Annotated in this window: 99 protein-coding genes and 3 tRNA genes; 40 read left to right on the top strand and 62 right to left on the bottom strand. The window is 69.2% G+C overall.

The features are described 5' to 3' along the window. Positions 1 to 115 precede the first annotated feature (115 nt). The 6 genes from QWY80_RS08100 to QWY80_RS08075 all read left to right on the top strand — a co-directional run bounded on the left by QWY80_RS08100 (position 116) and on the right by QWY80_RS08075 (position 6,498). A complete protein-coding gene (locus tag QWY80_RS08100) occupies positions 116 to 1,105 on the top strand; it encodes a Bug family tripartite tricarboxylate transporter substrate binding protein (protein WP_290230252.1) in 990 nt (329 codons plus the stop codon). Next, a complete protein-coding gene (locus QWY80_RS08095) occupies positions 1,102 to 1,563 on the top strand; it encodes a tripartite tricarboxylate transporter TctB family protein (protein ID WP_290230251.1) in 462 nt (153 codons plus the stop codon). The genes QWY80_RS08100 and QWY80_RS08095 overlap by 4 nt, the downstream gene beginning before the upstream one ends. A 12-nt stretch (positions 1,564 to 1,575) precedes the next feature. Then, complete coding sequence (locus tag QWY80_RS08090; protein ID WP_290230250.1) at positions 1,576 to 3,093, top strand: tripartite tricarboxylate transporter permease; 1,518 nt, start codon at positions 1,576 to 1,578, stop codon at positions 3,091 to 3,093. Between the two features lie 75 nt (positions 3,094 to 3,168). Next, positions 3,169 to 4,236 (top strand): AbrB family transcriptional regulator, encoded by a 1,068-nt coding sequence (locus QWY80_RS08085; protein WP_290230249.1) that lies wholly within the window; start codon positions 3,169 to 3,171, stop codon positions 4,234 to 4,236. Positions 4,237 to 4,316: 80 nt separating this feature from the next. Next, the gene (gene xseA / locus QWY80_RS08080; protein WP_290230248.1) at positions 4,317 to 5,681 is read left to right on the top strand and encodes an exodeoxyribonuclease VII large subunit; all 1,365 of its coding nucleotides are present in this window, start codon (positions 4,317 to 4,319) and stop codon (positions 5,679 to 5,681) included. 163 nt (positions 5,682 to 5,844) lie between these two features. Next, positions 5,845 to 6,498: a peroxiredoxin gene (locus QWY80_RS08075; RefSeq protein ID WP_290230247.1), complete on the top strand. Its 654-nt coding sequence runs from the start codon at positions 5,845 to 5,847 to the stop codon at positions 6,496 to 6,498. Between the two features lie 242 nt (positions 6,499 to 6,740). Here QWY80_RS08075 and glrR read toward each other — a convergent pair whose 3' ends face one another. The 6 genes from glrR to QWY80_RS08045 form a co-directional block, all read right to left on the bottom strand. Further along, positions 6,741 to 8,111, bottom strand: coding sequence for a two-component system response regulator GlrR (glrR, locus tag QWY80_RS08070; RefSeq protein ID WP_290230283.1), 1,371 nt, complete (start codon positions 8,109 to 8,111; stop codon positions 6,741 to 6,743). Between the two features lie 58 nt (positions 8,112 to 8,169). Further along, positions 8,170 to 8,742, bottom strand: coding sequence for a hypothetical protein (locus tag QWY80_RS08065; RefSeq protein WP_290230246.1), 573 nt, complete (start codon positions 8,740 to 8,742; stop codon positions 8,170 to 8,172). A 4-nt stretch (positions 8,743 to 8,746) separates the two neighbouring features. Continuing rightward, a complete protein-coding gene (locus QWY80_RS08060; RefSeq protein ID WP_290230245.1) occupies positions 8,747 to 10,240 on the bottom strand; it encodes a sensor histidine kinase in 1,494 nt (497 codons plus the stop codon). 841 nt (positions 10,241 to 11,081) lie between these two features. Next, positions 11,082 to 12,395: an amino-acid N-acetyltransferase gene (gene argA / locus QWY80_RS08055; RefSeq protein WP_290230244.1), complete on the bottom strand. Its 1,314-nt coding sequence runs from the start codon at positions 12,393 to 12,395 to the stop codon at positions 11,082 to 11,084. A gap of 146 nt (positions 12,396 to 12,541) precedes the next feature. Then, positions 12,542 to 13,807, bottom strand: coding sequence for an inorganic phosphate transporter (locus QWY80_RS08050; RefSeq protein ID WP_290230243.1), 1,266 nt, complete (start codon positions 13,805 to 13,807; stop codon positions 12,542 to 12,544). A gap of 74 nt (positions 13,808 to 13,881) precedes the next feature. Beyond that, a complete protein-coding gene (locus tag QWY80_RS08045; RefSeq protein ID WP_290230242.1) occupies positions 13,882 to 14,562 on the bottom strand; it encodes a TIGR00153 family protein in 681 nt (226 codons plus the stop codon). A gap of 105 nt (positions 14,563 to 14,667) precedes the next feature. Here QWY80_RS08045 and QWY80_RS08040 point away from each other — a divergent pair, with 105 nt between their 5' ends. Together QWY80_RS08040 and QWY80_RS08035 are read left to right on the top strand one after the other, a co-directional pair. Then, entirely contained in the window at positions 14,668 to 15,534 is an 867-nt protein-coding gene (locus tag QWY80_RS08040) for a CYTH domain-containing protein (protein ID WP_290230241.1), read from the top strand. Between the two features lie 25 nt (positions 15,535 to 15,559). Further along, positions 15,560 to 16,471 (top strand): ion transporter, encoded by a 912-nt coding sequence (locus QWY80_RS08035; RefSeq protein WP_290230240.1) that lies wholly within the window; start codon positions 15,560 to 15,562, stop codon positions 16,469 to 16,471. A gap of 18 nt (positions 16,472 to 16,489) precedes the next feature. On the opposite strand, the gene QWY80_RS08030 is transcribed toward QWY80_RS08035, so the two are convergent. Together QWY80_RS08030 and QWY80_RS08025 are read right to left on the bottom strand one after the other, a co-directional pair. Next, positions 16,490 to 17,113 (bottom strand): L-threonylcarbamoyladenylate synthase, encoded by a 624-nt coding sequence (locus tag QWY80_RS08030; RefSeq protein WP_290230239.1) that lies wholly within the window; start codon positions 17,111 to 17,113, stop codon positions 16,490 to 16,492. A 45-nt stretch (positions 17,114 to 17,158) separates the two neighbouring features. After that, positions 17,159 to 18,088, bottom strand: a complete 930-nt coding sequence (locus QWY80_RS08025) for a PHP domain-containing protein (RefSeq protein WP_290230238.1) — start codon at positions 18,086 to 18,088, stop codon at positions 17,159 to 17,161. A gap of 116 nt (positions 18,089 to 18,204) precedes the next feature. Between QWY80_RS08025 and QWY80_RS08020 the strand changes: the two genes are divergently transcribed. Together QWY80_RS08020 and mnmC are read left to right on the top strand one after the other, a co-directional pair. Beyond that, the gene (locus QWY80_RS08020) at positions 18,205 to 18,504 is read left to right on the top strand and encodes a YciI family protein (protein WP_290230237.1); all 300 of its coding nucleotides are present in this window, start codon (positions 18,205 to 18,207) and stop codon (positions 18,502 to 18,504) included. A gap of 141 nt (positions 18,505 to 18,645) precedes the next feature. Continuing rightward, entirely contained in the window at positions 18,646 to 20,700 is a 2,055-nt protein-coding gene (gene mnmC, locus QWY80_RS08015; RefSeq protein WP_290230236.1) for a bifunctional tRNA (5-methylaminomethyl-2-thiouridine)(34)-methyltransferase MnmC2/FAD-dependent 5-carboxymethylaminomethyl-2-thiouridine(34) oxidoreductase MnmC1, read from the top strand. 41 nt (positions 20,701 to 20,741) lie between these two features. On the opposite strand, the gene QWY80_RS08010 is transcribed toward mnmC, so the two are convergent. From QWY80_RS08010 to QWY80_RS08000, 3 genes are all read right to left on the bottom strand, one after another. Next, positions 20,742 to 21,179 carry a PaaI family thioesterase gene (locus tag QWY80_RS08010; protein WP_290230235.1) on the bottom strand — a complete coding sequence of 146 codons (438 nt, stop codon included), beginning with the start codon at positions 21,177 to 21,179 and terminating at the stop codon, positions 20,742 to 20,744. Beyond that, positions 21,163 to 23,205 carry a TRAP transporter permease gene (locus tag QWY80_RS08005; RefSeq protein WP_290230234.1) on the bottom strand — a complete coding sequence of 681 codons (2,043 nt, stop codon included), beginning with the start codon at positions 23,203 to 23,205 and terminating at the stop codon, positions 21,163 to 21,165. The genes QWY80_RS08010 and QWY80_RS08005 overlap by 17 nt, the downstream gene beginning before the upstream one ends. Positions 23,206 to 23,323: 118 nt before the next feature. Next, positions 23,324 to 24,343, bottom strand: a complete 1,020-nt coding sequence (locus tag QWY80_RS08000) for a TAXI family TRAP transporter solute-binding subunit (RefSeq protein WP_290230232.1) — start codon at positions 24,341 to 24,343, stop codon at positions 23,324 to 23,326. A 308-nt stretch (positions 24,344 to 24,651) separates the two neighbouring features. Here QWY80_RS08000 and QWY80_RS07995 point away from each other — a divergent pair, with 308 nt between their 5' ends. The 8 genes from QWY80_RS07995 (at position 24,652) to QWY80_RS19400 (ending at position 31,498) form a co-directional block, all read left to right on the top strand. After that, positions 24,652 to 25,434: an IclR family transcriptional regulator gene (locus QWY80_RS07995; RefSeq protein ID WP_290230231.1), complete on the top strand. Its 783-nt coding sequence runs from the start codon at positions 24,652 to 24,654 to the stop codon at positions 25,432 to 25,434. Between the two features lie 194 nt (positions 25,435 to 25,628). Next, positions 25,629 to 26,405, top strand: a complete 777-nt coding sequence (locus tag QWY80_RS07990) for an enoyl-CoA hydratase/isomerase family protein (RefSeq protein WP_290230230.1) — start codon at positions 25,629 to 25,631, stop codon at positions 26,403 to 26,405. After that, positions 26,402 to 28,018 carry an acyl-CoA mutase large subunit family protein gene (locus QWY80_RS07985; RefSeq protein ID WP_290230229.1) on the top strand — a complete coding sequence of 539 codons (1,617 nt, stop codon included), beginning with the start codon at positions 26,402 to 26,404 and terminating at the stop codon, positions 28,016 to 28,018. The genes QWY80_RS07990 and QWY80_RS07985 overlap by 4 nt, the downstream gene beginning before the upstream one ends. A 51-nt stretch (positions 28,019 to 28,069) precedes the next feature. Then, entirely contained in the window at positions 28,070 to 28,465 is a 396-nt protein-coding gene (locus tag QWY80_RS07980) for a cobalamin-dependent protein (RefSeq protein ID WP_290230228.1), read from the top strand. Then, complete coding sequence (locus QWY80_RS07975) at positions 28,462 to 29,640, top strand: CaiB/BaiF CoA transferase family protein (RefSeq protein ID WP_290230226.1); 1,179 nt, start codon at positions 28,462 to 28,464, stop codon at positions 29,638 to 29,640. Before QWY80_RS07980 ends, QWY80_RS07975 begins: the two co-directional genes overlap by 4 nt. Before the next feature lie 3 nt (positions 29,641 to 29,643). Beyond that, positions 29,644 to 30,591, top strand: a complete 948-nt coding sequence (locus QWY80_RS07970) for an ArgK/MeaB family GTPase (protein WP_290230224.1) — start codon at positions 29,644 to 29,646, stop codon at positions 30,589 to 30,591. Further along, positions 30,585 to 31,148 carry a cob(I)yrinic acid a,c-diamide adenosyltransferase gene (locus QWY80_RS07965; RefSeq protein WP_290230223.1) on the top strand — a complete coding sequence of 188 codons (564 nt, stop codon included), beginning with the start codon at positions 30,585 to 30,587 and terminating at the stop codon, positions 31,146 to 31,148. Before QWY80_RS07970 ends, QWY80_RS07965 begins: the two co-directional genes overlap by 7 nt. Continuing rightward, positions 31,145 to 31,498, top strand: a complete 354-nt coding sequence (locus QWY80_RS19400) for a DUF1289 domain-containing protein (protein ID WP_353960444.1) — start codon at positions 31,145 to 31,147, stop codon at positions 31,496 to 31,498. Before QWY80_RS07965 ends, QWY80_RS19400 begins: the two co-directional genes overlap by 4 nt. Here the strand turns inward: QWY80_RS19400 and QWY80_RS07960 are convergent. The 13 genes from QWY80_RS07960 to ccmA form a co-directional block, all read right to left on the bottom strand. Further along, complete coding sequence (locus QWY80_RS07960; RefSeq protein WP_290230222.1) at positions 31,401 to 31,667, bottom strand: YheU family protein; 267 nt, start codon at positions 31,665 to 31,667, stop codon at positions 31,401 to 31,403. The two genes, QWY80_RS19400 and QWY80_RS07960, sit on opposite strands and share 98 nt — an antisense overlap. After that, entirely contained in the window at positions 31,664 to 33,721 is a 2,058-nt protein-coding gene (gene ligA / locus QWY80_RS07955) for an NAD-dependent DNA ligase LigA (RefSeq protein WP_290230221.1), read from the bottom strand. Before ligA ends, QWY80_RS07960 begins: the two co-directional genes overlap by 4 nt. Positions 33,722 to 33,929: 208 nt before the next feature. After that, positions 33,930 to 35,489, bottom strand: coding sequence for a cell division protein ZipA (gene zipA, locus QWY80_RS07950; RefSeq protein ID WP_290230220.1), 1,560 nt, complete (start codon positions 35,487 to 35,489; stop codon positions 33,930 to 33,932). Positions 35,490 to 35,715: 226 nt separating this feature from the next. Continuing rightward, entirely contained in the window at positions 35,716 to 39,207 is a 3,492-nt protein-coding gene (smc, locus tag QWY80_RS07945) for a chromosome segregation protein SMC (RefSeq protein ID WP_290230219.1), read from the bottom strand. Positions 39,208 to 39,238: 31 nt separating this feature from the next. Continuing rightward, a complete protein-coding gene (ccmI, locus tag QWY80_RS07940; RefSeq protein WP_290230218.1) occupies positions 39,239 to 40,489 on the bottom strand; it encodes a c-type cytochrome biogenesis protein CcmI in 1,251 nt (416 codons plus the stop codon). Beyond that, complete coding sequence (locus tag QWY80_RS07935) at positions 40,486 to 40,950, bottom strand: cytochrome c-type biogenesis protein (RefSeq protein WP_290230217.1); 465 nt, start codon at positions 40,948 to 40,950, stop codon at positions 40,486 to 40,488. Before QWY80_RS07935 ends, ccmI begins: the two co-directional genes overlap by 4 nt. Then, positions 40,941 to 41,468 carry a DsbE family thiol:disulfide interchange protein gene (locus tag QWY80_RS07930; RefSeq protein ID WP_290230216.1) on the bottom strand — a complete coding sequence of 176 codons (528 nt, stop codon included), beginning with the start codon at positions 41,466 to 41,468 and terminating at the stop codon, positions 40,941 to 40,943. Before QWY80_RS07930 ends, QWY80_RS07935 begins: the two co-directional genes overlap by 10 nt. Next, positions 41,465 to 43,462, bottom strand: a complete 1,998-nt coding sequence (locus QWY80_RS07925; RefSeq protein ID WP_290230215.1) for a heme lyase CcmF/NrfE family subunit — start codon at positions 43,460 to 43,462, stop codon at positions 41,465 to 41,467. Before QWY80_RS07925 ends, QWY80_RS07930 begins: the two co-directional genes overlap by 4 nt. 11 nt (positions 43,463 to 43,473) lie before the next feature. Beyond that, complete coding sequence (gene ccmE / locus QWY80_RS07920) at positions 43,474 to 43,980, bottom strand: cytochrome c maturation protein CcmE (protein ID WP_290230214.1); 507 nt, start codon at positions 43,978 to 43,980, stop codon at positions 43,474 to 43,476. Next, a complete protein-coding gene (ccmD, locus tag QWY80_RS07915; RefSeq protein WP_290230213.1) occupies positions 43,970 to 44,200 on the bottom strand; it encodes a heme exporter protein CcmD in 231 nt (76 codons plus the stop codon). The genes ccmE and ccmD overlap by 11 nt, the downstream gene beginning before the upstream one ends. Further along, the gene (locus tag QWY80_RS07910; protein WP_290230212.1) at positions 44,200 to 44,940 is read right to left on the bottom strand and encodes a heme ABC transporter permease; all 741 of its coding nucleotides are present in this window, start codon (positions 44,938 to 44,940) and stop codon (positions 44,200 to 44,202) included. The genes ccmD and QWY80_RS07910 overlap by 1 nt, the downstream gene beginning before the upstream one ends. A 29-nt stretch (positions 44,941 to 44,969) precedes the next feature. Then, positions 44,970 to 45,710, bottom strand: coding sequence for a heme exporter protein CcmB (gene ccmB, locus QWY80_RS07905; RefSeq protein WP_290230210.1), 741 nt, complete (start codon positions 45,708 to 45,710; stop codon positions 44,970 to 44,972). After that, positions 45,700 to 46,335: a cytochrome c biogenesis heme-transporting ATPase CcmA gene (gene ccmA, locus QWY80_RS07900; protein ID WP_290230209.1), complete on the bottom strand. Its 636-nt coding sequence runs from the start codon at positions 46,333 to 46,335 to the stop codon at positions 45,700 to 45,702. The genes ccmB and ccmA overlap by 11 nt, the downstream gene beginning before the upstream one ends. Before the next feature lie 215 nt (positions 46,336 to 46,550). On the opposite strand from ccmA, the gene lexA reads away from it, so the two are divergent. Next, positions 46,551 to 47,036 carry a transcriptional repressor LexA gene (lexA, locus tag QWY80_RS07895; RefSeq protein ID WP_290230208.1) on the top strand — a complete coding sequence of 162 codons (486 nt, stop codon included), beginning with the start codon at positions 46,551 to 46,553 and terminating at the stop codon, positions 47,034 to 47,036. Then, a complete protein-coding gene (locus tag QWY80_RS07890) occupies positions 47,036 to 47,656 on the top strand; it encodes an IMPACT family protein (RefSeq protein WP_290230207.1) in 621 nt (206 codons plus the stop codon). The genes lexA and QWY80_RS07890 overlap by 1 nt, the downstream gene beginning before the upstream one ends. Here QWY80_RS07890 and QWY80_RS07885 read toward each other — a convergent pair. The 3 genes from QWY80_RS07885 to QWY80_RS07875 are packed head-to-tail and all read right to left on the bottom strand — an operon-like array spanning position 47,640 to position 51,105. Further along, positions 47,640 to 48,962 (bottom strand): sodium ion-translocating decarboxylase subunit beta, encoded by a 1,323-nt coding sequence (locus QWY80_RS07885; protein ID WP_290230206.1) that lies wholly within the window; start codon positions 48,960 to 48,962, stop codon positions 47,640 to 47,642. The genes QWY80_RS07890 and QWY80_RS07885 overlap by 17 nt on opposite strands. Positions 48,963 to 48,972: 10 nt before the next feature. After that, positions 48,973 to 50,805 (bottom strand): sodium-extruding oxaloacetate decarboxylase subunit alpha, encoded by a 1,833-nt coding sequence (gene oadA, locus QWY80_RS07880; protein ID WP_290230205.1) that lies wholly within the window; start codon positions 50,803 to 50,805, stop codon positions 48,973 to 48,975. Between the two features lie 54 nt (positions 50,806 to 50,859). Then, entirely contained in the window at positions 50,860 to 51,105 is a 246-nt protein-coding gene (locus QWY80_RS07875) for an OadG family protein (protein ID WP_290230204.1), read from the bottom strand. 179 nt (positions 51,106 to 51,284) lie between these two features. On the opposite strand from QWY80_RS07875, the gene QWY80_RS07870 reads away from it, so the two are divergent. After that, positions 51,285 to 52,259 (top strand): tRNA dihydrouridine synthase, encoded by a 975-nt coding sequence (locus tag QWY80_RS07870; protein ID WP_290230282.1) that lies wholly within the window; start codon positions 51,285 to 51,287, stop codon positions 52,257 to 52,259. A gap of 141 nt (positions 52,260 to 52,400) precedes the next feature. Here QWY80_RS07870 and QWY80_RS07865 read toward each other — a convergent pair. The 10 genes from QWY80_RS07865 to QWY80_RS07820 all read right to left on the bottom strand — a co-directional run bounded on the left by QWY80_RS07865 (position 52,401) and on the right by QWY80_RS07820 (position 60,331). Continuing rightward, positions 52,401 to 52,477: transfer RNA gene (locus tag QWY80_RS07865), tRNA-Arg, on the bottom strand. An 80-nt stretch (positions 52,478 to 52,557) separates the two neighbouring features. Continuing rightward, positions 52,558 to 52,634 (bottom strand) — tRNA-Arg (locus tag QWY80_RS07860). Positions 52,635 to 52,656: 22 nt separating this feature from the next. Next, a tRNA-Ser gene (locus QWY80_RS07855) sits at positions 52,657 to 52,749 on the bottom strand. Between the two features lie 99 nt (positions 52,750 to 52,848). Next, the gene (gene csrA, locus QWY80_RS07850) at positions 52,849 to 53,049 is read right to left on the bottom strand and encodes a carbon storage regulator CsrA (protein WP_290230203.1); all 201 of its coding nucleotides are present in this window, start codon (positions 53,047 to 53,049) and stop codon (positions 52,849 to 52,851) included. A 213-nt stretch (positions 53,050 to 53,262) separates the two neighbouring features. Beyond that, a complete protein-coding gene (locus tag QWY80_RS07845) occupies positions 53,263 to 54,513 on the bottom strand; it encodes an aspartate kinase (RefSeq protein ID WP_290230202.1) in 1,251 nt (416 codons plus the stop codon). A 106-nt stretch (positions 54,514 to 54,619) separates the two neighbouring features. Continuing rightward, entirely contained in the window at positions 54,620 to 57,232 is a 2,613-nt protein-coding gene (gene alaS / locus QWY80_RS07840; RefSeq protein ID WP_290230201.1) for an alanine--tRNA ligase, read from the bottom strand. Positions 57,233 to 57,376: 144 nt separating this feature from the next. Next, on the bottom strand, positions 57,377 to 57,868 hold the full coding sequence (locus QWY80_RS07835) for a regulatory protein RecX (protein WP_290230200.1): 492 nt from the start codon (positions 57,866 to 57,868) through the stop codon (positions 57,377 to 57,379). Positions 57,869 to 57,871: 3 nt separating this feature from the next. Further along, positions 57,872 to 58,939, bottom strand: a complete 1,068-nt coding sequence (gene recA, locus QWY80_RS07830; protein WP_290230199.1) for a recombinase RecA — start codon at positions 58,937 to 58,939, stop codon at positions 57,872 to 57,874. 143 nt (positions 58,940 to 59,082) lie between these two features. Continuing rightward, a complete protein-coding gene (locus tag QWY80_RS07825; protein ID WP_290230198.1) occupies positions 59,083 to 59,595 on the bottom strand; it encodes a CinA family protein in 513 nt (170 codons plus the stop codon). A 91-nt stretch (positions 59,596 to 59,686) separates the two neighbouring features. Continuing rightward, positions 59,687 to 60,331 carry a metallophosphoesterase gene (locus QWY80_RS07820; RefSeq protein ID WP_290230197.1) on the bottom strand — a complete coding sequence of 215 codons (645 nt, stop codon included), beginning with the start codon at positions 60,329 to 60,331 and terminating at the stop codon, positions 59,687 to 59,689. Positions 60,332 to 60,529: 198 nt separating this feature from the next. Between QWY80_RS07820 and mutS the strand changes: the two genes are divergently transcribed. Together mutS and fdxA are read left to right on the top strand one after the other, a co-directional pair. Beyond that, positions 60,530 to 63,112 (top strand): DNA mismatch repair protein MutS, encoded by a 2,583-nt coding sequence (gene mutS / locus QWY80_RS07815; RefSeq protein ID WP_290230196.1) that lies wholly within the window; start codon positions 60,530 to 60,532, stop codon positions 63,110 to 63,112. 340 nt (positions 63,113 to 63,452) lie between these two features. Then, on the top strand, positions 63,453 to 63,776 hold the full coding sequence (fdxA, locus tag QWY80_RS07810; RefSeq protein ID WP_290230195.1) for a ferredoxin FdxA: 324 nt from the start codon (positions 63,453 to 63,455) through the stop codon (positions 63,774 to 63,776). Positions 63,777 to 64,293: 517 nt separating this feature from the next. Here the strand turns inward: fdxA and eno are convergent. The 12 genes from eno to pilM form a co-directional block, all read right to left on the bottom strand. Then, positions 64,294 to 65,586, bottom strand: coding sequence for a phosphopyruvate hydratase (eno, locus tag QWY80_RS07805; RefSeq protein ID WP_290230194.1), 1,293 nt, complete (start codon positions 65,584 to 65,586; stop codon positions 64,294 to 64,296). Between the two features lie 33 nt (positions 65,587 to 65,619). Next, on the bottom strand, positions 65,620 to 66,471 hold the full coding sequence (gene kdsA, locus QWY80_RS07800) for a 3-deoxy-8-phosphooctulonate synthase (protein WP_290230193.1): 852 nt from the start codon (positions 66,469 to 66,471) through the stop codon (positions 65,620 to 65,622). A 4-nt stretch (positions 66,472 to 66,475) separates the two neighbouring features. Then, positions 66,476 to 68,131, bottom strand: a complete 1,656-nt coding sequence (pyrG, locus tag QWY80_RS07795) for a CTP synthase (protein ID WP_290230192.1) — start codon at positions 68,129 to 68,131, stop codon at positions 66,476 to 66,478. A gap of 300 nt (positions 68,132 to 68,431) precedes the next feature. Further along, the gene (locus QWY80_RS07790; protein WP_290230191.1) at positions 68,432 to 69,850 is read right to left on the bottom strand and encodes an FAD-dependent oxidoreductase; all 1,419 of its coding nucleotides are present in this window, start codon (positions 69,848 to 69,850) and stop codon (positions 68,432 to 68,434) included. Between the two features lie 79 nt (positions 69,851 to 69,929). Next, positions 69,930 to 74,381 carry a glutamate synthase large subunit gene (gltB, locus tag QWY80_RS07785; protein ID WP_290230190.1) on the bottom strand — a complete coding sequence of 1,484 codons (4,452 nt, stop codon included), beginning with the start codon at positions 74,379 to 74,381 and terminating at the stop codon, positions 69,930 to 69,932. Between the two features lie 425 nt (positions 74,382 to 74,806). Then, on the bottom strand, positions 74,807 to 75,916 hold the full coding sequence (gene aroB, locus QWY80_RS07780) for a 3-dehydroquinate synthase (protein ID WP_290230189.1): 1,110 nt from the start codon (positions 75,914 to 75,916) through the stop codon (positions 74,807 to 74,809). A gap of 4 nt (positions 75,917 to 75,920) precedes the next feature. Continuing rightward, a complete protein-coding gene (aroK, locus tag QWY80_RS07775) occupies positions 75,921 to 76,463 on the bottom strand; it encodes a shikimate kinase AroK (RefSeq protein WP_290230188.1) in 543 nt (180 codons plus the stop codon). Further along, positions 76,463 to 78,553, bottom strand: a complete 2,091-nt coding sequence (locus QWY80_RS07770) for a type IV pilus secretin PilQ (RefSeq protein WP_290230187.1) — start codon at positions 78,551 to 78,553, stop codon at positions 76,463 to 76,465. The genes aroK and QWY80_RS07770 overlap by 1 nt, the downstream gene beginning before the upstream one ends. 53 nt (positions 78,554 to 78,606) lie before the next feature. Beyond that, positions 78,607 to 79,134, bottom strand: a complete 528-nt coding sequence (locus QWY80_RS07765) for a pilus assembly protein PilP (RefSeq protein WP_290230186.1) — start codon at positions 79,132 to 79,134, stop codon at positions 78,607 to 78,609. Then, positions 79,131 to 79,754, bottom strand: a complete 624-nt coding sequence (locus QWY80_RS07760; RefSeq protein WP_290230184.1) for a type IV pilus inner membrane component PilO — start codon at positions 79,752 to 79,754, stop codon at positions 79,131 to 79,133. Before QWY80_RS07760 ends, QWY80_RS07765 begins: the two co-directional genes overlap by 4 nt. Further along, a complete protein-coding gene (locus QWY80_RS07755; protein WP_290230183.1) occupies positions 79,751 to 80,344 on the bottom strand; it encodes a PilN domain-containing protein in 594 nt (197 codons plus the stop codon). Before QWY80_RS07755 ends, QWY80_RS07760 begins: the two co-directional genes overlap by 4 nt. Then, on the bottom strand, positions 80,341 to 81,402 hold the full coding sequence (gene pilM, locus QWY80_RS07750) for a type IV pilus assembly protein PilM (RefSeq protein WP_290230182.1): 1,062 nt from the start codon (positions 81,400 to 81,402) through the stop codon (positions 80,341 to 80,343). The genes QWY80_RS07755 and pilM overlap by 4 nt, the downstream gene beginning before the upstream one ends. 271 nt (positions 81,403 to 81,673) lie before the next feature. Here pilM and QWY80_RS07745 point away from each other — a divergent pair, with 271 nt between their 5' ends. Both QWY80_RS07745 and QWY80_RS07740 read left to right on the top strand, forming a co-directional pair. Further along, complete coding sequence (locus QWY80_RS07745; RefSeq protein ID WP_290230181.1) at positions 81,674 to 84,202, top strand: penicillin-binding protein 1A; 2,529 nt, start codon at positions 81,674 to 81,676, stop codon at positions 84,200 to 84,202. A gap of 98 nt (positions 84,203 to 84,300) precedes the next feature. After that, a complete protein-coding gene (locus QWY80_RS07740; RefSeq protein WP_290230180.1) occupies positions 84,301 to 85,062 on the top strand; it encodes a DUF481 domain-containing protein in 762 nt (253 codons plus the stop codon). A gap of 65 nt (positions 85,063 to 85,127) precedes the next feature. On the opposite strand, the gene QWY80_RS07735 is transcribed toward QWY80_RS07740, so the two are convergent. Both QWY80_RS07735 and rpmE read right to left on the bottom strand, forming a co-directional pair. Next, positions 85,128 to 86,396, bottom strand: coding sequence for a malic enzyme-like NAD(P)-binding protein (locus QWY80_RS07735; protein WP_290230179.1), 1,269 nt, complete (start codon positions 86,394 to 86,396; stop codon positions 85,128 to 85,130). Between the two features lie 216 nt (positions 86,397 to 86,612). After that, a complete protein-coding gene (rpmE, locus tag QWY80_RS07730; RefSeq protein ID WP_290230178.1) occupies positions 86,613 to 86,825 on the bottom strand; it encodes a 50S ribosomal protein L31 in 213 nt (70 codons plus the stop codon). Between the two features lie 169 nt (positions 86,826 to 86,994). Here rpmE and QWY80_RS07725 point away from each other — a divergent pair, with 169 nt between their 5' ends. The 13 genes from QWY80_RS07725 to tatC all read left to right on the top strand — a co-directional run bounded on the left by QWY80_RS07725 (position 86,995) and on the right by tatC (position 99,414). Continuing rightward, a complete protein-coding gene (locus QWY80_RS07725; protein ID WP_290230177.1) occupies positions 86,995 to 89,232 on the top strand; it encodes a primosomal protein N' in 2,238 nt (745 codons plus the stop codon). A 158-nt stretch (positions 89,233 to 89,390) separates the two neighbouring features. Then, the gene (argS, locus tag QWY80_RS07720; RefSeq protein ID WP_290230176.1) at positions 89,391 to 91,076 is read left to right on the top strand and encodes an arginine--tRNA ligase; all 1,686 of its coding nucleotides are present in this window, start codon (positions 89,391 to 89,393) and stop codon (positions 91,074 to 91,076) included. A gap of 3 nt (positions 91,077 to 91,079) precedes the next feature. Next, positions 91,080 to 91,817: an SPOR domain-containing protein gene (locus tag QWY80_RS07715; protein ID WP_290230175.1), complete on the top strand. Its 738-nt coding sequence runs from the start codon at positions 91,080 to 91,082 to the stop codon at positions 91,815 to 91,817. 194 nt (positions 91,818 to 92,011) lie between these two features. Beyond that, a complete protein-coding gene (hslV, locus tag QWY80_RS07710; protein ID WP_290230174.1) occupies positions 92,012 to 92,545 on the top strand; it encodes an ATP-dependent protease subunit HslV in 534 nt (177 codons plus the stop codon). Positions 92,546 to 92,555: 10 nt separating this feature from the next. Further along, complete coding sequence (gene hslU, locus QWY80_RS07705; RefSeq protein ID WP_290230173.1) at positions 92,556 to 93,878, top strand: ATP-dependent protease ATPase subunit HslU; 1,323 nt, start codon at positions 92,556 to 92,558, stop codon at positions 93,876 to 93,878. A 190-nt stretch (positions 93,879 to 94,068) separates the two neighbouring features. Next, positions 94,069 to 94,452: a gamma-butyrobetaine hydroxylase family protein gene (locus QWY80_RS07700; protein WP_290230172.1), complete on the top strand. Its 384-nt coding sequence runs from the start codon at positions 94,069 to 94,071 to the stop codon at positions 94,450 to 94,452. A 96-nt stretch (positions 94,453 to 94,548) separates the two neighbouring features. Further along, the gene (ubiE, locus tag QWY80_RS07695; protein ID WP_290230171.1) at positions 94,549 to 95,304 is read left to right on the top strand and encodes a bifunctional demethylmenaquinone methyltransferase/2-methoxy-6-polyprenyl-1,4-benzoquinol methylase UbiE; all 756 of its coding nucleotides are present in this window, start codon (positions 94,549 to 94,551) and stop codon (positions 95,302 to 95,304) included. After that, entirely contained in the window at positions 95,304 to 95,927 is a 624-nt protein-coding gene (locus QWY80_RS07690) for a ubiquinone biosynthesis accessory factor UbiJ (protein WP_290230170.1), read from the top strand. Before ubiE ends, QWY80_RS07690 begins: the two co-directional genes overlap by 1 nt. After that, positions 95,927 to 97,549, top strand: coding sequence for a ubiquinone biosynthesis regulatory protein kinase UbiB (gene ubiB, locus QWY80_RS07685; protein WP_290230281.1), 1,623 nt, complete (start codon positions 95,927 to 95,929; stop codon positions 97,547 to 97,549). The genes QWY80_RS07690 and ubiB overlap by 1 nt, the downstream gene beginning before the upstream one ends. 32 nt (positions 97,550 to 97,581) lie before the next feature. After that, positions 97,582 to 97,917, top strand: coding sequence for a phosphoribosyl-ATP diphosphatase (locus tag QWY80_RS07680; protein ID WP_290230168.1), 336 nt, complete (start codon positions 97,582 to 97,584; stop codon positions 97,915 to 97,917). 49 nt (positions 97,918 to 97,966) lie between these two features. Then, positions 97,967 to 98,236 (top strand): Sec-independent protein translocase subunit TatA, encoded by a 270-nt coding sequence (gene tatA / locus QWY80_RS07675; RefSeq protein ID WP_290230167.1) that lies wholly within the window; start codon positions 97,967 to 97,969, stop codon positions 98,234 to 98,236. A gap of 6 nt (positions 98,237 to 98,242) precedes the next feature. Further along, positions 98,243 to 98,659 (top strand): Sec-independent protein translocase protein TatB, encoded by a 417-nt coding sequence (gene tatB / locus QWY80_RS07670; protein WP_290230166.1) that lies wholly within the window; start codon positions 98,243 to 98,245, stop codon positions 98,657 to 98,659. Then, entirely contained in the window at positions 98,656 to 99,414 is a 759-nt protein-coding gene (gene tatC / locus QWY80_RS07665) for a twin-arginine translocase subunit TatC (RefSeq protein ID WP_290230164.1), read from the top strand. Before tatB ends, tatC begins: the two co-directional genes overlap by 4 nt. A gap of 45 nt (positions 99,415 to 99,459) precedes the next feature. Here tatC and elbB read toward each other — a convergent pair whose 3' ends face one another. Continuing rightward, complete coding sequence (gene elbB, locus QWY80_RS07660; RefSeq protein WP_290230162.1) at positions 99,460 to 100,122, bottom strand: isoprenoid biosynthesis glyoxalase ElbB; 663 nt, start codon at positions 100,120 to 100,122, stop codon at positions 99,460 to 99,462. Between the two features lie 219 nt (positions 100,123 to 100,341). On the opposite strand from elbB, the gene hemB reads away from it, so the two are divergent. Continuing rightward, positions 100,342 to 101,340, top strand: a complete 999-nt coding sequence (gene hemB, locus QWY80_RS07655) for a porphobilinogen synthase (protein ID WP_290230280.1) — start codon at positions 100,342 to 100,344, stop codon at positions 101,338 to 101,340. Between the two features lie 44 nt (positions 101,341 to 101,384). Continuing rightward, positions 101,385 to 103,604, top strand: coding sequence for a polyphosphate kinase 1 (gene ppk1 / locus QWY80_RS07650; protein ID WP_290230161.1), 2,220 nt, complete (start codon positions 101,385 to 101,387; stop codon positions 103,602 to 103,604). 184 nt (positions 103,605 to 103,788) lie between these two features. On the opposite strand, the gene QWY80_RS07645 is transcribed toward ppk1, so the two are convergent. From QWY80_RS07645 to rho, 10 genes are all read right to left on the bottom strand, one after another. Then, positions 103,789 to 105,924, bottom strand: coding sequence for a PhoX family protein (locus QWY80_RS07645; RefSeq protein WP_290230160.1), 2,136 nt, complete (start codon positions 105,922 to 105,924; stop codon positions 103,789 to 103,791). 109 nt (positions 105,925 to 106,033) lie between these two features. Beyond that, positions 106,034 to 106,543 carry a DUF3087 family protein gene (locus QWY80_RS07640; protein WP_290230159.1) on the bottom strand — a complete coding sequence of 170 codons (510 nt, stop codon included), beginning with the start codon at positions 106,541 to 106,543 and terminating at the stop codon, positions 106,034 to 106,036. Between the two features lie 221 nt (positions 106,544 to 106,764). Beyond that, positions 106,765 to 107,826: a 3-deoxy-7-phosphoheptulonate synthase gene (locus QWY80_RS07635; RefSeq protein WP_290230157.1), complete on the bottom strand. Its 1,062-nt coding sequence runs from the start codon at positions 107,824 to 107,826 to the stop codon at positions 106,765 to 106,767. A 1-nt stretch (position 107,827) separates the two neighbouring features. Beyond that, entirely contained in the window at positions 107,828 to 107,995 is a 168-nt protein-coding gene (locus tag QWY80_RS07630) for a hypothetical protein (protein ID WP_290230156.1), read from the bottom strand. Positions 107,996 to 108,124: 129 nt separating this feature from the next. Then, on the bottom strand, positions 108,125 to 108,253 hold the full coding sequence (locus QWY80_RS07625; RefSeq protein WP_290230155.1) for a hypothetical protein: 129 nt from the start codon (positions 108,251 to 108,253) through the stop codon (positions 108,125 to 108,127). A 56-nt stretch (positions 108,254 to 108,309) separates the two neighbouring features. After that, entirely contained in the window at positions 108,310 to 108,438 is a 129-nt protein-coding gene (locus QWY80_RS07620) for a hypothetical protein (protein ID WP_290230154.1), read from the bottom strand. A 115-nt stretch (positions 108,439 to 108,553) separates the two neighbouring features. Then, positions 108,554 to 109,267, bottom strand: coding sequence for a dihydromonapterin reductase (folM, locus tag QWY80_RS07615; RefSeq protein WP_290230153.1), 714 nt, complete (start codon positions 109,265 to 109,267; stop codon positions 108,554 to 108,556). Continuing rightward, on the bottom strand, positions 109,264 to 110,043 hold the full coding sequence (locus QWY80_RS07610) for an NAD(P)H-flavin reductase (protein ID WP_290230152.1): 780 nt from the start codon (positions 110,041 to 110,043) through the stop codon (positions 109,264 to 109,266). The genes folM and QWY80_RS07610 overlap by 4 nt, the downstream gene beginning before the upstream one ends. Beyond that, a complete protein-coding gene (ubiD, locus tag QWY80_RS07605; protein WP_290230150.1) occupies positions 110,040 to 111,536 on the bottom strand; it encodes a 4-hydroxy-3-polyprenylbenzoate decarboxylase in 1,497 nt (498 codons plus the stop codon). The genes QWY80_RS07610 and ubiD overlap by 4 nt, the downstream gene beginning before the upstream one ends. Positions 111,537 to 111,612: 76 nt before the next feature. Then, positions 111,613 to 112,872: a transcription termination factor Rho gene (gene rho, locus QWY80_RS07600; RefSeq protein ID WP_290230149.1), complete on the bottom strand. Its 1,260-nt coding sequence runs from the start codon at positions 112,870 to 112,872 to the stop codon at positions 111,613 to 111,615. Between the last annotated feature and the right edge of the window lie 196 nt (positions 112,873 to 113,068).

Here is a 113,068-nt window from a genome sequence, read left to right as displayed (position 1 = left end):
GGGGCATGACAGGTTGATGAAAGGTCGTCTGCCTAGCATCGCTCCTGTCATCTCGGCATGACCGGGGGTCGGGCTCCTCCCGCCCTCGCGTACAACAAGAGAACAGGAGTTCGTCATGAAGATCAACCAAGCGATTCGTTGTGCCTCCGGCCTCGCCCTGATGGGCGGCGCCCTGTTCGCCGGCCAGGCCTTCGGCCAGGCCCTCCCCGAGTCCTCCGAGTGCATCGCCCCGGCCAAGCCGGGCGGTGGCTACGACCTGACCTGCCGACTGGCCGCCAACGGCCTGCAGGAGACCGGCCTGATCGATGAGCCGATGATGGTCAGCTACATGCCCGGCGGCATCGGCGCGGTGGCCTACAACCATGTCAACGGCGTGCGCGACGACGATCCCGGCCTGGTCGTCGCCGCCAGCACCGGTGCGGCGGTCAACCTGGCACTGGGCAAGTTCGGCCAGTACGACGCCGACGAGGTGCGCTGGCTGGGTGCCCTGGGGGTCGACTACGGCGCCATCGTGGTCAACGCCGATGCGCCCTGGGACTCCCTCGACGAGCTGATGGCCGACCTCCAGGACAAGCCCGGCGAGATCGCCTTCGGCGCGGGCGGCACCGTCGGCAGCCAGGACTGGATGAAGGCGGCGCTGACCGCCAAGTCTGCCGACGTGTCGCCGCAGGAGCTGCGCTACGTGGCCTTCGAGGGCGGCGGCGAGGCGCTGGCGGCGCTGCTCGGCGACCACATCCAGGTGTTCACCGGCGACCTGTCCGAGCTCAAGTCGCAGCTCGAGAGCGGCAAGATCCGCGTGTTGGCGGCACTCTCCGAGGAGCGCATGGGTGGGCCCTACGCCGAGATCCCCACCGCCGCCGAGCAGGGCTATGACGTCCAGTGGCCGATCTGGCGCGGTTACTACATGGGCCCCGAGGTCAGCGACGAAGCCTACCAGGCCTGGGTCGAGCGCATGCAGGCACTGGCGGAAGATCCAAAGTTCGCCGAGCTGCGCGAGGCCCGCGGCCTGTTCCCGATGTCGCGTTTCGGTGATGACTTCGACGACTACGTCAAGGACCAAGTCGCCAACTTCCAGTCTCTGGCCGAAGAAGTAGGGTTGAAATGAGCACTTCTACCAAGCCGGTCGCCGACCGGCTGTTGGGGATCTGCCTGATCGGCCTGGCGGCGTTCGTTGCCGTCCAGGCCATCAATCTGGAAGTCCCCTTCAGCTACGAACCCGTGGGCCCCAAGGCCTTCCCGCTGGGGCTGTCGGTACTGCTCGCCGGGCTGTCGCTTACGCTGGTGTTCAAGCCCGGCACCGACGGCCACTGGCCCCACCGCGCGCTGGCCCTGAAGCTGCTGCTGGTGCTGGGGCTCCTGCTGGTCTACGCCATGCTGTTCACCCGCCTGGGCTTCATGCCCACGTCGCTGCTGGTCGTGGCGGCCTTGGCACGGCTGTTCGGTGCCGCCTGGAGCAAGGCGCTGATCACCGGAGCCCTGATGGCCGTGGGTAGCTACTTCCTGTTCACCGCCGGGCTGGGCATTGTCCTGCCCACCGGGTACTGGCTCGACGCCATCATCTAGAGGAATACCGAGATGTTCGATTTCCTGATCGAGGGCTTCGGCGTCGCGCTGAGCCCGTTGAATCTGGGACTGGCCTTCCTCGGCGCCCTGCTCGGCACCCTGTTCGGGGCGCTGCCGGGCATCGGTCCGATCAACGGCATCGCCATCCTGATGCCACTGGCCTACACCCTGGGCCTGCCCGCCGAGTCGGCGTTGATCCTGCTGGCCGGCATCTACACCGGCGCCGAATACGGCGGGCGCATGTCGAGCATCCTGCTCAACGTGCCCGGCGACGCCGGTGCGGTGATGACCACCCTGGACGGCCATCCGCTGGCCAAGAAGGGGCTGGCCGGACCGGCGCTGGGCCTGTCGGCGGTAAGCTCCTTCGTGGGTGCCACCATCGCCATCATCGGCCTGACCCTGTTCGCCCCGCTGCTCGCCGAAGTGGCGGTGATGTTCGGTCCCGCCGAGTTCTTCGCGCTGATGGTATTCGCCTTCGCCTCGATGTCGGTGATGATGGGCAAGGACCCGGTGAAGACCGCCATCGGCGCGGTGCTCGGGGTGCTGATCGCCACCGTGGGCGTCGACTCCGGCACCGGCGTCATGCGCTACACCTTCGGTATGGCCGAGCTCTACGACGGTGTCGACTTCGTGGTGATGATCATCGGGCTGTTCGCCATCAGCGAGATCCTGCTGATGCTCGAGCACGCCAACCGCCGCGACGCAGACACCGAGATACCGCCACTGGGTCGGGTCTTCGTCAGCCTCAAGGAGGTGCTCTACTGCAAGGGCGCCATCGGCCGCTCGGGGCTGCTCGGCTTCATCATCGGCGTGCTGCCCGGCACCGGCGCCTCCGTGGCCGGCGCGGTCTCCTATACCACCGAGAAGCGCCTCTCCGACAAGGAAGGTACCTTCGGCAACGGCGACATGCGCGGCCTGGCGGCCCCGGAGGCGGCCAACAACGCCTCGGCGGCGGGCTCCTTCGTGCCCATGCTGACGCTCGGGATTCCCGGCTCCGGCACCACCGCGGTGCTGCTGGGGGCACTGATGCTCTATAACATCACCCCGGGCCCGATGATGTTCACCGAACGCCCCGAGGTGGCCGGCGGCCTGATCGCCTCGCTCTACATCGGCAACATCGTGTTGCTGGCGCTCAACCTGCCGCTGGCCGGGGTCTTCGCCCGGGTGCTGACCATCCCGCGCTGGGTGCTGGTGCCAGCCATTGCCATCCTCGCCTTCGTCGGCGTCTACCAGCTGCACTCCGACCTCACCGCCATCTACCTAATGCTGATCATCGGTGTGTTCGGCTACCTGCTGCGCAAGCTGGGCTTCTCGCTGGCCCCGGTGATCCTCGGCTACGTGCTCGGCGGGCTGATGGAGCAGAACCTGCGACGCGCCCTGTCGATCAGCGACGGCGACGTCGGTATCCTCTGGCAGTCCGGCATCTCGCTGGGGCTGTGGCTCGCCGCTGCGGCCCTGCTGATCCTGCCCTGGCTGCTGCCGAAACTACTGGCTGGCAATGCCCCCCGCGAGGACGTGGAGGACGGCTGAGCTCATCCCCCTTCCCTTCCAGACACCGGGCCCGTCATGACGGGCCCGGGGCGTTCGATCAAAGGTCACAGGATAGTGCACGACACCCTCACCGCACGAGTGGCCGCCCTGGGCCGCTTCCTGCCGACGCTGGCCCTGGGGCTGGCCGGCGGCGGCCTCGCCTACTGGCTCGACGTACCCCTGCCCTGGCTGCTCGGCGCCATGTTCGCCACCACCCTGGCGAGCCTCGCCGGCGCCCGGCTGCGCTCGCCGGGGCGCGGTCGCAAGGGCGTGCTGGTGGTGATCGGCGTGATGCTGGGGGCGGCCTTCACCCCGGAGATGTCCGGCGATCTGCCGCTGTGGGGCGCCAGCCTGAGCGTGATGCTGCTGGCCACGGCGCTGATGATGACCTTCTCGGTGTGGTTCTCGCGCCGCGTGGCCGGCCACTCGCTGGATACCGCCCTCTATGCCGGGGTGCCCGGGGGCGTCTCGGCGGTCACCGGCATGGCGCTGGACTCGGGCGCCGACCTGCGGGTGGTGGGCATGACCCATGCGGTGCGCATCCTGGTGCTGCTGGTCGCCATTCCCCCGGTGCTGCAGTGGGTCGGCCATGTCAGCCTGCAGCCCACCGGCATGGACCTGGCCCAGTGGCTGTGGCTGCCCGGCCCGGCGGACACCGCCTGGCTGGCCGGGGCCGGCGTGCTGGGCGCCTGGCTGGGCCACCGCCTGCGCCTGCCCAATGCCTTGCTGTTCGGCCCGGCGCTGGTCTCGGCGGCCCTGCACCTGACGGGGCTGACCCATGCCGCCATCCCGCCGACGCTGATCGCCCTGGCCCAGGTGATCATCGGCGTCTCGGTGGGGGTGCGCTTCACCGGCACCTCGCTGGCCAAGGTCGGCCATACCCTGGTGATGGCCATGCTGCAGGCGGTGTGCCTGCTCGGGATCGCCATCCTCGCCGCCTGGGGCATCCACGCCGCGACGGGGGTGTCGCTGCCGGCGGCGCTACTCGCCTACATGCCGGGCGGAGCGCCCGAACTGAGTCTGGTGGCATTGACGCTGGGTATCGACCCGGCCTTCGTGACCACCCACCACCTGCTGCGTATCACGGTGCTGATCCTGGCCATGCCGCTGCTGCTCAGGGTGTGCAAGCGTCTGGGGATTTGAGCATCATTGGCCCGTCCTCCCCGGATACGCCCGACCCCGGCCGCATGGTAGCCTGTGGCGTCACCGCCAGGAGCCACGCCATGACCGACCCCACGCCCCCTACGCTAACCGTCAGCGAGCTCAACCGCAGCGCCCGCCAGGTGCTGGAGGGCCGCTTCGGCGAGGTGTGGGTGGAGGGCGAGCTGTCGGGCGTGACGCGGCCGAGCTCCGGCCACGTCTACTTCACCCTCAAGGACGACCGGGCCCAGCTGCGCTGTGCGCTGTTCCGCAACCGGGCGCGCTTCGTTTCCGCGCCCATGCGCGACGGCGACCGGGTGAAGGTGCGCGGGCGGCTGTCGATCTTCGAGCCCCGCGGCGACTACCAGCTGATCGCCGAGGCGGTACAGGCCGCCGGGGTCGGCGAGCTGCTGGCCGCCTTCGAGCGCCTCAAGACCCGGCTCGCCGAGGAGGGCGTCTTCGCCAACGCCCGCGCCCTGCCCTACCCGCCCCGCCACCTGCTGGTGCTCACTTCGCCCAGCGGCGCGGCGATCCGCGACGTCCTGGCGGTGCTCGGCGCACGCTGGCCGCTGGCCAGCGTGACCCTGATCCCGGTGCCGGTGCAGGGGCGCGAGGCGGCGCCGGCGATCATCTCGGCACTGGGCCTGCTCAATCGCCAGTCGGCCCTGTCGCCGGACCGCGACGCCGTGCTGATCACCCGCGGCGGCGGCAGCCTGGAGGACCTCTGGGCCTTCAACGACGAGCACCTGGCGCGGGCCATCTTCCACTCGCGGCTGCCGGTGATGTCGGCGGTGGGCCATGAGGTGGACGTCACCCTGGCCGACTTCGCCGCCGACGTGCGTGCGCCTACGCCCTCCGCGGCCGCCGAGCAGCTGGTGCCGGATCGCCGCGAGCTGGCCCAGCGCCTGGCGCTGCTGGAAACACGCCTGGGGCGTGGCATCCAGGGCCGCCTGGAGCGCGAGGGCCAGCGCCTGGACCATCTGCGCGCCCGGCTGCGCCACCCCGGCGAGGCGCTGGCCCGCCAGCGCCGCACCCTCGACCAGCTCGCTGGCCGGCTGCGGCGCGCCATGCAGGCCCGCCTGGACGCCGAGCGACGCCGCGAGCGCCAGCTCGCCGGGCGCCTGGCCGCCCATCCCCCGGCCCGCCAGCTGGTCCAGGCCGAGCAGCGGCTGCAGGGCGCGCGCCAACGCCTGGCGGCGGCCATGCCGCGGGAGCTGGGCCGCCATCGCGAGCGGCTCTCGGGGCTGGTGCGCGAACTGCAGGCGGTGAGCCCGCTGGCGGTGCTGGGACGCGGCTACGCGATCCTCACCGACGAGCGGGACCGGGTGGTCCGCCGCGCCGCCGACACCCGTCCCGGCCAGCGGCTCGAGGCGCGGCTCGGCGAGGGCCGGCTGGCGCTGGAGGTCACCGGCGTGAGCCCCGGCGCGGACGACCGGGAGGCACCGTGAGAACGCTGCATGCGTTGCCGCGAACCGCAGTGAATGTGCTAGTGTCTGACCTGCGGAGACTTCTCCCGACGCCCCCAGCAAGCCTCCCGACAACAGCGGCCTGGCCTCCCCCGACGGGAGGCCGGGGTTGATTCATCCCAGGCAAGAAAGAGGGAACTGCACCATGTCACTACGCATCAATGACGTCGTCCCGGACTTCGAGGCCGAGACCAACCAGGGCCCGGTCCGCTTCCACGACTGGATCGGCGACAACTGGGCCATCCTGTTCTCGCACCCCAAGGACTTCACCCCGGTGTGCACCACCGAGTTCGGTGCCGTCGCCCAGCTCAGCGAGGAATGGAAGAAGCGCGGCACCAAGGTGATCGGCATCTCGGTCGACGGCGTGGATGACCACAAGGGCTGGATCGGCGATATCGAGAGCTACTCCAACAGCCAGGTCGACTTCCCGATCATCGCCGACGATGGCCTGAAGGTCGCCAAGCTGTTCGACATGCTGCCGGCCGATGCCTACCTGCCGGATGGCCGCACCCCGGCGGACAGCGCCACCGTGCGCTCGGTGTTCATCATCGGCCCGGACAAGCAGCTCAAGCTGACCATGACCTACCCGATGACCGTGGGCCGCAACTTCGGCGAGGTGCTGCGCGCCCTGGATGCGCTGCAGGCCACCACCAGCAAGGGCATCGCCACCCCGGTCGACTGGACCGTGGGCGAGGACGTGATCATCCCAACGGCAGTCTCCGACGAGGACGCCAAGGCCAAGTTCGGCGAGTTCGAGACGATCTTCCCCTACCTGCGCAAGACCAAGATGCCCCAGTAAGGCACCTTGAGGTCGCTCTTCAACCCCCGCCCTCGGCGGGGGTTGTTTTTTTGGTTCATCGCCGATCAGCGTGAAGCGTCTTGGTAGGAGGGCAATTCATTGCGCGACTGGCGCCGTCAGGCGCCTGGCGGTGTTACCTAGCGTATGGGATGGCCGCCGGGAGGCCTACGGCCTCCAATCGCGCAGGGAACCTGCCCTCCTACAGTACGGCTTCACTCGACCTTTCCGGGCCATTGCACGGCTCAGTGCCCGGGCTTGAAGGTGCCGGGCTCGAGGTCGTGGCGCGCCAGCAGCTTGTAGAAGTCGGTGCGGTTGCGGCCGGCGATGCGCGCGGCCTGGGTGACGTTGCCCTCGGTGAGCTTGAGCACCTTGATCAGGTAGCGGCGCTCGAAGGCGGCGCGGGCGTCGCTGAAGGTGGGCAGGGCGCTGTCCTCGGCGGCCAGCGCCTGGGATACCAGCGCCTCGGGGATGATCGCCGTGCTGGTCAGCGCCACGCACTGCTCCACCACGTTGACCAGCTGGCGCACGTTGCCCGGCCAGGCGCTGGCCGCCAGCAGCTTGAGGGCCTCCGGCGAGAAGCCCTTGACGAAGGGCTTGTGGCGCTCGGCGGCCTGGCCCACCAGGTGCTTGGCCAGCAGCGGCACGTCCTCGGCGCGCTCCTTGAGGGCCGGCAGCTTGAGGTTGACCACGTTGAGGCGGTAGTAGAGGTCCTCGCGGAACTCGCCCTCGTGCATGGCACGGTCCAGGTCGCGGTGGGTGGCGGAGATGATGCGCACGTCCACCGACACCGAGCCGGTGGAGCCCAGCGGACGGATCTGGCGCTCCTGCAGGGCGCGCAGCAGCTTGATCTGCAGGGTCAGCGGCATGTCGCCGATCTCGTCGAGGAACAGGGTGCCGCCGTCGGCGGCCTGGAAGAGGCCGCGATGCTCGCTCACCGCCCCGGTGAAGGCGCCCTTGGCGTGGCCGAACAGCTCGCTCTCCAGCAACTGCTCGGGCAGCGCCCCGCAGTTGATCGCCACGAAGGGCTTGTCGGCACGGCGGCTGGCCTTGTGGATGGCGTTGGCCATCAGCTCCTTGCCGGAGCCGGATGGCCCGGTGACCAGCACACTGACATCCGAGCCAGCGACCATGCGCGCCTGCTCGAGGAGGCGCTCCATCTCGGGACTGCGGGTGATGATCTCGGCGCGCCACGCCTCGTCGCCATCGGGTACGGCACCGGGCGTCTGGGCCAGGGCCTCCTCGATGGCGGCGAACAGCTCGTCGCGGTCCACCGGTTTGGTCAGGAAGCTGAACACCCCCTGGCGGGTGGCGCTCACCGCGTCGGGGATGGAGCCATGGGCGGTGAGCAGGATCACCGGCAGGCCGGGCACCTGGCGCTGGACCTCCTGGAACAGCGCCAGGCCGTCCATCTCGTCCATGCGCAGGTCGGTGAGCACCAGATCGGGACGATCGACCTCCAGCGCCTTGAGTGCATCGCGGCCGCTCTCGGCGGTGGTCACCCGGTAGCCGCGGCTCTCCAGGCGCATGCCCAACAGCTTGAGCAGGCTGACGTCATCGTCCACCAACAGGATATGCGGTGCGTTGCGGCGTCCGGCGGTCCCGGCCGCCGCCATCCGAGTCGCCTCGGCTCTTGCATGCAGGGGGGGCAGGGTCTTCACGTCGTCGTCTCCATCACTCGGTCTGCTGTCGCAGGTTGATGCTGCGCTCGATGGCGGTCAGTGCCTCGAGCTTCTTCTCGAGGGTGGCGTTCTCCTCCTCGAGGGCGGCCCGCTGGGTCTCGTGCTCGGCCAGCTCGTCGCGGGCGCTCGTCAGGTCGTCGCCCATGGCCCGCCGCCCCTCCAGCTCGTTGAGCCAGTAGCGCAACAATGGCTGCAGGGTCACCGGCGCGGCACTGAGGTCCGCCTCGTAGAGCTCCGCGGCGCGGTCCCACTCGCGTTCGGTGCCCCAGCCCAGGACCACGGCCCGGGCCAGGCGGCGCTCCGCCCCGGGGCCCTCCAGGCGGGTGAGCATGGTGTCGCGCCACTGGCGATCGCCACGCTGGGAGGCCAGGCCGTAGGCCAGCCAGTCCTGCAGCAGGCAGGCCTCGTTGTCGAAGTCGGGCACCACGGCGTGGCAGCCGCTGGCCGCGGCCGCCGCCTTGGAGGTGGTGCTGCTCGAGGGCGGCCCGGAGGCACCCTGGGGCAGCATCTCGCAGCCGGCCAGCCAGGCGGCCGCCAGGCAGGCCAGCAGGGGGCGAAACGTCATGGCATCAGTTCCTTGCATGGGGGCTCGCCTCCAGGGCGGGCGTCGTGTCGTCACGGGGGGCGGCCAGTGCCTGGGCCGGCCGCGGCAGGCTCAGGCGAAAGCACACCGCCAGGCGCCGGTCCTCCACCAGCGCCAGTTCCCCTTCCTGCAGGTGGGCGCAGTCCGCCGCCACCGACAGCCCGATCCCGGAGCCCTTCAATGGGCCCTTGCGCCGGGCGTGCCCCTGGTAGAAGGCCTCGAACAGCCGCGAGCGATCGGTCTCGGCGATCGGCTCGCCGCTGTTCGCCACCTCCAGCTCCAGGTGCTGCTGGTGCTGGCGGGCGCGGATCTCCAGCTCGCCGCCGTCCGCGCCGTAGGCGATGGCGTTGGAGACCAGGTTGTCGAGGATCCGCACGGTGGCGGTGCGATCCAGCTCCCACTCCACGGGGCCGTCGAAGCAGGTGACCCGCATGCCCTTGTTGGAGAGCGCCAGGCGATGCTTGGCCAGCACCTCCCGGGCCAGGGTGGTCACGTCCAGCCGTTCGATCGACACCTGACGGTTGTGCTGCAGCAGGTTGTAGTCGAGCAGCTGCTCGATCAGCCGCTGCAGCTCGCGGCCACTGGTATCGATCAGCTCGAGGATCTCCAGCTGGCGCGGCGTGAGCTCCCCGGCCACGCCATCGGCGAGCAGGGCCGAACCCTCGCGCACGCTGGCCAGCGGGGTCTTGAGCTCGTGCGACATGTGGCGCAGGAACTGCTGCTTCTGGGCCTCGAGCTCGTCGAGCCGCGAGGAGAGCCAGTCGAGGCGCTGGTCGAGCTGGACCAGTTCGGCGGGCCCTTGCACCGGCCGCGGCGCCTCGGCGCGCGTGCCGCTGCCGATGCCCAGGATGCGCCGCTCCAGCTGGCGCACCGGGCGGATGATCAACCAGGAGAACAGCAGCATCAGCACCAGGCTCGCCGAGACCAGGGCGGCGGTCTGCAGCCAGAGCCGCGTCTGCACGGCCCGCGCCCGCTCGCGGATCGACTCGATACGGGCGTCGATGTGCTCGTTGGTGGAGCGGCGCATCGCCTCGGTGCGCTGGGCGAAGGAGGGGAAGTCGGCGAGCCGCGCCTGGAACTCCTCCATGGGCAGCTCGGGTAACTCGGCCAGCTCGTCGAGCTGGCGTTCCAGGGCGGCGACATCGGGGTCGTCGGGCAGCAGCAGGCGCTGCAGCGCCAGCAGCTGGCGATACTCCTCGAGCCGCTCGGAATAGATTTCCAGCAGGCTCTCCTGCTCGACCACGGCGTACTGGCGGGCGCTGCGTTCCATCTCCAGGGCCAGGGCCCCCAGGGTACGGGCACGGCGGGTCTCCTCCACCGCCTGGCGGGCACTGACGTCGGCCAGGCGAGTCAGCTCGGTCAGCGCCTGGCCGGCCTGGAACATCAATACGCCCAGCGGCAGCATCACCACCAGGAAGGCGAGCAGGACGAGCTGCAACAAGGAACGGGGGCGCCAGCGACGCGACACTCTAGTGGTCATGTCCAGCATTCTTTGCAGGAGTGTGATGGGCGGGGCGGTGGCCGGTGTTGCCATCATGTTCGACCTTCAGGATACCAGAGTTTCAGCAAGCGCCGTTCCCCCACCACCATCACTGGCCCCCGTGGGCAGTCGGTGAAAAAAAAGGCCGGCAGAGCCGGCCCAAGTACGCAGGGAACTGAAGGGTTCGGAAGCTCGATCGATCGACGGCCTGGTCCGTCCATCATCCGATCTTCCCAATGGGCCGGGGAGGCCCTCGAAGCCATGAGGCCACCATTTGCCACCAGGGGCTGGTCATCCTCATGCGGGTGGCGGACCACCCGGCTTCGCTTCTGGCAGCACCGCCTCGGCCAGGCCGGCGGCGATGCTGCGCGATTCGATCCCCCGGAGGGGAGAGGCATCCTTGCCAGGGCGTCCTTGCCCTTCAGGGTACGCGTCCGTGACCGTGTCGGTACCCGTCTCATCGCAACCTAAGTCACACATCGCTAGGAGCAGACGCTGATCGCCGCGGGGACCGGGGGCACAGGGCAGTGTCGTCCCGGCCTTCCTTGGCGATCGAAAACGGTTCGAGCCGTAATGAACCGCTTCCGTTGCTCACCCTGACTATTGCGAGCGGCATGCCATAAGGCTCGACACCCCTTTAATTTCAACAGCTTAAAATAGAAAAACGCCGGCCAATCGGCCGGCGGGCGGGTGCAGGAGGGTCATGGGCGGCAAATTTTGTTGCCTTAAGACGACAACATCACGCCATAATGATATTAGCCCTTTATTTTCAACAACTTGAAGCGTTGCCTATCGGAGACACCCGCGGCGGCGATGACGTCATGCGGCGACAGCCTGCCGTTCACTTGAGCGTCTTGACCAGCACCTTGGACTTGCGGGCGTGGTTGTAGGTGTCGCGCTTGAGCGGCGGCAGCGCCTCGAGGTCGGCCAGACGGAAGCCGTGCTCGAAGAACCAGTGGGTGGAATGGGTGGTCAGCGCGAACAGCGCCGTGAGCCCACGGCGCCGGGCGTGGCGCTCGATCTCGGCGAGCAGCAGCTCGCCGCGGCTGCCGCCACGGTAGTCGCCATGCACCGCCACGCAGGCCAGCTCGCCCATCTCGGCATCGTCGAAGGCGTGCAGGGCGGCGCAGCCGATGATCATGCCGTCGCGCTCGATCACCAGGTAGTCGTCGATCTCGTGTTCCAGGCGCTCGCGGGAGCGCGGCACCAGCATGCCGTGTCGCTCCAGGGGCTCGAGGAGCTCCAGCAGGCCGCCGATGTCGGCCAGCTCCGCCAGGCGCAGCTGCTCGTAGCGGTGCTGGGTGATCATGGTGCCCACGCCGTCGCGGGTGAAGAGCTCGCCGAGCAGGGCGTCGTGGTCGTGCCAGGAGAGCAGGTGGGTGCGTGCCACCCCATGGCGGGCCGCCTGGCAGGCGGCCTCCAGGTGGCGGGCCAGCTCGCTGCCGGCCGGTGCCCGGCTCAGCAGCGGCTCGGCCTCGGCGGGAGTCAGCTGGCGCTGCAGTTGGCCGCTGCGGTCGAACAGGCCGCTGGCCTCGCCCAGCAGGATCAGCTTGTCGGCGGACAGCGCCATGGCCGCGTGCTGGGCCACGTCGGAGGCGTTGAGGTCGAACACCTCGCCGGTGCTGGAGAAGCCCAGCGGCGGCAGCACCACCAAAGCCCCCTTCTCCAGCAACCCCTCGATGGCCGAGGCGCGCACCCGTCGCACCTCGCCGCTGCGGTCGAAGTCCACCCCGTCGCGCACCCCGAGGGGCTTGGCCATCACCAGGTTGCCGGACACCGCGGTGAGCTCGACGCCGTGCATCGGGGTGTTGGGCAGCCCCAGCGAGAAGCGGGCCTCCAGCCACAGCCGCTGCTCGGCGGCCACCCGCTCGATGCAGGTCATCACCGGCGCATCGGCGACCCAGCGCCCCTGGTGCAGGCGCGGCGTGATGGCCGCCGCGTCCAGGGCCTGCTGCACCTGGGGACGGATGCCGAACACCACCACCAGGCGCACCCCCAGGGTGTGCAGCAACGCCAGGTCCTGGATCAACTGCTCGCCTCGCCCCCGCGCCATGGCCTCGCCCTCGATGAGGATGACGAAGGTTCGCCCGCGGTGGGCATTGATGTAGGGCGAGGAATTGCGGAACCAGTCGACGAAGGGGAAGCGTGTATCCAAGGCCGCACTCCGGCAGCAGGTGAACGAAAGACGATGACGGAAGCCTCGACTATAGCAGAGCGACGAAAACGGCGGCACCACTGCCGTGGTACCGCCGAATACAGAAATATCCACTGAAGGAATTCGGATTTACGTCGCCCCTTCCTTCAGCCGAACATGCCCTTGAACATGAAGAAGAACAGGATCGCCAGGCCGGCACCGGCCGGCAGGGTGATCAGCCAGGACATGGCGATGGTGCCGATGACGCGCAGGTTCAGCGCCGACATGCCGCGGGCCAGGCCCACGCCCAGCACCGCGCCCACCAGGGTGTGGGTGGTGGAGATCGGCAGGCCGGTGCCCGAGGCCAGCACCACGGTGACGGCGGCGGCCAGGGTGGCGGCGAAGCCGCGGCTGGGGGTCAGCTCGGTGATGCCGGTCCCCACGGTGGCGATCACCTTGTGGCCATAGGTGACCAGGCCGACGACGATGCCGCCGCCGCCCAGCACCAGCACCCACCAGGGCACCAGGGCGTCGGCCCCGATCTCGCCGCCGGCCTGGACCACGCTGATCACCGCCGCCAACGGTCCCACGGCGTTGGCCACGTCGTTGGAGCCGTGGGCGAAGGCCATGGCGCAGGCGGTGAAGATCATCAGCACGCCGAACACCCGTTCCACCCCGGAGAAGCCGAAATGGTCGGCCTGGCGGCTGGCGGCCTTGACGCGACGCTCCATGACCACGCCGATGCCCGCGATCACCAGGCCGGCGAGGATGGAGAGCAGCAGACTGGCGCCGAAGCCGAAGTCGAGGCCGACGTGCTTGAGCCCCTTGATGAGGGTCACCATGGCCACGGCGAAGCCCACCAGGAAGATGTACACGGGCACGTAGCGCTTGGCCGCGGCGAAGGGATCCTGGGCCTCGAAGATCAGGTGCTGTACCGACCTGAACAGGGTGAAGGCAATGGTGCCGGAGAGCAGCGGCGAGACCACCCAGCTGGCGGCGATCTTGCCCACGCCGCCCCAGTCTACCGCGGCGGCGCCCAGGCCGGCCGCGCCGAAGCCGACGATGGCGCCGACGATGGAGTGGGTGGTGGAGACCGGCCAGCCCCTGGCGGAGGCGATCAGCAGCCAGGTGGCGGCGGCCAGCAGCGCCGCCAGCATGCCGTAGACCAGCAGCTGGGGGTCCTCCTGGAGCAGCTCGGGGTCGATGATCCCCTTGCGGATGGTGTTGGTCACCTCGCCGCCGGCCAGCCAGGCGCCGAGGAACTCGAAGATCACGGCGATGATGATCGCCTGCTTGATGGTGATGGCCCGGGAGCCCACCGAGGTACCCATGGCGTTGGCCACGTCATTGGCGCCCACGCCCCAGGCCATGAAGAAGCCGAAGAGGCAGGCGAGGATGATGAAGACGTCGCCGTGCTGCGCGATGATCGACATGAGGTTGCTTCCCTCGTTGCGGTCGTGAGATGGCGTACGGACAGCGGCCCCGGGGTCGCCGGGGCCGCAGGGATTCAGTTGGCCGTCATGATCTGCAGGCGGCTGCCCACGCGCTCGGCGCGGTCGGAGAGCTCGCCCACCCAGTCGATGATCTTGTAGAGGAACATCACGTCCACCGGCGGCAGGCGATCCTCCAGCGCGAACAGTTGGCGGCGGATGGCGATCTGCTGGTCGTCGGTCTGCTGCTCGAGGGTGTGCAGCTCACGGATCAGCTTCTGCATGACGTCGCTGACGTTGCGCCCGAAGCCAGACTCGAGCAGGTCCTTGAGCTCCTCGAGGGCATTGCGGGCCTGGGCCACGCAGGCCACCGAGGTGCGCATGTAGTCGCGCATCGGCTGGGCCAGCTCCTCGGGCACCTGCATCCGGCGGCCGAGCATGATGCCGGTGATGTCGCGGGTCTTGTTGGCGATCTTGTCCTGCACGCTGATCAGGTCCAGCAGGTCGGAGCGGGACACCGGCAGGAAGAGGGTATTGGGCAGGTTGAGGCGCAGCTCGGTCTTGAGCTCGTCGGCCTCGTGCTCGAGACGAGTGATCGTCTCGCGATGCACCGCGGCGGCCTCCCAGTCGCCTTCGAGCGTGGCCTCGAAGAAGGGCAGCAGCTCGTTGGCGCATTCACTGGCCTTGACGATATGGGCCAGCAGTGGCTGGAATGGCGAGCGGCCGAACATCGCGGAGAAGGGATTGGATGTCACCATGGGGCATCTTGGAACCTTGAAAATGGCGGCGACAGTATAGTGACCCTGGACGCCATCGTCATGAAAAATTCACCGTAACGCCACATCAGCGCAAGGGGAACACCCATGAGTCACGAGATCGAGCTCAAGCTCGCCCTGGGCGCCACGGGCCCCGAGGCGCTGCGCCGCCACCCCCTGCTGGCCGGGGTCTCGCCGCGGGTCGCGAGCCTGGGCAACACCTACTACGACACGCCGCGGGGCGAACTGGAGACGGCGCGCATGGCCCTGCGCCTGCGCCGCCTGGACGGACGACTCCTGCAGACGGTGAAGACCCGCGGCGCCGGCGGTGGCGGCCTGTCGCGGCGCGGCGAGTGGGAGTGGGAGGTGCCCGGGCCGGGCCTGGACCTGGCCGGCCTGGCGGGGCTGCCGCCGGCCGAGCTGGGCCCCGGTGTGCTCGAGCGCCTGGAGGCGCGCTTCACCACCGACTTCCGCCGCGAGACCTGGGCGCTCCGGCACGACGGGGCGCGCATCGAGCTGGCCCTGGACGAGGGGGAGATCCTCGCCGGCGGGCGGCGGGTGCCCATCCGCGAACTGGAACTCGAGCTCGAGGCGGGCGAGCCGGCGGCGCTGTGGTCGCTGGCCGAGGCCCTGGCCGAGTCGGTCGCCCTGCGCCCCTCGGACAGCAGCAAGGCGGCCCGCGGCGGCGCCCTGCTCGACGGCGCCTGGCGGCTGCCCGAGGGTGGCAACGCCGGTGCCTGGCTGCATCGTGCGGTGGTGGCCCTGGACGCCCTGGCCGACACCGGCGACGACGCCTGGCGCGAGGCGGCCCGCGAGGCCTTCCATCGCCTGGCCGGGCTGGGCGATGATGCCCCGAGCGATACCGCGGCGCGCCTCGCCGAGACGCTGGCGGAACCGGAGTGGTTGACGCCGTCCTTCGGCCGGCTGGCACTGGCCCTGGCGCGCCGCCTGCCCGGCGAGGCCGCACTGGCCTGAGGCGCCATCCACAAGGACGATGCCCGTGAACCACCTTCCCAAACCCGGCGGCGGGACCCTGCGCACCCGGGTCTTCCAGATCATCTTCGAGTCCGACACCCTGCCGGCCAAGGGCTTCGACATCGCCCTGATCCTGGCCATCCTGGGCAGCGTGCTGGTGGTGATGCTGGACAGCGTGCCGGCCTACCACGCCGCCCACGCCCCCCTCTTCCACTGGGTCGAGTGGGGCTTCACCATCGCCTTCACCGTGGAACTGGCGGTGCGCCTCTACTGCCTGGAACGCCCCCTGCAGTACCTGAGGAGCTTCTACGGCGTCATCGACCTGGTGGCCATCCTGCCCACCTGGCTGACGCTGCTCCTGCCCGGGGCCCAGACCCTGGTGATGGTGCGCGTGCTGCGCGTGCTGCGCATCTTCCGGGTGTTGCGGCTGATGGAGTTCGTCGGCGAGGGGCGGCTGCTGGTGGACGCCCTCAAGCGCAGCGGCCACCAGATCTTCCTGTTCCTGTTCACCGTCTTCATGCTGGTGACCATCTTCGCCGCGGTGGTCTACCTGATCGAGCCGGCCGAGGCCGGCTTCACCAGCATCCCCACGGCGATCTACTGGGCCATCGTCACCCTCACCACCGTGGGCTACGGCGACATCGTGCCGGTCACCCCGCTGGGCCAGGCGATCTCGGTGATGGTGATGCTGACCGGCTACTCGATCATCGCGGTACCCACCGGGATCTTCTCCGCCGAGGTGATCCGCTCGATCCGCGCCGACCGCTACTCCGACGAGGCCTGCCCGGGCTGCGGCCACGACCACCATGAGCGGCGCGCCAGGTACTGCCTCAAGTGCGGCACCTGGCTGGACGAGGATACGCCCGACCCCCGGCTGGCCAAGGAGCGGGAAGACGAGGAGGAGGAACCGGACGGGGACGCGCCGCCGCCGGCGTGAGCCGGCGACGCGGTCGGCTCACTCGCGGAAGGTCGAGACGTCGCCGCGGCCCTCGCGCACGATGGTCGGCGGCATCTCGCGCAGGTCCACCACGCTGGTCGGCTCCAGGTGACAGGCGCCGCCGTCGATCACCAGGTCGAGATGGGCGCCGCAGCGCTCGCGGATCTCATCGGCATCGGTCATCGGCAGCTCCTCGCCCACCGGGATCAGGGTCACGCTCATCAGCGGCTCGCCCAGGGCGCTCAGCAGCGCCCGGGTGATGGCATGATCCGGCACCCGCACGCCGATGGAGCGGCGCTTGGGGTGCAGCAGCAGGCGCGGCACCTCGGTGGTGGCGTTGAGGATGAAGGTGTAGGCCCCCGGGGTGTGGGCCTTGAGCAGCCGGAAGACGTCGTTGTCCACCTTGGCGTAGGTGCCGATCTCGGAGAGGTCGGAGCACACCAGGGTGAAGTTGTGCTTGTCGTCCAGCGAACGCAGCCACTTGATCTTCTCGATCGCCTTCTTGTCGCCCAGATGACAGCCCAGGGCATAGCCGGAATCGGTGGGATAGGCCACCACCCCGCCGTCGCGGATGATCCGGATCGCCTGGTCGATCAGCCGTTTCTGGGGATTCTCGGGATGGATCTGGAAGAACTGGCTCATGTTGGCGCTCCTGGGTTCCATGTCGATGATAGGACTCGCCCCTGACTATAGCGCGTCGGCGCCGGCCTTCGCCGCCGGGCCACCGACGCAGGCCGCCAGGCGCGGATGGGTCCAGACCGGCAGCGTGGCGGTGCGCGGCACCGGGCTCATGCTGCCCGGCGCCAGGTGGCCGCCGGGGAAGTGGAAGTCGCTGCCCTGCGAAGCGTAGAGCCCACGCTCCTGCAGCTGGCGGGCCAGGTCGCGGGTGGCGTCGGGATTCTGGAAGCCGCTGACCAGTTCGGCGGCCTGGCCGCCGGCCGCGGCGAAGTCGTCGAGCAGCAGGCCGCGCTTGCGTCGCGTCAGGCCGTGGCGCAGGGGGTGCGCCAGCACCGCCACCCCGCCGGCGTCGAGGATCCAGCCCAGCGCCTCGGCGAGCCCCGGCCACAGCGCCTTGACGTCTCCCGGCTTGCCGTCGCCCAGGTGCTTCTTGAAGGCGGTGGCCACGTCGGGCACCAGGCCCGCCGCCACCAGGGCACGGGCGAAGTCCGGCCGCCCCAGCGGGCGCTCGCTGCCGGCCTGCTCGCGGGCCCGGGCCAGGGCGTCGTCGAGGCCGAGCTTCTCCAGGCGCTCGGCGATCCTGCCGGCACGCCGCTCGCGGGCCTCGGCCTGGCTCGCCAGCCCCGCGACCAGCCGGCCCCGGGCGCCCTCGGGCAGCAGTCCCACCACATGGATGTTGATGCCGCGCCACTGGGTGGAGAGCTCGGTGCCCGGCAGCAGTACCAACCCGGCCTCGGCGGCCGCCGCCGCGGCCTCCGCCACGCCGGCCAGGGTGTCGTGGTCGGTGAGCGCCAGGTGGGTCAGGCCCCGCTCACGGCACAACGCCACCAGGTCCGTGGGCGACAGGGCGCCGTCGGAGGCGGTGGAGTGCATGTGCAGGTCGATGGGCAATGGTTCGGGGTCGCCCTCGAAGCGGGCGGGAAGTGCGGTCATTGGCATGACGCCGACTGGCGACTTTGTCAGAATGACGCTCCATGGTGCGCGCCGGGCCGACCCCGGTCAATCACCCGCGCGTTTTCGCGGCACGAGCCGCCCCACTCGAGGATCCCATCGCCATGCTCTATGCCATCATCAGCGAGGATGTGAACAGCAGCCTGGAACGCCGCCTGGCCGCCCGGCCCGACCACCTGGCACGCCTGGAGGCGCTGCGCGACGAGGGCCGCCTGGTGCTGGCCGGACCGCATCCGGCCATCGACAGCGAGGACCCGGGCGAGGCCGGCTTCAGTGGCAGCCTGGTGGTCGCCGAGTTCGACAGCCTCAAGGAGGCCCAGGCCTGGGCCGACGCCGACCCCTACGTGATCGCCGGGGTCTACGCCAAGGTGACGGTGAAGCCCTTCAAGAAGGTGTTGCCGTAACTTATCAACAACGGGGTTTTGCACAGCTACTGTGGATAACACTGTTGAAACGCCGCGGACGCCTTGCGACAGCCCTGTCACCCTGGCGCTGCGGCGGCGACGATCAAATTCTGACCAGCACCTGCCCACCGGAGCCCCGCCTTGACCGCCGCCCCCGATGGCCTGCCCCCGCTGGCGGGCCTGGAGATCGCTCGCCTCGACTGGCGCCAGGACGAGACGGGCGAGTCCGCGCCGCACTCGACCGCCTTCGACGACGTCTACTTCTCGCGCCATGACGGCCGGGCCGAGACCGAGCATGTCTTCATCGCCGCCAACCGCCTGCCGGAACGCTTCCGGGAGTGGCGGGAGTCACGCCCCTTCGTGGTCGGCGAGACCGGCTTCGGCACCGGGCTGAACATGCTCTGCACCTGGGCCTGCTTCGAGGCGCACGCCCCCGCGACGGCCCGCCTGCACCTGGTCTCCACCGAGAAGTATCCCCTGGGTCGCGACGACCTGGCGCGGGCCCTGGCCGCCTGGCCCGACCTGGCCGAGCGGGCCGCGCGGCTGGTGGCCCAGTGGCCGGCGCCGGTGACCGGGGTGCACCGCCTGCGGCTCGACGACCGGGTGACCCTGGACCTGCACCTCGGCGACACCACCGAGCGCCTGGCGCTGCTCGACGGTCGGGTCGATGCCTGGTTCCTGGACGGCTTCGCCCCGGCCAAGAATCCCGGGATGTGGCGCCCCGAGCTGTTCGCCGCCATGGCGGCGCGCTCGCGGCCCGGTGCCACCTTCGCCACCTTCACCTGCGCCGGGGTGGTCAAGCGCGGCCTGGCGGCGGCCGGCTTCGCCTGGCGCAAGGTGCCGGGCTTCGGGCGCAAACGCGAGATGCTGGCCGGCGAGATCGCCACGCCGCCCGCCGACGAGCGCCGTCAGCGCACGCCCTGGTTCACCCCGCCCGCGCCGCGGCCGGTGCGACGCGTGGCCGTGGTGGGTGCCGGCATCGCCGGGGCGAGCCTGGCCGCGGCCCTGGCCGGGCGTGGGGTGGCAGTGACCCTGCTCGACCGCGAGGGGCCCGGCGCCGGCGGCTCGGGCAACGCCCAGGGGGCGCTCTACGTCAAGCTCGCCGCGGACACCAATCCCCAGAGCCGGGTCTATCTCGCCGGGTTGCTGCACAGCTGTCGCTGGCTCGAGGCCCTGGACCCCGCCCGGGAACTCTGGGCCCCGAGTGGCGTGCTGCAGCTGGCCGGCGGCGAGCGCGAGGCGAGCCGCCAGGCACGCTTCCTCGAGCGCCATCCGCTGCCGGCCGGCGCCGTCGAGGGCGTCGATGCCGTGGAGGCGAGTCGTCGCGCCGGCGTGGCGGTGGCGACGACGGGGCTCGACTATCCGCTGGCCGGCTGGGTGCGTCCCGACGCCCTCTGCGCGCGGCTCGCCGACTCCCCGGGGGTCGACTTCCGCCGCGCCGGGGTCGAGGGCCTGGAGCCGGCCGGCGACGGCTGGCGGCTGCGCCTCGCCGACGGAGAGACCCTGGCGGCGGACCAGGTGGTGATCGCCACCGCCACGCTGGCCAACCGCTTCGCCCAGACCGCGCGGCTGCCGCTGCAGCCGGTGCGCGGCCAGGTCTCGCGGCTCACCCTGCCCGAGGGGGCGCCGCCCCTGCGGCGGGTGGTGTGCGCCGGGGGCTATGTGTCGCCGCCGCTGGACGGCGTGCTCACCTTCGGCGCCACCTTCGTCCCGGGCGATACCGACACCGGGGTGCGCGAGGCGGACCATGCCGCCAACCTGGCGGAGCTCGAGCGCACCCTGCCCGCCTATGTGGCGGCACTGCGCGCGGCGGGTACCGACCTCGACCCGGCGGGCCTGGCGGGCCGGGCCGCCCTGCGCGCGGCCAGCCCCGACAAGTCGCCCTATGCCGGCCCGGTGCCCGACGCCGCGGCCTGGGCCGACGACTATGCCGTGCTGGCCAAGGACGCCACCCGCGTGCCCGACACGCCCGGCCGCCACCATCCGGGGCTGTGGATCAGCGCCGCCCACGGCTCCCGGGGCCTGGCCAGCGCTCCGCTGTGCGCCGAGCTGCTCGCCTCACGGATCTGCGACGAGCCGCTGCCCCTGGAGCAGCCGCTGGCGGACCACCTGCACCCGGGACGGCGGCTGATCAGGGACTTGGTAAGGGGGAAACAGGCCTGGCCAAGGGGTCGGACAGGAGTCGAGAAGGCATAGCAAGAATCGGCTGGATGATTTTCGTCAGTTTGCCCAGATCTTCATGGAAAGCTTGTGTCCCGGCTTTGATGCCTCGCCGAGCGCCCCGGATCGCTGCGGCGCTTACTGCGAAAGCTTCCCGATGCCTTGGCGATCGTACCGCCCGCTTCGTCAAGCAGTTCCGCTTCGGCGAAGAAGATGGCCTTGCCGCCGCCGATCCGCCGGCCCCGGGCCACCACGCGCCCACCATCGACCCGGGCCAGGTAATGGATGGTCAGCGAGATGGTGGCGGTGCGTGCCGGGGGCTCATCGGCCGCGTGAAAGAAGACGCTATAGCCGCAGGCGACATCCAGTAGCGTGGCGATGACGCCGCCCTGTAGCGAGCCCTGCGAGTTCAGGTGGTACGGGGCGATATCCAGTTGCCACTCGCACTGCCCGTGGTCCCAATGCACCAGGCGAGCACCAAGGAGTCCGAGAAACGGATTATCCGGCATGCTCATCGCGCCCTTTTCCCAGTCGCTGGCGGGATCTCACGGCGTGGAACCGATGCAGGGCCAGCCCCGCCACGATGCACAGTACCCCGGCCATGTCCACCCATATGCCCGGGGTGACCATGACGATGGCACCTCCCCCCACCAGTAGCCGGGACACGGGCCCCATGCCGCCCCATAGATGTCCGATGGCCGCCACCGACAGGAAGCCGATGCCCACCAGCGCACTCAGCAACGCGACCAGGATGGCCAGGGGATTGCCCGCCAGGGTGAGCTCCGGGTTCAGGATGAACAGAAACGGCAGGATGAACAGGCTACAGGCCAGGGTCAGCGCGTAGCGGGCCGTGCCGAAGAAGGTCCCACCGCTGATGGCGATGGCGGCAAAGATCCCCGCCGCGACCGGCGGCGTGATGGCCGACACGCTGGCGAAGAAGTACAGGAAGAGATGCGACGGCAGGCGCTCGAAGCCCAGGTTCAGCAGTGGTGGCGCCAGCACCGCAGCAGCCACGGCATAGGCCGCCGGGGTCGGCATCCCCATCCCCAGGATGATGGCCAGCGCCATGGTGAGCACCAGCGAGACGAACAGGTAATCCCCGCCGATGGACAGGATCACCTGCGACAGGGTCACGCCCAGCCCGGTCAGGTTGATGGTGGAGACCATGATCTGGGCGGCGGCGATGATCATGGCGATGTATACCACGCTCACCGCGGCAGCGTACAACCCCCGATAGGTCGACCCGGCCACGTCGACGAGCCGCTGGCCCGCGCTGCTGACGACTGTCCGCTGCACCCGATCTGTCTCGTCGACCATGAGGCCCGCCACCCTGTGGGCTTGTTCGCTGGCCGCGGTCTCGGGTGGCCGGCGGCGAAACAGGGCGCCCGCGACCATCATTGCGCTGATGGAGACCAGCGACCAGAACACCGCCGTCTGTATCGTGTAACGCTGCAGTATGAAGTACAGCAGGATACCGATCGGCACCAGCAGACTAGCCATGGCCAGGGGCTCGAATGCCTCCCGCCGCGACGGGATCAACTCCGGCGGCAATGCCTCCAGCCGATAACGCCGCGCCATCAGATAGACGCCCAGCAACAGCGCGGTGAAGAACAACACCGAGGGCACGAGGGCGGCCGTGACCACATCCAGGTAGGCAATGCCCAGCAGCTCCGCCATCAGGAAGGCGCCCGGCCCCATGATCGGCGGCATGATCTGCCCGCCCGTCGAGGCGACCGCCTCGATGGAGCCCGCCAGGTTGCGATCGAATCCCAGGCGGCGCATCAACGGGATGGTCAACACCCCGGTGCTGGTCACGTTGGCCACCGTGCTGCCATTCACCATGCCCATAAAGGCGCTGCCGATCACGGCGACGATGCCCGCGCCACCGCGAATGCGTCCGCCGAGCCGCATGGCGATGCGGATGAAGGTATCCCCGGCCCCACTGGCGTTGAGCAATGCCCCCAGGATCAGGAACAGGGTTACCACGGTCGCCGAAATGCCCATCAGCGTGCCGAGGATGCCGTTGTTGCCCATGTAGAAGACGTAGATCATCCGCTCCAGCGACAGGCCGCGGTGGGCCAGCGGGCCCGGCATGTAAGGACCGAAATAGGCATAGACGCAGAAGAACAGGATCAGGCCGACGAACAGCCAGCCCAGGGTGCGCCGGACGGCTTCCAACAACAGCAGGAACAGCGCGACGCCAAACGCCTTCTCCACCGCCTCATTGACGTACCAGTTGCTCATCACGATGGCGTCGTAGTTGACGAAGATATACCCCAGCAGCACCAGACAGGCGAACGCGCACGGCAGATCGACCAGCGCCAGCTGCAAGCGGGGAAAGCGGGCGCGCCCCTGGTACAGCAGAAACACGAAGAACAGGGCGCCACCCAGGTGGACGGCACGTTGCTGGTAGTTGGGTAGCATCCCCACGCCGGCGGTGACGATATGGAAGAGGATCCACGCCAGGGCGAGGCCGCCGATCAGCCACCCGGCAGCACCGCTGAAGCGGCGCAGGGAGGTGACGCGTTCATCAGAACTCATACGCTAGACCCTCAAGGTCCCCGGACCTTGGCAGCGGGCGGAGGCGATGCCGCGACCCCGCCCGCTGACGACTTGAAATGTCATGGTTGGCACGTGCTGGCGGCCCTGCCGGATGCCATCACTCGTTGTATTCCGGCGGCACCAGGCGCTCGGGAACCTCGTGTCCCTGTTCCTTCAGGTAACGCACCACCCCGGCATGCAGGGGAGCCACGCTGGCGTTGAGCGTCAGCTGCAGCGGATCGACCTGGGAGGCAGGCGCATAGCCGTCGGCCGCGGCCTGGATCCCCTCCTCGGAAAACGCGCGCTCCACGATACCGTAGGCGGCTTCCTCAGCGAGCTCGCTGGTGGTGTTGATGCCGATCCCGGTCTGGATAGTGATCAAGGGGCTTTCCTGTTCACCATAGAAGTCAGCGGGATCGACCTCGCCGACGCTGAAGTACGGCCGGGCATCGGCCACCTGTTGCGCCTGGTCCGGGGTCATCGACAATAGCCGCACCGGCCGCGACGAATGGGCTTGCTGGATGTAGCCATCGGGATGCAGGCCGGCTTTCACGAAGGCATCGAGACGCCGGTTCTGGTAGGCATCCAGCGCGTCGCTGCCACCGGCGCGATAGTAGTTGGGCGCGATGCCGAGGATCTCCAGCGCGGTCTCCGTCTGGCCCTCCGTGGCGGTGCCGCGCCCGCCGGGATTGAAATCGCGTCCGGCCAGGTCCTCGAGGCCGGCGATGTCGGAGTCATCCGACACAACCCAGTTCAAGGGCAGTGGCGCGAAGAAGTACAGCGTGCGCAGGTTCTCCGCCGGCGAACCGTAGTCCCCCTCGCCCTGGACGGCTTGATGGTCGGAGGAGGTCACCGCGATCCCCATATCCACCTCTCCGCGCAGCAAAGCCTGTGTCGAGGCGGCGGCCCCGCCCAGTTCCTGGACGCTCATCCCAACGCCTTCGACGGTGTCGTTCCAGTCGGACACCACGGCGACCTGATAGGAATAGAAGGCCGATCCGCTGTGGGTCGCGCCCATGGCGAGCCTGGCCTGGGCCTCGGCGGTGAGCGGCAACAGGCTCGCCGCGACGATCCCCGCCGCGCCCAGGGTGAAAGCATTCAGATAGTGACTGGCTGTGCCGTAGGTTGTAGCTGGCATTGTTGTTGTCCTCCTGGCATGTGCGAGTCCTTACGATGGCATGCCCACCAGCGGTGGGATCTTCCCTGGGAGTCGTGGTCCCCGGATAGCGACGAGTGACGGCCGCTTCCGGACTAATAGTCCCACGCTAGCACTTTTTCCCACCTGTGTAATGTTTTTCAGAAAGCCGAAATCACTTATACTTTAGCCGAACTGGGCGACACGGCTGCCTCCGTCCCCGCGCTTGCCCCATGACGACGGGCTGGCAATCGGCCGAGCCTCATGTAAGCTCCCGGGCCGTGCCCTGTATTGCAAAGAGAGAACTGGCAATGAAACGAACCCCCCGGTCAGCCGGAGACCCCGCGGAACGCGGCAAGCCCGAGAGCGTCAAGACGGCGGCACGTACCCTCAGTCTCTTCGAGGCCTTTGCCGACGATCAGACGCCGCTGCCGCTCAGCGACCTGGCCAAGCGCATCGACACCCCGGTCAGCAGTTGCCATGCGTTGATCAAGACCCTGCAGGCGCTGGGTTACGTTTACGTCCTCGAGCAGAAGAAGCGGGTCTATCCCACCAAGCGCCTGCTGCAGGTCGCCCAGGCTATCGCCACCCACGACCCGCTGCTGGAAAGCGTATCCCCCGTGCTGCACGAACTGCGCGACGAACTCGGCGAAACGGTGATCCTGGGCAAGCGCCAGGGCGACGCCGTGGTCTACCTGGAGGTCATCGAAGGCACCCACACCGTGCGTTACGCTGCACGCCCGGGCGACGCCAAGCCGCTTCACTCCAGCGCCATCGGTAAGGCCATGCTGGGGCAGGAAACCGACCAGACCCTGCAGGCGCTGCTCGAGCAGCTGCCCCTCACCCCGGCCACGGGCCGAACGCTCACCGACCGCCATCAGTTGATGGACGACATCGTGGAGAGCAGCCGTCGCGGCTACTTCATTACGCGTGGCGAGAACGTCGATGACGTCATGGCCATCGCCATCGCCCGCCAGGTCTACGGCGAGACCCTGGGCGTGGCGATCGCCGGCCCCATGGAGCGCATGTCACGCCAGCTTGAGCACTACCTCGCCACCCTGATCCGTCACGGCGACCGCCTTACCAGACTCTAAGCCCCTCGCCGCCCCACACGACCATAGCGACCCACCCGCCCGGACGGGTTGCCCGCCCGCCTTCTCACCTCCCCCCTCGAACGCCTCCCGCTGGCCGCATGCCGGTCGTCGACTCGTGCGCACTTGACACTTTTTTTCACCCATACGTATAGTTATTCGATATGCAGAAATAAATACAAGACCGGAGAACGCCGATGGCCGATCATCTCCTCGTCGCGACGGACGGCCCCCTGCTGCGGGTGACCATCAACCGCCCGGATAAACGCAACGCCCTGTCCCGCGCGGTGCTCGATGACATCGCCGACGTCTTCACGCAACACGCCGAGACGCTCGGGCTCAGGGCCGCGGTGCTGACCGGGGCCGGCGACAAGAGCTTTGCCGCCGGCGGCGATCTGCGCGACCTCTCGGCGGTGCGTTCCGACACCGAGGCCGAGGCCATGAGCCGCGATGCCCGGCGGGCCCTCGAGGCGATCTCGCGCTTTCCCGTTCCGGTCATCGCCGCCCTGAACGGCGACGCCCTGGGCGGCGGCGCGGAGCTCGCCGTGGCCTGCGACTTCATCGTCGCCGGCCCCACCAGCCGCATCGGCTTCATCCAGGGCAGGCTCAACATCTCCACCGCCTGGGGCGGCGGCAGCCGGCTTATGCATCGCGTGGGCGCGACCCAGGCCCTGCGCCTGCTGTCGCGGGCCGAACTGCTCAACGCCGACGACGCGCTGGGTATCGGCCTCATCGACCAGGCCACCACTCCGGGACAATCACTCGACGACAGCGTGCAGGCGTTCTGCCGGCCCATCCTCGCCCAGGTCCCGCAAGTGCTCCGGGCCTTCAAGGCGCTGGCCAGCGCCCATCGCGATGGCCAGCCGCCGTCCGCGCTGGCGGCCATCGAGACTCGCCATTTCGTTGAGACCTGGACCCATGACGACCACTGGGAAGCCGCCGACAAGGTGCTGAATAGCAGGAGAACCCGATGAGCGATTCCGCCCCCCAGAACCGCACCCCCCCGATTCCCGAACCGCGCACCGCGTCCGGCATCGAGATTCCCGAACGGGTGACACCGGACATGCTGCAGCACCCCGATCCGGGCCAGCCCGGCAAGCCCCCCTACACCCGGGGGATCTTTCCCAACGGCTATCGGGGGCGGCTGTGGACCTTCCGCCAGTACTCGGGATTCGGCACGGCGGAGAACACCAACGAGCGCTACCGCTTCCTGCTCGAGAGCGGCCAGACCGGCCTCTCGGTGGCCCTGGATCTGCCCACCCAGTGCGGCTACGACCCCACCGACCCCATGGCGCGCTCCGAGGTCGGCAAGGTCGGCGTGTCGCTGTCCAACCTGGCGGAGGCGGAAATCCTCTTCGACGGCATCGACCTGGGCGGCATCTCCACCTCTTTCACCATCAACGGCACCGCCGCGATCATCTATGCCATGTACTGTGCGGTGGCCGACAAGCAGGGAGTGCCCCGCGAGAAACTCACCGGCACCATCCAGAACGACATCCTCAAGGAGTATGTGGCCCGCGGCACCTGGATCTTCCCGGTGCGGCCCTCGATGCGCCTGATCTCCGACACCATCCTGTTCTCCAACCGCGAGACGCCGCGCTTCAACCCGATCAGCATCGCCGGCGCCCACGTGCGTGATGCCGGGGCCACGGCGGTCGAGGAACTCGGCTACACCCTGGCCAACGGCCTGGCCTACGTCGACGAGCTGATCCGTCGCGGCGGCGACGCCACCAAGTTCGCCAACCGGCTGAGCTTCTTCTTCTACGTGCACATGGACTTCTTCGAGGAGATCTGCAAGTTCCGCGCCGCGCGGCGGCTGTGGGCCAGCCTTCTCGAGGAACGCTTCGCCATCACCGACCCTAAGGCGCAGCGGCTGCGTTTCGGCGTGGTCTGCGGCGGCTCGTCGCTGACCGCCGCCCAGCCCTACAACAACATCGTGCGCGTCGGCCTGGAAGCCATGGCGGCGACGCTGGGCGGCGCGCAATCGGTGTTCACCTGCGCCTACGACGAGGCCTTCCAGATCCCCACCGAATTCAGCGCCGAAATCGCACTGCGCACCCAGCAGATCCTCGCCTACGAGAGCGGCATCTCGAAGACGGTCGACCCCTTGGGCGGCAGCTATTACGTGGAGTGGCTGACCGATCGGATGGAGGAGGAAACGCGCCGGGTCATCGAGGAGATCGACGACTACGGCGGTGTGGTGAAGGCAATCGAGGACGGCTACCTGCAGGCGCGCATCGCCGAACGCGCCCACCAACGCAAGCAGAAGGTGGACCGGGGGGACACGGTGATCGTCGGCCAGAACTATTTCCGCCGCGACGACCAGACCGACGATTTCGGGGAAGTGTTCAAGGTCGACCCGCAGGCCGCACAGCGCGTGCAGGAGAAGTACCAGCGCCTCCTCGCCGAGCGCGACCCGGCCCGGGTCGAGCGGACCCTGCAGGCGCTGGAAAAGGCCGCGGGCCAGGACGACGAGAACCTGTTGCCGTACCTGATCGACTGCTGCCACGCCTACGCTACCGTGGGCGAGATGGTCGCCACGCTCAAGTCGCAATGGGGCGAGTTCCAGGAACCCATTCGTCTCTGAGCGGCGCCCGACAGGCCGGTCGGCCCCGCCCATCGTCACCGGAGAAACCCCATGAGTTTGAAAGGCAAGAGAATCCTGATCGCCAAACCCGGCCTCGACGGCCACGACGTGGGCGCCAAGGTGATCGCCCTGGCCCTGCGCGACGCGGGCGCGGAGGTGATCTACACCGGGCTGCGCAAGAGCGCCGAGTACATAGCCAAGGTCGCGGTGGACGAGGACGTGGATGTGGTGGGACTGAGCATGCTGTCGGGTAGCCACCTGGAGCTGGTCAACGAGACCATGCGCTGCCTGAAGGAATACGATGCCGGCGACATCAAGATCTTCGTGGGCGGCACTATTCCCGAGAAGGACCGCGAGGCACTGCTGAACGCGGGGGTATGCGGGGTCTACACCTCGGAAATGCCCCTGGAAGACGTCCTTCGCCACATCGAGAGGCAACTGCAATGAACGATGCCACCCACTCCCAAGGCCCGCTCGCCGGTATCCGCATCCTCGAGGTAAGCCATATGCTGGCCGGGCCCTACTGCGGCATGCTGCTGGCCGACCTGGGGGCGGAAGTGATCAAGATCGAAGCGCCCGGCCAGGGCGACATCGGGCGCCAGATCGGACCGCATTACATCGGCCCCCACAACGCCTACTTCGCCAGCCTCAACCGCAACAAGCACAGCCTCTGCCTGGACCTCACCAGCGAGGCCGGGAAAGGGCGGCTCGCCGAGCTGGTCGCGTCGTCGCACGCCCTGCTCACTAACATCCGCCCCGCCGCGATCCGCAAGCTGGGCCTGACCTACGATGCCCTGCGCATGCACAACGACAAGCTCGTGTGCCTCGCCCTCACCGGCTACGGGCTGGACGGCCCCTTCGCCGACAAGCCCGCCTACGACTACGTCATCCAGGCGCTGGCGGGGGTCATGGCGATGACCGGCGACCCCGATGGCCCGCCGGTGAAGACAGGCTACTCCGTGGTCGACAACTCCGCGGGCATCATGGGCGCGCTGGGCCTAACCGCCAAGCTGGTGGAGGGCCGCGGCGGCCAGGTCGACGTATCGCTCTACGACACCATGCTCTCGCAGTTGAACTACCTCGCCAGCGCCTATCTCAATGCTGGCCAGAAGGTCCAGCGCTACCCCGGCGGCGGCCACCCCTACATCGTCCCGGCGCAGATTTTTGCCACCCAAGACGGCCATCTGGCGCTGTTCATCACCCACGACGGCTTCTGGGCGGACTTCTGCCGCGAAGTCGGGCATCCGGAATGGATCGACGACCCGCGCCGCTCGACCATGGAGGCGCGCGCCGCGAACCGCGAGCGCGTGGTCGACGACATCCAGGCGGTGCTGGCGACCGGCACCACCGACGGCTGGGTGGACCGGCTCTCGCCCCTGGGCGTGGTGGTGGCGGGCGTGCAGAGCCTGGAGACGGCCCTCGAGTCGGCGTTGACCCAATCGCGTCAGATGGTGGTCTCGGTGCCCACCTCCCACGGCGAGATCCGCATGGTCGGCAACCCGATCAAGCTGCCGGACCAGCCGCCCCACTACGGCCCTCCACCGCTGCTCGACGAGGACAGCGAACCGTTGCAGGGCCGGCGCTGGGACATCCGCCCCCACCACGACGTCAATGGAGGCTGACGCATGACCCGGCTCGACCCCCGCTCACGCCGCGCCCTGGGCCGCACCCTTACCAAGCTCGCCTCGGCTTCCGTGGCCGAGAGTCTCGACCACGCGGCATGCCAGCCTTCTTCCGCCAGCGACACCACCCGCATCGGTTTCACCGGCGCTCCCGGCGCGGGCAAGAGCACTCTGGTCAGCCGCCTCGCCAAGCGACGCCTGACCGCCTGCCGTGACCAAGGCGGCATCGCCATCCTGGGAATCGACCCAACCAGCCCGCTCTCCGGCGGCGCGATCCTCGGCGACCGCATCCGCATGGACAATATCGTCAACGAGCCGGAGCTCTACATCCGCTCCCTCTCCAGCCGCTCCGCCAATGACGGCCTGGCCGACAACGTTGCAGACCTGCTGGATGCCCTGGACGGCCACGGCTTTTGCGAGGTGCTGCTGGAAACCGTCGGGGTCGGCCAGGCGGAACACGCCGTGCGCCACGCGGTGGACAGCCTGGTCATGGTACTGCAGCCCAATGCCGGCGACGCCGTGCAGGCGATGAAGGCCGGGATCCTCGAGCTCGCGGATATTTACGTCATCAACAAGGCCGACCTGCCTGGCGCCAGGAAGACCGCCTCGGAAGTGCGCGGCATCGTGCAACGCCACCGCGACGCCCGCACCTGGCTGCCACCGGTCATCGAGGTGACGCAGGACGGCGAGGCAGGCCTGGCCGAGCTGGATGCCGCCATCAGCCAGCACCTCGCCTGGCTGAGCGAACGGCGCGACCCGACGGAGACACGTCGCCTGCGGCGGCGCTATCATGTCCAGTCGCTGATCGTGCGCCGGGTGGCGGAACTGCTCGAGGAACAGCCCCGGTTCCTCGACGAGCCGACCCTGCGCGACACCTACCGCAAGGCCCTCCAGACCCTGGCCGGGGACGAGGCCGCCACGGACCCGGAGGCAAGGCAAGACACATGGTAAAGCTCAACAAGATCTACACCCGCACCGGCGACAAGGGCGACACCGGGCTCGGCGACGGCAGCCGGGTACCGAAACACGACCTGCGCGTGGAAGCCTACGGCACAGTGGACGAGACCAACGCCGCCCTCGGCCTGGCCCAGCTGCATGCCGAAGGCGAGCTGCACCAGGTGCTGGCGCGGGTCCAGAACGACCTGTTCGATGTCGGCGCCGACCTCTGCACCCCGGAGCAGGACGTCCCCAAGCACCCGCCGCTGCGCGTGGCGGCCTCGCAGGTCGACTATCTGGAGGAGCGCATCGATGCGTTCAACGAGCACCTCGCCAGCCTGCGCTCGTTCATCCTCCCCGGCGGCACGCCGCTGGCCGCCCACCTGCACCTGGCCCGCACCATCGCCCGGCGCGCCGAACGGCTGATCGCCCGGCTCATGGAGACCCAGCCCGTGAACCCCGAGGTGCTGCGCTACATGAACCGGCTCTCGGACCTGCTGTTCGTCGCGGCCCGCACAGCCAACGCCAACGGCGCGGACGACGTGCTCTGGGTGCCCGGCGCCAACCGATGAGCGATGCCACCCTGGCCCAAAGGATCGCCTCGCCCTGCACGGGCGTCTGCCGCCTGGCCACGGGCGGCCACTACTGCCTCGGCTGCCACCGCACGCGGGACGAAATCGCCGCCTGGTCATCGCTCAGCGATGCCAAACGCCACGCCATCATGAACGAACTGCCGACAGCCAAGCGTGATGACTGCACCGGCGCCAATCGCGCAGCGGAGCTGCCCTCATGCTCCATGCCTCACCAGCAGTCTGCAGTCCAGTCTAGCCCTCCTCGTCGTCGGCCAGGTCGCGGCCGAAGCTGCGCCACTGGGCCAGGGTCATCACTTCGGTGGTCTCGGTCTCGAGGTCGTGGGCGATGATCAGTTCGCTGCGCTCGAGCTGGCGCCTGAGCTCGGCCACCCAGCCGCGCATGCCCTCGCCGGTGTCGGTGGTGTCGTAGCCCTGGCGAGTGACGAAGGCCTCGAGCAGGGCCTCCAGGGTCTCGGCGGGCAGCATGCGGTAGGGTACCTCGACGAAGCGTCCGCTCATGAGTCCTCCTCCGGGTCCGTCTCGCCGCTCTCCCAGCGCTCCAGGCGCTCGAGGAAGGCGGCCTCGTCGAGCACCGGCACGCCCAGCTGCATGGCCTTCTCGAGCTTGCTGCCGGCGGCCTCGCCGGTCACCAGGCCGGCGGTCTTCTTCGACACGCTGCCGGCCACCTTGGCCCCCAGGGCCTGGAGCCGCGCCTTGCCCTGGTCGCGGGTCATGCTCTCCAGGGTGCCGGTGAGTACCCAGGTCTGGCCGGCCAGGGGCTGGGGCCGCTCGCCCACCGCCTCCTCCTGCCAGGTCACCCCCAGGGCGCGTAGGTCGGCGATGGTCTCGCGGTTGTGGGGCTGGCGAAAGAAGGTGTGCACATGGGCGGCGACCACCGGGCCCACGTCCTCCACCGCCTCGAGGGCCTCCCGGTCGGCTTCCATCAGCGCCTCCAGGGTGCCGAAGTGGCGGGCCAGGTTGGCCGCCGTGGCCTCGCCCACCTCGCGGATGCCCAGGGCATAGATGAAGCGCGCCAGCGTCGTCTGCTTGGCCTTCTCCAGCGCCGCCACCAGGTTCTCCGAGGACTTCTTCGCCATGCGCGGCAGCTCGGTGAGGCGCTCGGCCTCGAGGCGGAAGAGGTCCGCCGGGGTGGTGACCCAATCGTGCTCGACGAGCTGATCGATCAGCTTCACGCCCAGGCCCTCGATGTCGAGTGCCCGGCGCGAGGCGAAGTGCTTGAGGGCCTCCTTGCGCTGGGCGGCGCAGTAGAGCCCGCCGGAGCAGCGTGCCACCGCCTCGTCCTCGAGGCGCTCGATCTGGGAATCGCACACCGGGCAGCGGCTGGGGAAGACGATGTCGCGGGCATCCGCGGGTCGCTCCTCCTCCAGCACCCGCACCACCTGGGGGATGACGTCGCCGGCGCGGCGGATGGCCACGGTATCGCCGATCATCACCCCGAGCCGGGCGATCTCGTCGGCGTTGTGCAGGGTGGCGTTGGAGACGGTGACCCCGGCCACCGTGACCGGCTCCAGGCGCGCCACCGGGGTGATGGCGCCGGTGCGCCCCACCTGGAACTCCACGTCGTTGAGCCGCGTGGTCTGCTCCTGGGCGGGGAACTTGAAGGCGATGGCCCAGCGTGGTGCCCGGGCCACGAAGCCCAGCTCGCGCTGCAACCGCAGGTCGTCGACCTTGATCACCACGCCGTCGATGTCGTAGCCGAGGGAGTCGCGCGTCTCACCGAGCCGGCGGCAGTAGTCGATCACCCCGCTGGCGCCCGTCACCACCGCGAGTTCACTGCTGATGCGAAAGCCGAAGTCGCCGAGGTGGGCCATCAAGGCGCTGTGGGTGGCATCGCCCGGATCGGGCTCGATGCGGGCCACCTGGTAGGCGCTGAACTCCAGCGGCCGGGTGGCGGTGATCCGCGGGTCGAGCTGGCGCAGGCTGCCGGCGGCGGCATTGCGGGGATTGGCGAAGACCTTGGTGTCCTCGGCCCGCGCCCGCTCGTTCATCGCCTCGAAGCCCTCATGGCTCATGATCACCTCGCCACGCACCTCGAGCAGCCCGGGATGCTCCTTGCCGCGCAGCTTCAGCGGGATGGAGCGCAGGGTGCGCAGGTTGGAGGTGATGCCCTCGCCGGTACGGCCATCGCCGCGGGTGGCGCCGCTGACCAGCCTGCCGTTGTCGTAGACCAGCGACACCGCGGCGCCGTCGAGCTTGGGCTCGCAGCAGAAGGCGATCGCGTCGGGCGACATCTCCAGGCGCTCGGCCACGCGCCTGACGAAGGCCTCGAGCTCGGCCTCGTCGAAGGCGTTGTCCAGCGACAGCATGGGCACCGCATGCTCGACCTCGGGGAAGCCGGCGGCCGGCGCGGCCCCGACCCGCTGGGTCGGCGAATCGGGGGTCTGCAGGTCGGGATGCGTGGCCTCGAGCTCCTGCAGGCGGCGCAGCTTGCGGTCGTAGTCGGCATCGGTGAGCCGCGGCTCGTCGAGGACGTAGTAGCGGTAGTTGGCGTCGTCGAGTTCGGTGCGCAGGCGGGCCGCCTCGTCGCGGGTCTTCGGGTCGGGCTGGGTCATGGCATCCCTGGTCTGGTATCAAGAAGGCTGGCAACACCGCCAGGCGCCTGACGGCGCCAGTCGCGATGCGGAGCATCCCTCCTAGGACATGCGCGATGAGCTCTTCACTCCATCAGGCAATGCACCTGTATTTACATACCCCTAACAGAACAACCCCATGGATTCATGGGGTTGTTCCGCTTCCAGCTTAGAGCTTATTGGCTTATCGCTAATTCACCTGATAGCGGTGCAGGCGGTTGCGTCGCACGAACTCCTGCACCCGCTGGCGGGCGAATTCCACGGTCTGGGCGGTCATCACGCTGTGGTTCTCGTCCTTCAGCTCGCCGCCCAGGTGGCGGACGACGACCATGGCGGTCTCGACCATCGCCTCGAAGGCCGCGGAGCAGTCCTCGGCCCCGGGCAGCGGCATCAGCAGGGTGATGCCGGGGGTCTGGAAGTCGTCCATGGCGGCGATGGGGAAGATCCCCGGCTTGACCACGTTGACCATGGAGAACTGCAGGCGGCTCTCGGGATCCTCGGTCTCGAAGCGGTGGAAGACGCCCATGTCGCGGTCGTAGCGCAGGCCACAGGCCAGCATCAGGTCGAGCAGCGCGGTGCCGGAGAAGCCCGCCTCGTCGCGCGACATGACGCTGATGACGATGATCTCCTCGGCCTGGCTGAGGGTCAGGCGGGCATGTTCGGCGCTGACGTCGTGGCGCAGGGCCTTCTCCAGTACCGGATGGGCTCGCACCTTGTCGCTCTGCAGCGAGGCTTCCAGGGACGCGGCTTCGCTCTCGGACATCTCGGCCAGCGGTTCGGGACGCTCGGCGGGCTCCTCGTCCGGCTGGCGCGCCTGGGGCGGCGCGAACAGCGGGTCGTCATCGTCGGCGGCGGCGATGGCCTCCGCCTCGAGCCGCCGGCGCTCGGCCTCGCGGGCCGCCTTCTCGGCCTCGGCCTGCTCACGCGCCAGGCGCTGCTGCTCCGCCTCGCGGGCGGCGCGTTCGGCCTTTTCCCGGTCGCGACGCGCCTTCTCCAGGCGCTTGTGTTCGCGGCGCTCGCCCAGGGTCTTCTGCAGGGAGGCGCCGAACCGCTGCACCGAGGCGCCGACGCGCTTCGAGCCGCTCTTCAGGGAGTCGCCGACGCCGTCGAGGTCCACCAGCCGGTAGCGCTCGACCTCGTCGCCGTCGTCGTGGTCCTCGGGGTCGGCCGCCAGGGGTTCGTGGGCGCGCGATGCATCGGACGCCGGCACCTCGTCGTCCGCCAGCGCCGAGAGACTCGGCTCGCGGCGCCCTTCCGCCACGGTCTCGGCCGCCGCCTCGCGGGTTTCGCCGGCCGCCACCTTATTATCGTCGCGCGCGTACGCCCGTGCCGGCTCGGGCTCGGGCGCCGTACGGGCCTGGGCTTCGGCCGGCTCCGGGGCAGGACGGGCGGGCTCGTCGCGGGAGGGCCGCGGCGCACCCGCCTGCGGGGAGACGGCCTCGTCACGCTCGGCCTCCTTCCAACTGGCCAACACCCGAGAGGGGCCGGGATGCTCCCGACGCTCCAGCTTGGGCTTGGATTGCACACGGCTGTAGTCCGCGGGCCTGACGACTCGCGCCCCTCCGTTGGGCAGTTCCCAGTTGATTTCGGCCGCGCGGGCCGCCTCTTCGGGGTCGGTGCCTTGGGCGTCGTCCGCCACCTCGTCGAGGCGAGGAATCCGCCGCTGGCGCTGCAGGCGACGTACTCCATCCACCACGATGAGGGTCACCAGCGCCAACCCCAGGATGATCAGCCACTCTCTAAGTTCCATGGATCGTCAGCCTTTCGCTAAGGCGCCATGCCTGATGGTTGTCCGTCAACAGCATAGCGCGATTGCCGAAAAAAGGGCCACTTTTTTTGTTTGTCAACCTCGAAGGATTTCGTCCCTCGAGTCGACGCCGCCCTTCGCAATCGCCCTTCGATGATCCCCTTGCATCCATGCATTGCAACATCAGTTTCCTCCTTGTTACCCCTTTTCCGGACAACCTTCAAGCCCGTCAGGCCTCGGCGAGGGCCGCCGCCTCCTCGACGTCGACCGATACCAACCGCGATACGCCCGGCTCTTGCATGGTCACCCCCATCAGTCGCTCGCCGGCTTCCATGGCGATCTTGTTGTGGGTGATATAGATGAACTGAACGCTCTCCGACATCTCCTTCACCAGCTTGGCGTAGCGTCCCACGTTGGCATCATCGAGGGGGGCATCCACCTCGTCGAGCATGCAGAAGGGCGCCGGGTTGAGCTGGAAGATGGCGAAGACCAGCGACAGGGCGGTCAAGGCCTTTTCGCCACCGGAGAGCAGGTGAATGGTACTGTTCTTCTTGCCGGGAGGCCTCGCCATGATCGCCACCCCGGTCTCCAGCAAATCCTCGCCGGTCAGGGTCAACCACGCGGTCCCGCCGCCGAAAACCCGCGGGAAAAGCGACTGCAGGCCAACATTGACTCTCTCGAAGGTGTCGCGGAAGCGGGTCCGGGTTTCCTGGTCGATTCGCCGAATCGCCCGGTCCAGGGTCTCCAGGGCCTCGCTGAGTTCGGCGTGCTGGGCCTCCAGGTAGTCGCGCCGCTCGGCCTGCTGGTCGTACTCCTCGATGGCCGCCAGGTTGATGGCACCGAGGCGACGGATGCGTTCGCCGAGCTCCTCCAGGCGGGTCTGCCAGGCGGACTCGGTGGCGTTGGGATCGAGCGCCTCGGCCAGCTCGCGCTCGTCGTGGCCCAGCTCACGCAGCTGCTCGTCCTGGCTCTCGGCCTTGAGGGAGAGGGCCTGGACCTGCATCCGCGACTCCTGCAGCCGCTCGCGGATGCCCTCCAGGCTGCGCTCGTGCCCCTGGCGGGCCTGCTCGTCCTCGCGCAGGCGTTCCACCAGCTCGGCGGCGCGGGCCCGCACGGCGTTGAGGCTGCGTTCCTCGCGCTCGCGGCGGTCGAGCAGCTCGTCGAGGCGTTCGCGACGCTCCTCCTCGGGCTCGCGCAGCTGTTCGCGCTCCTCCTCCAGTTCCTCGAGGCGTCCCTCCAGGCGTTCGCGGGCCTCGCCGGCGCGACCCTGCTGCTCGGCCAGGCCGGCGCGCTCGGCGGCCAGGCGCTCCTGCTCCAGGGCGAGGCGTTGCAGTTGCTCGGCCAGCGGCCGCTGCTGCCCGCGCAGGCCGGTGAGGCGTTCGCGGGCCTCCTGGCGCTCCCGCTCCAGACGCTCGCGGCGCTCGGCGCCCTCCTCCAGGCGGGCCATCGCCGCCTGCCAGCGCTCGCGTTCCTCCTCGATGGCCAGCCGCGTTTCCTCGCCGGACTCGGCCAGCCCCTCCAGCTCCTCGGCGAGCTCGGCGGCGCGCCCCTCCAGGTGTTCGAGGCGACTGGCCAGGCCACTGTCCTGCACCGCCAGTTGCTGGTGGCGCTGGTCCAGGTCGCGCTCCGCCAGGCGGCACGCCTCCAGGTCGGCCTCGGCGCGCTCGGTCCGCTCGGCGGCCTCGGCCAGGCGCTCCTCCTGCTCGGCCAGGCGCGCCTCCACCTCCTCCAGGGTCTCGCTCACCTCGGCCTGGCGCCGGCGGCTGACCAGCAGGGCGTCGGGCCCGTCGCCCTGGCCGCGGTAGCGCACCCAGCCCGGCCCGAGCCACAGGCCGTCGGCGGTGATCAGGCTCTCGCCGGGGGTCAGCGTCCGGCGTTCCGCCCAGGCGGTTTCGCGAGCATCGACGCAGCGGATGGCGGCGAGCCAGCGCGCGGCGGCGCCCGCGCCCTGCACCCGGGCGGCCAGGCTGTGCGGTGACGCCTCGACTACGGCCTCCTCGACCAGGCCCAGCTCGCCGGGCGGTGACTCCAGGGCGGCATGGTGGCCGTCGAGGCCGACCAGGCGGGCGCGCAACCAGGGCGCCAGCACCCAGGACACGACGGTCTCCCAGCCGGGCGTCACCGCCAGGCGCTCGCCCAGCCGGGGGGCCTCGCTCAGGCCGTGGTCGGCGAGGTGGCGATCCAGCGCCTCGTCGTGGTCGGCGAGCCCGGCCTCGATCAGCGCCTCCAGGGAGGCCAGTTCGCCCTGCAGCTCGCTGCGCCGCTGGCGGTCCGTCTCGCGCGCGGCCTCGGCCTCGCGGGTCGCCTCCCGGGCCACATCGCGGGTCGCCTGCAGCGACTCGCGGCGCGCCTCCAGGGCCTCGCGCTCCTCCTCCAGCTCGGCCAGGCGCTCGGCCAGCTCGCCGCGCTGCTCGCCCAGCGCGGCGATGTCGGGCAGCTCCTCGTGCTGCTGGCGGCGGCGACGGGCGTCGGCCTCGAGGCGCTCGAGGCGCGACTCCAGCTCGCGCAGCCGGTCCTGGCGACGCTCGGCCTCGTGGCTCGCCTCGCGCCACTGCTCGCTGAAGGTCTCCCAGGCGGCATCGGCCTCCTCCGCCCCGGGCTCGGCCTCCTCCAGGGCGGCCTCCAGCTCCTCGAGCCGTGCGGCCAGTTCCTCGCGCTCCGGGGTCAGGGTCTCCAGGCGCTCGTCGAGCCTGACCAGGCGCTCGCCGTCGTCCTCGCCGAGGCGGTCCAGCTCGGCCAACTCGCGGCGTGCGGCCTCCAGGTCGCGGGCCAGCTGGGCGTCGCGGGCGCGGGCGTGCTCCAGGTCCTGCTCGAGGCGGGCGATGGCGGTGGTGGTCTCGAAGAACCGCGACTGCTGGGCCTCGAGCTCGGTGGCCAGACGATCATGGTCGGCGCGGGCCTCCTCCAGGCGGGTCTCGCACTGGCGCAGGCCCAGCACCTCACGCTCCACGGCGGTCTCCAGCTCGGCGACCCGGCTCTCCTCCTCGGCCTGGCTGGCACGCAGGGCGCGCGCACGCAGCAGCGCCAGCTCGCCCTTGACGCGGTGCTCCTCGTTCTTGAGTTGCTGGTAGCGACGCGCCGCCTCGGCCTGGCGCTTGAGGCGCTCGAGCTGCTTGTCGAGCTCCTCGCGGATGTCCTCCAGGCGCTCCAGGTTCTCCTGGGTGCGGCGCATGCGGTTCTCGGTCTCGCGGCGGCGCTCCTTGTACTTGGAGATGCCGGCGGCCTCCTCGAGGGTGGCGCGCAGCTCCTCGGGACGCGCCTCGATCAGCCGCGAGATCATGCCCTGACCGATGATGGCGTAGGAGCGCGGGCCCAGGCCGGTACCCAGGAAGAGGTCGGCGATGTCGCGACGCCGGCACTTCTGGCCATTGAAGAAGTAGGTGGACTGCCCCTCGCGGGTGACCTGGCGCTTGACGGCGATCTCGGCGTACTGGGCGTAGAGGCCGCCCATGCTACCGTCGCGGTTGTCGAAGTGCAGCTCGATGGAGGCCTGGCCCACCGGCTTGCGGGCGGTGGAGCCGTTGAAGATGACGTCGCTCATCGACTCGCCGCGCAGGGTCTTGGCCGAGGATTCGCCCATCACCCAGCGCACGGCGTCGATGATGTTGGACTTGCCGCAGCCGTTGGGGCCGACGATGGCGGTCATGTTGCCGTCGAAGGGCACCGTGACCGGATCGACGAAGGACTTGAAGCCTACCAGGCGTATCGACTCGAGGCGCATCCCTGCTGGACCCTCCGCTAGCTCGTGGCGATCATTCGAAGACCCGGTCGATCACCACCTCGACCGGCTCGCCGTCGACGTCCCCCACGGCCACGCCGGAGCGTTCGCCGAACAGGTCGCCGGCCTGGGGTCGCGCCTGGCCGCTGGCCGAGACACGCACCACCAGACGCGCCTCGTCGACCCGGGAGAGGCTCGCCTGGTCGGACATGGCGTGGCGGTCGTCGAGCACCACCTCGGCGGGCAGCTCGGCCACGCTCAGGCGTGCCACGGCCAGGGGCGGCAGCTCGCCGTCCATGTCGCGGGCCACCACGAAGACCGTGGCGTCGTCCTCCAGGCGGCCGGCCAGGTCGTCGTCCAGGCGCACCCGGGCGAGGATGCCCGGGCCCCGGGCCGCGTCCGACACCGCCACGTCGTCGTCGGGGGTCTCGCCGAGGCGCTGCTGGGCGATGCGGATGCCCTCGCGCAGGGCCTCGCCGGCCTCGGGGTCGTCCATGCCGGCGATGGCGCGCCGCCAGTGGTCGATGGCCTCTTCGTAGGCGCCGCGGTCGAAGGCCTCGATGCCCAGGATGCCGAGCACCGTGGGCTGGCCGGAATCCTGCGCCAGGGTCTCGTCGACCAGTTCCTGGACCCGCGGCGTCAGCTGGCGATCGGCGACGAAGAACTCGAGCTGCGCCAGCTGGCCGAGCAGCGACGGCCGGCGCCCCTCGAGCTCGATCAGCCGCTGCAGGGCGTCGATGGCCTGCTGCCCCTGGCCGCCGTCGCGGTAGAGGGGGAAGAGCATCGACCAGACGTTGGGGTTGTCGGGCTGGCGCTCGGCCTGCGCCTCCAGGCGCTCGACCAGCATCGCCATGGAGCCCTGGGGATGCTCGCGGACCTCCTGCTGCACGGCGAGCAGGGTCAGGTCGCCCTCGGCGCCCTCGCGCTGGTACCAGAACACGCTGGCCACCACCAGCGCCACCATCACCAGGGGCACCGCCAGGCGGCCCGAGGCGGAGGCCTTGAGCGGCGGGCGCCTGAGCGTCTCGGTGTCCTCAAGCAGGCTGCGCTCCAGCTCCAGGCGATCCTCCTCGAAGCGCGCCGCGTCGATCTCGCCGCGTTCCCGGGCGGCTTCCAGGGAGCCCAGGCGACGCCGGAAGATGGCCACGTTCTGCTCGGCGGTGCGGTCGTTGGCCTCGTAGTCGCGCTGGGCGTCGTGCACCCCCCGGGCGCGCTTCAGCGGCGCGGCCAGCAGCCACAGGGCCGGCAGCAGCAGGACGGCGATGGCGATCCACAGCAGGGTCATTCGGTTCTCTCGCGGTTGATCAGGTCATCCAGGCGGGCCCGCTCCTCGTCACTCAGCCGGCGCGCCGAGCGGTGGCGATGCAGGCGCACCAGCACGACCACGACGATCAGGCCCACCAGCACCAGGCCGATGGGCAGTCCCCACAGCAGCAGGGTGCGCCCCTCCAGGCGCGGGTTGTAGAGCACGTAGTCGCCGAAGCGCGCGACCATGAAGTCGAGGATCTCCTTGTCGGAGCGGCCGTCCTGGAGCTGGGCGTAGACGCGGTCGCGCATGTCCCCGGCGATCGGCGAATTGGAGTCGTCGATGGCCTGGTTCTCGCACTTGGGGCAGCGCAGGGTGGCGGTGAGGTCGCGGTAGCGCTGCTCGGTCACCGGGTCGTCGAACTCGCGCACCTCCCCCGCCGCGCCGGCCAGGGCCGGCAGCAGCAGGACGGCACACAGCAGCAGTCGGATCAGCGCCATTTCTCCACCTCCGGCAGTATGGTGTCGCGCACGTCCTCCGGCTTGATGTAGCCGGTATGGTGATAGCGGATGATGCCGTCGGCGTCGACCAGGAAGGTCTCCGGGGCGCCGTAGACGCCCAGGTCGAAGCCCAGGGTGCCCTCGGGGTCGAAGACGTTGACCTCGAAGGGGTTGCCGAACTCCGCGAGGAACTCGCGTCCCTTCTCGCGGGTGTCCTTGTAGTCGACCCCCACCAGGCGCACCCCCCGCTCGGCCAGGTCGAGCAGCTGCGGCATCTCCTGCTTGCAGGTGGGGCACCACTCGCCCCAGACGTTGACCAGGGTGACCTCGCCCTCCAGCAGGGAGGCGTCCACCACCCGCTCGGGATCCTCCAGGGTGGTCAGCTCGAAGGCCGGGAAGTCGCGGGCCATCAGCGCCGACTCGCGCTCGAAGGGATTGATGGAGAGCCCCTGGTAGAGGAAGCCCCCCAGCGTCAGGAAGCCGACCAGCGGCAGCAGCAGCAGCAGGCGACGCTTCATGCGGAGGCCTCCCGGGGCACGGCGCTGGCCACCCGCTCCGGATCGCGGGCGGTGACGGTGCGCCGGTAACGGCGGTCGACCACCGCCAGCACGCCGCCGGCCGCCATCAACAGGGCGCCCAGCCACAGCCAGCGCACGAAGGGCTTGTACTGGATGCGCATGGCCCAGCTGGCGCCGCCGTCGAGCTCCTCGCCCATGGCCACATAGAGGTCGCGGAACAGGCCCGGGCGCAGGGCGACCTGGGTCATGGGCATGCCGCGGGCGATGTAAACGCGTTTCTCGGGCTGCATGGCGAAGCTGCGCCGGCTGTCACCGCGACGCACCTCCACCACGGCGCCGTCGGCCAGGTAGTTGGGGCCGCGGCGGCTGGTCAGCTCGGTCATGGTGAAGGTGTAGCCGGCCACCTCGGCACTGTCGCCCACCCCCATGCGCACGTTGCGCTCCACCGCATAGTTGGAGACCACGGTGACGCCGACGATGGTCACCGCCATCCCCAGGTGACCGAGGGTCATCCCCCAGTAGGCCAGCGAACGCTTCTTCAGCCCGTCCAGGCGCCCGCGGGACTTGTCCCAGAGGTCGCGCGCCATGGGCAGCACGATCCACAGCGCCACCACCAGGCCCAGGCTGACCCTGAGGTTCCATTCGCCGCGGTAGAGCAGCGGGGCGGCGGCGCCGATGACCAGGGCCGCCAGGCCGGCGACCCAGCAGCGGCGCAGCAGCTCGCGGCCCCCGCTCTGCTTCCAGCGCGCCAGGGGGCCGAGCCCCATGAACAGGCAGAGCAGCACGGTGAGCGGCACGAACAGCGCATTGAAGTAGGGCGGGCCGACGCTGATCTTGCCCAGGTCCATGGCGTCGAGCAGCAGCGGATAGACGGTACCCAGCAGCACGGTGACGGTCATGATCACCAGCACGATGTTGTTGACCAGCAGCAGGGCGTCGCGCGACAGCCAGCCGAAGCCCACCTGGTGGCCGACCCGCGGGGCGCGCAGGGCGAAGATCAGCAGCGACAGCCCCACGGTGATGCCCAGCAGCATCAGGATGAAGAGCCCGCGGGAGGGGTCGTTGGCGAAGGCGTGCACCGAGGTGAGCACCCCGGAACGCACCAGGAAGGTGCCCAGCAGCGACAGCGAGAAGGTGGTAATGGCCAGCAGCACCGTCCAGCTCTTGAAGGCGCCGCGCTTCTCGGTCACCGCCAGGGAATGGATCAGCGCGGTGCCGGCCAGCCAGGGCAGCAGGGAGGCGTTCTCCACCGGGTCCCAGAACCACCAGCCGCCCCAGCCCAGCTCGTAGTAGGCCCACCAGCTGCCCAGGGCGATGCCCACGGTGAGGAAGGCCCAGGCGATGTTGGTCCAGGGGCGCGCCCAGCGGGTCCAGGCGGCGTCGAGGCGCCCGCCCAGCAGGGCGGCGATGGCGAAGGCAAAGACCACCGAGAAGCCCACGTAGCCCATGTAGAGCATCGGCGGGTGGACGATCAGGCCGAAGTCCTGGAGCAGCGGATTGAGGTCGGCGCCGTCCTGGGGAATGTTGGGCAGCAGGCGTTCGAAGGGGTTGGAGGTGATCAGCACGAAGGCCAGGAAGCCGACGCTGACCAGGCCCATCACGCCCAGCACCCGGGCCAGCATGTCGCGGGGCAGCGCCCGCGAGAAGCAGCCCACGGCGAAGGTCCAGGCCGCCAGGATCAGGCTCCACAGCAGCACCGAGCCCTCGTGGTTGCCCCACACGGCGCTGGCCTTGTAGTACCAGGGCAGCAGCGAGTTGGAGTTGTTGGCCACGTTGGCCACGCTGAAGTCGTCGAGCAGGTAGCTGGCGGTGAGGCAGGCGTAGGCGATGAGCAGGAAGAGGAACTGGCCGCTGGCCATGGGGCGCGCGTAGGCCATCCACAGCGGCCGCCGGGTGGCGGCGCCGGCCAGCGGCAGCACGCCCTGCACCAGCGCCATCAGCAGGGCGATGATCAGGGCGAAGTGGCCGAGCTCGGGAATCATCTTGGTCAGCATGGCGACTCCACTCAGTTGCCGGACTCGCCGACGGCCTCGGCGCCCAGACGCTCGCCCACCTCGGCGGCCTTGGCCTGGTAGTCGGCGGGCGAGTAGCCGGCCTCCTCGAGGGCCTGGGCCACCTCCGGCGGCATGTAGTTCTCGTCGTGGCGGGCCAGCACCTGGTCGGCCTTCAGCCAGCCGTCGGGCTGCAGTTGGCCGACCACCACCACGCCCTGCCCCTCGCGGAACAGGTCGGGCAGGATGCCGCTGTAGCGCACCTCCAGGTCGTCGACATAGTCGGTGACGGTGAAGGCCACGTCCAGGCTGTCGGGGTCGCGGGCCACCGTGCCCTCCTTGACCATGCCCCCGGCGCGGATCTGGCGCTCGATGGGCGCCTCGCCGGCGGCGATCTGCACCGGGCTGAAGAAGAGGTTGATGTTGCTGCGCAGCGCATAGAGGGTCAGGCCCACGGCGATGGCCGCCAGCGACACCAGCCCCAGGATGACGAACAGCTTCTGCTTGCGTTTAGGCGTCATGGCGATGTCCAGCCGTCGGATGTGAATTCGTCGTCTGCTGGTCGGCGAGTCGCCGCTCGCGGCGTTCGCGACGCTGCAGGTGGCGCAGCAGGCGGCGGCGCTCGGCCCGGGCGTGCAGCACGATGCCGCCCAGCAGGCCCGCGGTCACGGCCCAGGCGGCCCAGACGTAGGGGGCATGCCCGCCCATGGCGAGGAAGTCTTGGAAGGAGTCGAAGGCCATCAGCGCCCCTCCACGGCCAGGTCGCGTACCCAGCGCTTGTTGGATTCGCGACGCAGGATCTCGCTGCGCGTGCGCATCAGGGTCACGGCAATGAAGAAGCAGTAGAAGCCCAGCACCATGATCAGCAGCGGCGCCCACATCTCCAGCGGCATGGTCGGCCGCGAGGTGACGCTGAAGCTGGCCGGCTGGTGCAGGGTGTACCACCAGTCCACCGAGTACTTGATGATGGGGATGTTGATCACCCCCACCATGGCCAACACCGAGGCGGCCCGGGAGCCGCTGTCGCGGCTGGCGAAGGCGCCACGCAGGGCGATCACGCCCAGGTAGAGGAACAGCAGGATCAGCATCGAGGTGAGGCGCGCGTCCCACATCCACCAGGTACCCCAGGTAGGCACGCCCCACACCGCCCCGGAGAACAGCGCGATGAAGGTCATGGCGGCGCCCAGCGGGGCCATCATGGCCGCGGCCATGTCGGCGACCTTGATCTTCCAGACCATGAAGACCAGCCCCGCCACGGCCATGCCGACGAACACCGACTGGGCGAGGAAGGCGGCGGGCACGTGCACATAGATGATGCGGAAGCTGTTGCCCTGCTGATAGTCGGCCGGGGCGAAGGCCAGCCCCCAGACGCTGCCCACCGCGATGAGCAGCGCGGCGGCCACCCAGAACCACGGCATCAGCCGTGCGCTGATGGCGTAGAACCACCTGGGCGAGCCCAGCTTGTGAATGAAGGACCACATGTCGTCCGCAATACCTCTCGAATCTACCGTCAACCGTTGATGCTGATGCGTAGCGCGGCGGCGATGGCCCAGGGCGCCAGCATCAGCGCCAGGGCCAGCAGGGCCCCCAGGATGGCCAGGTGGGCCGAAGCCCCGTCACCCAGGATCGCCGCCTGCACCGCGCCGGCGCCGAAGATCAGCACCGGGATGTAGAGCGGCAGCACCAGCAGCGAGAGCAGTACCCCGCCGCGGGACAGCCCCACGGTCAGGGCGGCGCCGATCGCCCCGACCAGGCTCAGGCTGGCGGAGCCCAGCGCCAGCGACAACGCCAGTACCCCGTAGCTGCCGACGGGCAGCGACAGCAGGATGCCCAGTACCGGCGCCATCAGCGCCAGCGGCAGGCCGGTGAGCAGCCAGTGCACCGCCACCTTGGCCAGGACCAGCAGGGGCAGCGGCTGCGGCGTGAGCAGCAGCTGCTCCAGGGAGCCATCGTCGTAGTCGCCGCGAAACAGGCTGTCCAGAGAAAGCAGCGCCGCCAGCAGCGCCGCCACCCACAACAGCCCCGGGGCGATGGTGGCCAGCAACTCCGGATCGGGCGAGATGCCGATCGGGAACAGGGTGATCACCAGGGCGAAGAACACCAGCGGGTTGAGCACCTCGCTGCGCCGGCGCAGCAGCAGTACCAGGTCGCGCTTCAGGGTCGCCCAGAATGCGACCGCCAGGCCGCCGCCGGGTTCCCCGGTGCGGCTCGCGTCCTGCCGAGCCTGGAGCCCCCTGGCCTCATGCGGCATGCCGGCCTCCCAGGCGGATGCGGCGCAGCAGCGTCGACGCGCCGAGCTCGTGATGGGTGGTCACCAGCACGCAGCCGCCGGCCCGGGCGTGGGCGACCAGCCGTGCCTCCAGGGCCGCCACGCCGTCGCGGTCGATGGCGGTGAAGGGCTCGTCGAGCACCCACAGTGGGCGCGGCGTCAGTTCCAGTCGGGCCAGCGCCACGCGGCGCTGCTGGCCGGCCGAAAGCTGGGCAGCCGGCACGTCCTCGAAGCCCGCCAGGCCCACCGCCTCCAGGGCCGCCAGTCGCGCGTCCTCGCTGCCGCGCCGGCCGGCCAGGGCCTGGTACCAGGCCAGGTTCTCCAGGGGCGTGAGCGCCGCCTTGACCCCCGGGGCATGGCCCAGGTACAGCAGGCTCTCGAGGAAGGCCTGGCGCACCCGGCGCATGGGCCGGTCGTTCCAGAACAGCTCGCCCTGGTAGTCGGCCAGCTGTCCGGACAGGATCTTCAGCAGGGTGGTCTTGCCGCTGCCATTGGGGCCTTCGACACGCACGATCTCGCCGGCACGGATATCCAGGTCGAGATCCTCGAACAGCCACCGATCATCCCGTTCACAGGCCAGGCCTCTGGCTTGCAGACGCAGGGTCAAGACACACTCCGGCATGGACGATTTGGCCCGAGACTGTACACGGAAAGGCCCGCGCCTGCCAGATGCCCGGGCTGCGTCAGCCGGTCGCGCCCGCCCCGCAGCATGGCATTCGACGCTCGGCTCCCTTGCCAGATCGGCGCCTCCTGCTATGCTTCCTCATTACTGTACGTTTCAACAGGGTTTTGCCGAACGGCCGCCGTAGAGGAGATTCGCACATGCCTGAGGTCGCATCGCAGTTCCTGCTTCGCCGTCCCAACCTGCCGCTGGCCGAGGCCTGGTCGCCCCTGGAGGCGAACGACCTGGCCGAGGAGGCCCGGGTCGAGATCCCGCTGCTGGGCCGCGTCTCCGCCGGTCTGCCCATCGAGGCCTGCCTCGACGACGCCAGCATCCGCGTGCCGAGCCGCATGGTACGCCGCAACACCTACGCGCTGAAGGTGCGCGGCGACTCGATGATCGATTGCAACATCTTCGACGGGGATGTGATCATCATCGAGCGTCAGGAGAGCGCCGAGAACGGCGAGACGGCCGTGGTGATGATCAACGACCAGGAGGTCACCCTGAAGAAGCTCTATATAGAGAAGTCCGGCGTGCGCCTGCAGCCCGCCAACGAGACCATGCCCCCCATCTTCCTGAAGAACAGCGACATCCAGGTGCTGGGCCTGGTGATGGGCGTGGTGCGCCAGGGCGAGCTGGCCGCCTGATGCGCTACCCGGTCCCCGACCTGCCGGCCGGCGAGTGGGCCGAGAGCGAACTGGAGGTGGAGAAGAGCCGCTTTATCGCCTGGGTCTGCCATGCCCCCGACACCGCCGCCTTCGAGGCCCTGCTGGCCGCCGCCCGCGAGCGGCACCCGAGCGCCAGCCACCACTGCAGCGCCTTCATCGCCGGCCCGCCCGGCGAGCAGACCGCCATCGGCTTCTCCGACGACGGCGAGCCCGGCGGCACCGCCGGACGCCCCATGTATCAGGTGCTGGAGGGCGCCGGGCTCGGCGAGGTCGGCTGCGTGGTGACCCGCTACTTCGGCGGCACCAAGCTGGGTACCGGCGGCCTGGCCCGCGCCTACGCCCAGGCCGTCGCCCGGGCGCTGGAGGCCCTGCCGCGCCGCGAGGTGGTGGAGCGCACGCCGCTGCGGCTGGGCGTCGACTTCGCCGGCGAGGCCGAGGCCCGCGCCTGGCTGGCGGGCCACGACATCCCGGTGACGGACGCCGACTACGGCGCCGACGGCGTGGTGCTCACCGTCGGCTGGCCGCGCGACGCGGAGGTGGACCTGGCACCGCTCAGCTCCCGGCTGCGCGGCCAGCTCACCCTCATCCCAGATACTTGATCATCACCCCGGCGGCCACCGCCGAGCCGATCACCCCGGCCACGTTGGGGCCCATGGCGTGCATCAGCAGGAAGTTGTGCGGGTTGGACTCCAGCCCCACCTTGTTGGAGACCCGCGCCGCCATGGGCACCGCCGAGACCCCCGCCGAGCCGATCAGCGGGTTGATCGGCATGCGACTCACCGCGTTCATCAGCTTGGCCATCAGGATGCCGCAGGCGGTGCCGATGGCGAAGGCCACCATGCCCAGCGCCAGGATCCCCAGGGTCTCCACGGCCAGGAAGCGGTCGGCCATCAGCTTGGACCCCACCGACAGGCCCAGGAAGATGGTCACGATGTTGATCAGCGCATTCTGGGCGGTATCGGAGAGGCGTTCCACCACCCCGCACTCGCGCAGCAGGTTGCCGAAGCAGAACATCCCCAGCAGCGGCGCGGCGTCGGGCAGGAACAGCACCACCAGGACCAGCAGGCTCACCGGGAAGACGATCTTCTCCAGCTTCGACACCGGGCGCAGCTGGGTCATGGCGATCTCGCGCTCGCGCCTCGAGGTCAGCGCCTTCATGATCGGCGGCTGGATCAGCGGCACCAGGGCCATGTAGGAGTAGGAGGCCACGGCGATGGCGCCCAGCAGCTCCGGCGCCAGGATGCTCGCCACGTAGATCGAGGTGGGGCCGTCGGCGCCGCCGATGATGCCGATGGCGGCGGCCTGGTTGAGCGAGAAGTCCAGCCAGCCCAGCGCCGACAGGCCCACCGCCCCGAACAGCGTGGCGAAGATGCCGAACTGCGCCGCGGCGCCCAGGAACAGGGTCCGCGGGTTGGCCAGCAGCGGGCCGAAGTCGGTCATCGCGCCGACGCCCATGAAGATCACCAGCGGGGCGATGCCCGAGGCGATGGCCACGCTGTAGAACTGGTAGAGCATGCCGTGGGCGTAGCCGGCGTCCATGGCCGCGTCGTTGGCGGCGCGCACCAGCTCCGGCGAGGTGTCGCCGTGCAGCGTCGTTTCCAGGGCGTGGCGCCAGGCCTCGGCGCCGGCCGCCGGGTCGAGGCCCAGCTGCAGCGCCGCGGCCATCCGCTCGAGCACCTCGGGCCGCGCCAGGTGGGCGGCCTGCTCGGCCGCCGACAGCGCCAGGCCCGCCTCGGGGATGTTGGCCAGGATGCCGCCGAAGCCGATGGGCACCAGCAGCAGCGGTTCGAACTTCTTGGCGATGGCCAGGTAGAGCAGGCCCAGCCCGACCAGCACCATCACCGCCTGACCGAGGCCCAGGTTGTAGAGCCCCGAGCCGTACCAGAGTGTCAGTAGCTTCTCCATGAGGGGGCCCTTAGAGCTCGACCAGGACGTCGCCGACGGCGACGCTGTCGCCCTCGCCGACCTTGATGGCGGAAACGGTGCCGGCGCCGGTGGCGCGCACCTCGGTCTCCATCTTCATCGCCTCGAGGATGATCACCACGTCGCCCGCGGCGACGCTGTCCCCCTCGCGGACGTTGACCTTGAAGATGTTGCCGGCCAGCGGGGCGCTGATCGCCTCGCCGCTGGCGGCCGGCGCCGCTTCGGCGGCCGCCGGCTGGGCGGCGCCCTCCTGCGCCTTGACGTCACCGATCTCGCCGCCCTCGGCGACCTCCACCACATAGGCCTTGCCGTTGACGGTGACGGTGTAGGTCTCGGGGCCGGCCGGGGCCGTGCCCTGGGCGGCGGGCGCCTGGGTCGCGGCCTGCGCCGGGAGGTTGGCCCGGTCATTGCCGTTCTCCGGGGCCTGGGGCGCCGGCTCGAAGGCCGCGGGATCGTCGCGATGCTTGAGGAACTTCAGGCCGATCTGCGGGAAGAGCGCATAGGTCAGGACGTCGTCGATCTCGCGCTCGCCCTCGGCGAGGCGGATGCCCTCGGCCTTGGCCTTGTCTCTGAGCTCGGCGGACAGCCGGTCCATCTCCGGGGCCAGGTTGTCGGCCGGGCGGCAGGTGATCGGCTCGCCGCCCTCCAGCACCCGCGCCTGCAGTTCCTGGTTGAAGGCGGCCGGGGCCGCACCGTACTCGCCCTTGAGCAGCGCCTGGACCTCCTTGGAGATGGACCGGTAGCGTTCGCCCATCATCACGTTCATCACCGCCTGGGTGCCGACGATCTGCGAGGTGGGGGTGACCAGCGGGATAAAGCCCAGATCTTCCCGTACCTTGGGTATTTCTTTAAGCACGTCATCGAGCCTGTCGCCGGCGCCCTGTTCCTTGAGCTGGCCTTCCATGTTGGTGAGCATGCCGCCCGGCACCTGGGCGATCAGGATGCGCGAGTCGATGCCCTTGAGCGAGCCCTCGAAGGCGGCGTACTTCTTGCGCACCTCGCGGAAGTAGGCGGCGATCTCCTCGAGCAGCTCGAGATCGAGGCCGGTGTCGCGTTCGGTGCCCTGGAGGATGGCCACCAGCGACTCGGTGGGGCTGTGACCGTAGGTCATGGACATCGAGGAGATGGCGGTGTCGACGGTGTCGATGCCGGCCTCGGCGGCCTTGATGAGGGTGGAAGTGGAGAGGCCGGTCGTCGCATGACAGTGCAACTGGATGGGGATGTCCACGGCGGCCTTGAGCTTGGTGACCAGCTCATAGGCATCGTAGGGCTTGAGCAGGCCGGCCATGTCCTTGATGGCCAGGGAGTCGGCGCCCATGGCGGCGATGGTCTTGCCCAGCTCCACCCAGCCGTCCAGGGTATGCACCTGGCTCACCGTGTAGGAGAGCGTGCCCTGGGCATGGCCCTCGACCCGGCGCACCGCCCGGATGGCGCGCTCCAGGTTGCGCGGGTCGTTCATGGCGTCGAAGACGCGGAAGACGTCGACGCCGTTGGTACGGGCGCGCTCGACGAAGCGGTCCACCACGTCGTCGGCATAGTGGCGATAGCCGAGCAGGTTCTGGCCGCGCAGCAGCATCTGCTGCGGGGTGTGGGGCATGGCCGCCTTCAACGCCCGTATCCGCTCCCAGGGATCCTCGCCCAGGTAGCGGATACAGGCGTCGAAGGTCGCGCCGCCCCAGGACTCCACCGACCAGAAGCCGACGCGGTCGAGCTTCTCGGCGATGGGCAGCATGTCGTCCAGGCGCATCCGGGTGGCGAACAGCGACTGGTGGGCGTCGCGCAGCACCACGTCGGTGATGCCGAGCGGGCGTACGTTGTCAGTCATGGGAGTGACCTTGTGGTGATGGATGGAGAGGGGATAAGGGGAGCTCAGCGGCCCTCAGCGGCGATGGCGCCGACGATAGCGGTGCACCGCGGCGCTGATCGCCGCCATGACGTCATCGTCGCCGCGACCCGGGGCGGGGCCACGCCCCCGCGGCGGGGCGGCCGGCTCGGGGAAGAAGCGGCCGAGGGTCTTCGACATCAGGGTGGTGACGATCACCAGCACCGTAAGAAAAACAAACACGAACCCCATGCCGAGAGCCATCAGGGCCAGGCCTTCCTCGAGCAGCTGCATATCCTGCATTGGGTGCCTCCGTTGTATCTTCACCGACCATGCACCCAATACTCAGGAACATGGCGGCTTGCGCATTTTTTTCGATGCTATAACCTGCCACACTCCCGACGGATTGCAATGGGGTCATGGTGGAAGTCAGCGTTGTTAATTTACTACAAAATGAGGCCGGACGCATCGGGCTCGCCCCCATGGAGGGCGTCATCGATGCCCACACCCGCGACCTCCTGACCCGCCGACCGGGCTTCGACTGGACGGTCACGGAGTTCGTGCGCGTCGTCGATGCCCGCCTGCCACCGCGGGTCTTCTACCGGCACTGCCCGGAGCTCGGCACCGCACCACCCTCGACCCCTGCCGGCACCCCGGTGTACCTGCAGCTGCTCGGCTCCGACCCCGAGGCGCTGGCGGCCAACGCCCGCCAGGCCCTGCGCCTCGGCGCCCGGGGCGTGGATCTCAATTTCGGCTGTCCGGCCAAGCTCGTCAACCGCCACGACGGCGGCGCCTCGCTGTTGCGCGATCCGGGCCGGGTACGGGCCGTCGTGGCCGCCGTCCACGAGGCGGTGGGCGAGGCGATCCCGGTGACCGCCAAGATCCGCCTGGGCTTCGCCGACCGCCGCCTGGCCCTGGCCTGCGGCCGGGCCGCCCAGGCGGGCGGCGCCACGCACCTGGTGGTCCACGGCCGCACCCGCAACGAGGGCTACCGCCCGCCGGCCCACTGGGAGTGGATCGGCCGCATCCGCCGCGACCTGTCGATCCCGGTGATCGCCAACGGCGACATCTGGACCCTGGAGGACTACTGGAAGGCCCGCACCCTCTCGGGCTGTCGAGACGTCATGCTGGGTCGCGGCGCCCTGGCCGACCCCTGGCTGGCAAGCCGCATCCGCCACTGGCAGCTCACCGGCGGGCGCCTGCCGGAGACGCCCTGGGCGGCGAGGGCCGAGATCCTCCACGAGTTTGCCGCATTGCAACATAGCACACTTCCCGGTCGCATCGTGACCTCGTTGATCAAGCAGTGGCTCAACCACATGCGCCAGCGGGACGCCGAGGCGGCTCGTCGCTTCGCGCGGGTCAAGCGCCTCACCGACCTCGATGCCCTGCTGGAAGGACTGCGAGCAGATACGGCGCGCCGCGCGCCCTCCCCCGTCGCCGAGGCGGACGCACCATAAAAAAAGAGGCGCTCGTCGCATGGCGACGGCGCCTCAAACGATCGCTGGGGCGCCGCTGGGCACCCCGGCTAGTAGAACGGGGCCGGCATGGAGCCGGAAAGCAGAAGACCCGCCCTCCGGGGAGGACGGGTCATCGATGTCTGGCGCGCCCGGGAGGATTCGAACCTCCGACCACCTGATTCGTAGTCAGGTACTCTATCCAGCTGAGCTACGGGCGCGTGACGCGCATGCCATGGGGCAATTGCTATGAATGGACGATGCTGCGGGATGCGTCACCGATCACATTCGAGGTGAAGCGTGGCGCGCCCGGGAGGATTCGAACCTCCGACCACCTGATTCGTAGTCAGGTACTCTATCCAGCTGAGCTACGGGCGCTGATTGCTTCACTGTGTCGCTGTGGCGGAGAGGGAGGGATTCGAACCCTCGATGGGGCTATAAACCCCATACTCCCTTAGCAGGGGAGCGCCTTCAGCCACTCGGCCACCTCTCCCTCATCGACACGGCGCATATCCTACCGTTTCAGAAGGGGTTTGTCCAGCGGCCCCGTCGCTTTTTTCTCCCCCGGGGCCGGGACGGCGGATGGCGGGGCCTACTCCTCGTGCCCGCCGGCCCCCTCCTCATCGGCCTTCTCGCGCTGGATACGCTGGTAGATCTCCTCGCGATGCACGGCGACATCCTTGGGGGCGTTGACCCCGATGCGAACCTGATTTCCCTTGACGCCCAGCACCGTCACGGTGATGTCGTCTCCAATCATCAGGGTCTCGCCGACACGGCGGGTCAGGATGAGCATGGCTGATCTCCTTCTCAGGCTTGTTCTCGGGCTGGATGGCAACGGGATAATCGCCGGCGGAACCGCGCCGCCTCATTATGTGGCAAGACGTCCTCCGTGACCAATCCGGCAGCCCATGACACCCCCAGGCTCACGGCGGGGGGAAGCACCGTCATGGTGTCGTCACGGGCTTCCCCTACCAGCGTAGAAGGTAATCCGCCGCCGAGGCGGCGATCACTCGCTCTCGATATCGCCCTTGTCGAGGCCGAAGGCACTGTGCAGGGCGCGCACCGCCAGTTCCATGTGCTTCTCGTCGATGACCACGGAGATCTTGATCTCGGAGGTGGAGACCATGCGGATGTTGATGTTCTCCTCGGACAGCACGCGGAACATCTTGGCGGCCACACCGGCATGGGAGCGCATGCCCACGCCCACCAGGGAGACCTTGGCGATGTTGTCGTCGCCGTTGACCTCGCCCTCGCCCAGGTCCGGCAACACCTGCTCGTTGAGGATCTTCAGGGTCTGCTTGTAGTCGCCCTTGGCCACGGTGAAGGTGAAGTCGGTGTAGTCACCGGCCGGTGCCACGTTCTGGACGATCATGTCGACCTCGATGTTGGCAGCGGCGATCGGGCCGAGGATGCGCGAGGCCACGCCCGGCACGTCGGGGGTGTTGAGCAGGGTCAGCTTGGCCTCGTTGGCGGTGAAGGCGATACCGGAGATCAGCGGTTCTTCCATGGAATCCTCGTCTTGGTCGGAGTCTGCAACGATCAGGGTGCCGGGGCCGCCCTCGAAGCTGGACAGCACGCGCAGCGGAACATTGTACTTGCCGGCGAACTCGACAGCGCGAATCTGCAGGACCTTGGAGCCGAGACTCGCCAGTTCGAGCATCTCCTCGACGGTGATGGTCTCGAGACGCCGGGCCTTGCCGCAGACGCGCGGGTCGGTGGTGTAGACGCCGTCGACGTCGGTGTAGATCTGGCACTCGTCGGCCTTCAGCGCCGCGGCCAGGGCCACGCCGGTGGTGTCGGAGCCGCCACGCCCGAGGGTGGTGATGTTGCCCTCCTCGTCGACGCCCTGGAAGCCGGCGACCACCACGACCTGGCCGTCGTCGAGGTCTTCCTGAATCTCGTCGGTTTCGATGCGCTGGATGCGCGCCTTGGTGTGGGCGCTGTCGGTGAGGATCCCCACCTGGGAGCCGGTGTAGGAGGTGGCCGGCACGCCCAGCTTGTGCAGCGCCAGGGCCAGCAGGGAGATGGTCACCTGCTCGCCGGTGGAGACCAGCATGTCCATCTCGCGCGGCGTCGGCTCGTCGTTGATCTCGTTGGCCATGCCGATCAGGCGATTGGTCTCGCCGCTCATGGCGGAGACCACCACCACGACCTGGTGGCCCTGCTCGCGGAAGCCCTTGACCTTCTCGGCCACGGCCTTGATGCGCTCCACGGAGCCCACCGAGGTGCCGCCGAACTTCTGTACGTATAGTGCCATTTGCGATTTTTCCCTCGTGTGTCGAGTGCCAGGGGCGCTCGGATGAGTGAAGGGTGAAGCCATACAAGCAGGGCCGGGACATCGCTGTCGCCGGCCCTGCGGGGTGTCATGCGAGCTGTGCCTCGACCCAGGCGGGAACCCCCGCCAGGGCATCCGGCAGGGCCGCCACGTCGCTGCCCCCGGCCTGGGCCATGTCCGGTCGGCCGCCGCCCTTGCCGCCGACCCGGGCGGCCACGTGATTGACCAGCTCGCCGGCCTTGACCTTGCCGGTGAGGTCACTGGTGACGCCGGCGATCAGGCTCACCTTGCCGGCGGCCTCGTCGGCCACGCCCAGCACGATGACCCCGGAACCCAGCTTGTTCTTGAGCTGGTCGAGCATGCCGCGCAGCTCCTTGCCGGAGACGCCGTCGAGCTGCTTGGCCAGCACCCGGGTGCCGGCCACCTCCCGGGCCTCGGCGAGCATGTCGCTGCCGGCGGCACTGGCCAGCCTGGCCTTGAGGCGCTCGAGCTCCTTCTCCAGGCCGCGGTTGCGCTCCACCAGGGAGTCGACGCGCTCCTCGACCTGCTCGGGCTTGGCCTTGAGGCGTTCGCCGACGCGGGCCAGGCGGGCCTCCTGCTCGCGGAACCAGGTCAGCGCCGCCTCGCCGGTGAGCGCCTCGATGCGCCGCACGCCCGAGGCGATGCCCTGCTCGGCGACGATATGGAAGCAGCCGATGTCGCCGCTGCGCGCCACGTGGGTGCCGCCGCACAGTTCGATGGAGAAGTCGTCGGCGCCGATGGTCAGCACCCGCACGCTGTCGGCGTACTTGGCTTCGAACAGCGCCGCGGCCCCCTTCTCCTTGGCCTCGTCCAGGGTCATCTGCTCGATCCGGGTCGGCGCGTTGGCCAGCACCTGTTCGTTGACCAGTCGCTCCACCTCGGCCAGTTGCTCGGGGGTCATGGGCTCGAAGTGGCTGAAGTCGAAGCGCAGCCGTTCCGGAGTGACCAGCGACCCCTTCTGCGCCACATGGTCGCCCAGCACCAGGCGCAGTGCCTGGTGCAGCAGGTGGGTCGCGGAGTGGTTGCGCACCGTGGCGGCACGCAGCCCGGCATCGACCCGGGGGCGCACCTCGGCGCCCACCGCCAGCTCACCCTCCAGCAGCACGCCGTGGTGCAGGTGGTGGCCACCCTGCTTCTGGGTGTCCTCGACCAGGAAGCGGCCACCGCCGCCCAGATGCAGGTAACCGGTATCGCCCACCTGGCCGCCGGACTCGCCGTAGAAGGGGGTGCGGTCGAGCACCACCACGGCCTTCCGCTCGGGCGCGAGCGCCGCCAGCTCGTTGCCGGCGCCGTCGACGATGGCCATCACGGTGGCGTGATCCTCGAGGCGCTCGTAGCCGGTGAAGGCGGTCTCGCCCTCGAGTTCCAGGGCCGCACCGTAGTCGGCACCGAACTGGCTGGCCGCCCGGGCGCGCTCGCGCTGGGCCTCCAGCGCGCGCTCGAAGCCGGCCTCGTCGAGGGAGACGCCGCGCTCGCGGCAGACGTCGGCGGTCAGGTCGTAGGGAAAGCCATAGGTGTCGTAGAGCTTGAACACCGTCTCGCCGGGCAGCACCTCGTCGTCGAGGTCGGCCAGTGCCTCCTCGAGCAGGCCCATGCCGTGCTCCAGGGTGCGTGCGAACTGCTCCTCCTCCTTGAGCAGCACGCGCTCGATCTGCGCGCGTGCCTGGCGCAGTTCGGGATAGGCGTCGCCCATCTCGGCGTCCAGGGCACCGACCAGCCGGTGGAAGAAGCTGCCCTTGGCGCCCAGCTTGTGGCCGTGGCGGATGGCACGCCGGACGATCCGGCGCAGCACATAGCCGCGTCCCTCGTTGGAGGGCAGCACGCCGTCGGCGATCAGGAAGGCGCAGGAGCGGATATGGTCGGCGATCACCCGCAGCGAGGGCGCGGCGGTATCGCCGTGGCCGGTGGCTTCGGCGGCCGCGGCCAGCAGGTTCTGGAAGAGGTCGATCTCGTAGTTGGAGTGCACGCCCTGCATCACCGCGGCGATGCGCTCCAGGCCCATGCCGGTATCGATGGAAGGCTTGGGCAGCGGGTTCATGTTGCCGGCGGCGTCGCGATCGAACTGCATGAACACCAGGTTCCAGATCTCGATATAGCGATCGCCGTCCTCCTCGGGGCTGCCCGGCGGCCCCCCCCACACCTCGGGGCCGTGATCGAAGAAGATCTCCGAGCTGGGCCCGCAGGGGCCGGTGTCGCCCATCTGCCAGAAGTTGTCCTCGTCGAGCTTGGAGAAGCGCGCCGGGTCGACGCCGATCTCCTCCTTCCAGATCTTCTCGGCCTCGTCGTCGCTGACGTGCACCGTGACCCACAGCTTCTCCTGGGGCAGCCCCAGGGTCTCGGTGAGGAAGTTCCAGGCGAAGCGGATGGCGTCGCGCTTGAAGTAGTCGCCGAAGCTGAAGTTGCCCAGCATCTCGAAGAAGGTGTGGTGGCGCGCCGTGTAGCCGACGTTATCCAGGTCGTTGTGCTTGCCGCCGGCGCGCACGCAGCGCTGGGCTGAGGTGGCACGGACGTAGGGGCGCGGGTCGCGGCCCAGGAAGACGTCCTTGAACGGCACCATGCCGGCGTTGGTGAACAGCAGGGTCGGGTCGTTGTCCGGCACCAGGGAGCTGGAGGGCACGACGGTGTGGCCGTGCGCCTCGAAGAAACTCAGAAAGGCCTGTCTGATATCTGCGCTTTTCATGGGGTATCCGTGGCGGTGAACGTGGTGACCCGGCGGGCGATCGGGGCTCGTGCAGGCGGCGCGGCGAACCGCTCGGCGGCGCGTCGCGACGCCACGGGCGTGCCACCCGGGGCGTTCGCAAAGGGAGACATTATAGCGCAGTTGTCAAGGGACTGAAGGGGAGTCCTCATCCCAGGCGTGCTCCAGGGCGTGGCGCACCTGGTCGGAGTCGAAGCCGCGCCCGGCCAGGAAGCGCTCGCGGCGGGCGCGCTCCCGGGGCGAGGCGCCGGGGCCGGCGAAGCGCCGGGCCAGGGTGTCACCGGCCAGGGCGAACCAGTCGACCCCGTCCTCCTCGGCGAGGGCCTCGAGGGCGGTGCGGACTCGCTCGCGATCGATGCCGCGCCGCTCCAGCTCGGCGCGGATCTTCAGCGGGCCCTGGCCGCGGGCGACGCGCGAGCGCCCGAAGTTCTCGGCGAAGCGGGCGTCGGACTGCAGGCCCGCCTCGGCCAGGGCGTCGAGGCAGGCACCCACGGCCGCGGCCTCGTGCCCCCGCGCCGCCAGGCGGCTCTCCAGCTCGGCGCGGGCGTACTCGCGCCGCGCCAGCAGGCGGAGGGCATCGTCGTGGGGCGTGGAGGCCTCGGCATCCGGGCGGAACATGACTTACAGCAGGTCGTCGTCGCGGCCGGCCTCGGCGGGCGCGGCTTCCTCCTCGACCTCCTCCTTCTTCGGCTCCACCGGGGCGAGCAGCTGGGCGCGGATGCCGTCCTCGATCTCCTCCATGACGGCCGGGTTGTCCTCGAGGAACTGGGCCGCGTTGGCCTTGCCCTGGCCGATCTTGTTGCCCTGGTAGCTGTACCAGGCGCCCGCCTTGTCGATCAGCTTGCACTGCACGCCCAGATCGATCACCTCGCCGGCATGGTAGATGCCCTTGCCGTAGAGGATCTGGAACTCGGCCTGGCGGAACGGCGGCGCCACCTTGTTCTTGACCACCTTGACGCGGGTCTCGTTGCCGATCACCTCGTCGCCCTGCTTCACCGAGCCGGTGCGGCGGATGTCCAGGCGCACACTGGAGTAGAACTTCAGGGCGTTGCCGCCGGTGGTGGTCTCGGGGCTGCCGAACATCACGCCGATCTTCATGCGGATCTGGTTGATGAACACCACCATGCAGTTGGCGTTCTTGATGTGGCCGGCGATCTTGCGCAGCGCCTGGGACATCAGGCGCGCCTGCAGGCCCACGTGGGAGTCGCCCATCTCACCCTCGATCTCGGCCCGCGGGGTGAGCGCGGCGACCGAGTCGATGATGATCACGTCGACGCCGCCGGAGCGCACCAGCATGTCGCAGATCTCGAGTGCCTGCTCGCCGGTATCGGGCTGGGAGACCAGCAGGTCGTCGAGGTTGACGCCGAGCTTCTCGGCGTAACTGGGGTCCAGGGCGTGCTCGGCGTCGATGAAGGCGCAGGTCTTGCCCTGCTTCTGGGCCTGGGCGATCACCGACAGGGTCAGGGTCGTCTTGCCCGAGGACTCGGGACCGAAGATCTCCACCACCCGGCCGTAGGGCAGCCCCCCGATCCCCAGGGAGATGTCCAGGCCCAGGGAGCCGGTGGAGACCGACGGCATCACCACCCGTGGGGTGTCGCCGAGGCGCATCACGGTGCCCTTGCCGAACTGGCGCTCGATCTGGGAAAGCGCGGCGTCGAGCGCCTTGGAGCGATTGTCATCCTGAGCCATCACGGGTCTCCTGATCTGGTCGTGAGCTATCTCGATACTGTATGGCTGGCCAGTAGTATGGCGAAAAAAGTGGCGCTCGCCTAGGGGAAATCGCCGTCGCCGCCATCCCGGCGGCAGGCGAAAAGGCGCGCGACCCGGCGGGACTACCCCGCCTCCAGGCGGCGTATCAGACCCACCAGCGCCTCGCGCACCGCCTGCTCGCGCACCGCGCGGCGATCGCCGGGGTAGTGGCGGCATTCGGCCTCGGCACCGGCGGCATCGCCCCAGGCCAGCCAGACGGTGCCCACCGGCTTCTCCGGTGAGCCGCCGCCGGGGCCGGCCACGCCACTGATCGCCACCCCCAGGTCGGCACCGCTGTCGCGGCAGGCGCCGGCCACCATGGCCTCCACCACCTCGCGGCTCACCGCACCGTGCTCGGCCAGCAGCGCCTCGGGTACGCCGAGCAGCCGGCGCTTGGCGGCGTTGGCATAGGTCACGTAGCCGGTCTCGAAGTAGTCGGAGCTGCCGGCCACGGCGGTGATGGCGCTGGCCACCCCGCCACCGGTGCAGGACTCGGCGGTGGTGAGCGTCATTCCGCGCTCGCGGCAGAGGCGCCCCAGGCGCTCGGCGAGGGCGGCAAGGTCGAGGCTGGCCAGGCTGGCGGTTCGCTGGGACATGGGTTCCCTCCTCGGACTGGGCGGCCGTTCCCCGGCACCGGCCGCACTGTCGCCTAGGATACTGCCTTTGTCCCGTGGATGCAGGCATCGACTACAGCAGGGTGCGCGCCTCGACCAGCGTCAGGCGGCCGGTGCGGAAGGCACCGGTATCGATGTAGTGGACGTTGCCCAGGGTCAGCGGCTCGGGCACGATGGTATGCCCCACCACCACGGCATCGATGCCGACCACCGGGGTGGCATCGCCCCGGGCGATCCGGCGGCGGCCCCAGACCAGTTGGTGGGCGTCGGCCGCCTCGATGCCAGCCCAGTCCGCGGGGGGCTCGGCGTGCACCATGCCGATGCGGCGCCCTGCCACCTCGACCTCCCGGGCATGGGGCAGGCGCGCCAGGGCCGCCTCCAGCAGTCGCCTCAGGTCCCCGGGCTCCTCGTGCAGCGCCCAGCCGCCACCGTTGATCATCCACAGCGCCCAGGCCCGGTCATCCGTGCCGGCCAGGGCATCCAGGGCCAGCAGCTCGTGGTTGCCGCGCACCCCGAAGAACCAGGGCTTGAGCGCCAGGTTCAGGCAGGCGAGGGAGTCGTCGCCGCGGTCGATCAGGTCGCCCACCGAGAACAGCCGGTCGTGTCCCGGATCGAAGTCGACCCTGGCCAGGGCGGCCTCGAACCGATGCCACTGGCCGTGCAGGTCGCCGACGAAGAAGTCGCGACCACTATGGTTCTCGGCATGCCTGACCAGCATCGATTTTCCTCCTCGCCGCGCTTTGCCCGCCTTCCCATGGACAACGGCGACACCCCGAAGGGTTCCCCCGCGGATGCCCGCGCCGCTCCGCTCATGCTACCCTTGCGCCCATTGTCGAGCCGGGGGCGGCAAGGTCGCGCCACACCGCGCGCCTGCCCCGTCGATGCCCCAAGAGCAAACCGAGTCAGCGACACACCCATGAATGACGTGGCTTCCACGGGGATCTCCTCCCATACGCCCATGATGGCCCAGTACCTGAAGATCAAGCGCGAACACCCGGACGTGCTGCTCTTCTACCGCATGGGCGACTTCTACGAGCTGTTCTACGATGACGCCCGGCGCGCCGCGGCCCTGCTGGACATCACCCTGACCCAGCGCGGCCAGTCCGCCGGCAAGCCGATCCCCATGGCCGGCGTGCCCTACCACAGCGCCGAGGGGTACCTGGCGCGCCTGGTGGCCGCCGGGGAGTCGGTGGCGATCTGCGAACAGATCGGCGACCCCGCCGCCGCCAAGGGCCCGGTGGAGCGCCGCGTGGTGCGCATCGTCACCCCCGGGACCCTCTACGACGAAGCGCTGCTCGACGCCCGCCGCGACAACCTGCTGGTCTGCGTGCACGCGACCGCGGAGCGCATCGGCCTGGCCTGGCTGGAGCTCTCCAGCGGCCGCTTCAGCGTGCTGGAGGTCGAGGACGAGGGCGAGATGCTCGCCGAGCTGCAGCGCCTCGACCCCGCCGAGCTGCTGGTGGCCGAGAGCCAGGCCCTGCCCGCGGCACTGGAGGGGCGGCGCGGCCTGCGCCGCCAGAGCGACTGGCTGTTCGACCCCGAGAGCGCGACCCGCCTGCTGTGCGACCAGTTCGCGGTGCAGGACCTGCGTGGCTTCGGCTGCGCCCACCTCGCCGCGGCCATCACCGCCGCCGGCGTACTGGTGGAGTACGCCCGGGACACCCAGCGCTCGCGCCTGCCCCATGTCACCGCCATCGGCGTGGAGAGTCGCGACGACGCCGTGGTGATCGACGCCGCCAGCCGCCGCAACCTGGAGATCGACATCAACCTGGGGGGCGGCACCGACAACACCCTGGCCAGCGTGCTCGACGCCACCGCCACCGCCATGGGCTCGCGGCTGCTCAAGCGCTGGCTGAACCGCCCGCTGCGCGGCCGTGACCAGGTGCAGGCCCGCCAGGCCGCGGTGGCCGCCCTGCTCGATACCGAGGGCTACGCGATCCTGCGCACCTCGCTCAAGGCGATCGGTGACGTGGAGCGCATCCTCGCCCGGGTGGCCCTCTACAGTGCGCGGCCCCGCGACCTGGCGCGGCTGCGCGACGCCTTCAACGCCCTGCCCGAACTCGAGGCCGCGCTGGCCGGCTACGCCGAGGGCACCGCCCTGGACGATCTGAAGCGCCACATTCGTCCCTATCCCGAGCTGGCCGACACCCTGACCCACGCCCTGGTGGAGAACCCGCCGGTGGTGATCCGCGACGGCGGGGTGATCGCCGGGGGCTTCGACGCCGAGCTGGACGAGCACCGCGGGCTCGCCGAGCACGCCGGCGACTACCTGGTGAAGCTGGAGGCCCGGGAGCGCGAGCGCACCGGCCTGCCCGGCCTCAAGGTGGGCTACAACCGCGTGCATGGCTACTACATCGAGATCCCCCGCGCCCAGGCCCGCGACGCCCCGGCGGACTACATCCGCCGCCAGACGCTGAAGAACGCCGAACGCTTCATCATCCCCGAGCTCAAGGAGTTCGAGGACAAGGCGCTGTCGGCCAAGTCCCGCGCCCTGGCCCGGGAGAAGCTGCTCTACGACGGCCTGCTCGAGGCCCTGAATGCCGAGCTCGGCGACCTGCAGGCCACCGGCCGGGCCCTGGCCGCCCTGGACGTGCTGGCGGCCTTCGCCGAGCGGGCGGAGGCCCTGGACTTCGTGCGCCCACGGCTGCACGAGGCTCCCGGCATCGTGATCCGCGGCGGCCGCCACCCGGTGGTCGAGCGGGTCTCCGATGCCCCCTTCGTGCCCAACGACCTGATCATGGATGACGAGCGGCGGATGCTGGTCATCACCGGGCCCAACATGGGCGGCAAGTCCACCTACATGCGCCAGGCGGCGCTGATCGTACTGCTCGCCCACACCGGCAGCTTCGTGCCCGCCGACGCCGCCGAGATCGGCCCGGTGGACCGCATCTTCACCCGTATCGGCTCCTCGGACGACCTGGCCGGTGGGCGCTCCACCTTCATGGTGGAGATGACCGAGACCGCCAGCATCCTGCACAATGCCACCGACCACAGCCTGGTGCTGATGGACGAGATCGGCCGCGGCACCAGCACCTTCGACGGCCTGTCGCTGGCCTGGGCCAGCGCCGAACACCTGACCCGCTCCCGCGCCTTCACCCTCTTCGCCACCCACTACTTCGAGATGACGGCACTGGCCGACCAGGCCGAAGGGGTCGCCAACGTGCACCTGACGGCGGCCGAGCATCGCGACGGCATCGTCTTCATGCACCGGGTGGAGGACGGGCCCGCCAGCCAGAGCTACGGCCTGCAGGTGGCCCAGCTGGCCGGCGTGCCCCAGGGGGTGATCGCCCGGGCCCGGGAGAAGCTCGCCCAGCTGGAGCAGCAGGAGGTCGACCAGGGCGGCCGCCCCGCCGTCGGGGGCGCGACCATGCCGGTGCAGAACGACCTCTTCGCCAGCGCCCCCCATCCCCTGGTGGAGGAGCTCGGCGGCCTCAGCCTCGACGAGCTGACGCCACGCCAGGCCTTGGAGCTGCTCTACCGCTGGCGGGAGGCACTCTGATACCGATCAGGATATTGCAGCAGATAGCAAGCATCGCTCGGGCTGATCCGGCGGCAGGCCTGCGGGGAGGCGCTATGAACCCATCCCTGGGCGCTACCGACGCCATCCTTGGCGTAGGACCTCCCCTACGGCCTGCCCCCGGCGCCTCTCGCTCTGAGCCATCAGGATTGCTTCAGTGTGCGGGCGCTTCGCTTGCGGCGGCCGGGCGGCGGCGACTAGAATGGACGGATCACCGGACGCCTTAGAATAAGAAACCTGGTTTTTATTACCTTTTACTATTCACATCGGTCGCGGCCCGCCCTGGTGCGGCCAACCCGGCCATGAGGGAGGGAAGAGTGGCATGACATTCGTCGTCACCGAGAACTGCATCAAGTGCAAGTACACCGACTGCGTCGAGGTCTGTCCGGTGGACTGCTTCTATGAGGGCCCCAATTTCCTGGTGATCCACCCCGACGAGTGCATCGACTGCGCCCTGTGCGAGCCGGAGTGCCCCGCCGAGGCGATCTTCTCGGAGGACGAGTTGCCCGAGGGCCAGGAACAGTTCATCGAGATCAACGCCGAGCTGTCCGAGGTGTGGCCCAACATCAGCGAGAAGAAGGATCCGCTCCCCGACGCCGAGGAGTGGGACGGCAAGTCCGGCAAGCTCGAGCACCTCGAGCGCTGACCCGCCCGCCGACGTTAGCCATGCACAACGACAAGCGCCGGCCGTCACGAGACGGCCGGCGCTGTCGCTTCTGACCTGCACCCCAGGACAGAAGAAGGAGAACACCGAAGAGAAAAAGGCGGCCCGCAGGCCGCCCGCTCCAAGCCCATCCTCGGGCGGCTCCCTCCGCCCAGACTCCCGTGATGTCTTCCCTGCCCGGGAACGGCGTCCTGCCGCACCTGGCGCATCACCCAAAGCATCCCGTTGCATCCTGCCGAGGGCATCGTCCCATGCCCCCTTGTCCCGGTGTCCATTCTGGCAGAGCGGCAGTGCAACACAAGCCGTCTTCGGCGCCGCCACTCGCCACTCGCCACTCGTCACCGTTTCGAGACACCGAAACAAAAACAAAACAAATCAATAGGTTAAAAAAATAGCCGGCACCTTGGGTGCCGGCTGCTTCGCTCATATGGCGGCGATCTCCTCGCCTAAATGTCAGCGATTTCCTACACGATGTCGCGCGAAAGGCAACGCTGTTCGCTTACTGCCCCTTGATCGCCGACAGCCCGGGATAGGCCACCGAATCGCCGAGCTCCTGCTCGATCACCAGCAGGCGGTTGTACTTGGCGACGCGGTCGCTGCGGCACAGCGAGCCGGTCTTGATCTGGCCGGCCGCGGTGGCCACGGCCAGATCGGCGATGGTGGTGTCCTCGGTCTCGCCGGAGCGGTGGGAGATGACCGCGGTGAAGCCGGCGTCCTGGGCCATCCGGATGGCGTCCAGGGTCTCGGACAGCGAGCCGATCTGGTTGAACTTGATCAGGATGGAGTTGCCGATCTGTTCGTCGATGCCGCGCTTGAGGATCCGGGTATTGGTGACGAAGAGGTCGTCGCCCACCAGCTGGACCCTATCGCCGAGCCTGTCGGTCAGTGCCTTCCAGCCGTCCCAGTCAGACTCGTCCATGCCGTCCTCGATCGACACGATCGGGTATTGCTCGACCAACTCGGCCAGGTAGTCGACGAAGCCGGCGGCGTCGAAGGCCTTGCCTTCGCCCGCCAGGTTGTACTGGCCGTCCTTGTAGAACTCGGAGGAGGCGCAATCCAGCGCCAGGGTGATGTCCTTGCCGAGCCGGTAGCCGGCGTCTTCCACCGCCTGCTTGATCACCGCCAGGGCCTCGGCGTTGGAGGCCAGGTTGGGGGCGAAGCCGCCCTCGTCGCCCACCGAGGTGGACAGGCCACGCGCGGCGAGCACCTTCTTCAGGGCGTGGAAGATCTCGGCCCCCATGCGCAGCGCCTCGCGGAAGTTCGGCGCGCCCACCGGCTGGACCATGAACTCCTGGATGTCGACGTTGTTGTCGGCATGCTCACCGCCATTGAGGATGTTCATCATCGGCACCGGCATGCGGTATTGGCCCGGCTGGCCGTAGAGCTCGGCGATATGCGCGTAGAGGGGCACGCCCTTGGCGTTGGCGGCAGCCTTGGCGGCGGCCAGGGACACGGCCAGGATGGCGTTGGCGCCCAGGCTGGCCTTGTTGTCGGTGCCGTCGAGTTCGAGCATGGCATCGTCGAGGCCGCGCTGGTCGCGGGCGTCCATGTCGACCAGACGCGCACGGATATCGCCGTTGACGGCCTCGACGGCCTTGAGCACGCCCTTGCCCAGGTAGCGGGACTTGTCGCCGTCACGCAGCTCCAGGGCCTCGCGGGAACCGGTGGAGGCACCGCTGGGCGCACAGGCCACGCCCACGGCACCGCTCGCCAGGCGCACCTCGGCCTGGACGGTGGGGTTGCCGCGGGAGTCGAGCACCTCGAGGGCGCGGATATCGACGATCTTGGTCATGGGTGTTTCCTCAGTCGTGTCAGCGTTGGGGTTTTATTGGATCTCGAGCGGTGCGAAGCCCTTGACCAGCTCGTCCATGGCCTTGAGCTGGGCCAGGAAGGGCTCGAGCCGGTCGAGCGGCAGCGCGCAGGGACCATCGCACTTGGCGTTGTCGGGGTCCGGGTGGGCCTCCAGGAAGAGGCCGGCCAGCCCCACGGCGACGCCGGCGCGGGCCAATTCGGCCACCTGGGCACGGCGGCCACCGGCGCTGTCGGCGCGCCCGCCGGGGCGCTGCAGCGAGTGGGTGACGTCGAAGAATACCGGCAGGCCGCTCTGTTTCATCTCGCCGAGGCCGAGCATGTCCACCACCAGGTTGTTGTAGCCGAAGCTGGTGCCACGCTCGCAGAGGATCACCCGGTCGTTGCCGGCCTCCTCGCACTTGCGGATGATATGGCGCATCTCGTGGGGCGCCAGGAACTGCGGCTTCTTGGCGTTGATCACCGCCCCGGTCCGGGCCATGGCCACCACCAGGTCGGTCTGGCGGGCCAGGAAGGCCGGCAGCTGGATGATGTCGGCGACCTCCGCCACCGGCTCGGCCTGCCAGGGCTCGTGAACGTCGGTGATCACCGGCACCCCGAAGCGCGCCTTCACCTCGGCGAGGATCTCGAGGCCCTTCTCCAGGCCGGGGCCGCGGAAGGAGTGGATGGAACTGCGGTTGGCCTTGTCGAAGCTGGCCTTGAAGACGTAGGGCATCCCCAGCTTGCCGGTGACCTCCACATAGGCCTCGGCCACCTCGAGGGCCAGCTCGCGGGACTCCAGGACGTTCATGCCGCCGAACAGCATCAGCGGCAACGAATTGCCGGCCTTCAGGCCGGCGAATTCGATATGGCGTTCGGGTGCGGACATGAGCTCACTCCTGATGGGAGGACTGGGCACGGCTGCGTGCCGCCTTGTGCTCCAGCGCCGCGTTGACGAAGCCGGTGAACAGCGGATGGCCGTCGCGCGGCGTGGAGGTGAACTCCGGGTGGAACTGGCAGGCGATGTACCAGGGATGGTCGGGCAGCTCCACCATCTCCACCAGGGAGTTGTCGACGCTCTTGCCGGAGACCACCAGGCCGGCCTGCTCCAGCTCGTCGATGAACTGGTTGTTGACCTCGTAGCGGTGCCGATGGCGCTCGACGATCTCGTCACTGCCGTAGACCTGGCGGGCCTTGCTGCCGGCCTTGAGCTGGCACACCTGGCCGCCCAGGCGCATGGTGCCGCCGAGGTCGGAGGCCGCGTCGCGCAGCTCGATCCGGCCCTCCGGCGAGAGCCACTCGGTGATCAGGCCCACCACCGGGTGCTGGGTATCGTGGGTGAACTCGGTGGAGTTGGCGTCCTCCCAGCCGGCCTGGTTGCGCGCGAACTCGATCACCGCCACCTGCATCCCCAGGCAGATGCCCAGGTAGGGAATGTCGTTCTCGCGGGCGAAGCGCGCCGTGGCGATCTTGCCCTCGACGCCGCGCTCGCCGAACCCCCCCGGGACCAGGATGGCGTCCTTGCCGGCCAGGCGCTCGGTGCCGTGGCGCTCGACGTCCTCGGAGTCGACATAGTCGACGTTGACCTTCACCCGGGTCTGGATGCCGGCATGGATCAGCGCCTCATTGAGCGACTTGTAGGCGTCGAGCAGCTCCATGTACTTGCCGACCATGGCGATGTTGATCGACTTGAGGGGATTGAGCTTGGCATCGAGCACGTGCACCCACTCGCCGAGGTCGGCCTCGCCGGCCGTGAGGCGCAGCTTGTCGCAGACGATCTCGTCGAGGCCGTGCTCGTGGAGCATCAGCGGGATGCGGTAGATGGTGTCGGCGTCCTGCAGCGGCACCACGGCGCGCTCCTCCACGTTGGTGAAGAGCGCGATCTTGCGCCGCTCGGTCTCCTCCAGCTCCACCTCGCTGCGGCAGATCAGGATGTCGGGCTGGATACCGATCGAGCGCAGCTCCTTGACGCTGTGCTGGGTCGGCTTGGTCTTGGTCTCGCCGGCGGTCTTGATGTAGGGCACCAGCGTCAGGTGCATGAAGATCGCCCGGCTCGCGCCCTGCTCGCTTCTGATCTGGCGGATCGACTCCAGGAAGGGCAGCGACTCGATGTCGCCCACGGTGCCGCCGATCTCCACCAGCGCCACGTCGAAGCCCTCGCCGCCGTCATAGACGCGGCGCTTGATCTCGTCGGTGATGTGCGGAATCACCTGGACGGTGCCGCCCAGGTAGTCGCCGCGGCGCTCGCGGCGCAGGACGTGCTCGTAGACGCGCCCGGTGGTGAAGTTGTTGCCCTGGGTCATCTTGGTGCGAATGAAGCGCTCGTAGTGGCCCAGGTCGAGATCGGTCTCGGCGCCATCCTCGGTGACGAACACCTCGCCGTGCTGGAAGGGGCTCATGGTGCCCGGATCCACGTTGATGTACGGATCCAGCTTGAGCATGGTGACCTTGAGGCCGCGCGCCTCGAGAATCGCCGCCAGCGAGGCCGACGCGATGCCCTTGCCGAGTGAGGACACAACGCCGCCGGTCACGAAGATGTATCGTGTCATGGAGAACCTGTCGAAACGTGATCGGTAGGCCCGGCAGGAAGCCGCGCCAGGATGGGACGACAGACTAGCAGAATACGACCAAGGGCTCAATTTCAGCGCCGAGCGCCGAGCAGGATGGTGCCTCCGTTGCCGAGGGGCCGACGAGTTGCCTTGTAGGAGGCCAATTTATTGGGCGATGGAGGCCGAAGGCCTCCCCGGCGGCGGTCACTGGACTTGGGCAACACCGCAGGGCGCCTGACGGCGCCTATCGCGATGCGTAGCATCCCTCCTACAATCGCAACCTCACCTTTAATCGTGGCCTCACACCCCCAGGTAGTCGAGGATGCCCTCGGCGGCCTGGCGGCCTTCGTAGATGGCGGTGACCACCAGGTCGGAGCCGCGCACCATGTCGCCCCCGGCGAAGATCTTCTCGTGGGTGGTCTGGAACGGCAGGGTGCCGTGTTCCGGGGCCTTGACCCGGTCGCGTTCGTCGAGCTCGATGCCCACCTCGGCGAACCAGGGGGCCGGATTGGGCTGGAAGCCGAAGGCGACGATCACGGCGTCGGCGGGGATCACCTCCTCGGAGCCCGGCACCACCTCGGGACGGCGGCGGCCGTTCTCGTCGGGCTCGCCCATGCGGGTGCGCACCACCTTGACGCCCTCGACCTTGCCCTCGCCGACCACGGCGACCGGCTGGCGGTTGAACAGGAACTCCACGCCCTCCTCCCGGGCGTTGGCCACCTCGCGCCGCGAGCCGGGCATGTTCTCCTCGTCGCGGCGGTAGGCGCAGGTCACGCTGGTGGCGCCCTGGCGGATCGAGGTGCGGTTGCAGTCCATGGCGGTGTCGCCGCCGCCCAGCACCACCACGCGCTGGCCCTCGAAGGAGATGTAGTCGCCGGGATCCTTCTCGAAGCCCAGGCAGTGATTGACGTTGGCGATCAGGAAGTCGAGCGCCTTGTAGACGCCGGGCAGGTCCTCGCCCGGGAAGCCGCCTTCCATGTACTTGTAGGTCCCCATGCCCAGGAAGACGGCGTCGTACTCCTCGAGCAGGGTGTCGAAGGCCACGTCCTTGCCGATCTCGACGCCCAGGCGGAACTCCATGCCCATCTCCTCGAACACCGCGCGGCGCCGCTCCATGACGTTCTTCTCGAGCTTGAACTCGGGGATGCCGAAGGTCAGCAGGCCGCCGATCTCCGGATACTTGTCGAACACCACCGGCCTGACACCGTTGCGCACCAGGATGTCGGCGCAACCCAGGCCCGCCGGACCGGCGCCGATCACCGCTACCCTGCGGTCGGTCCAGGTCACCTGGGACATGTCCGGGCGCCAGCCCATGGCGAAGGCGGTATCGGTGATGTACTTCTCCACCGAGCCGATGGTCACCGCGCCGAAGCCGTCATTGAGGGTGCAGTCGCCCTCGCAGAGACGGTCCTGGGGACACACCCGGCCGCACACCTCGGGCAGCGAGTTGGTGCGGTGCGAGAGCTCGGCCGCCTCGAGGACGTTGCCCTCGCTGACCAGCTTCAGCCAGTTGGGGATGTAATTGTGGACCGGGCACTTCCACTCGCAGTAGGGGTTGCCGCAGTGCAGGCAGCGATGCGCCTGGCTGGCCGCCTCCTGGGGCTTGTAGGGCTCGTAGATCTCGGCGAACTCCCGCGAGCGGGTGCGGGCGTCCTTCTTCTGCGGGTCCTGGCGACCCACGTCGATGAACTGGAAGTCGTTGCTCAGACGGTTAGCCATGCTATCTCTCCTGGAAGTCCTGTTGGCCCGGCGCCCCGGCTCGGCCGGGGCGCGGCGATCCTGACGGCTGACGCCGGCTTTACTCCGGCCGCCGCCGGGACTCGGCGAGCAGGCTGTTCAGGCTGGCCGCCTTGGGCTTCACCAGCCAGAAGTGGCGGACGAAGTCGCTGAAGTCCTCGAGGATCGCGCGGCCGCGCGGCGAGTCGGTCTCGGCGACGAACTCCTCGATGACCTCGCGCAGGTGGCGACGATGGGCTTCCATGGTCTCGGTGTTCACGCGGTGGATCTCCACCAGCTCGTGGTTGTACTTGTCGACGAAGTTGCGTTCCTCGTCGAGCACGTAGGCGAAACCGCCGGTCATGCCCGCACCGAAGTTGACGCCGGTCTCGCCGAGCACGCAGACCAGGCCGCCGGTCATGTACTCGCAGCAGTGGTCGCCGGCGCCCTCGATCACCGCATGGACGCCGGAGTTGCGCACCCCGAAGCGCTCGCCGGCAGTGCCGGCGGCGAACAGCTTGCCGCCGGTGGCGCCGTACAGGCAGGTGTTGCCGACGATCGCCGTCTTGTGGGTCTCGAAACGGCTGGCCCGGGGTGGCACGATCACCACCTTGCCGCCGTTCATGCCCTTGCCGACGTAGTCGTTGGCGTCGCCCTCCAGATAGAGGTACAGGCCGCGGGCGTTCCACACGCCGAAGCTCTGGCCGGCCACGCCCTTGAAACGCACGGTGATCGGCGCGTCCTCGAGCCCCTCCTCGCCATAGCGCTTGGCGATGGCGCCGGAGGTGAGCGCCGCCACGGAGCGGTCGCAGTTGGTGATGGTGAACGCGAACTCGCCGCCGGACTTCGACTCGATGGCGTCCTGGAGCGCCTCCAATACCTCCTGGTTCTTGGCGCCCGGATCGTGAGGCACATTGCGGCTCACCTGGCAGAACTGCGGCGCCTCGGCGGGCACATAGTCGTTCTCCAGTAGCGGCGTCAGGTCGAGGCCGCGCTGGGAGGCGGTAATGCCCTCCAGCGCCTCGAGCAGGTCGGTGCGGCCGATCAGGTCGGTGAGCTTGCGGACCCCGAGCATGGCCATCAGCTCGCGCACCTCCTCGGCGATGAAGCGGAAGTAGTGCTTGACCATGTCCACGGTACCGCGGAAGTGCTCGCCACGCAGGTAGTCGTGCTGGGTGGCCACGCCGGTGGCGCAGTTGTTGAGGTGGCAGATGCGCAGGTACTTGCAGCCCAGCGCCACCATGGGCGCGGTGCCGAAGCCGAAGCTCTCGGCGCCGAGGATCGCCGCCTTGACCACGTCCAGGCCGGTCTTCAGGCCGCCGTCGGTCTGCAGGCGGATCTTGTCGCGCAGGCCATTGATGCGCAGCGCCTGGTGCACCTCGGGCAGGCCCAGCTCCCAGGGCGAGCCGGCGTGCTTGATGGAGGTGATCGGGCTCGCCGCGGTGCCACCGTCGTAGCCGGAGACGGTGATCAGGTCGGCATAGGCCTTGGCCACGCCGGTGGCGATGGTACCGATGCCCGGCTCGGAGACCAGCTTCACCGACACCTGGGCGTCCGGGTTGACCTGCTTGAGGTCGAAGATCAGCTGCGCCAGGTCCTCGATGGAGTAGATGTCGTGGTGCGGCGGCGGCGATATCAGGGTCACGCCGGGCACCGAGTAGCGCAGCCGGGCGATCAGGTCGTTGACCTTGCCGCCGGGCAGCTGGCCGCCCTCGCCGGGCTTGGCGCCCTGGGCCACCTTGATCTGCAGCACCTCGGCGTTGACCAGGTAGGCCGGGGTGACGCCGAAGCGCCCCGAGGCGATCTGCTTGATCTTGGAGGAGCGAATGGTGCCGTAACGGGCCGGGTCCTCGCCGCCCTCGCCGGAGTTGGAGCGCCCGCCGGACTCGTTCATGGCCTGGGCCAGGGCCTCGTGGGCCTCCGGCGACAGGGCGCCCAGCGACATGCCGGCGCTGTCGAAGCGCGGCAGCAGCTCCTCGACGGGCTCGACCTCCTCCAGGGGCAGCGCCTCGGCGGCCGGCTTGAGCCCGAGCAGGTCGCGGATGGTGGCCGGGGAGCGCTCGTTGACGAGTGCCGCGAACTTCTTCCACTTGGCGTAATCGCCCTCCTGCACCGCTTCCTGCAGTGCCTTGACCACGTCGGGGTTGAAGGCGTGGTACTCATGGCCGTGGACGTACCTGAACAGGCCGCCCTGGCTGATGCCCTTGCGCGGGATCCAGGCGTCGCGGGCCAACAGCTCCTGCTGCAGCTGCAGTTCGCTGAAGCCGGTGCCCTGGATGCGCGAGGCCATGCCGGTGAAGCACATCTCCATCACCTCGCCGGCCAGGCCCACCGCCTCGAACAGCTGGGAACCACGATAGGAGGCGAGCGTCGAGATCCCCATCTTGGAAAGGATCTTGAACAGCCCCTTCTGCAGGCCCTTGCGGTAGTTCTCGCGAGCGTCGGCGGGGTTGCCGACCAGCTCGCCGGTGCGGTGCATGTCGGCCATGACCTGGTAGACCAGCCAGGGGAAGACCGCGGTGGCGCCCACGCCGAACAGCACCGCCATCTGGTGGGCGTCACGGGCGTAGCCGGTCTCCACCACGATGTTACAGCGCGGGCGCAGCGCCAGGCGGCCCAGGTGGTGGTGCACGGCGCCCACCGCCAGGGCGGCATGGATCGGCAGCTCGCCCTTCTCCAGGGCGGCGTCGGAGAGTACCAGGATCACCTTGCCGTCCCTGACCGCCGCCTCGGCCTGGTGGCACAGCTCGAGGAGTGCCGCCTTGAGGCCGACCTTCTCGGGGTCGTAGGCCATGCGCAGGACGTGGCTGGCGTAGGCCGGGTCGTCCTGCTCGAGCAGGGCGGTGAACTTGCGCGGCGAGAGCACCGGCGTGGTGAGGATGATGCGGTGGGCGTGCTCGGGGGTCGCCTTGAAGACGTTGAGCTCGGCGCCGATGCAGGTCTCCAGCGACATCACGATCGCCTCGCGCAGCGGGTCGATGGCCGGGTTGGTGACCTGGGCGAACTTCTGGCGGAAGTAGTCGGTGAGCAGGCGCGGCTTGCCGGAGAGCACCGCCATGGGGGTATCGTCGCCCATGGAGCCCACCGCCTCCTGGCCGCTCTCGGCCAGCGGGCGCAGCAGCAGGTCGCGCTCCTCGAAGCTGACCTGGAACATCTTCTGGGCGACGCCCAGGTCATCGGCGTCCATGTTGTGGAAGCGCGCCAGCTCGGTGAGCGCCGACTCCAGGTACTGGGCCTGATCCTTCAGCCAGCGCTTGTAGGGGAAGGCCGACTTGAGGCGCTCGTCGACGTCGGAGGTGTGCAGCACCTCGCCGGTCTCGGTGTCCACGGCGAGCACCTGGCCCGGGCCGACGCGGCCCTTGGCCACCACGTCCTCGGGGGCGTAGTCATAGGTGCCGATCTCGGAGGCCAGGGTGATGAAGCCGTTCTTGGTGATCACCCAGCGCGCCGGACGCAGGCCGTTGCGGTCGAGCATGCACAGCGCCTGGCGGCCGTCGGTCATCACCACGCCGGCGGGACCGTCCCAGGGCTCCACGTGCATGGAGTTGTACTCGTAGAAGGCACGCAGGTCGCCGTCCATCAGCTCGACGTTCTGCCAGGCCGGCGGCACCATCATGCGCACCGCCCGGTGCAGCTCCATGCCGCCCATCAGCAGCACCTCGAGCATGTTGTCCATGCTCGAGGAGTCGGAGCCCACGGTGTTGACGATCTCGTCCAGCTCGGCGATGTCGGGCAGGCGCTCGCAGACGAAGTTCTCCTTGCGCGAGTTGGCCCAGCCGCGGTTGGCCTGGATGGTGTTGATCTCGCCATTGTGGGCCAGCAGCCGGAACGGCTGGGCCAGCGGCCAGCGTGGCGCGGTGTTGGTGGAGAAGCGCTGGTGGAAGACGCAGATGGCGGTCTCCAGGCGCTCGTCGCCCAGGTCGTGATAGAAGGCCGGCAGGTCCACCGGCATCACCAGGCCCTTGTAGGAGACCACCTTCTCGGAGAGCGAGCAGACGTAGAAGTCCTCCTCGTCACGCAGCGCCTGCTCGGCGTGGCGGCGCGCCATGAAGAGGTCGACCTCGAAGGTGTCGAGGTTGCTGTTCTTGCCGGGCTCGACGAACAGGTGGCGGATGCGCGGCAGGCACTCCAGGGCCATGGGGCCGCAGACGCCGGGATCCACCGGAACGTCGCGCCAGCCGCGTATCAGCAGGCCGCGGGCGCGCAGCTCGCCCTCCAGGATCTCGGCGGCCTTGTCGGCGCGCGCATCGTCGTCGGGCAGGAAGACCGCGCCCACCGCATAGCGCTCGCCGAGGGTCACGCCCAGCGCCTCTTCGGCCGCGCCGCGCATAAAGGCGTCGGGCATCTGCAGCAGCAGGCCGCAACCGTCGCCGGTCTTGCCATCGGCGGCGATGCCGCCCCGGTGGGTCATGCAGGTCAGGGACTCGATGGCGGTCCTGAGGAGCTCATGACTCGCGCGGCCCTCCATGTGGGCGATCAGGCCGAAGCCGCAGTTGTCACGGAACTCGCCGGGCTGATGAAGACCTCTGTTCATTGGCGCGCCTCGAATATAGGGTTTCTTTTACGGATGGATCGTGTAATAATATTCGGTTTTTTATTTTTCACGACTACCCGAAATCGGGCGTTCATCCGCGCGGCAAAAGGCCGTACAGCATAGCGACCCTGACCGCCATCGCGCAACGCCGGCACCCCACCTCGCCTCGAAAAACTCCGTGAAATCCACGACTTGCCCAAGTGCGCAGGCGAAAAAAGCCCGCCAACTCAAGGGCTTGCGCGCTCGAAAAACGCCTGTTCGACGCCGCAGCGCAGCACCTATACTTTAGTCTAATTCCCTATCATCACCCCATGCCGATAGCGCATAAGGCATGCGGATTCAATGCCTGAGGCGCCTCCCCGAACGACGACGCCCGCACGAGGACGTGCGGGCGTCGAGCATCCGTGAAGCCTGCGGGCCAGCCATCAACCATCGCGCGGGAACTGCGTCAACAGCGCGTGCAGCGTCTCCGGTGGGGTGGCGTCGTGCAGGCAGGCATCGCCCAGTGCCTTCAGCAGGATCAACCGCAGCCGGCTGTCGATGTTCTTCTTGTCGAGGCGCATGCGCGACAGGAAGTCCTCCGCGCCCATTCCCGCCGGGGCGACCCGGGGCAGCTCGGCGGCCTCGAGCAGCGCGCGGACCCTGGCGACGTCGCCGTCGTCCAGCCAGCCCAGCCGCCGCGAGAGCTCGGCGGCCATCAGCATGCCCGCCCCCACCGCCTCGCCATGCAACCAGGCACCGTAGCCCTGGTGGGCCTCGATGGCATGGCCGAAGGTATGGCCCAGGTTGAGCAGCGCGCGCACCCCCTGCTCGGTCTCGTCCTCGGCGACGATCTCCGCCTTGAGGGTGCAGCTACGCTCGATGGCCCGGGTCAGCGCCGCGGCCTCCAGCGCGCGCAGGTCGGACATGGCCTGCTCCAGCCAGGCCAGGAAGTCGGCGTCGCGAATCAGCCCATACTTGATCACCTCGGCGAGCCCCGCGGAGAGCTCGCGCGGCGGCAGGCTGGCGAGGGTGTTAGTGTCGATCAGCACCACCCGGGGCTGCCAGAAGGCGCCGATCATGTTCTTGCCCAGCGGATGGTTGACCCCGGTCTTGCCGCCCACCGAGGAGTCCACCTGGGCCAGCAAGGTGGTGGGCACCTGGATGAAGGCCACCCCACGCTGGTAGCAGGCGGCGGCGAAGCCCACCATGTCGCCGATCACCCCGCCGCCCAGGGCGACCAGGGTACAGCGGCGGTTGAAGCCGGCCTCGAGCAGGGCATCCCAGATGCGCTCGACGCTGGCCAGGCTCTTGGTCGCCTCGCCATCGGGCAGCACCAGCTCGCGCACCTCGGTATCCGCGGGGAGCCCCGCCCGGCAGCGTTCGAGATACAGCGGCGCCACCACCTCATTGGTGACGATCATCACCTGGCGGCCGGCCAGGTAGGGGGCCAGGCGCCCGGGGTCACCGAGCAGACCGGGGCCGATATGGATGGGATAGCTGCGCTCACCCAGCGCCACCTCGAGGGTGCGCGGGTCACTCAGGGTCTCGGTCATGGGTTCAGGCCTTGCATTGCAGGGGATCGACCAGCCGCGTGACGCGCCGGACGATGTCGTTGACCACCGACCGCGGGCCGCGCCGGTCGGTGCGCACCGTGAGATCCGCGGTGGCGCGATAGAGCGGATCGCGCACGCCGAACATCTCGCGCAGTACCGCCTCGCGGTCGGGACGCTGCAGCAGCGGGCGGTTGCGATCCTTGGCGGTGCGCCGGAGTTGCTGCTCGACGGTGGTGAAGAGGTAGATGACGGTGCCGCGCTCGCGCAGCATGCGGCGATTCTCCTCGCGCAGCACGGCACCGCCGCCGGTGGCGATGACCACGCCCTCGCGGCCGGTCAGCTCGTCGATCATCTGGGTCTCGCGATCGCGGAAGCCCGCCTCGCCCTCGACGTCGAAGATCCACGGAATGTCGGCGCCGCAGCGCGCCTGGATCTCGTGGTCGCTGTCGAGGAAGTCGCGAGAAAGCTCGGCCGCCAGGAGGCGGCCGATGGTGCTCTTGCCGGCCCCCATGGGGCCGATCAGGATCAGGTTGGGTAGTGCCTGCATCAGCGAAGGGCCACGCCGTCGTCCAGTATCCGGGGAGTGATGAATACCAGCAACTCTACCTTCTCATTGCTCTCTTGGGTATACCGGAAGAGGTTGCCGAGCACCGGAATGTCGCCCAGGAAGGGGGTCTTGGTCAGGTTGCGCAGCTCCTCGGTCTGCAGGATGCCGCCCAGCACCACGGTCTCGCCGTTGTCCACCAGCACCTGGGTCTGGATCTCGCTCTTGTTGATCGGCGGCTCTTCACCGGCGATCTCCGACTCACCGAAGGTGTCGTTGGTGATGCCCACGTCCATGATGATGCGATTGTCCGGGGTGATCTGCGGCGTCACCTCCAGGGAGAGCACCGCCTCCTTGAACTCCAGGGCCGCCGCCCCGCTGGCGGCCGCCTCGCGGAAGGCGCGCTCCTGGCCCTGCTTGATCAGCGCCGGCTGCTGATTGGCGGTAATGACCCGCGGCTGGGAGAGCGTATAGCTCTTGCCATCGCTCTCCAGGGCACGCAGCTCGAGGTCGAGCAAGACGTCACCGGAGAGGTAGCCGAAGGCAAAGGTAGTGGCGTCGGTGCCATTCGGCCCGAGATCCACGGCCAGGCCTCCATTGCCGAAGAAGGGGGTACCATCGGATGCCCCGGAGGCATTGAGGTCATTGGGGGGTGTCCCCTCGTTGTTGGACAGCCCCCAGTTGACTCCCAGTTCGCGGGAGGCGCTGTCGCTGGCGATGACGATACGCGCCTCGATCTGCACCTGGCGAACCGCCACATCCAGCCGCTCGAGGGTCTCCATGATGTTGGCGATCTGCTCCGCGGTGTCCTGGATCAGCAGGGTGTTGGTGCGCGAATCGATCGCCACGCGCCCCCGCTCCGTCAGCAACCCGAAACCGTCCTCGCCTTCACCCCTCAACAGCGCGGCCAGATCCTGGGCCTTGGAGTACTTGATCTGGATGTACTCGGTCTCCAGCGGCGCCAGGGTCTCCAGCTGCTCGCGGGTCTCCAGCTCCAGCTGCTCGCGCTGGGCCAGTTCATTGGCCGGGGCCACCACGATGACATTGCCCTCCTGGCGGCTGGCCAGGCCATGGCTCTTGAGCACCAGGTCCAGGGCCTGGTCCCAGGGCACGTCCTCGAGGTTGAGGGTGACGCGCCCCTGGACGCTGTCGCTGGCCACCAGGTTGAGGCCGGTGAAGTCGGCGATGATCGCCAGCACCGAGCGCACCTCGATGTCCTGGAAGTTGAGGGTGATGCGCTCGCCGGTGTAGGGGAACTGCTCGCGCACCCGCCGCTCCTGCTCCTGCCGGGTGACCGGCTGCGCCTCGATGGTCAGCCGGCGACCGCTCTGGGTGGAGACCATGGCGTAATCGCCGCTGCCTTCGATGTCCAGGACTATGCCGTTGCGGCCGACGCGGGGCGTCACCCGGCGCAGGGGAGTGCCGAAGTCGCTGACGTCGTAGACCTGGTCGAGCGAGGCCGGCAGGTCGACACCCATCAGCTCGGCAGTGATGCGGTTGCGACCGCTCTCGCGCACCCGGGCGTCCACCCCGGCGCGGTCGAAGGTCACGATCAACCGACCGGCCCCCTCATCGCCACGGCGGAAGTCGATGTTCTCGACGCTGGGCCCGCCGCTCGCCGGGCGGCTGGAAGCCGGCTCGGACTCGCCGGGTGCCGCGCTGGCGACCGGTGCCGGCTCCGAAGTGTCGGCCACCCCGGTATCGGTGGCACCGCCACCGATGGCCAGGCGCAGGCGGTTGCCCTGCTCGCGAGTGTTGTAGGGCAGCGGCCCCTCGAGATCGAACACCAGCCGGGTGCGCGCCCCTGCCTCGAGGGCGGTGACCTGCCGGACGCCGCCGATCCCCAGGTCGTAGCGGCGCTGGTCGAGGCGGTTGTCGGTATCGACCAGGTCGATGGTCAAGCGTGCCGGATCGTCCAGCCGGTAGCCCCTCACCTCGGGCACCGGGCCGGAGAAGTTCAGGTCCACCTCGAGCTCGCCCCCGCTGCCCTGGCGGAAGTCGAGGTCCTCGAGGGTCGTGGCCGCCAGGGCGAAGCCGGAGACGGTCAGCATCAGCAGTGTCGCGGTGCCACGCTTCATGATGGTTGATAGCATTGTTCCCTTCCCCCCGCTTGACGCCGCCCCGTTCGAGCCGGCGATTGGCTGTTCTAGTCGTCGAGCTCCAGGCGCGTCGTGCGCTCGATCCAGCCGCCGCGCCCGGTGGACACGACCTCGACCAGCTGCACCGTTGATGAGGTGATGCTGACGATGCGTCCGAAATCGCTACCCATGTAGTTGCCGACCCGCAGCCGGTGCACCTGGCCGTCGGGCGCCCGCACCAGCGCCGAGGGCTGGCCGTTCTGGGTCAGGGTCCCGACCAGCGCCAGCTCGCCCAGGTCGAAGGCCTCCAGTGGCTCCCGCTGGCGCGACAGGTCGGGCGCCAGCTCCTCGGAACCCCGGGGCGACTGCTCGGCCTCGGGCAGGCGCGCGATGAAGGGGCTGCGCCGGTCGGCCTCCTCGTAGGACACGGGCGCGTAGTCCGGTATCTCCGGCAGCGTGATGTCGGGTATCGACCCGGGGTCGCTGCGGATGCCGGCCAGCTCGCGGTCGAGAGCCCCCAGTTGGGGGTCGGCGCAGCCGGCGGCGAGCACGAGCAGCCCGACGGCGATGACGAATCCCAGGCGGCGATCGTTCATTGTGCGCCCTCCTCGTCCTGCCGGTAGCTGTAGGTCCTGGCCAGCATGGAGAGCCGCAGCCGCTGGCCGCTGTCCCCTTCGGGGGTCAGCGTCATGTCGTGGAGGGTGACGATGCGCGACAGGCCGGCCACCCCGGCCAGGAAGGAGGCGATGCGGTGGTAGTCCCCCTGCACCTGGATGTCGAAGGGCTGCTCGATGTAGTGCTCGCGGTTCTCGGCGCCACGCAGCCGGATGTAGTCGATGGCCAGCTGGTTGTCGATGGCCGTCTCGCTGATGTTGTCGATCAGGGCGGGTACCTCGGCGCCGGTGGGCAGCATCTCGCGCAGCTCGGCCATCCGCGCCTCGAGAACCCCCGTCTGTTCGCGCATCGCCTCCAGGTTGGCGGCCTGGGCCGCCTTGCTGCGGTAGTCGCGCAGCAGGCTCGCCTCCTCGGCGCGCACCTGGTCGAGTTCCTCCCTGGCGGGCGAGGCCAGGTACCAGTGCATGCCGGCGAAGGTCAGCCCCAGCAGCAGCAGGCAGCAGATCAGCTGCAGCGACCAGGGCCAGCCGCCGGCCTCCTTGATGTCCAGCTCCCGCCAGTCCAGGTCGCGCAGGCGGCGCATCTCGGCCTTGAGACTCATGATTCCCCTCCTTCCGCCTCGCTGCCCGAAACGCTCTCCAGGGCGGCGTCCCCCGGCATCCGCTGGCTCATGCTGAGGCTGAAGCGCCGCCCTTCGCCGTCATCTTCGGCCTCGACCTCGGAGAGCACCGGCTCGGTGAAGGTGGGCGCGGCGGCCAGGGCACGCAGCTGGTCGGAGACCTGGCGGTTGTTCTCGGCCAGCCCGGCCAGGCGCAGGCTGTCGCCCTGGCGATTGAGCTGGGTGTAGTGCACCCCCTCCACCAGGCTGGTGACCAGATCATTCATCACGTACACCGTCTGGGTGCGCCCCAGTTGCAGCTCGGTGAAGACGCGTACCTGCTCGAGCATCTGCTCGCGGATCGCCTCGAGTTCGCTGATCTCGCGGATCGCCGAGTCGAGCTGGCGGCTCTGGGCCTCGATATGGGCGTTGCGCCGCTGCTGGGCCTCGGCCTCCTGTTCGTAGTACCAGGTCATGCCGTAGCCGCCGCCGAGACCGAGCAACGCCATCAACGCCAGGGAAAGATAGAAGCGCTTGCTGCGCCGTGCACGCAGTTCCTCACGCCAGGGCAGCAGGTTGATCTCGATCGTCATGAGCGGGACCTCATTGCCAGGCCGCAGGCCGTCAGCATGGCCGGCGCGTCACCGGACAGCGTCTGCACGTCGATGCGGTTGTTGACCTTCATGCGCGCCAGGGGGTTGGCGATGGAGACCTCCATGCCACTCTCCTGGGCCAGGCGTTCGGCGAGGCCGGGGAGAACGCTGGAGCCACCGGCCAGCACCATGCGCCGCACCTCCTGCTTGCGGCCCGCGGTGTAGTAGAGCTGCAGCGAGCGCCCCACCTGCTGCACCAGGGTATCGAGGAAGGGATCGAGCACGCTGCGCTGGTAGTCCTCGGGCAAGCCGCCACGCTTCTTGGCCAGCCCCGCCTCGTCGAGGCTCAGGCCATAGCGGTTGCGGATCTCCTCGGTGAGCTGGCGCCCCCCGAAGACGGTGTCGCGGCTGTAGACGATGCGCCCCTCGCGCAGCACGTGGAAGGTGTTCATGGTTGCCCCGACATCCACCAGGGCCACACAATCCTCCTCGGCATCGAGCTGGGGCAGCTGGTAACGCACCTCGGCGAAGGCGCGCTCCATGGAGAAGGTCTCGACGTCCACCGCCGCCGGCTTCAGGCCCGCCTGGAGCAGGGCGTCGGTGAGCTGGCTGACGTCCTGCTGCCGACAGGCCACCAGCAGCACGTCCTGCTGGTCGCCGTAGCGGGCGTTGAGCCCCAGCCGCTGGAAGTCGAAGGCGACCTCGCTGAACGGAAAGGGAATGTGCTTGTCTGAGTCGAGTTGGATCCGCGCCTCTATCTCATCATCGCTGAGCGAGGCGGGTAACGTGAGGGTCTTGGTGATCGCCGCGCTGGCCGGCACTGCCACCACGGCTCGCCGCGAGTGGGGCCTGGCCTGCTGGACGGCCCGCGAGAGGGCATCGACCACCTCGCCCATGTCGTGGATGCGCCGCTCGACCACCGCGCCCTCGCGCAGCGGCCTGACGGCATAGCTTTCGACCTGGTAGCTGGCGCCAGCACGCCGGAGTTCCACGAGCTTGACCGTCGCCGATGTGATATCGACACCGATCAGTCCCTTGCTGGATGCCATGAGTCGCATCTCGGTCCTGCCCCTGCTGATCCATGCGGCTTGCCGCCTTGTTATATGTCTCGTCCGACCGTGGTTGACGAAGGACGAGCCCGAGGGGTCAAGCCCCTCACCCTGTAAGCATGAGGTTACATGATCTTGCCGAAACTCACACGGTAAACCTCACCCTTGCACCGTCAACGCTGGTGACCCCATGCCGGGGTTCCTATAATGGCGGCGCAACCGGACGTCACCCCATCGCCTCCATCACCGCACCCGTTCACAGCATGGATACCCCCTCTTCATGAAGTTCCTCAGAACCCTGATCGTCTCCAGCGTGTGGCTGCTGCTGTCTCTCACCGCGGCCGTGGGGCTCGGCGTGGCGGGCGCCGCCCTCTACTTCGCCCCGGGGCTCCCCGACGTGCGCCAGTTGCAGGATTTCGAGCTGCACTCCCCGCTGCGCATCTATACCCGCGATGGCAAGCAAATCGGCGAGTTCGGCGACGAGCGGCGCATGCCGGTGGAGTTCGACGAGATCCCCGAGGACTTCATCCAGGCCCTGCTGGCCGCCGAGGATGCCGCCTACTTCGATCACCGCGGGGTCGATCCCAAGGGGCTGGCCCGCGCCGCCGTCGAGCTGGTCGCCAGCGGCGGCGAGATCCAGTCCGGCGGCTCCACCATCACCATGCAGGTGGCCCGCAACTACCTGCTCACCCTGGATCGCACCTTCACCCGCAAGATCCGCGAGATCCTGCTGGCCCTGCAGATGGAGCAGGTGCTCTCCAAGGAGGAGATCCTCGAGCTCTACGTCAACAAGATCTTCCTGGGCAACCGCGCCTACGGCATCGCCGCCGCCGCCGAGGTCTACTACAATCGCCCCCTCGAGGAGCTGACCCTGGCCGAGACGGCGATGATCGCCGGCCTGCCCAAGGCACCGTCCACCTTCAACCCCCTGGCCAATCCCGAACGCTCTCTGATCCGCCGCAACTGGATCCTGTTCCGCATGCGCGAGCTGGGCCAGATCGACCAGGCCGCCTACGACGAGGCCGTCCAGGCCCCGATCACCGCCCGCCGCTACGTGGCCCAGACCGAGGTGGATGCCGACTACGTGGCCGAGATGGCCCGCCAGTACGCCGTGGACCGCTTCGGCGAAGAGGAGGCCTACACCGGCGGCTACCGCATCCATACCACCCTGGACAGCGAGCTCCAGCCCTTCGCGCGGCGTGCCCTGGCCGATGGCCTGATCGCCTACGACACCCGCCACGGCTGGCGCGGCCCCGAACAGCAGGACATTCCGGCGAGCCTGGTGGAAGCCCAGGAACGCACCGAGCGGCGCGGCCTGGAGGAGGAGCTCGATGAGTCCCCCGAGGTCCTCGAGACCGCCCGCCGCGCCGCCGAACGCAGCGAGAGCCGGGTCGAGGGCATCGACGGCGACGTCAGCAACTGGCTGCAGGTACTCGACCGCACCCCCGGCTTCGGCCCCCTGCAACCCGCCATCGTGGTGGAGAGCGAGGGCCGCGAGATGCGCGTGCTGACCCGTGGCGGCGAGCTGCGCACCATCGCCTGGGACGGCCTCTCCTGGGCTCGCGAGTACCGCAGTCCCGGGGCCCGGGGGCCCGAACCCGGCTCGGCGGCGGAGATCGCCGGCGCCGGCGACCTGGTGCGCGTGCTGGAGCGCGAGGACGGCAGCCTGCGCCTGGCCCAGCGCCCGGGCGCCGAGGGGTCTCTGGTGGTGATGCACCCCGATACCGGCGCCATCCTCGCCCTGCAGGGCGGCTTCGACTTCGACGCCAGCAAGTTCAATCGTGCCGTCCAGGCCCAGCGCCAGTCGGGCTCGATCTTCAAGCCCTTCATCTACCTCGCCGCCCTCGACAGTGGCCTGATGAACGCCGCCAGCGTGGTCAACGACGCCCCGGTGGTGGTCAACGATGGCAGCAACGAGCTGTGGCGCCCGGTCAATTCCAGCGGCGACTTCCTGGGCCCCATGCGCCTGCGCAACGCCCTGGCCCGCTCACGCAACCTGGTGACCATCCGCGTGCTGCAGCAGGTCGGCCTGGACGCCACCCTCGAGTTCCTGGAGGGCTTCGGCTTCGCCCGCTCGCGACTCCCCCACGGCCTCTCGCTGGCGCTGGGCAGCGCCGACCTGACCCCGCTGGAGATGACCAACGCCTACGCCGTACTGGCCAATGGCGGCTTCCAGGTCTCGCCGTGGTTCATCGAGCGCGTCACCCGCGGCGAGGAGACCCTGGTCGAGGAAGCCCTGCCCGCCGTGGCCTGCCGCGAGTGCGACGCCAATCAGAGCGAGGTCGAGATCGACGGGCGGCAACATCCGGTGGCCCCCCGCGTCGCCGACCCCATCGCCGTCTACATCCTGCGCGACATGCTGCGCGACGTGATCGAGAACGGCACCGGGCGCGCCGCCCTGGAGCTGGGTCGCGAGGACGTGGTGGGCAAGACCGGCACCACCAACAACCAGCGCGACACCTGGTTCGCCGGCTTCAACAGCGACCTGGTGACCACCGTCTGGGTGGGCAAGGACGACAACGAGTCCACCGCCGAATACGGCGCCAGCGCCGCCCTGCCGGTCTGGATCGACTTCATGCGCGGCGCCCTGGAGGATCGCCCGGTCGCCATGCCCGAGCCACCCGATGGCCTGGTGACCGCCCGGGTCGACCCGGACACCGGCCGTCGCCTGCCGGATGGCCAGGGCGGCGGCATCAGCGAGATCTTCCACCCCGACCACCTGCCCAGCGTCCAGCCGCAGCGTGTCGAGCGGGAGGTGGAGCAGCGCAGCGGCTCCCAGGGGACCGGCGCCTACGAGGCGATCTTCTAACCGTCACGACAGCGGGCGGTGCCCACCGCCCGCCCCCTCGAGGTCACCCCGAGTTTCGCCATGCCATGGCGACCGTCATCGGTCACCGCAGGAGACCCATGCGTCACCCGTTCCACCGCAGCCGACTGGGCCGGCTGGTCGTGGCCGCCTCCCTGCTCGCCGGCGGCCCACTCCAGGCGAGTCCCTTCTACGCCCCGCCGCCTCCCGACGAGGATACCGCCACCCTCAGCGGCGAGGCCGAACTGGGCTACACCCGACTCTCCGGCAACACCGACAGCCGCACCCTGATCGCCAAGGGGCAACTGACCTGGCTGACCGGCGACTGGACCCATACCCTGCGCAGCGAGGTGCGCAGCGTCGCCCGTGACGGCGACACCAGCGCCGAGCAGTACCTGATCTCCGGCCGCGAGCGCTACGAGCTCGAGGGACCGCACTACCTGTTCGGCTTCGCCCGCTGGGAGAAGGACCGATTCTCGGGCTACGCCTGGCAGGCGACCGGCATTGGCGGCTACGGCCGCGATCTTCTGGAAGGGGAGCGACATCGCCTCTCCCTGGAGGGTGGTCCCGGCTATCGCCACGACCGCATCGACAACGGACCGGACGCCTCCCTGGGCGTGGCCTATGCCGCCCTGGACTGGGAGCTTGAAGCCAGCGAAACCACCACCCTGGGCCAGGAGCTCTCGCTGGAGGCGACCGACGACAACACCACCTCGCGCTCGCACTCCTCGCTCACCGCCAAGCTCAACTCACGGTTGTCGCTGCGCCTCTCCCACGAGATGCGCCACAACTCGCGACCGCCCGAGCGCGCCGAGTCGCGCACCGACCACACCACCAGCGCCTCGCTGCTCTACAGCTGGTAGGGCACCCAGCAACGACGACGCCGGCACGAGGGCCGGCGTCGTTATCGAGCGAGACGGGACGGGCATCAGCCGCCGTAGACGTCGTCCACGCTCTTCAGCGGATAGTGGGAGGGATAGGGACGGCGCGCCACGCCCGAATCCACCGCCGCCTGGGCCACCGCCGAGGTCACGCGCTCCAGCAGGCGCACGTCCACCGGCGTGGGGATGATGTAGTCGCGGCCGAAGCTCATCTCCTCCATCTCGTAGGCGTCGAGCACCACCTGGGGCACCGGCTCGCGGGCCAGCTCCTTGAGGGCGTGGACCGCGGCCACCTTCATCTCCTCGTTGATGCGCGTGGCGCGCACGTCCAGGGCGCCGCGGAAAATGAACGGGAAGCCCAGCACGTTGTTGACCTGGTTGGGGTAGTCCGAACGTCCGGTGGCCATGATCACGTCGGGGCGGGTCTCCCGGGCCAGGTCGGGGTGGATCTCCGGGTCCGGGTTGGTGCAGGCGAAGACCACCGGACTGTCGGCCATCTTGCGCAGATGGTCCGGGCTCATCAGCCCCGGGCCGGAGAGTCCCACGAAGACGTCGACACCGTCGATGGCGTCGTCCAGGGTGCGCTTGTCGGTGTCGACGGCGAACATCGCCTTGTAGGGGTTGAGGTCCTCGCGACCAGTATGGATCACGCCCTTGCGGTCGAGCATCACGAGGTTCTCGGAGCGCGCCCCGCAGGCCACCAGCAGCTTCATGCAGGCGATGGCCGCGGCGCCGGCGCCCAGGCAGACGATCTTCGCTTCCGCCAGGCTCTTGCCGGCGATCTCCAGGGCGTTGAGCATGCCCGCCGCGGTGACGATGGCGGTGCCATGCTGGTCGTCGTGGAACACCGGGATGCTGCACTGCTCGATCAGCGCCTGTTCGATCTCGAAGCACTCCGGTGCCTTGATGTCCTCGAGGTTGATGCCACCCCAGGTGTCGGCGATGCGCGCCACCGTATCGATGAACGCCTGGGGGCTCTCGGCATTGACCTCGATATCCACCGAGTTGATGCCGGCGAACCGCTTGAACAGCACGCCCTTACCCTCCATGACCGGCTTGCTGGCCAGGGCCCCGAGGTTACCCAGGCCCAGGATGGCACTGCCGTCGGAGATCACCGCCACCAGGTTGCCCTTGCCGGTGTAGCGGTAGGCGTTCTCCGGGTCGCGGGCGATCTCGCGAACGGGCTCCGCCACCCCGGGGCTGTAGGCCAGCGACAGGTCCCTGGCCGTGGCCGTCGGCTTGGTCAGCTCGATCGAGAGCTTGCCGGGAATGGGTTTCGCGTGATAGTCCAGCGCCGCCTGTCTTGCGTCTGTCATGCTTGAAGTCCGCTCAGGATGGAAATCGTCAACCCACAATATAGAAAAAGATTCCACATCTCAACAAGGGCCATTTTCCGCCTGTTGCACGCTCGTTTGACGCCGTTGCCGACATTTCCCCGACGCTCCCCCGATGAATCGAGAAAGCGGGGCCCAACGCAAGAACCCGCCCAGAGGGGCGGGTTCTCGAGACGGACGGCCGGTGCCGAGACGCGTTCAGCGCTTGAGCGCGGCGCCGAAACGCTTGTTGAAGCGCTCGACGCGACCGCCGGTGGTCGCCTGCTTCTGCTTGCCGGTATAGAAGGGGTGGCACTGGGAGCAGACGTCCAGGTACAGATCATGGCCGGCGGTGGAGCCGACCTCGAAGGTGGCACCGCAGGAGCAGGTCGCGGTGACCGCCTTGTATTCGGGATGGATACCTTGTTTCATCTTGGGCCTCGTTGCGCTGTATGCCGCCACCTGATCCGCTGCCAGGCACCGCATACGGGTTGTCTATCGGTTGCCGGAGAACCGTGAGTGCGAACCGGTTGACCTGCCCTGGCCGGATTTCGGCAGGCAGGGAGCGCAGCATTCTAGCAGAGCCGATCCCGGAGGCCAATTGCCCACGTCATCTCCCGCCCCGCGCGTGCTGGGCGTCGCCATTCCCTCGCCGCTACGCCGGCTCTTCGACTATCGGCCGGCCGGCACGCCGCCCCCGGGCGGCTGGGCCCCGGGGGTCCGGGTCCGGGTGCCGTTCGGGCGCCGCGAGGTGGTGGGAGTGATCGCCGAGTGCCGCGCCACCAGCGAGCTGCCACCGGAGCGCCTGAAGCCCATCTCGGCCTGCCTGGACGACGCGCCGCTGCCTGCCGACTGGCTGTGGCTGTGCCGCTTCACCGCCCGCTACTACCAGCATCCCCTGGGCGACACCCTGCACCAGGCGCTGCCGGTGCTGCTGCGCCAGGGTCGCCCCCTGGCGGCGCGCACCCGCGAGCGCTGGGGGGCCACCGCCGCGGGTCGCGCCCCTGAGCCCGCCGCCCTGGGGCGCGCGCCGCGCCAGGCGGCGCTGCTGGCCATGCTGTGCCAGCATCCCCACGGCCTGGCCACCCAGGCCATCCTGGCCCAATCCTTCGGCCGCGACCAATTGCGCGCCCTGGCCGACAAGGGGCTGGTCGAGCGCCACGAGGAGCCGCTCACCGCCCCGCCCCTGCCCGACGCCGACCACCTCCTCGCCGAGCCGGCCCTGCCCCTCAACCGCGAGCAGGCCAGCGCCCTTGCCGCCCTCCACGAACGCCTCGACGCCTACCACCCCTGCCTGCTGGAGGGCGTCACCGGCAGCGGCAAGACCGAGGTCTACCTGCAACTGATCGAGGCGGTGGTGGGACGCGGCCGGCAGGCCCTGGTGCTGGTGCCGGAGATCGGCCTCACGCCCCAGACCCTGGCCCGCTTCCGACGGCGCTTCCGGGTACCGGTGGTGGCGCTGCATTCCGGGCTCACCGACCACGAGCGCCTGGACGCCTGGGAGGCCGCCGCCAGCGGCCGTGCGTCCATCGTCATCGGCACCCGCTCGGCGATCTTCACGCCCCTGGCCCGCCCCGGGGCGATCATTGTCGACGAGGAGCACGACACTTCCTACAAGCAGCAGGACGGCCTGCGCTACCACGCCCGCGACCTGGCCGTGGCCCGCGCCCACCGTCACGCCATCCCGGTACTCCTGGGCAGCGCCACCCCGTCGCTGGAGAGCCTGGCCAAGGCCGACGGGGGCGAATGGCGCCACCTGCCGCTGACCCGTCGCGCCACCCGCCACGCCCCCGCCCGGCTGGAGCTGCTCGACCTGCGAGGGCGCCCCCGCCGCGGCGGCCTGGCGCCGCCGGCCCTGGAGGCCATCCGCGAGGCCCTGTCGGCCGGTCACCAGGTGCTGGTGTTCATCAACCGTCGCGGCTTCGCCCCCACCCTGGCCTGCCACGCCTGCGGCTGGCTGGCCGAGTGCGAGGCCTGCGATGCACGTCTGACCCTGCATCGTCAGCCGCCGCTGCTGGCCTGCCACCACTGCGACCGGCGTCGTGCCCTGCCCGATGCCTGCCCCGAGTGCAGCAGCATCGACCTGCGTCCGCTGGGCAGCGGCACCGAGCGCACCGAGGAGACCCTCGCCGAGCAGTTCCCCGACACCCCGGTGCATCGCATCGACCGCGACAGCACCCGGCGTCGCGATGCCTTCGAGGAGGTGCTCGCCGAGGTGCGCCGCGGCGCGCCCTGCCTGCTGGTGGGCACCCAGATGCTGGCCAAGGGCCACCATCTGCCCCACGTCACCCTGGTGGTGGTGATCAACGCCGACGCCGGCCTCTACGCCAGCGACTTCCGCGCCCTGGAGCAGGGCGCCCAGTTGCTGGTGCAGGTGGCCGGCCGCGCCGGGCGCGCCAGTCACCCGGGGCGGGTACTGGTGCAGACCCTGCATCCGGACGACCCCCACCTGCGGCTGCTCGCCGAGCGCGGCTATCCCGCCCTGGCGGCCCGGCTGCTGGAGGAGCGACGCGCCGCCGCCCTGCCGCCCTTCCGCTTCCTGGCCCTGCTGCGCCTGGAGAGCCCCCGGGAGGAGAGCGCGGTCGAACTCGGGCGGCGCGCCGCCGCCGCACTGCGCGACTGGCTCGCCGACCGCGCCCCGGACGTCGACTGCCTGGGCCCGGTGCCCGCCCCCATGGAGCGTCGCCAGGGCCGCTACCACCTGCAGTTGATGCTGGGTGCCGAGCGCCGCAGCCGACTCCACGAGGCCTGCGCCTGGCTCACCGCCTGGCTCGAGGCCACCCCCGAGGCGCGCCGGGTGCGCTGGTCGCTGGATATCGATCCCCAGACGCTGAGCTGAGCCCCACACCTTTAAAGCCGCACCACAATTGCCGATAATGGACGGCCGTGCCCGCTCAAGGCTCCGTATCCATCATGCCCGCGCCCCGCCGCGAGTGCCTCGTCACCGCCGGTTCATCGGCCACTCGCAGGCCGGCGCCACAGGACAACCGACGCTCCATGAAAGAGACCATCGTTGCGCTGCTCGAGGACGCCCTCGACGACCTCAAGCGACAGGGCGTGCTGCCCGCCGAGCTCGCCCCGACCATCAAGGTCGACCCGACCCGCGACAAGGCCCACGGCGACTACGCCACCAACCTGGCGCTGATGCTGGCCAAGCCCGCCGGCCGCAAGCCACGCGAGCTGGCCGAGGCCCTGGTCGCCGCCCTGCCGGCCAGCGACGCCGTCAGCCGGGTGGAAATCGCCGGCCCCGGCTTCGTCAACTTCTTCGCCGCCACCGACGCCGCCGCCCAGGTGGTCAACCAGGTGCTGGATACCGGCGACGCCTACGGCCGTAGCCTCACCGGCCAGGGTCGCAAGGTGCAGGTGGAATTCGTCTCCGCCAACCCCACCGGGCCGCTGCACGTCGGCCACGGCCGCGGCGCGGCCATCGGCGACTGCCTGTGCCGCCTGCTCGAGGCCACGGGCTTCGACGTCACCCGCGAGTTCTACTACAACGATGCCGGCGCCCAGATCAGCAACCTGGCGCTGTCGGTGCAGGCCCGTGCCAGGGGCCTCGCCCCCGAGGACGACGGCTGGCCCGCGGACGGCTACCGCGGCGGCTACATCATCGACGTGGCCAACGCCTACCTGGACGGCGAGACGGTGCATGCCGACGACCGCCACGTCACCGCCAAGGGCGACCCGGAGGACCTCGAGGCCATCCGCGAGTTCGCCGTGGCCTACCTGCGCCGCGAGCAGGACCTCGACCTCAAGGCCTTCGGCGTGCACTTCGACGTCTACTTCCTCGAGTCCTCCCTCTACCGCGACGGCAAGGTGGAGGCCGCCGCCGAGCGGCTGGTCGACAAGGGCCACACCTACGAGCGGGACGGCGCCCTGTGGCTGCGCACCACCGACTTCGGCGACGACAAGGACCGGGTGATGCGCAAGTCCGACGGCCACTACACCTACTTCCTGCCCGACGTGGCCTATCACCTGGACAAGTGGCAGCGCGGCTTCGAGACGGTGATCAACGAGCAGGGCGCCGACCACCACTCCACCGTGACCCGGGTGCGCGCCGGCCTGCAGGCCCTGGAGGCAGGCATCCCCCAGGGCTGGCCCGACTACGTGCTGCACCAGATGGTGATGGTCACCCGCTCCGGCGTCGAGGTGAAGCTCTCCAAGCGCGCCGGCAGCTACGTCACGGTGCGCGACCTGATCGACGAGGTGGGGCGCGACGCCACCCGCTTCTTCCTGGCCGCCCGCCGCGCCGACTCCCAGCTCACCTTCGACATCGACCTGGCCCGCTCCCAGTCCAACGACAACCCGGTCTACTACGTGCAGTACGCCCACGCCCGGCTGTGCAGCGTTGGCCGCCGCGCCGAGGCCAATGGCCAGCCCTTCGACCACTCCCTGGCCATGGCCAACCTGGGCCGGCTCGAGGCCGACGAGGAGAAGGCGCTGATGAACCGCCTGGCTCGCTATCCCGAGGTGGTGGAGCATGCCGCCGGCGCCCGGGAGCCCCAGCAGATCGCCCAGTACCTGCTCGACCTGGCCGCCGAGTACCACACCTGCTACAACGCCGTGAAGGTGATGGTCGAGGACGACGCCCTGCGCAACGCCCGCCTGGCGCTGGGCCTGGCCACCCGCCAGGTGTTGCGCAACGGTCTCGAGCTGATGGGAGTGAGCGCCCCCGAGGAGATGTGAACCATGGCCACCCGCAAGCAGCCACCCAAGAAGCGCGGTGCCACCACCAGCCGCCGCGCGTCCAGCCGCCAGCCGCGCCGGGAGTGGCGCCTGCCCGGCTGGCTGTGGGGCCTGGCCGGCCTGATCGCCGGCTTCCTGCTCTCCCAGCACCAGCATGGCGTCGCCCCCTGGCAGGTGGAGGACTCGCCCCTGGCCACGGTACTGCCACGCTCGTCCACCCCGGAACCCGAGCCGTCGGCATCGCCCGAGCCCAGCGAGCCGCCGATGCCCACCTTCGAGTTCTACACCCTGCTGCCGGAGTCCGAGGTGATCGCCCCGGGCGGCGAGATGCCGGCCTCCACTGCCCGGCCCCCGGAGCCGCAGGAGACCGACGCCGCAAGCGACGCGGGGGTGACGGGGGGCGAGGATCCCATCGCCCAGGTGATCGCCGCCAACCTGGCCGCCGACCGCCAGACGACCGACGCCGCCCCGGCCGAATCGTCGGCCGAGGCCGTCGCGGACGGTGGCCGCTTCGTGCTCCAGGCCGCTTCCTTCCGCGAGGCCGTCGACGCCCGGCAGCTAAGCGGCCGGCTGCGCGACTTCGGCCTGCTGGCCCAGATCACCGAGGTCCAGGCCAACGGCGGCGAGACCTGGCACCGGGTGCAGGTCGGCCCCTACGACGACCGCCGCGAGCTCAGCCGTGCCCAGGATCTGATGGTCACCCAGGGCATCGAGCCCCTGCTGATCCAGCTGCAGAACTGACCTGCCGGGCCTGGCGATAACGCTCGAGGCTGTTCCAGCGCCTCTCGGCAACGGCACTCGCCCCGCCCCGGGCCGAGGTTGAATTCCCGGCCCTCCGCCCGCACTTCCCTTGAAAGCTCACGTCACGGCGCCCGGGCGACCCCCGCGGCGCCGAAAGTCATCGGGAGCCATCGCTCCCCCAAGGAGTCCCCTCCATGACCACGATCGTTTCCGTGCGCCGCGGTGACCAGGTGGCGCTGGCCGGCGACGGCCAGGTATCCCTGGGCAATACCGTGATGAAGGGCAACGCCAGCAAGGTGCGCCGCCTCTACCGCGGCGAGGTGCTGGCCGGCTTCGCCGGCGGCACCGCCGACGCCTTCACCCTCTTCGAGCGCTTCGAGGCGCAACTGGAGAAGTATCAGGGCAACCTGGTCAAGGCCGCCGTGGAGCTCGCCAAGGACTGGCGCACCGACCGCGCCCTGCGCCGCCTGGAGGCGCTGCTCGCCGTGGCCAACAAGGACGCCTCGCTGATCATCACCGGCAACGGCGACGTGGTGGAGCCGGAGCGCGGCATCATCGCCATCGGCTCGGGCGGCAACTACGCCCTGGCCGCGGCCCGCGCGCTGCTCGAGAATACCGAGCTGCCGGCCCGCGAGATCACCGAGAAGTCCCTGGAGATCGCCGCCGACATCTGCGTGTTCACCAACCACAACGTCACCCTCGAGGAACTGCCTGCCAAGGCGGGCTAAGGCCGATACCATGACCCAGATGACACCCCGCGAGATCGTCCACGCCCTGGACCAGTACATCATCGGCCAGCAGGACGCCAAGCGTGCCGTGGCCGTCGCCCTGCGCAACCGCTGGCGGCGCATGCAGCTCGACGACGACCTGCGCCAGGAGGTCACCCCCAAGAACATCCTGATGATCGGCCCCACCGGGGTGGGCAAGACCGAGATCGCCCGCCGCCTGGCCAAGCTGGCCCGCGCGCCCTTCATCAAGGTGGAGGCCACCAAGTTCACCGAGGTGGGCTATGTGGGTCGCGACGTGGAGTCGATCGTGCGCGACCTCACCGAGGCCGCCATCAAGCTGGTGCGCGAGCAGGCCAAGGAGGAGGTGCGCCACCGCGCCGAGGACGCCGCCGAGGACCGCATCCTCGACGCCCTGCTGCCGCCGCCCCGCGGCCAGGAGGACGAGCCGCGCCAGGACAGCTCGACCCGTCAGATCTTCCGCAAGAAGCTGCGCGAGGGCCAGCTCGACGACAAGGAGATCGACATCGAGGTCACCCAGCAGGGCCCCAACATCGACATCATGACCCCGCCGGGCATGGAGGAGATGACCAACCAGCTGCAGAGCCTGTTCTCCGGCATGGGCAAGCAGAAGACCGAGACCCGCCGGGTGGCGGTGCGCGACGCCTTCGCCCTGCTGCGCGACGAGGAGGCCGCCAAGCTGGTCAACGAGGAGGAGATCAAGGGCCGGGCCATCGAGGCGGTGGAGCAGAACGGCATCGTCTTCCTCGACGAGATCGACAAGGTGGCCAAGGGCAGCGGCCAGTCCAGCGGCGGCGAGGTCTCCCGCGAGGGCGTGCAGCGCGACCTGCTGCCACTGATCGAGGGCTCCACGGTGTCCACCAAGTACGGCATGGTGAAGACCGACCACATCCTGTTCATCGCCTCCGGCGCCTTCCACCTGTCGCGACCCTCGGACCTGATCCCCGAGCTGCAGGGTCGCCTGCCGATCCGCGTCGAGCTCAACGCCCTGACCCCCGAGGACTTCAAGCGCATCCTCACCGAGCCCTCCGCGGCACTGACCAAGCAGTACCAGGCGCTGTTGGCCACCGAGGGCCTGGATATCGAGTTCAGCGACGACGGCATCGAGCGCATCGCCGAGATCGCCTGGAAGGTCAACGAGGGCACCGAGAACATCGGCGCACGTCGCCTGCACACCGTGATGGAGCGCCTGCTGGAGGAGGCCTCTTTCAAGGGCAGCGACATCGGCAGCCCGCTGACCATCGACGCCGCCTACGTCGATTCCCAGCTCGGCGAGCTGGCCATGGACGAGGATCTGTCGCGGTATATCCTGTAACCACTGCGGAAGGCTGCCGAGGAGGCGTGAAGCCTCCACGACGGCCACGCGGCGCCGGGGACAGGCCGAAGAGGGGGTCCTACGCCAGGGATGGCGTCGGTAGCGCCCAGGGAGGGGTTCACAGCGCCCCCTCGCAGGCCTGTTGCCGGATCAGCCGCGTTTCCTGAAACGCCTGATGCGGAAGCCAGCCATGTCAGCCCCCATTCCCAGCAATATCCACTACCACAAGCAGGCCCGCGAGCTGGAGTTGACCTACCCGGACGGTGACAGCCACCGGCTCTCCATCGAGTACCTGCGCGTCTTCTCGCCCTCCGCCGAGGTGCGCGGCCACGGCGGTGACGATGCCGTGCTGCAGGTGGGCAAGAAGTTCGTCGGCCTCAAGAACATCACCCAGACCGGCCGCTATGCCCTCAAGCTGCACTTCGACGACGGCCACGACAGCGGCCTCTACAGTTGGGACTACCTGTGGTGGCTGATCCAGCACCGCGAGGCCAACTGGGCCGACTACCTGCGGCGCCTGGAGGAGGCCGGCGCCAGCCGAGAGCCACTGGGCATCGAGATCAAGCAGCTGTAACCCCCGTCAAGACAATCGGGGCGGTGGAAGGCTACAATGTCGCGCAATCCGGGCCGTCCGGCCCGACGACCACCGCAGCATTCGGAGCCCCACCGCATGAGCCCCAGCGACAAGCGCACCACCCACTTCGGCTACCAGGAAGTGCCGGTCGAGGAGAAGGCGTCCCGCGTGGCCGACGTCTTCCACTCGGTGGCGGCCCGCTACGACGTCATGAACGACCTGATGTCGCTGGGCATCCACCGCCTCTGGAAGCGCCTGACCATCGAGCGCGCCGGGGTGCGCCCCGGCCACAGCGTGCTCGACATCGCCGGCGGCACCGGCGACCTGACGCTGAAGTTCTCGCGACTGGTGGGGCCACGCGGCCGGGTGGTGCTGGCCGACATCAACGAATCCATGCTGCGCGTGGGGCGCGACAAGCTGCTCGACCAGGGCGTCGGCGGCAACGTCGAATACGTCCAGGCCAACGCCGAGTGCCTGCCCTTCCCCGACAACAGCTTCGACTGCATCACCATCGCCTTCGGCCTGCGCAACGTCACCGACAAGGATGCCGCGCTGCGCTCCATGGCCCGGGTGCTCAAGCCTGGCGGCCGCCTGCTGGTGCTGGAGTTCTCCAAGCCGGACAACCCGCTGCTGTCGAAGGCCTACGACGAGTACTCCTTCCGCCTGCTGCCGAAGATGGGCGAGCTGGTCGCCAGCGACGCCGACAGCTACCGCTACCTGGCCGAGTCGATCCGCATGCATCCCGACCAGGAGACCCTCAAGGGCATGATGGAGGCCGCCGGCCTCGAGCGGGTGGAGTACACCAACCTCACCGGGGGCATCGTCGCCCTGCATCGCGGCATCAAGTTGTAATGTTGTTACTCGCCGGCATCGAGCGCACCCTGAACGGCCTGCTGGCCCGCGATCCGGCGGCGCCCTCGCGCCTGGCCCAGCTCGCCGGCCAGCGCCTGCTGCTGCGCCTGGAGAAGCCCGACCTGGCCCTGGCGATCCACTTCCATCCCCGGGGCCTGGACCTGCTGCGCCCCGAGGACACCACCGAGGCCGCCTATGACGCCGTGGTGGAGCTGGATGCCGAGACCGCCGGCGCCCTGCTGGGGGGCGAATCCCTCGAACGGCTGATGTTCCAGGGCCGGCTGGCGGTGCGCGGCCGCATCCCGCTGCTGGAGGCGACCCGCGACCTGCTGCTCGACCTCGACCTGGACTGGGAGGCCGAACTGGCCCGCTGGCTCGGCGACATCCCCGCCCACAGCCTGGCCGAAGGACTGCGCCGCCTGGGCCGCTTCGGCCTGCGCACCCGCGAGGAGTTCTGCGCCGACCTGTCCGAGTACCTCTTCGAGGAGGCGCGGGTGCTGCCGGGCCGCCACCAGCTCGAGGTACTGCGCGACCACCTCACCGAACTGGAGGTGGCCGCCGACCGTCTCGAGGCGCGCCTGGAGCGCCTGCGCCGCCGCCTGGCCGATCGGGTGACGCCATGATGCTGCTGCGGCTGCTGCGCATCCTCTGGGTGATCACCCGCTTCCGGCTCGACACCCTGCTGCCCCTGGAGCGGCTGCCCTGGATCCTGCGTACCCTCTTCCGGCTCTCGCCGCTGCGCCTGGTGCCCATCGGCAGCCGTTCCCGCGGCGAGCGCCTGCGCCTGGCCCTGGAGTCGCTGGGGCCGATCTTCGTCAAGTTCGGCCAGGTGCTCTCCACTCGCCGCGACCTGCTCCCCGAGGACATCGCCGACGAACTCCGGCGGCTGCAGGACCAGGTGCCGCCCTTCCCCGGCCCCGAGGCCCGCGGCGTGGTGGAGGAGGAACTCGGCATGCCGGTCGCCGTGGCCTTCGCCCGCTTCGACGCCGATCCCCTGGCCTCGGCCTCCATCGCCCAGGTGCACGGTGCGCGGCTGCACGACGGCGAGGAGGTGGTGGTCAAGATCATCCGCCCCGGCATCGAGCGGGTGATGCGCCAGGACATGGCCCTGCTCTACCGCTTCGCCCGCCTGCTGACGCTGGTGCCCGAAGCCCGCCGGCTGCGCCCGGTGGAGGTGGTCCGCGACTACGAGACCACGCTGTTCGACGAGCTGGACCTGCACAAGGAGGCCGCCAACACCTCCCAGCTCAAGCGCAACTTCAAGAACTCGCCGCTGCTCTACGTGCCGGGCACCCATTGGCCGCTGACCCGCCAGCGGGTGATGGTCCAGGAACGCATCCACGGCGTGCCGGTCGCCGACCTGGCGGCGCTCGAGGCCCAGGGCACCGACCTCAAGAAGCTCGCCGAGCGTGGCGTGGAGATCTTCTTCACCCAGGTGTTCCGCGACAACTTCTTCCATGCCGACATGCACCCGGGCAACATCTTCGTGTCCCGCGAGCACCCCGGGGATCCGCAGTACATCGCCATCGACTGCGGCATCGTCGGCAGCCTCACCCGCGAGGACCAGGACTACCTGGCGCGCAACCTGCTGGCCTTCTTCCACCAGGACTACTATGAGGTGGCGGCGCTGCACATCGAGTCCGGCTGGGTCGGCGAGGACACCCGCGCCAACGAGTTCGCCGCGGCGATCCGCACGGTCTGCGAACCGATCCTCGAGAAGCCCCTCAAGGACATCTCCTTCGGCCAGGTGCTGCTGGGCCTGTTCCAGACGGCGCGGCGCTTCGACATGGAGGTGCAGCCCCAGCTGGTGCTGCTGCAGAAGACCCTGCTCAACATCGAGGGCCTCGGACGCCAGCTCTACCCGGACCTGGACCTGTGGACCACCGCCAAGCCCTATCTGGAGCAGTGGATGGCCGATCGCGCCGGGGTACGCGGCTTCTGGGACGCCCTCAAGCGACAGGCGCCGGAACTCAGCCGCCAGTTGCCCGAACTCCCGGTGCTGGCCCACCACGCCCTGACCCAGGCCGAACTGGAGAAGCGTCAGCGCCGCCGGCAGGGCGAGGCGCTGGGCGGCATCCATCACCAGTTGACCCGCCAGGGGCGCCGCAGCCGACGCCTGCGCCTGGGACTGATCCTCGTGGCCCTGGCCCTGGCCTGGCAGCCGCTCTCCCAGTGGACCGCCGATCAGCCCTGGCCGGCGCTGGCCGCCGCGACCCTCGGGCTGCTGCTGCTGGCCTGGCACTGACCCCCTTCCCTTGCTTCATGGAGTCGTCATCGATGAGCGATATTCTCGACCGCCTGCAGGATATCCTGGATCAACGTCGCCACGCCGCCCCCGAGGATTCCTACGTGGCCGCCTTGCATCACAAGGGGTTGAACAAGATACTCGAGAAGCTGGGCGAGGAGGCCACCGAGACCCTGCTGGCCGCCAAGGATGCCGAACGCGGCGACGATGCCGAGCGGCAAGCGTTGATCGCCGAGACGGCCGACCTGTGGTTTCATAGCCTGGTGATGCTGTCGCACCTGGGACTCGATCATGGCGCGGTGCTCGATGAACTGGCCCGCCGTTTCGGTGTCTCGGGACACGACGAGAAGGCCGCAAGGCAGCAATAGGTTCATGGGCGTCCGGACCGGCCGGCGCCCCGCTTCAGAGGACACATCCATGTTAGGTGGCATCAGTATCTGGCAGCTGCTGATCGTACTCGGCATCATCATCCTGATCTTCGGTACCAAGAAGCTGCGCAACGTCGGCACCGACCTGGGCGGCGCGGTGAAGGGCTTCAAGAAGGCCATGCACGAGGACGAGAAGGGCGAGAAGGGCGAGGAAGGCCAGGACGAGCAGACCCAGGCCCGCGTCGACCACCAGGAAGAGACCCACACCTACGACGTCAAGGCCGAGCGCAAGTCCGAGGAACAGGAAGAGCGCAAGTAAGCCGCCATGTTCGACATCGGCTTCCTCGAATTGCTGCTGCTGGGCGTGGTGGGCCTGCTGGTGCTGGGCCCGGAACGCCTGCCCAGGGCGGCACGCACCCTCGGCCTGTGGATCGGCAGGATCAAGCGCACCGTCTCCGGCATGCAGCGCGAGATCAGCGCCCAGCTGGAGGCGGAGGAGCTGCGCCAGAAGCTCAACGAGCAGCAGAAGAAGCTCGACGAGGGCGTCGACCGGGTCAAGCGTGGCGTGGAGAGCGTGGCCGAGTCGGAGCGTCGTGACGCGCCCGAACGGCGCGGTGACCAGCCGCCCTCCCCCGAGCAGCGCCTGGATGACGCCCTGTCACGGGCACGGCTCGACGACGGACCGTCCGACGCACCCGACACCGAGCCTTCCCATGCCGACAAGGACGCCTCCTCACGATGAGCAACCCCGGCGACAACCCGGAACAGCACCAGGCCCCGCTGATCGAGCACCTGATCGAGCTGCGCTCGCGGCTGCTGCGTGCGGTGGTGGCGATCCTGGTGATCTTCCTGGGCCTCTACGCCTTCGCCAACGACATCTACCTCTTCGTGGCCCAGCCACTGATGGCGCTGCTGCCGGAAGGCTCGCAGATGATCGCCACCGAGGTGGCCTCACCCTTCCTGGCGCCCTTCAAGCTGACCCTGGTGACGGCGGTGTTCATCGCCGTACCCTATGTGCTGCACCAGGCCTGGGCCTTCGTGGCCCCGGGGCTCTACGACAACGAGAAGGCGCTGGCCGTGCCGATCCTGGCCTCCAGCGTGCTGCTCTTCTACGCCGGCGCGGCCTTCGCCTACTACGTGGTCTTCCCGCTGTTGTTCGAGTTCTTCACCCAGACCGGGCCGGAGAGCGTGACGGTGATGACCGACATCAACGCCTACCTCAACTTCGTCCTCAAGCTGTTCTTCGCCTTCGGGGTGGCCTTCGAGATCCCCATCGCCACCTTCCTGCTGATCGCCTCCGGTGCCACCACGGTGGAGAGCCTGTCGAAGAAGCGCCCCTACATCATCCTCGGCTGCTTCGTGATCGGCATGCTGCTCACCCCGCCGGACGTCATCTCCCAGACCCTGCTGGCGGTGCCCATGTACCTGCTCTACGAGATCGGCCTGCTGTTCGGCCGCTTCGCCCGGCGCCGTAAGCGCGAGGCGGAGGACGAATAGCGCCGAGCGCCGAGCGCTCGGCGCTGGGCGCTGGGCGCTGGGCGCTTAGAGGGCCATCAACTCGTCGAGGCGATCGACCAGCTTGAAGATCCCGGTGGCCGCCTCGCTGATGCGGGTCGCCAGCATGTAGGCCGGGGTGGTCACCACACGGTTCTCGAAGTCCACCACGATGTCCCCCACGCCGCAGCTGCGGTGCAGGCCGCCCATGCTGCTGACGGCCCCGGCGACCCCCGGATCGTTGCCGATGGTCACGGCGATGCCCGTACCCAGCAGGCGGGGCACCATCACCGGGCTGATGCACATCAGGCCGATCGGCTTGCGCGCCTCGCGGAACCCGGCCAGCGCCTCGGCCAGTTCGCCGAGCACCCTCAGGTCCGCGCCAGCCTCGGCGAAGTTCGAGAGGTTCTTGGCCGCCCCAAAGCCGCCGGGCAGGATCGCCGCGTCGAAGTCATCGGCGGCGAGCTCGACGAGCGGGGAGATCTCACCGCGCGCCAGGCGCGCCGACTCGGTCAGGACGTTGCGGCTCTCGCCCTGGGCCACCTCGCCGCTGCGATGATCGATGACGTGCTGCTGGTCGATGTCCGGGGCGAAGCAGCGATAGCCGATGCCCAGCTGATCCAGCCGCAGCAGGGTCAGGGTGGTCTCGTAGATCTCGGAGCCGTCATGGACGCCGCAGCCCGAGAGGATGACCGCCACCTGTTTGCTCATGCCTATCTCCTTGCGGGGTGTCGCCTGCCGCCCGGCAGGACCGTGGGACGAACCCAACACTCTAGAGCGTCCACCGGGGTGCGACAAGGCGTGACTGTCGGCGCCCGGACACGCTGATATACTCGAAGTCAGTCGACACCCCTGTCATCCCCTTGTCATCTTTCGCCGCCACACTCGCTGTCAGGCGGCGCCATCACGGGAGAGTCTGCCTTGAGCGTCATGATCCACCGTCAGTATCCCTCGACCCGCCTGCGTCGCATGCGCCGCGACGACTTCTCGCGGCGCCTGATGCGCGAGCACAGCCTGACGCCGGCCGACCTGATCTGGCCGGTCTTCGTGATGGAGGGCGACGGCGAGCGCGAGGCGGTGCCGTCGATGCCGGGGGTCGAGCGGCTGTCGCTCGACCTGCTGATCGAGGAGGCCCGCGAGGCCTTCGAGCTGGGCATTCCGGCCCTGGCCCTGTTTCCCGTGGTGGGAACCTCGCTGAAGAGCGAGCTGGCCGAGGAGGCCTACAATGCGGGCGGCCTGGTACAGCGCAGCGTACGCGCCCTCAAGCAGGCGCTGCCGGAGCTGGGCATCATCACCGACGTGGCGCTCGATCCCTACACCAGCCACGGCCAGGACGGCATCCTCGACACACAAGGCTATGTGCAGAACGACCGCACCGTGGAGACCCTGCTCAAGCAGGCCCTGTCCCACGCCGAGGCCGGCGCCGACGTGGTGGCCCCCTCGGACATGATGGACGGCCGCATCGGCGAGATCCGTCGCGTGCTGGAGCAGGAGCACCTGGTCAATACCCGGATCATGGCCTATAGCGCCAAGTACGCCTCGCGCTACTACGGCCCCTTCCGGGATGCGGTGGGCTCGGCGGCCAACCTCGGCCGCGCCGACAAGAGCACCTACCAGATGGACCCGGCCAACGGCGACGAGGCGCTGCACGAGGTGGCGCTGGACCTGGCCGAGGGTGCCGACATGGTGATGATCAAGCCCGGCATGCCCTACCTGGACGTGGTGCGCCGGGTCAAGGACGAGCTGCGGGTGCCCACCTACGCCTACCAGGTAAGCGGCGAGTACGCCATGCACATGGCCGCCTTCGACAACGGCTGGCTGGAGGCCGACGACGTCATCCTCGAGTCCCTGCTGTGCTTCAAGCGGGCCGGCGCCGACGGCGTGCTGACCTATTTCGCCAAGCGAGCGGCGCGGCTGCTCGCCCGTTGAAGGAAGGGACTGCGCGCCCTTCCACGACCTTCGAGGGAGTGACCATGGAAGATCGCAGTCCCGAAACCGACGCCACTCCGGCCGCCGCTGCGCAGGTGGCCGGGACGCCCGGCGACGAAGGCGGCGCCGAGAGCCCCGCACCGCGCCTCAACCAGACCCGCGCCGGCATCAAGCCCAAGGCCCTGCCCCATGCCGACGCCGACCTGGGCGATCCGGGCCTCTACTTCAACCGCGAGTTGTCCCACCTGCAGTTCAACATCCGGGTGCTGGAACAGGCCCTGGACGAGGCGCACCCGCTGCTCGACCGGCTGATGTTCCTGCTGATCTTCTCGTCGAACATGGACGAGTTCTTCGAGATCCGCGTGGCCGGCCTCAAGCATCAGATCGCCCTGGGCGACGAGAGCTCCGGTGCCGACGGCCGCTCGCCGCGGGCGGTGCTCGGCGAGATCGGGCGCATCGCCCACGAGCAGGTCGAGCGCCAGTACCAGATCCTCAACGACACCCTGCTGCCCGCCCTGGAGGGCCAGGGGCTGCGCTTCCGGCGCCGCAACGAGTGGACCGAGGCCCAGCGCGACTGGGTCCGCGACTACTTCGAGCGGGAGATCATGCCGGTGATCAGCCCCATCGGCCTGGATCCTTCCCACCCCTTCCCGCGGCTGGTCAACAAGAGCCTCAACTTCATCGTCGAGCTGGAGGGCAAGGACGCCTTCGGCCGCGAGGGGGGCCTGGCGATCCTGCCGGCGCCGCGCTCGTTGCCGCGCCTGATCGCCCTGCCCGACGAGCTCTGCGAGACGGGCTGGCGCGAGTACGTCTTCCTGTCGTCGATGATCCACGCCCACGCCGAGGAGGTCTTCCCCGGCATGGCGGTGCGCGGCTGCTACCAGTTCCGCCTGACCCGCAACGCCGACATGACGGTGGACCCGGACGAGGTCTCGGACCTGGCCTCGGCGCTGCGCGGCGAGCTGCTGGCACGCCGCTACGGCAGCGGCGTGCGCCTGGAGGTGGTGGAACGCTGCCCCGAGGAGCTGGCGCGTTTCCTGCTCAAGCAGTTCGAGCTGGAGGAGAGCGACCTCTACCGGGTCGACGGCCCGGTCAACCTCACCCGCATGATGTCGGTGCTGGGCGACGTGGAGCGGCCCGACCTGCGCTATCGCCCCTTCACCCCGGGCCTGCCGAAGAACCTGCGCAAGGGCAACGGGCTGTTCGATGCCATCGCCGTCGGCGACATCCTGCTGCACCACCCCTTCCAGTCCTTCTCGCCGGTGGAGGAGCTGCTCGCCGAGGCGGCCCGCGACCCCGGCGTGCTGGCGATCAAGCAGACCCTCTACCGCACCGGCTCCGACTCGCCCATCGTCAACTCCCTGGTGGAGGCGGCACGGGGTGGCAAGGAGGTCACGGTGGTGATCGAGCTGCGCGCCCGCTTCGACGAGGCGGACAACCTGGCGCTCGCCTCGCGGCTCCAGGAGGCCGGGGCCATCGTCATCTACGGGGTGATGGCCTACAAGACCCACGCCAAGATGATGCATATTGTGCGCCGCGAGCGGGGGACGCTGCGCCACTATGCTCACCTGGGCACCGGCAACTACCACTCGAAGACGGCGCGGCTCTACACCGACTACAGCCTGCTCACCGCCGATCCCACCCTCTGCGAGGACGTTCACCAGGTCTTCCAGCAGCTCTCGGGGATGGGTCGAGCACGCCGCATCGAGTCCCTGCTGCATGCCCCCTTTACCCTCCACGAGCGACTGATGGCGATGATCGAGCGCGAGGCCGCCCAGGCCCGCAAGGGCAAGCGCGCCCACCTGATCGTCAAGTGCAACTCGCTGACCGAGCCCAGGCTGATCCAGGCGCTCTATCGCGCCTCCCGGGCCGGCGTGGAGTGCGACCTGATCATCCGCGGCCAGTGCTGCCTGCGCCCCGGCGTGCCGGGGATCTCGGAGAACATCCGGGTGCGTTCGATCATCGGCCGCTTCCTCGAGCATACCCGGGTCTTCTACTTCCACAACGCCGGCAAGCCGGAGGTATGGGCCTCCAGCGCCGACTTCATGACCCGCAACATGTTCCATCGCGTGGAGACCTGCTTCCCGCTGCTCGACAAGAAGCTGGCGGCCCGGGTGCGCAAGGACCTGGAGACCTACCTGGTGGACAACTGCCAGAGCTGGCTGCTGCAGCCCGACGGCAGCTACGTGAAGCAGCAGCCGGGGGACGCCGATCCGATCAGCGCCCAGGAGACGCTGCTTTACGCCTACGCCGCCAGGGCCTGAGGCAAGCTCGAAGCTCGAAGCTCGAAGCTCGAAGCTCGAAGCTCGAAGCTCGAAGCTCGAAGCTCGAAGCTCGAAGCTCGAAGCTCGAAGGCACCTTAAACCGAACCACCTCCGTAGCAAGGCTACGGAGGTGGTTTTCTTCCAGCGTCAAGCTTAATGCTTGCGGCTCCGGGCGCAGCCGGGGTCAGACGCCGATCCGGCCGCCATCGGCCTTCTGGATCACCACGGTGGCGGCCCGCGGGCGCACCTCGTTCGAGCCCGCCACGGTGGCGTCCTGGACCAGGGCATCGCCGTCCGCCGGCCAGTTGCCCGGGTGCTGGATGTTGATGAACAGCGCCGTGCGGTCCGGGGTGGCGAAGATGCCGGTCACCTCGCAGCCGTTGGGGCCCACGGCGAAGCGCTTGAGCTGCGCCTGGTTGTCCGCGTCGATCACCGAAGCCCCCTGCCCCTGCAGGGCCTCGGGCACCACGGCCAGCAACTGGTCGTTGGTGTGCTCGGCGACCGGGTCGTAGCCGTTGTCGGTCTGGATCCACAGGATGCCCTGGCCGTCGCCGCGGTCGTCGAACCACAGGCCATCGGGGCTGGCGAACTGGTTGCGCTCGGTCAGGCCGGAAGGGTTGTCGTCATCGCCAGCGGCCCCACCGAACACGAAGACCTCCCAGGCGAAGGCCGTGGGCGTCGCCTCCTCGCGCCAGCGGATGATATGGCCGGCGCCGTTGTCGGGGCGCGGATTGGCGGCGTTGACCGGTGCCGTGGCGAAACCGACGCCCGGCGCGTCGATGGCGCCACCGTCGTTGGTGTAGGTCGGCTCGGAGCCCTCCCCGGTACGCTGGCTGTTGTTGGTCAGGGTGATATAGACCTCGCCGGAGGCCGGATCCACGGTGGCCCACTCCGGGCGATCCATGGGCGTCGCCCCCATCAGGTCGGCGGCGTCGCAGGTATTGACGATCACCCCGGCCAGGTCGTCGGCGGCCAGGCCCAGGGCCTCGGCGAGGGGGCGGCCGTCGGGGGTGACGGTCTCGGGGGTCAGCGGCAGCCACTCACCGCTGCCGTCGGCCGCGAAACGGGCGACATAGAGGGTGCCGCGATCGAGGTACTTGGCGCCGATGGCCAGGCGGTCGTAGCCGGCACCGGGGCGGTTGGCGTCCGCCGGGTCCCAGGGGGCGTCGGAGACGAACTTGTAGATGTACTCGTTGCGGGCGTCGTGGCCGGAGTAGTAGACCACCGGCTCGCCGGCCTCCAGCTTGCCCAGCCAGCAGCCCTCGTGGCGGAAGCGCCCCAGGGCGGTGCGCTTGACGGCCCGGCGCGAGCCGTCATAGGGATCGATCTCGACCTGGTAGCCGAAGGTGCGCGACTCGTTGCGGTAGTCGTCGCGGGCCTCGTCGGCGCGCGGGGTGATATCGAAGCGGGCGAACTCGTCGCCCTGCTCCGAGGCATCGCCGGCCGAGGTCTCCCAGCCGTAGCGACTGCGCTGCGTGGGGATGCCGAGACGCGCATCGTCGCGAAAGCGCTCGCCGGTGTTGACGAAGATGTTGGGCCAGTTCTCCTCGCACGCCAGGTAGGTGCCCCAGGGCGTGAAGCCGTTGCCGCAGTTGTTGTTGGTCCCCCGGGTCCGGATCCCCTCCGGCGAGAAGCGGGTCCTGGCGTAGTCGCTGCCGGCCACCGGGCCGGCCAGCTCCATCTCGGTGGCGCTGGTCAGGCGGCGGTTGTAGGGGGAGCCGGGGACATGGGCCCAGCGGCCGTCGTCCCGCTTGACCACCTCCACCAGGGTCACGCCGTGGGCGTTGATCTCGGTACGCGACTCCTCGGCCGGCCGCGCGCCCTCCTCGGCATGGGTGGGGCCGCCGCGCGGCGCCCAGAGCGCCTGCTGGTCGATGTACTCGTTGTTCAGCGCCAGCACGAAGCGCCGCGAGGCGCTCGCCTCGTCCAGCGGGAAGCCGTGCATGCCGTCATGATGCATGCCGACGCTGTTGGCCTGGCTCTCCGGGCCCATGGCCAGTGCCGAGTGCCAGTCGGGCGCCCGCTCGGTGAGCGGCGTGCCCCAGGGCACCAGCACCTGGGCGACATAGCCCTGGGGCACCACCACGGCATCGGTGTGCGAGCCGCGCACCGCCTCGAAGGCCAGGGTCAGCGGGGTCTTCTCCGCCGCGCCCGCCGCCAGGGCCTTGGCCGTGCCGCCGATGCCCAGCATCGAGGCGGCCACCAGGCCCAGGCCGCCACGCATGACGCCGCGCCGCGAGACGCGACGGTCGAGAACGGACGCGAACGGCTCGTTGCCGCTGGCGTTGTGGAGGCGATGATCCTCGATTTCCTTGCTCATGGTGTTTTCCCTCGTCACGGTGGGCGGGGTGCCGCAGTGGCGACTCCCGGGTCGACGGGAGAGAGCCTAGGCAAGGAAGATGACGGGGCGATGAAGCGGCGGTGTCGTCTCAGCGCCGAAAGGCGGCGAGGTCCTCGGGGTCAAAGCCCTCGACCCGTTCCGGCAGGCCGCGCTCCTGGCGGGCGAGTCGCACCCTGGTGCGCTCGGCGAGGCGTTCGGCGTCGTCGTCCAGGGTGCGGCCGTTGAGTTCGGCGAGTTGGGCCATGCCCTGGTGGTAGAAGGCGAGGACGCCCAGGGCGGTGTCGTTGCCCTCCTCCATGGCGCGGCGCAGCGCCGGCAGGTAGCCGCTGACCCGCGACAGCTGGTGCTTGAGCTGCCAGGCGTAGCGTACCTCGGCCATCCAGGGACGCTCGCGCAGCACCGCGAAGACCAGGCTGGTGGCCAGCAGGCCGAGCAGCACCCCCAGGACGTTGAGCCAGAAGCCACCGTCGAAGGCGAGCTGCAGGAGTTGGGCGAACACCAGGCCGAAGACGATCAGCTGACCGGCCATGGCCAGGCTGATGAAGCGCGCCTTGCGGCGATAGGTCGCGGGGTCGTGGGCTTCGAACTGGAACGGCATGGCGGGCTCCCGGGTGGCGAGTCGGCAATCGACGGCATTATCCCGACTACGCCACCCGGGGTACAGGGCGGCTGATGTGCCACCAGGCCTCTGCCACCACCAGTGAGAGGCGCCGGGGACAGGCCGTAGAGGGGGTCCTATGCCAGGGACGGCATCGGTAGCGCCCAGGGATGGGTTTACAGCGCCCCCTCGTAGGCCTGTCGCCGGATCAGCCTCGAGTGCTACCTCAAGCGCTCGGCGGCAGAGAGCAGCAGGTGTTCGGTGGTCTCCCAGCCGATACAGGCGTCGGTGATCGAGACCCCGTGGCGCAGCCGGCCGGGCTCGAGCGGCTGCTTGCCCTCGTGGAGGTGGCTCTCCAGCATCAGCCCGGCGAGCGCCGACTCCCCCTCCAGGCGCTGGGCCAGGACGTCGAGCAGCACCTCGCTCTGGCGGCGGTGGTCCTTGCGGGCGTTGGCGTGGCTGCAGTCCACCATCAGCCGCGGGGCCAGGCCGGCGTCCTCCAGGGCGCGGCGGGCCGCCCGCACCTGGGGCGCCCGGTAGTTGGGCTCGCCGTGACCGCCACGCAGCACCAGGTGGGTGTGGGGGTTGCCGGCGGTCTCGTGGACCACCGGCCGGCCCGCCGCGTCGAGGCCGAAGTGGCCGTGGGGATGGGCGGCGGCACGCATGGCGTCCAGGGCCACACCGATGTCGCCACTGGTGGCGTTCTTGAAACCCACCGCGGCGGAGAGGCCGCTGGCCAGCTCGCGGTGCAGCTGGGACTCGGTGGTGCGGGCGCCGATGGCCACCCAGGCCAGCAGGTCTTCCAGGTAGGGCGCGAGCATCGGCTGCAGCAGCTCGGTGGCCACCGGCAGGCCCAGGTCGGCGATGTCGCGCATCAGTCGTCGGGAGAGCTCCAGGCCCCGGGCCATGTCGCCGCTGCCGTCCAGGTCGGGGTCGTAGGCCAGGCCCTTCCAGCCCACGGTGGTGCGCGGCTTCTCGACGTAGACGCGCATCACCGGCAGCAGGCGATCCGAGACCCGCGGGGCCAACTCGGCCAGATGCCGAGCATACTCGAGGGCCGCCGCGGGGTCGTGGATGGAGCAGGGCCCCACCACCACCAGCAGGCGATCGTCGCGGCCGGCGAGGATGTCGCGGACCGCCTGGCGCTGGTGCTCGATCCGGCCGGCCAGCTCGGGATCCACCGGCAGGGCACGGCGCAGCTCGCCGGCAGTGGGCAGGCTGCGCCCCGGTGACGGGGTGGGTCGGGCGGTCTCGTTCAGGTGGGCGGCGAGGGAAACGGTCATGTCATCGACTCCGGGTAGCGGTGATACATCGTGTCATCGTCTGGCCACCGATGGCGCTACGGTCGGAGGTGGCAGGCTCGGCCGACCGCAGCTCGCTAAATCGCCAATAGCCGTAATAGCCGTCGTAGTCGAGCTGCGGGGCCGTGGCGAAGGCGATGGATGCGGTCATGGTGCCTCTCCTCTCTCTGGGTCGATGTCGATGCCGAAAACGCAGAACCCCCGGGCGGGGCTGCCGTCCGGGGGTTCTCTGCGGAGGCGGCCCTGGCGGGTGTGCCTCCGGCGATGTCGCGTCTTGCGCTCAGGACATAGCCGTCGGCACACCGGTGGTAAACCAGTAGCCGAACCAATAGCCATTCGCGCCACAGATCGCCCCGTTGCCGCGCTGGGCAACGGGGGCGAAGGGCTTGGCGGGGTGGCGATCGGTCATGGGTCTCTCCTGAGGTCTGGGTTCATCCTGCCCCATCGGGCCGGGTCTGGCAAGGCTCAGCCGGCAAGCAGCCGCACCCAGCCGATGGTGCCCGGTAGGGCACTCATGCCCACCACCACGATCAGGCCCATGAGGATGGACAGCAGGCCGCTGTCGTCGTGGTAGTGCTCGTCGTGTCCCGCCATCGGTCAGTTCCTCTCGCTGGGTGTCAGGGGTCGCCGTCCATTCTAGCGAAGATGGCGCCGCACGGCACGGCCAGGCCGGTATCCCCCGGGATCCGTTCCCTTCGCCGGAGCAGGCTCAGCGCAGATGCCGACCGCCATCCACCGGCAGGGTGACGCCGGTGACGTAGCGGTTGTCGAGCAGGTAGCGCAGGCTCTGGTAGATCACCCCGGGGCCGGGGACCATCTGCATCGCCGACTTGGCCTTGGCCTTCTCGATATAGCGTTCGCTGTCGCCCTCGTTGAGCATGATCAACGCCGGGGCGATGGCGTTGACCTGGATCGACGGGGCGTACATGGCCGCGAACGACAGCGTCAGGTTCTCCAGGCCCGCCTTGGTGGCGGCGTAGGCGGCGTGCTTCCTGGAGCCCTTGCGCACCACGTAGTCGGTCATGTGCACGATGTCGCGCTGGGGCTCGCTGCACGCCTCGAGCAGTTCGCGGCACTGCAGGTTGATCAGGTAGGGAGCCTGCATGTGCACCCGGAACAGCCGCTCGAGATTCGCCCCCGCCTCGGGCCCGGCGCTGTCCGGCGCCCAGTCGCTGGCGTTGTGCACGATCGCCCGCAGCGACGGCGTCTCGGCCTTGAGACGGGCGATAAAGTCGAGGATGCCGGCTTCCGTCGAGAAGTCGGCCGGCAGGGTGACGATGCCGCGGGCCCGCAACTCCTCCAGCTCCGGCCGCTCGCGCCGGTAGCTGATGATCACCGCATGGCCGTCGTCGACCAGGCGCTCGGCACAGTGGCGGCCGAGCCGCTGGGCGCCGCCGGTGATCAGGATCGGCGAGGCGCTCATCCGCGCCCCTCCCGGATCAGGCTGCCGGCGGTGGGGATCAGCGGATCCCGGGGCGCATAGGCGAAGACGTCGGAGAAGGTCCGCGAGGGCGCGAGGCCCAGCGAGGCCAGCACGTCCACGCAGGCGTAGACCATGCCCGGCGAGCCGGAGACATAGACGTCATGGCCCGAGACGTCCTCCAGCCCGCTGGCCAGCGCCTGGTCGATGCGTCCCTGATGCGCCTGAACGCGCAGACCCTCCACCGATTCCTTGGGCAGCACCTCGGTGACCACATGGAAACGGAAGCTCGGGTATCGCTCGGCCCACTCCCGGGCCAGCCACTCCAGATAGAGGTCGCGATGCTCCCGGGCCGCCCACCAGAGGTCGATCTCGCGCTCGGGATCCTCGTGGAGCGCCGCCTCGACGATCGCCTTCATCTGGGCGAAGCCGGTGCCGGCAGCCACCAGCAGCAGGGGACGGGTGCTGTCGGGGTCGAGCACGCAGTCGCCGCCGGGCAGGCGCAGGGTCAGCCGCTCGGCGACCTGGATCAACTCGCGCAGCCGGGCGGAGTTCTCGCGCTCCGGCCAGTGCTGGATGTGCAGTTCGATCACCCCGTCACCGCCGTGGGCGTTGGCGATGGAGAAGGGAACCCAGGTCGCGTCGTCCAGCTTGAGCTCCAGGTACTGGCCGGGGGCATGGGCCACGGCCTCGGGACGCCCCTCCAGCAGGACGCGAAAGACGTCGGGTGTGAGGTCCTCGACCTCGTCGACCAGGCAGGTCAGGGTCCTTGGCGTCATGAATGCCTCTTGTGGTTGTCAGGGGGGAGCACGATCCCCAGTTCGTCCCAGCGCTCGCTGACGCGGGCCTTGACGGCCTCGTCCATGACGATGGGCGTGCCCCATTCGCGGACGGTCTCGCCGGGCCACTTGCCGGTGGCGTCCAGGCCCATCTTGGAACCCAGGCCCGAGACCGGCGAGGCGAAGTCCAGGTAGTCGATGGGGGTATTCTCCACCAAAACGGTATCGCGGGCCGGGTCCATGCGAGTGGTGATGGCCCAGATCACGTCCTTCCAGTCGCGGGCGTCGACGTCGTCGTCGAGCACCACCACGAACTTGGTGTACATGAACTGGCGCAGGAAGCTCCACACGCCCATCATCACCCGCTTGGCGTGGCCCGGGTACTGCTTCTTCATGGTCACCACCGCCATGCGGTAGGAGCAGCCCTCGGGGGGCAGGTAGAAGTCGACGATCTCGGGGAACTGGCGGCGCAGGATGGGCACGAACACCTCGTTGAGCGCCAGCCCCAGGATCGCCGGCTCGTCGGGGGGCCGGCCGGTGTAGGTGGAGTGGTAGATGGCGTTCTCGCGCATGGTCATGCGGGTCACGGTGAATACCGGGAAGGACTCCACCTCGTTGTAGTAGCCGGTATGGTCGCCGTAGGGGCCCTCCGGCGCCGTGTCGTCCGGATGGATAAAGCCTTCCAGGATGATCTCGGCAGACGCCGGCACTTCGAGATCGACATGGCCGCACTTGACCAGCTCGGTGCGCGAGCCCCTCAAGAGCCCGGCGAAGGCATACTCGGAGAGGCTGTCGGGTACCGGGGTCACGGCGCCGAGGATGGTGGCCGGGTCGGCGCCCAGCGCCACCGCCACCGGGAAGGGCTCGCCCGGCTGGGCCTCCTGGAACTCCTGGAAGTCCAGGGCACCGCCGCGGTGGGAGAGCCAGCGCATGATCAGGCGGTTCTTCGAAAGCTTCTGCTGGCGGTAGATGCCCAGGTTCTGGCGGCTCTTGTGGGGCCCCCGGGTGATCACCAGCGGCCAGGTGACCAGGGGCGCGGCGTCGCCGGGCCAGCAGTGCTGGATCGGCAGGCGGTCGAGATCCACCTCGTCGCCCTCATACACCTTCTCCTGCACCGGCGCCGAACGCACCCGCTTGGGGCCCATGCTCATCACCTGCTTGAAGATCGGCAGCTTGTCCCAGGCGTCGCGAAAGCCCTTGGGCGGCTCGGGTTCCTTGAGGAAGGCAAGCAGCTCGCCCACCTCGCGCAGGGCGGACACCGAGTCCTGGCCCATTCCCAGGGCCACCCGCTTCGGCGTGCCGAAGAGGTTGCCGAGCAGCGGCATGGCGTGGCCCTTGACGTTCTCGAACAGCAGCGCCGGGCCGCCGGCGCGTAGGGTGCGATCGCAGATCTCGGTGACCTCGAGGTGGGGATCCACCTCGGCGGTGACACGGACCAGCTCGTCCCGGGCCTCCAGGGCGGCGATGAAGTCGCGCAGATCCTTGTACTTCATGGATGAAGTTCCCGTTTCCCGAACGACGAAAGGGGCAGAATAACATCTGCCCCTTTGCGGTGCTGCGGCGTCGGATCTACCGGCGCTTCATGGCCTCGAAGAACTCGATGTTGGTCTTGGTATCCTTCAGGCGATCGATGAGGAACTCGGTGGCCGCGGTATCCTCCATGGGATTGAGCAGCTTGCGCAGGATCCACATACGCTGCATCTCGTCCTCGGAGGCGATCAGGTCCTCGCGGCGGGTACCGCTGCGGCGGATGTTCATGGCCGGATAGACGCGGCGCTCGGCCAGCTTGCGGTCCAGGTGGGCCTCCATGTTACCGGTGCCCTTGAACTCCTCGAAGATCACCTCGTCCATCTTGGAGCCGGTGTCCACCAGCGCCGTGGCGATGATGGTCAGGCTGCCGCCCTCCTCGATGTTACGCGCCGCACCGAAGAAGCGCTTGGGCTTCTCCAGGGCATGGGCGTCGACGCCGCCGGTCAGCACCTTGCCGGAGCTCGGCACCACGGTGTTGTAGGCGCGCGCCAGGCGGGTGATGGAGTCGAGCAGGATCACCACGTCCTTCTTGTGCTCCACCAGGCGCTTGGCCTTCTCGATGACCATCTCGGCCACCTGGACGTGGCGGGCCGGCGGCTCGTCGAAGGTGGAGGCCACCACCTCACCGCGCACGGTGCGCGACATCTCGGTCACCTCTTCCGGCCGCTCGTCGATCAGCAGCACGATCAGGTGGCACTCGGGATTGTTGCGGGTGATGGACGTCGCGATGTTCTGCAGCATCAGCGTCTTGCCCGCCTTGGGCGGCGAGACCAGCAGGCCGCGCTGGCCCTTGCCGATGGGGGCGGTGAGATCGATGATCCTGGCGGTGAGGTCCTCGGTGGAGCCGTTGCCGATCTCCATGCGCAGCCGCTCCTGGGGGAACAGCGGCGTGAGGTTCTCGAAGAGGATCTTGTGCTTGGCGTTCTCCGGCTTGTCGAAGTTGATCTCGCTGACCTTGAGCAGCGCGAAGTAGCGCTCGCCCTCCTTGGGCGGTCGGATCTTGCCGGAGATGGAGTCGCCCTTGCGCAGGTTGAAGCGGCGGATCTGCGACGGCGAGACGTAGATGTCGTCCGGCCCGGCCAGGTAGGAGCTGTCGGCACTGCGCAGGAAGCCGAATCCGTCCTGCAGGATCTCCAGCACGCCGTCGCCAAAGATCGGCTCGCCACTCTTGGCGTGCTTCTTGAGGATGGCGAAGATGATGTCCTGCTTGCGGGAACGTGCCAGGTTGTCGATGCCCATCTCGCGGGCGATCTCCAGCAGTTCCGGCACGGGCCTTTGCTTGAGTTCGGTAAGGTTCATCGGTGTGTTCAGACGTTGCTCGTGTAAGCCGGGCGGCGGTGCGCCGTGGGAAAGAGACAGGAGGCGAGACGAAGACGCCCTGTGGATGCGTTCAGAGCCCGGACAGGCTACCTCTCGTCGTGCTGCGTCGTATGGCCATGGACGGGCGACCGCAAGGGGGAGCCGGGCCGATATCGGAAGCGAGGAAGCAGGTTCG

Source organism: Halomonas ramblicola, from assembly GCF_030409215.1.
GTDB lineage: Bacteria > Pseudomonadota > Gammaproteobacteria > Pseudomonadales > Halomonadaceae > Halomonas > Halomonas ramblicola.
This window is presented reverse-complemented; position numbering and strand designations above follow the sequence as displayed.

Bases quoted from the DNA above. Each gene is read 5' to 3' on its own strand.
- QWY80_RS07645 (WP_290230160.1), bottom strand. From the start codon at position 105,924: ATGAGCAAGGAAATCGAGGATCATCGCCTCCACAACGCCAGCGGCAAC.
- QWY80_RS07625 (WP_290230155.1), bottom strand. From the start codon at position 108,253: ATGACCGATCGCCACCCCGCCAAGCCCTTCGCCCCCGTTGCCCAGCGC.
- QWY80_RS08030 (WP_290230239.1), bottom strand. From the start codon at position 17,113: ATGAGCCAGTTCTTCCAGATCCATCCCGAGAATCCCCAGAAACGGCTG.
- fdxA (WP_290230195.1), top strand. From the start codon at position 63,453: ATGACATTCGTCGTCACCGAGAACTGCATCAAGTGCAAGTACACCGAC.
- QWY80_RS07910 (WP_290230212.1), bottom strand. From the start codon at position 44,940: ATGTGGTCCTTCATTCACAAGCTGGGCTCGCCCAGGTGGTTCTACGCC.
- hslV (WP_290230174.1), top strand. From the start codon at position 92,012: ATGACCACGATCGTTTCCGTGCGCCGCGGTGACCAGGTGGCGCTGGCC.
- zipA (WP_290230220.1), bottom strand. From the start codon at position 35,489: ATGGAACTTAGAGAGTGGCTGATCATCCTGGGGTTGGCGCTGGTGACC.
- QWY80_RS07755 (WP_290230183.1), bottom strand. From the start codon at position 80,344: ATGACGATCGAGATCAACCTGCTGCCCTGGCGTGAGGAACTGCGTGCA.
- hemB (WP_290230280.1), top strand. From the start codon at position 100,342: ATGATCCACCGTCAGTATCCCTCGACCCGCCTGCGTCGCATGCGCCGC.
- ubiD (WP_290230150.1), bottom strand. From the start codon at position 111,536: ATGAAGTACAAGGATCTGCGCGACTTCATCGCCGCCCTGGAGGCCCGG.
- QWY80_RS07770 (WP_290230187.1), bottom strand. From the start codon at position 78,553: ATGCTATCAACCATCATGAAGCGTGGCACCGCGACACTGCTGATGCTG.
- QWY80_RS07640 (WP_290230159.1), bottom strand. From the start codon at position 106,543: ATGCCGTTCCAGTTCGAAGCCCACGACCCCGCGACCTATCGCCGCAAG.
- QWY80_RS08020 (WP_290230237.1), top strand. From the start codon at position 18,205: ATGCTCTATGCCATCATCAGCGAGGATGTGAACAGCAGCCTGGAACGC.
- smc (WP_290230219.1), bottom strand. From the start codon at position 39,207: ATGCGCCTCGAGTCGATACGCCTGGTAGGCTTCAAGTCCTTCGTCGAT.
- QWY80_RS07740 (WP_290230180.1), top strand. From the start codon at position 84,301: ATGCGTCACCCGTTCCACCGCAGCCGACTGGGCCGGCTGGTCGTGGCC.
- pyrG (WP_290230192.1), bottom strand. From the start codon at position 68,131: ATGACACGATACATCTTCGTGACCGGCGGCGTTGTGTCCTCACTCGGC.
- QWY80_RS08050 (WP_290230243.1), bottom strand. From the start codon at position 13,807: ATGTCGATCATCGCGCAGCACGGCGACGTCTTCATCATCCTCGCCTGC.
- alaS (WP_290230201.1), bottom strand. From the start codon at position 57,232: ATGAAAAGCGCAGATATCAGACAGGCCTTTCTGAGTTTCTTCGAGGCG.
- QWY80_RS07980 (WP_290230228.1), top strand. From the start codon at position 28,070: ATGAGTTTGAAAGGCAAGAGAATCCTGATCGCCAAACCCGGCCTCGAC.
- QWY80_RS07735 (WP_290230179.1), bottom strand. From the start codon at position 86,396: ATGACAGACGCAAGACAGGCGGCGCTGGACTATCACGCGAAACCCATT.
- QWY80_RS08095 (WP_290230251.1), top strand. From the start codon at position 1,102: ATGAGCACTTCTACCAAGCCGGTCGCCGACCGGCTGTTGGGGATCTGC.
- QWY80_RS07835 (WP_290230200.1), bottom strand. From the start codon at position 57,868: ATGTTCCGCCCGGATGCCGAGGCCTCCACGCCCCACGACGATGCCCTC.
- QWY80_RS07975 (WP_290230226.1), top strand. From the start codon at position 28,462: ATGAACGATGCCACCCACTCCCAAGGCCCGCTCGCCGGTATCCGCATC.
- QWY80_RS07875 (WP_290230204.1), bottom strand. From the start codon at position 51,105: ATGCAGGATATGCAGCTGCTCGAGGAAGGCCTGGCCCTGATGGCTCTC.
- QWY80_RS07680 (WP_290230168.1), top strand. From the start codon at position 97,582: ATGAGCGATATTCTCGACCGCCTGCAGGATATCCTGGATCAACGTCGC.
- elbB (WP_290230162.1), bottom strand. From the start codon at position 100,122: ATGAGCAAACAGGTGGCGGTCATCCTCTCGGGCTGCGGCGTCCATGAC.
- QWY80_RS07690 (WP_290230170.1), top strand. From the start codon at position 95,304: ATGTTGTTACTCGCCGGCATCGAGCGCACCCTGAACGGCCTGCTGGCC.
- QWY80_RS07715 (WP_290230175.1), top strand. From the start codon at position 91,080: ATGGCCACCCGCAAGCAGCCACCCAAGAAGCGCGGTGCCACCACCAGC.
- QWY80_RS07845 (WP_290230202.1), bottom strand. From the start codon at position 54,513: ATGGCACTATACGTACAGAAGTTCGGCGGCACCTCGGTGGGCTCCGTG.
- csrA (WP_290230203.1), bottom strand. From the start codon at position 53,049: ATGCTCATCCTGACCCGCCGTGTCGGCGAGACCCTGATGATTGGAGAC.
- QWY80_RS07760 (WP_290230184.1), bottom strand. From the start codon at position 79,754: ATGAGTCTCAAGGCCGAGATGCGCCGCCTGCGCGACCTGGACTGGCGG.
- QWY80_RS08010 (WP_290230235.1), bottom strand. From the start codon at position 21,179: ATGAGCATGCCGGATAATCCGTTTCTCGGACTCCTTGGTGCTCGCCTG.
- QWY80_RS08005 (WP_290230234.1), bottom strand. From the start codon at position 23,205: ATGAGTTCTGATGAACGCGTCACCTCCCTGCGCCGCTTCAGCGGTGCT.
- pilM (WP_290230182.1), bottom strand. From the start codon at position 81,402: ATGCGACTCATGGCATCCAGCAAGGGACTGATCGGTGTCGATATCACA.
- tatA (WP_290230167.1), top strand. From the start codon at position 97,967: ATGTTAGGTGGCATCAGTATCTGGCAGCTGCTGATCGTACTCGGCATC.
- QWY80_RS07635 (WP_290230157.1), bottom strand. From the start codon at position 107,826: ATGACCGTTTCCCTCGCCGCCCACCTGAACGAGACCGCCCGACCCACC.
- QWY80_RS08040 (WP_290230241.1), top strand. From the start codon at position 14,668: ATGAGTCACGAGATCGAGCTCAAGCTCGCCCTGGGCGCCACGGGCCCC.
- QWY80_RS07990 (WP_290230230.1), top strand. From the start codon at position 25,629: ATGGCCGATCATCTCCTCGTCGCGACGGACGGCCCCCTGCTGCGGGTG.
- aroB (WP_290230189.1), bottom strand. From the start codon at position 75,916: ATGACCGAGACCCTGAGTGACCCGCGCACCCTCGAGGTGGCGCTGGGT.
- QWY80_RS07790 (WP_290230191.1), bottom strand. From the start codon at position 69,850: ATGGCTAACCGTCTGAGCAACGACTTCCAGTTCATCGACGTGGGTCGC.
- QWY80_RS07985 (WP_290230229.1), top strand. From the start codon at position 26,402: ATGAGCGATTCCGCCCCCCAGAACCGCACCCCCCCGATTCCCGAACCG.
- QWY80_RS07630 (WP_290230156.1), bottom strand. From the start codon at position 107,995: ATGACCGCATCCATCGCCTTCGCCACGGCCCCGCAGCTCGACTACGAC.
- ccmE (WP_290230214.1), bottom strand. From the start codon at position 43,980: ATGACGCCTAAACGCAAGCAGAAGCTGTTCGTCATCCTGGGGCTGGTG.
- xseA (WP_290230248.1), top strand. From the start codon at position 4,317: ATGACCGACCCCACGCCCCCTACGCTAACCGTCAGCGAGCTCAACCGC.
- QWY80_RS07995 (WP_290230231.1), top strand. From the start codon at position 24,652: ATGAAACGAACCCCCCGGTCAGCCGGAGACCCCGCGGAACGCGGCAAG.
- argS (WP_290230176.1), top strand. From the start codon at position 89,391: ATGAAAGAGACCATCGTTGCGCTGCTCGAGGACGCCCTCGACGACCTC.
- oadA (WP_290230205.1), bottom strand. From the start codon at position 50,805: ATGACTGACAACGTACGCCCGCTCGGCATCACCGACGTGGTGCTGCGC.
- QWY80_RS07925 (WP_290230215.1), bottom strand. From the start codon at position 43,462: ATGCTGACCAAGATGATTCCCGAGCTCGGCCACTTCGCCCTGATCATC.
- ppk1 (WP_290230161.1), top strand. From the start codon at position 101,385: ATGGAAGATCGCAGTCCCGAAACCGACGCCACTCCGGCCGCCGCTGCG.
- gltB (WP_290230190.1), bottom strand. From the start codon at position 74,381: ATGAACAGAGGTCTTCATCAGCCCGGCGAGTTCCGTGACAACTGCGGC.
- rpmE (WP_290230178.1), bottom strand. From the start codon at position 86,825: ATGAAACAAGGTATCCATCCCGAATACAAGGCGGTCACCGCGACCTGC.
- QWY80_RS08100 (WP_290230252.1), top strand. From the start codon at position 116: ATGAAGATCAACCAAGCGATTCGTTGTGCCTCCGGCCTCGCCCTGATG.
- QWY80_RS07745 (WP_290230181.1), top strand. From the start codon at position 81,674: ATGAAGTTCCTCAGAACCCTGATCGTCTCCAGCGTGTGGCTGCTGCTG.
- QWY80_RS07885 (WP_290230206.1), bottom strand. From the start codon at position 48,962: ATGGAGAAGCTACTGACACTCTGGTACGGCTCGGGGCTCTACAACCTG.
- ccmD (WP_290230213.1), bottom strand. From the start codon at position 44,200: ATGGCCTTCGACTCCTTCCAAGACTTCCTCGCCATGGGCGGGCATGCC.
- QWY80_RS07700 (WP_290230172.1), top strand. From the start codon at position 94,069: ATGTCAGCCCCCATTCCCAGCAATATCCACTACCACAAGCAGGCCCGC.
- QWY80_RS08025 (WP_290230238.1), bottom strand. From the start codon at position 18,088: ATGCCAATGACCGCACTTCCCGCCCGCTTCGAGGGCGACCCCGAACCA.
- QWY80_RS08000 (WP_290230232.1), bottom strand. From the start codon at position 24,343: ATGCCAGCTACAACCTACGGCACAGCCAGTCACTATCTGAATGCTTTC.
- rho (WP_290230149.1), bottom strand. From the start codon at position 112,872: ATGAACCTTACCGAACTCAAGCAAAGGCCCGTGCCGGAACTGCTGGAG.
- ligA (WP_290230221.1), bottom strand. From the start codon at position 33,721: ATGACCCAGCCCGACCCGAAGACCCGCGACGAGGCGGCCCGCCTGCGC.
- QWY80_RS08045 (WP_290230242.1), bottom strand. From the start codon at position 14,562: ATGGTGACATCCAATCCCTTCTCCGCGATGTTCGGCCGCTCGCCATTC.
- folM (WP_290230153.1), bottom strand. From the start codon at position 109,267: ATGAGCGCCTCGCCGATCCTGATCACCGGCGGCGCCCAGCGGCTCGGC.
- QWY80_RS07620 (WP_290230154.1), bottom strand. From the start codon at position 108,438: ATGGCGGGACACGACGAGCACTACCACGACGACAGCGGCCTGCTGTCC.
- hslU (WP_290230173.1), top strand. From the start codon at position 92,556: ATGACCCAGATGACACCCCGCGAGATCGTCCACGCCCTGGACCAGTAC.
- eno (WP_290230194.1), bottom strand. From the start codon at position 65,586: ATGACCAAGATCGTCGATATCCGCGCCCTCGAGGTGCTCGACTCCCGC.
- QWY80_RS07890 (WP_290230207.1), top strand. From the start codon at position 47,036: ATGCGCTACCCGGTCCCCGACCTGCCGGCCGGCGAGTGGGCCGAGAGC.
- QWY80_RS19400 (WP_353960444.1), top strand. From the start codon at position 31,145: ATGAGCGATGCCACCCTGGCCCAAAGGATCGCCTCGCCCTGCACGGGC.
- QWY80_RS07930 (WP_290230216.1), bottom strand. From the start codon at position 41,468: ATGAAGCGTCGCCTGCTGCTGCTGCTGCCGCTGGTCGGCTTCCTGACG.
- QWY80_RS08060 (WP_290230245.1), bottom strand. From the start codon at position 10,240: ATGACCACTAGAGTGTCGCGTCGCTGGCGCCCCCGTTCCTTGTTGCAG.
- QWY80_RS07610 (WP_290230152.1), bottom strand. From the start codon at position 110,043: ATGACGCCAAGGACCCTGACCTGCCTGGTCGACGAGGTCGAGGACCTC.
- QWY80_RS07820 (WP_290230197.1), bottom strand. From the start codon at position 60,331: ATGCTGGTCAGGCATGCCGAGAACCATAGTGGTCGCGACTTCTTCGTC.
- ccmB (WP_290230210.1), bottom strand. From the start codon at position 45,710: ATGCCGCATGAGGCCAGGGGGCTCCAGGCTCGGCAGGACGCGAGCCGC.
- lexA (WP_290230208.1), top strand. From the start codon at position 46,551: ATGCCTGAGGTCGCATCGCAGTTCCTGCTTCGCCGTCCCAACCTGCCG.
- QWY80_RS07825 (WP_290230198.1), bottom strand. From the start codon at position 59,595: ATGTCCCAGCGAACCGCCAGCCTGGCCAGCCTCGACCTTGCCGCCCTC.
- mutS (WP_290230196.1), top strand. From the start codon at position 60,530: ATGAATGACGTGGCTTCCACGGGGATCTCCTCCCATACGCCCATGATG.
- QWY80_RS08075 (WP_290230247.1), top strand. From the start codon at position 5,845: ATGTCACTACGCATCAATGACGTCGTCCCGGACTTCGAGGCCGAGACC.
- tatB (WP_290230166.1), top strand. From the start codon at position 98,243: ATGTTCGACATCGGCTTCCTCGAATTGCTGCTGCTGGGCGTGGTGGGC.
- ubiB (WP_290230281.1), top strand. From the start codon at position 95,927: ATGCTGCTGCGGCTGCTGCGCATCCTCTGGGTGATCACCCGCTTCCGG.
- tatC (WP_290230164.1), top strand. From the start codon at position 98,656: ATGAGCAACCCCGGCGACAACCCGGAACAGCACCAGGCCCCGCTGATC.
- QWY80_RS07765 (WP_290230186.1), bottom strand. From the start codon at position 79,134: ATGAACGATCGCCGCCTGGGATTCGTCATCGCCGTCGGGCTGCTCGTG.
- aroK (WP_290230188.1), bottom strand. From the start codon at position 76,463: ATGCAGGCACTACCCAACCTGATCCTGATCGGCCCCATGGGGGCCGGC.
- QWY80_RS07970 (WP_290230224.1), top strand. From the start codon at position 29,644: ATGACCCGGCTCGACCCCCGCTCACGCCGCGCCCTGGGCCGCACCCTT.
- QWY80_RS07965 (WP_290230223.1), top strand. From the start codon at position 30,585: ATGGTAAAGCTCAACAAGATCTACACCCGCACCGGCGACAAGGGCGAC.
- glrR (WP_290230283.1), bottom strand. From the start codon at position 8,111: ATGGCGGCGGCCGGGACCGCCGGACGCCGCAACGCACCGCATATCCTG.
- ccmI (WP_290230218.1), bottom strand. From the start codon at position 40,489: ATGACCCTGCTGTGGATCGCCATCGCCGTCCTGCTGCTGCCGGCCCTG.
- kdsA (WP_290230193.1), bottom strand. From the start codon at position 66,471: ATGTCCGCACCCGAACGCCATATCGAATTCGCCGGCCTGAAGGCCGGC.
- QWY80_RS07960 (WP_290230222.1), bottom strand. From the start codon at position 31,667: ATGAGCGGACGCTTCGTCGAGGTACCCTACCGCATGCTGCCCGCCGAG.
- recA (WP_290230199.1), bottom strand. From the start codon at position 58,939: ATGGCTCAGGATGACAATCGCTCCAAGGCGCTCGACGCCGCGCTTTCC.
- QWY80_RS07870 (WP_290230282.1), top strand. From the start codon at position 51,285: ATGGAGGGCGTCATCGATGCCCACACCCGCGACCTCCTGACCCGCCGA.
- QWY80_RS08090 (WP_290230250.1), top strand. From the start codon at position 1,576: ATGTTCGATTTCCTGATCGAGGGCTTCGGCGTCGCGCTGAGCCCGTTG.
- QWY80_RS08065 (WP_290230246.1), bottom strand. From the start codon at position 8,742: ATGACGTTTCGCCCCCTGCTGGCCTGCCTGGCGGCCGCCTGGCTGGCC.
- QWY80_RS07935 (WP_290230217.1), bottom strand. From the start codon at position 40,950: ATGGCGCTGATCCGACTGCTGCTGTGTGCCGTCCTGCTGCTGCCGGCC.
- ubiE (WP_290230171.1), top strand. From the start codon at position 94,549: ATGAGCCCCAGCGACAAGCGCACCACCCACTTCGGCTACCAGGAAGTG.